Source organism: Aureitalea sp. L0-47, assembly GCF_026126405.1.
Taxonomy (GTDB): domain Bacteria; phylum Bacteroidota; class Bacteroidia; order Flavobacteriales; family Flavobacteriaceae; genus Pukyongia.
In genome coordinates, this window is the sequence record NZ_JAFMTQ010000002.1 from 173015 (window position 1) to 288357 (window position 115343).

The 115343-nt window shown below is 43.3% G+C and carries 120 protein-coding genes and 1 tRNA gene (1 of these 121 cut by a window edge); 91 read left to right on the forward strand and 30 right to left on the reverse strand.

Going from position 1 to position 115343, the window contains the following annotated elements; all coding sequences use genetic code 11:
- Positions 1–110 precede the first annotated feature (110 nt).
- The gene (locus J1N09_RS03940) at positions 111–680 is read right to left on the reverse strand and encodes a DUF3109 family protein (protein ID WP_265198461.1); all 570 of its coding nucleotides are present in this window, start codon (positions 678–680) and stop codon (positions 111–113) included.
- A 120-nt stretch (positions 681–800) separates the two neighbouring features.
- Between J1N09_RS03940 and J1N09_RS03945 the strand changes: the two genes are divergently transcribed.
- Together J1N09_RS03945 and J1N09_RS03950 are read left to right on the forward strand one after the other, a co-directional pair.
- Positions 801–1382 carry a MarC family protein gene (locus tag J1N09_RS03945; RefSeq protein ID WP_265198291.1) on the forward strand — a complete coding sequence of 194 codons (582 nt, stop codon included), beginning with the start codon at positions 801–803 and terminating at the stop codon, positions 1380–1382.
- A gap of 6 nt (positions 1383–1388) precedes the next feature.
- Positions 1389–1583: a hypothetical protein gene (locus tag J1N09_RS03950; protein WP_265198292.1), complete on the forward strand. Its 195-nt coding sequence runs from the start codon at positions 1389–1391 to the stop codon at positions 1581–1583.
- On the opposite strand, the gene J1N09_RS03955 is transcribed toward J1N09_RS03950, so the two are convergent.
- From J1N09_RS03955 to J1N09_RS03965, 3 genes are all read right to left on the reverse strand, one after another.
- Positions 1584–3185: a S41 family peptidase gene (locus tag J1N09_RS03955; protein ID WP_265198293.1), complete on the reverse strand. Its 1602-nt coding sequence runs from the start codon at positions 3183–3185 to the stop codon at positions 1584–1586.
- Positions 3186–3191: 6 nt separating this feature from the next.
- Entirely contained in the window at positions 3192–3617 is a 426-nt protein-coding gene (locus J1N09_RS03960; protein ID WP_265198294.1) for a deoxycytidylate deaminase, read from the reverse strand.
- Between the two features lie 77 nt (positions 3618–3694).
- The gene (locus J1N09_RS03965) at positions 3695–4273 is read right to left on the reverse strand and encodes a HupE/UreJ family protein (RefSeq protein ID WP_265198295.1); all 579 of its coding nucleotides are present in this window, start codon (positions 4271–4273) and stop codon (positions 3695–3697) included.
- A 104-nt stretch (positions 4274–4377) separates the two neighbouring features.
- Here J1N09_RS03965 and J1N09_RS03970 point away from each other — a divergent pair, with 104 nt between their 5' ends.
- Positions 4378–5073 (forward strand): T9SS type A sorting domain-containing protein, encoded by a 696-nt coding sequence (locus tag J1N09_RS03970; protein WP_265198296.1) that lies wholly within the window; start codon positions 4378–4380, stop codon positions 5071–5073.
- Entirely contained in the window at positions 5070–5759 is a 690-nt protein-coding gene (locus tag J1N09_RS03975) for a T9SS type A sorting domain-containing protein (protein WP_265198297.1), read from the forward strand. The genes J1N09_RS03970 and J1N09_RS03975 overlap by 4 nt, the downstream gene beginning before the upstream one ends.
- Here J1N09_RS03975 and J1N09_RS03980 read toward each other — a convergent pair whose 3' ends face one another.
- Positions 5760–7172: an MBL fold metallo-hydrolase gene (locus J1N09_RS03980; protein WP_265198298.1), complete on the reverse strand. Its 1413-nt coding sequence runs from the start codon at positions 7170–7172 to the stop codon at positions 5760–5762.
- A gap of 243 nt (positions 7173–7415) precedes the next feature.
- Here J1N09_RS03980 and J1N09_RS03985 point away from each other — a divergent pair, with 243 nt between their 5' ends.
- Entirely contained in the window at positions 7416–9737 is a 2322-nt protein-coding gene (locus J1N09_RS03985) for a TonB-dependent receptor (RefSeq protein ID WP_265198300.1), read from the forward strand.
- Positions 9738–10030: 293 nt separating this feature from the next.
- Here J1N09_RS03985 and J1N09_RS03990 read toward each other — a convergent pair.
- A tRNA-Leu gene (locus J1N09_RS03990) sits at positions 10031–10114 on the reverse strand.
- 116 nt (positions 10115–10230) lie between these two features.
- On the opposite strand from J1N09_RS03990, the gene J1N09_RS03995 reads away from it, so the two are divergent.
- From J1N09_RS03995 to J1N09_RS04155, 33 genes are all read left to right on the forward strand, one after another.
- Positions 10231–11172 (forward strand): ribose-phosphate pyrophosphokinase, encoded by a 942-nt coding sequence (locus tag J1N09_RS03995; protein WP_265198302.1) that lies wholly within the window; start codon positions 10231–10233, stop codon positions 11170–11172.
- 167 nt (positions 11173–11339) lie between these two features.
- A complete protein-coding gene (locus J1N09_RS04000) occupies positions 11340–11999 on the forward strand; it encodes a 50S ribosomal protein L25/general stress protein Ctc (RefSeq protein ID WP_265198303.1) in 660 nt (219 codons plus the stop codon).
- Between the two features lie 78 nt (positions 12000–12077).
- Positions 12078–12710, forward strand: a complete 633-nt coding sequence (gene pth / locus J1N09_RS04005; RefSeq protein WP_265198304.1) for an aminoacyl-tRNA hydrolase — start codon at positions 12078–12080, stop codon at positions 12708–12710.
- A 1-nt stretch (position 12711) separates the two neighbouring features.
- Positions 12712–13644 (forward strand): bifunctional riboflavin kinase/FAD synthetase, encoded by a 933-nt coding sequence (locus tag J1N09_RS04010; protein WP_265198306.1) that lies wholly within the window; start codon positions 12712–12714, stop codon positions 13642–13644.
- On the forward strand, positions 13637–14977 hold the full coding sequence (locus J1N09_RS04015) for an HTTM domain-containing protein (protein ID WP_321160793.1): 1341 nt from the start codon (positions 13637–13639) through the stop codon (positions 14975–14977). The genes J1N09_RS04010 and J1N09_RS04015 overlap by 8 nt, the downstream gene beginning before the upstream one ends.
- A gap of 107 nt (positions 14978–15084) precedes the next feature.
- On the forward strand, positions 15085–16356 hold the full coding sequence (serS, locus tag J1N09_RS04020) for a serine--tRNA ligase (protein ID WP_265198307.1): 1272 nt from the start codon (positions 15085–15087) through the stop codon (positions 16354–16356).
- Positions 16357–16412: 56 nt separating this feature from the next.
- Complete coding sequence (locus J1N09_RS04025) at positions 16413–18194, forward strand: tetratricopeptide repeat protein (RefSeq protein WP_265198309.1); 1782 nt, start codon at positions 16413–16415, stop codon at positions 18192–18194.
- Positions 18195–18199: 5 nt separating this feature from the next.
- Positions 18200–18508, forward strand: a complete 309-nt coding sequence (locus tag J1N09_RS04030) for a DUF4286 family protein (protein ID WP_265198311.1) — start codon at positions 18200–18202, stop codon at positions 18506–18508.
- Between the two features lie 34 nt (positions 18509–18542).
- Complete coding sequence (rsmA, locus tag J1N09_RS04035) at positions 18543–19343, forward strand: 16S rRNA (adenine(1518)-N(6)/adenine(1519)-N(6))-dimethyltransferase RsmA (protein WP_265198464.1); 801 nt, start codon at positions 18543–18545, stop codon at positions 19341–19343.
- Complete coding sequence (mgtE, locus tag J1N09_RS04040) at positions 19321–20670, forward strand: magnesium transporter (RefSeq protein ID WP_265198313.1); 1350 nt, start codon at positions 19321–19323, stop codon at positions 20668–20670. The genes rsmA and mgtE overlap by 23 nt, the downstream gene beginning before the upstream one ends.
- Positions 20667–21068, forward strand: a complete 402-nt coding sequence (locus J1N09_RS04045) for an acyl-CoA thioesterase (protein WP_265198314.1) — start codon at positions 20667–20669, stop codon at positions 21066–21068. Before mgtE ends, J1N09_RS04045 begins: the two co-directional genes overlap by 4 nt.
- A gap of 5 nt (positions 21069–21073) precedes the next feature.
- Positions 21074–21439: a cupin domain-containing protein gene (locus tag J1N09_RS04050; RefSeq protein WP_265198316.1), complete on the forward strand. Its 366-nt coding sequence runs from the start codon at positions 21074–21076 to the stop codon at positions 21437–21439.
- Between the two features lie 2 nt (positions 21440–21441).
- A complete protein-coding gene (locus J1N09_RS04055) occupies positions 21442–22386 on the forward strand; it encodes a 2-hydroxyacid dehydrogenase (RefSeq protein WP_265198318.1) in 945 nt (314 codons plus the stop codon).
- 98 nt (positions 22387–22484) lie between these two features.
- Positions 22485–23486, forward strand: coding sequence for a T9SS type A sorting domain-containing protein (locus J1N09_RS04060; RefSeq protein WP_265198320.1), 1002 nt, complete (start codon positions 22485–22487; stop codon positions 23484–23486).
- Positions 23487–23510: 24 nt separating this feature from the next.
- On the forward strand, positions 23511–23927 hold the full coding sequence (locus tag J1N09_RS15505) for a response regulator transcription factor (RefSeq protein ID WP_321160794.1): 417 nt from the start codon (positions 23511–23513) through the stop codon (positions 23925–23927).
- 99 nt (positions 23928–24026) lie between these two features.
- The gene (locus J1N09_RS04070) at positions 24027–24533 is read left to right on the forward strand and encodes a DUF4199 domain-containing protein (RefSeq protein ID WP_265198321.1); all 507 of its coding nucleotides are present in this window, start codon (positions 24027–24029) and stop codon (positions 24531–24533) included.
- A gap of 7 nt (positions 24534–24540) precedes the next feature.
- Positions 24541–24996: a DUF1801 domain-containing protein gene (locus J1N09_RS04075; protein WP_265198323.1), complete on the forward strand. Its 456-nt coding sequence runs from the start codon at positions 24541–24543 to the stop codon at positions 24994–24996.
- On the forward strand, positions 24993–25379 hold the full coding sequence (locus tag J1N09_RS04080; protein WP_265198325.1) for a VOC family protein: 387 nt from the start codon (positions 24993–24995) through the stop codon (positions 25377–25379). The genes J1N09_RS04075 and J1N09_RS04080 overlap by 4 nt, the downstream gene beginning before the upstream one ends.
- A gap of 76 nt (positions 25380–25455) precedes the next feature.
- Positions 25456–25818: a TM2 domain-containing protein gene (locus tag J1N09_RS04085; protein WP_265198327.1), complete on the forward strand. Its 363-nt coding sequence runs from the start codon at positions 25456–25458 to the stop codon at positions 25816–25818.
- Positions 25819–25857: 39 nt separating this feature from the next.
- Positions 25858–26280, forward strand: a complete 423-nt coding sequence (locus J1N09_RS04090; protein ID WP_265198329.1) for an NINE protein — start codon at positions 25858–25860, stop codon at positions 26278–26280.
- A gap of 84 nt (positions 26281–26364) precedes the next feature.
- Positions 26365–26688 carry an ArsR/SmtB family transcription factor gene (locus tag J1N09_RS04095; RefSeq protein ID WP_265198330.1) on the forward strand — a complete coding sequence of 108 codons (324 nt, stop codon included), beginning with the start codon at positions 26365–26367 and terminating at the stop codon, positions 26686–26688.
- Between the two features lie 18 nt (positions 26689–26706).
- Positions 26707–27201, forward strand: coding sequence for a DUF6428 family protein (locus J1N09_RS04100; RefSeq protein ID WP_265198331.1), 495 nt, complete (start codon positions 26707–26709; stop codon positions 27199–27201).
- A 20-nt stretch (positions 27202–27221) separates the two neighbouring features.
- A complete protein-coding gene (locus J1N09_RS04105; RefSeq protein WP_265198332.1) occupies positions 27222–27638 on the forward strand; it encodes an arsenate reductase ArsC in 417 nt (138 codons plus the stop codon).
- A gap of 5 nt (positions 27639–27643) precedes the next feature.
- Positions 27644–28006 carry a DUF1304 domain-containing protein gene (locus J1N09_RS04110; protein WP_265198333.1) on the forward strand — a complete coding sequence of 121 codons (363 nt, stop codon included), beginning with the start codon at positions 27644–27646 and terminating at the stop codon, positions 28004–28006.
- A 180-nt stretch (positions 28007–28186) separates the two neighbouring features.
- Positions 28187–29224, forward strand: a complete 1038-nt coding sequence (locus J1N09_RS04115; protein WP_265198334.1) for a hypothetical protein — start codon at positions 28187–28189, stop codon at positions 29222–29224.
- Positions 29225–29226: 2 nt separating this feature from the next.
- Positions 29227–30642, forward strand: a complete 1416-nt coding sequence (locus J1N09_RS04120; RefSeq protein ID WP_265198336.1) for an MBOAT family O-acyltransferase — start codon at positions 29227–29229, stop codon at positions 30640–30642.
- Positions 30643–30757: 115 nt separating this feature from the next.
- The gene (locus J1N09_RS04125; RefSeq protein WP_265198338.1) at positions 30758–31504 is read left to right on the forward strand and encodes a hypothetical protein; all 747 of its coding nucleotides are present in this window, start codon (positions 30758–30760) and stop codon (positions 31502–31504) included.
- A gap of 171 nt (positions 31505–31675) precedes the next feature.
- A complete protein-coding gene (locus J1N09_RS04130) occupies positions 31676–32131 on the forward strand; it encodes a Na(+)-translocating NADH-quinone reductase subunit F (RefSeq protein WP_265198340.1) in 456 nt (151 codons plus the stop codon).
- Positions 32128–32664 carry a DinB family protein gene (locus J1N09_RS04135; RefSeq protein ID WP_265198342.1) on the forward strand — a complete coding sequence of 179 codons (537 nt, stop codon included), beginning with the start codon at positions 32128–32130 and terminating at the stop codon, positions 32662–32664. The genes J1N09_RS04130 and J1N09_RS04135 overlap by 4 nt, the downstream gene beginning before the upstream one ends.
- Positions 32665–32675: 11 nt before the next feature.
- Entirely contained in the window at positions 32676–33626 is a 951-nt protein-coding gene (locus J1N09_RS04140; RefSeq protein WP_265198343.1) for an MBL fold metallo-hydrolase, read from the forward strand.
- On the forward strand, positions 33623–34567 hold the full coding sequence (locus tag J1N09_RS04145; RefSeq protein ID WP_265198344.1) for a YitT family protein: 945 nt from the start codon (positions 33623–33625) through the stop codon (positions 34565–34567). Before J1N09_RS04140 ends, J1N09_RS04145 begins: the two co-directional genes overlap by 4 nt.
- Positions 34568–34629: 62 nt before the next feature.
- Complete coding sequence (locus J1N09_RS04150) at positions 34630–34836, forward strand: DUF2892 domain-containing protein (protein WP_265198346.1); 207 nt, start codon at positions 34630–34632, stop codon at positions 34834–34836.
- Between the two features lie 447 nt (positions 34837–35283).
- Positions 35284–35739: a hypothetical protein gene (locus J1N09_RS04155; protein ID WP_265198347.1), complete on the forward strand. Its 456-nt coding sequence runs from the start codon at positions 35284–35286 to the stop codon at positions 35737–35739.
- Here J1N09_RS04155 and J1N09_RS04160 read toward each other — a convergent pair whose 3' ends face one another.
- From J1N09_RS04160 to J1N09_RS04170, 3 genes are all read right to left on the reverse strand, one after another.
- On the reverse strand, positions 35740–37551 hold the full coding sequence (locus J1N09_RS04160) for a lysophospholipid acyltransferase family protein (protein ID WP_265198348.1): 1812 nt from the start codon (positions 37549–37551) through the stop codon (positions 35740–35742).
- A 64-nt stretch (positions 37552–37615) separates the two neighbouring features.
- Entirely contained in the window at positions 37616–38872 is a 1257-nt protein-coding gene (locus J1N09_RS04165) for an aspartate kinase (protein ID WP_265198350.1), read from the reverse strand.
- Positions 38869–39348, reverse strand: coding sequence for a GNAT family N-acetyltransferase (locus J1N09_RS04170; protein ID WP_265198352.1), 480 nt, complete (start codon positions 39346–39348; stop codon positions 38869–38871). Before J1N09_RS04170 ends, J1N09_RS04165 begins: the two co-directional genes overlap by 4 nt.
- Positions 39349–39428: 80 nt before the next feature.
- Here J1N09_RS04170 and fbp point away from each other — a divergent pair, with 80 nt between their 5' ends.
- From fbp to J1N09_RS04200, 6 genes are all read left to right on the forward strand, one after another.
- Positions 39429–40433 carry a class 1 fructose-bisphosphatase gene (gene fbp, locus J1N09_RS04175; RefSeq protein WP_265198353.1) on the forward strand — a complete coding sequence of 335 codons (1005 nt, stop codon included), beginning with the start codon at positions 39429–39431 and terminating at the stop codon, positions 40431–40433.
- Positions 40434–40503: 70 nt separating this feature from the next.
- Positions 40504–40854 (forward strand): fructose 1,6-bisphosphatase, encoded by a 351-nt coding sequence (locus J1N09_RS04180; RefSeq protein ID WP_265198354.1) that lies wholly within the window; start codon positions 40504–40506, stop codon positions 40852–40854.
- A gap of 25 nt (positions 40855–40879) precedes the next feature.
- Positions 40880–41698 (forward strand): cell envelope biogenesis protein OmpA, encoded by an 819-nt coding sequence (locus tag J1N09_RS04185; RefSeq protein WP_265198466.1) that lies wholly within the window; start codon positions 40880–40882, stop codon positions 41696–41698.
- 63 nt (positions 41699–41761) lie between these two features.
- Entirely contained in the window at positions 41762–42112 is a 351-nt protein-coding gene (locus J1N09_RS04190) for a hypothetical protein (RefSeq protein WP_265198355.1), read from the forward strand.
- A gap of 67 nt (positions 42113–42179) precedes the next feature.
- Positions 42180–42665: a Rab family GTPase gene (locus J1N09_RS04195; RefSeq protein ID WP_265198357.1), complete on the forward strand. Its 486-nt coding sequence runs from the start codon at positions 42180–42182 to the stop codon at positions 42663–42665.
- A 1-nt stretch (position 42666) separates the two neighbouring features.
- Positions 42667–44175: a hybrid sensor histidine kinase/response regulator gene (locus tag J1N09_RS04200; RefSeq protein ID WP_265198359.1), complete on the forward strand. Its 1509-nt coding sequence runs from the start codon at positions 42667–42669 to the stop codon at positions 44173–44175.
- Positions 44176–44188: 13 nt separating this feature from the next.
- Here the strand turns inward: J1N09_RS04200 and J1N09_RS04205 are convergent, their stop codons facing one another.
- On the reverse strand, positions 44189–44614 hold the full coding sequence (locus tag J1N09_RS04205) for a TerB family tellurite resistance protein (RefSeq protein WP_265198360.1): 426 nt from the start codon (positions 44612–44614) through the stop codon (positions 44189–44191).
- Between the two features lie 135 nt (positions 44615–44749).
- Here J1N09_RS04205 and J1N09_RS04210 point away from each other — a divergent pair, with 135 nt between their 5' ends.
- The 7 genes from J1N09_RS04210 (at position 44750) to mfd (ending at position 55806) form a co-directional block, all read left to right on the forward strand.
- Positions 44750–45772 (forward strand): ligase-associated DNA damage response exonuclease, encoded by a 1023-nt coding sequence (locus J1N09_RS04210; RefSeq protein WP_265198362.1) that lies wholly within the window; start codon positions 44750–44752, stop codon positions 45770–45772.
- A 1-nt stretch (position 45773) separates the two neighbouring features.
- The gene (locus tag J1N09_RS04215) at positions 45774–47366 is read left to right on the forward strand and encodes an ATP-dependent DNA ligase (RefSeq protein WP_265198363.1); all 1593 of its coding nucleotides are present in this window, start codon (positions 45774–45776) and stop codon (positions 47364–47366) included.
- A 3-nt stretch (positions 47367–47369) separates the two neighbouring features.
- A complete protein-coding gene (locus J1N09_RS04220) occupies positions 47370–49829 on the forward strand; it encodes a ligase-associated DNA damage response DEXH box helicase (RefSeq protein WP_265198364.1) in 2460 nt (819 codons plus the stop codon).
- A gap of 20 nt (positions 49830–49849) precedes the next feature.
- The gene (gene pdeM, locus J1N09_RS04225; RefSeq protein ID WP_265198365.1) at positions 49850–50485 is read left to right on the forward strand and encodes a ligase-associated DNA damage response endonuclease PdeM; all 636 of its coding nucleotides are present in this window, start codon (positions 49850–49852) and stop codon (positions 50483–50485) included.
- Positions 50486–50494: 9 nt separating this feature from the next.
- On the forward strand, positions 50495–51295 hold the full coding sequence (locus tag J1N09_RS04230) for a tryptophan-rich sensory protein (protein ID WP_265198366.1): 801 nt from the start codon (positions 50495–50497) through the stop codon (positions 51293–51295).
- A 62-nt stretch (positions 51296–51357) separates the two neighbouring features.
- Entirely contained in the window at positions 51358–52437 is a 1080-nt protein-coding gene (locus J1N09_RS04235; protein WP_265198368.1) for an aminotransferase class V-fold PLP-dependent enzyme, read from the forward strand.
- Positions 52438–52464: 27 nt separating this feature from the next.
- Entirely contained in the window at positions 52465–55806 is a 3342-nt protein-coding gene (mfd, locus tag J1N09_RS04240) for a transcription-repair coupling factor (protein ID WP_265198370.1), read from the forward strand.
- A gap of 17 nt (positions 55807–55823) precedes the next feature.
- On the opposite strand, the gene J1N09_RS04245 is transcribed toward mfd, so the two are convergent.
- Positions 55824–56183, reverse strand: coding sequence for a YraN family protein (locus tag J1N09_RS04245; protein WP_265198372.1), 360 nt, complete (start codon positions 56181–56183; stop codon positions 55824–55826).
- Positions 56184–56227: 44 nt separating this feature from the next.
- Complete coding sequence (locus J1N09_RS04250) at positions 56228–57127, reverse strand: S66 peptidase family protein (RefSeq protein ID WP_265198373.1); 900 nt, start codon at positions 57125–57127, stop codon at positions 56228–56230.
- Positions 57128–57249: 122 nt separating this feature from the next.
- Between J1N09_RS04250 and J1N09_RS04255 the strand changes: the two genes are divergently transcribed.
- From J1N09_RS04255 to J1N09_RS04270, 4 genes are all read left to right on the forward strand, one after another.
- The gene (locus tag J1N09_RS04255; RefSeq protein WP_265198375.1) at positions 57250–58719 is read left to right on the forward strand and encodes a DUF1800 domain-containing protein; all 1470 of its coding nucleotides are present in this window, start codon (positions 57250–57252) and stop codon (positions 58717–58719) included.
- Between the two features lie 6 nt (positions 58720–58725).
- Complete coding sequence (locus J1N09_RS04260; RefSeq protein ID WP_265198376.1) at positions 58726–60345, forward strand: DUF1501 domain-containing protein; 1620 nt, start codon at positions 58726–58728, stop codon at positions 60343–60345.
- 126 nt (positions 60346–60471) lie between these two features.
- The gene (metG, locus tag J1N09_RS04265; protein WP_265198378.1) at positions 60472–62535 is read left to right on the forward strand and encodes a methionine--tRNA ligase; all 2064 of its coding nucleotides are present in this window, start codon (positions 60472–60474) and stop codon (positions 62533–62535) included.
- The gene (locus J1N09_RS04270) at positions 62536–63438 is read left to right on the forward strand and encodes a histone deacetylase (RefSeq protein ID WP_265198379.1); all 903 of its coding nucleotides are present in this window, start codon (positions 62536–62538) and stop codon (positions 63436–63438) included.
- Here J1N09_RS04270 and J1N09_RS04275 read toward each other — a convergent pair.
- Positions 63435–63578 (reverse strand): hypothetical protein, encoded by a 144-nt coding sequence (locus J1N09_RS04275; RefSeq protein WP_265198380.1) that lies wholly within the window; start codon positions 63576–63578, stop codon positions 63435–63437. The two genes, J1N09_RS04270 and J1N09_RS04275, sit on opposite strands and share 4 nt — an antisense overlap.
- Positions 63579–63695: 117 nt before the next feature.
- Here J1N09_RS04275 and J1N09_RS04280 point away from each other — a divergent pair, with 117 nt between their 5' ends.
- The 10 genes from J1N09_RS04280 to J1N09_RS04325 all read left to right on the forward strand — a co-directional run bounded on the left by J1N09_RS04280 (position 63696) and on the right by J1N09_RS04325 (position 73111).
- Positions 63696–64964, forward strand: a complete 1269-nt coding sequence (locus J1N09_RS04280; protein WP_265198382.1) for an acetyl-CoA hydrolase/transferase family protein — start codon at positions 63696–63698, stop codon at positions 64962–64964.
- Positions 64965–65143: 179 nt separating this feature from the next.
- Positions 65144–65719, forward strand: coding sequence for a DUF4255 domain-containing protein (locus J1N09_RS04285; RefSeq protein WP_265198384.1), 576 nt, complete (start codon positions 65144–65146; stop codon positions 65717–65719).
- A 3-nt stretch (positions 65720–65722) separates the two neighbouring features.
- Positions 65723–66532: a hypothetical protein gene (locus tag J1N09_RS04290; RefSeq protein ID WP_265198385.1), complete on the forward strand. Its 810-nt coding sequence runs from the start codon at positions 65723–65725 to the stop codon at positions 66530–66532.
- Positions 66525–68039 carry a phage tail sheath family protein gene (locus J1N09_RS04295; protein WP_265198386.1) on the forward strand — a complete coding sequence of 505 codons (1515 nt, stop codon included), beginning with the start codon at positions 66525–66527 and terminating at the stop codon, positions 68037–68039. Before J1N09_RS04290 ends, J1N09_RS04295 begins: the two co-directional genes overlap by 8 nt.
- A 12-nt stretch (positions 68040–68051) precedes the next feature.
- Positions 68052–68516 (forward strand): phage tail protein, encoded by a 465-nt coding sequence (locus J1N09_RS04300; protein ID WP_265198387.1) that lies wholly within the window; start codon positions 68052–68054, stop codon positions 68514–68516.
- A gap of 2 nt (positions 68517–68518) precedes the next feature.
- Positions 68519–69025, forward strand: coding sequence for a phage tail protein (locus tag J1N09_RS04305; RefSeq protein ID WP_265198388.1), 507 nt, complete (start codon positions 68519–68521; stop codon positions 69023–69025).
- A gap of 65 nt (positions 69026–69090) precedes the next feature.
- Positions 69091–70875: a type VI secretion system tip protein VgrG gene (gene vgrG / locus J1N09_RS04310; RefSeq protein WP_265198390.1), complete on the forward strand. Its 1785-nt coding sequence runs from the start codon at positions 69091–69093 to the stop codon at positions 70873–70875.
- A 12-nt stretch (positions 70876–70887) separates the two neighbouring features.
- Entirely contained in the window at positions 70888–71391 is a 504-nt protein-coding gene (locus J1N09_RS04315; protein WP_265198392.1) for a contractile injection system tape measure protein, read from the forward strand.
- The gene (locus J1N09_RS04320; RefSeq protein WP_265198393.1) at positions 71382–72719 is read left to right on the forward strand and encodes an ATP-binding protein; all 1338 of its coding nucleotides are present in this window, start codon (positions 71382–71384) and stop codon (positions 72717–72719) included. Before J1N09_RS04315 ends, J1N09_RS04320 begins: the two co-directional genes overlap by 10 nt.
- Positions 72720–72721: 2 nt before the next feature.
- Positions 72722–73111 carry a DUF4280 domain-containing protein gene (locus J1N09_RS04325; RefSeq protein ID WP_265198394.1) on the forward strand — a complete coding sequence of 130 codons (390 nt, stop codon included), beginning with the start codon at positions 72722–72724 and terminating at the stop codon, positions 73109–73111.
- A gap of 49 nt (positions 73112–73160) precedes the next feature.
- Here J1N09_RS04325 and J1N09_RS04330 read toward each other — a convergent pair whose 3' ends face one another.
- Positions 73161–73493: a single-stranded DNA-binding protein gene (locus J1N09_RS04330; RefSeq protein WP_265198395.1), complete on the reverse strand. Its 333-nt coding sequence runs from the start codon at positions 73491–73493 to the stop codon at positions 73161–73163.
- A gap of 276 nt (positions 73494–73769) precedes the next feature.
- Between J1N09_RS04330 and J1N09_RS04335 the strand changes: the two genes are divergently transcribed.
- Positions 73770–74537, forward strand: coding sequence for a DUF6090 family protein (locus J1N09_RS04335; protein ID WP_265198396.1), 768 nt, complete (start codon positions 73770–73772; stop codon positions 74535–74537).
- 90 nt (positions 74538–74627) lie between these two features.
- The gene (locus J1N09_RS04340) at positions 74628–75242 is read left to right on the forward strand and encodes a hypothetical protein (RefSeq protein WP_265198397.1); all 615 of its coding nucleotides are present in this window, start codon (positions 74628–74630) and stop codon (positions 75240–75242) included.
- Between the two features lie 18 nt (positions 75243–75260).
- On the opposite strand, the gene J1N09_RS04345 is transcribed toward J1N09_RS04340, so the two are convergent.
- Positions 75261–75395 (reverse strand): hypothetical protein, encoded by a 135-nt coding sequence (locus J1N09_RS04345; RefSeq protein ID WP_265198398.1) that lies wholly within the window; start codon positions 75393–75395, stop codon positions 75261–75263.
- A gap of 87 nt (positions 75396–75482) precedes the next feature.
- Here J1N09_RS04345 and J1N09_RS04350 point away from each other — a divergent pair, with 87 nt between their 5' ends.
- The 7 genes from J1N09_RS04350 to acs all read left to right on the forward strand — a co-directional run bounded on the left by J1N09_RS04350 (position 75483) and on the right by acs (position 82115).
- Complete coding sequence (locus tag J1N09_RS04350) at positions 75483–76682, forward strand: alpha/beta fold hydrolase (RefSeq protein ID WP_265198399.1); 1200 nt, start codon at positions 75483–75485, stop codon at positions 76680–76682.
- A gap of 106 nt (positions 76683–76788) precedes the next feature.
- Positions 76789–77271 carry a YybH family protein gene (locus J1N09_RS04355; RefSeq protein ID WP_265198400.1) on the forward strand — a complete coding sequence of 161 codons (483 nt, stop codon included), beginning with the start codon at positions 76789–76791 and terminating at the stop codon, positions 77269–77271.
- The gene (locus J1N09_RS04360; protein ID WP_265198401.1) at positions 77240–77596 is read left to right on the forward strand and encodes an antibiotic biosynthesis monooxygenase; all 357 of its coding nucleotides are present in this window, start codon (positions 77240–77242) and stop codon (positions 77594–77596) included. The genes J1N09_RS04355 and J1N09_RS04360 overlap by 32 nt, the downstream gene beginning before the upstream one ends.
- 66 nt (positions 77597–77662) lie before the next feature.
- A complete protein-coding gene (locus J1N09_RS04365) occupies positions 77663–78475 on the forward strand; it encodes a methyltransferase domain-containing protein (RefSeq protein WP_265198402.1) in 813 nt (270 codons plus the stop codon).
- 5 nt (positions 78476–78480) lie between these two features.
- Positions 78481–78864 carry a hypothetical protein gene (locus J1N09_RS04370; RefSeq protein ID WP_265198403.1) on the forward strand — a complete coding sequence of 128 codons (384 nt, stop codon included), beginning with the start codon at positions 78481–78483 and terminating at the stop codon, positions 78862–78864.
- Positions 78865–79091: 227 nt separating this feature from the next.
- On the forward strand, positions 79092–80195 hold the full coding sequence (locus J1N09_RS04375; protein ID WP_265198404.1) for a hypothetical protein: 1104 nt from the start codon (positions 79092–79094) through the stop codon (positions 80193–80195).
- A 12-nt stretch (positions 80196–80207) separates the two neighbouring features.
- Positions 80208–82115: an acetate--CoA ligase gene (gene acs, locus J1N09_RS04380; protein ID WP_265198405.1), complete on the forward strand. Its 1908-nt coding sequence runs from the start codon at positions 80208–80210 to the stop codon at positions 82113–82115.
- A 217-nt stretch (positions 82116–82332) separates the two neighbouring features.
- Here acs and J1N09_RS04385 read toward each other — a convergent pair whose 3' ends face one another.
- The 3 genes from J1N09_RS04385 to J1N09_RS04395 are packed head-to-tail and all read right to left on the reverse strand — an operon-like array spanning position 82333 to position 85819.
- Positions 82333–83874, reverse strand: a complete 1542-nt coding sequence (locus J1N09_RS04385; RefSeq protein ID WP_265198406.1) for an acyl-CoA carboxylase subunit beta — start codon at positions 83872–83874, stop codon at positions 82333–82335.
- Positions 83875–83877: 3 nt separating this feature from the next.
- The gene (gene accC / locus J1N09_RS04390) at positions 83878–85320 is read right to left on the reverse strand and encodes an acetyl-CoA carboxylase biotin carboxylase subunit (RefSeq protein WP_265198407.1); all 1443 of its coding nucleotides are present in this window, start codon (positions 85318–85320) and stop codon (positions 83878–83880) included.
- 10 nt (positions 85321–85330) lie between these two features.
- The gene (locus J1N09_RS04395; RefSeq protein WP_265198408.1) at positions 85331–85819 is read right to left on the reverse strand and encodes an acetyl-CoA carboxylase biotin carboxyl carrier protein subunit; all 489 of its coding nucleotides are present in this window, start codon (positions 85817–85819) and stop codon (positions 85331–85333) included.
- A gap of 147 nt (positions 85820–85966) precedes the next feature.
- Between J1N09_RS04395 and J1N09_RS04400 the strand changes: the two genes are divergently transcribed.
- Both J1N09_RS04400 and J1N09_RS04405 read left to right on the forward strand, forming a co-directional pair.
- Positions 85967–88531, forward strand: coding sequence for a phosphoenolpyruvate carboxylase (locus tag J1N09_RS04400; RefSeq protein WP_265198409.1), 2565 nt, complete (start codon positions 85967–85969; stop codon positions 88529–88531).
- 100 nt (positions 88532–88631) lie between these two features.
- The gene (locus J1N09_RS04405; protein ID WP_265198411.1) at positions 88632–89348 is read left to right on the forward strand and encodes a DUF4382 domain-containing protein; all 717 of its coding nucleotides are present in this window, start codon (positions 88632–88634) and stop codon (positions 89346–89348) included.
- A gap of 61 nt (positions 89349–89409) precedes the next feature.
- Here the strand turns inward: J1N09_RS04405 and J1N09_RS04410 are convergent, their stop codons facing one another.
- The 5 genes from J1N09_RS04410 to gdhA form a co-directional block, all read right to left on the reverse strand.
- Entirely contained in the window at positions 89410–89844 is a 435-nt protein-coding gene (locus tag J1N09_RS04410) for a hypothetical protein (protein WP_265198412.1), read from the reverse strand.
- Positions 89845–89944: 100 nt separating this feature from the next.
- Complete coding sequence (locus tag J1N09_RS04415) at positions 89945–92347, reverse strand: TonB-dependent receptor (RefSeq protein ID WP_265198467.1); 2403 nt, start codon at positions 92345–92347, stop codon at positions 89945–89947.
- Positions 92348–92349: 2 nt separating this feature from the next.
- A complete protein-coding gene (gene recO / locus J1N09_RS04420; RefSeq protein ID WP_265198414.1) occupies positions 92350–93069 on the reverse strand; it encodes a DNA repair protein RecO in 720 nt (239 codons plus the stop codon).
- Positions 93069–95351, reverse strand: coding sequence for a two-component regulator propeller domain-containing protein (locus tag J1N09_RS04425; RefSeq protein WP_265198416.1), 2283 nt, complete (start codon positions 95349–95351; stop codon positions 93069–93071). Before J1N09_RS04425 ends, recO begins: the two co-directional genes overlap by 1 nt.
- Before the next feature lie 112 nt (positions 95352–95463).
- The gene (gdhA, locus tag J1N09_RS04430) at positions 95464–96807 is read right to left on the reverse strand and encodes an NADP-specific glutamate dehydrogenase (RefSeq protein ID WP_265198417.1); all 1344 of its coding nucleotides are present in this window, start codon (positions 96805–96807) and stop codon (positions 95464–95466) included.
- A gap of 230 nt (positions 96808–97037) precedes the next feature.
- Here gdhA and J1N09_RS04435 point away from each other — a divergent pair, with 230 nt between their 5' ends.
- Positions 97038–97841 (forward strand): THC0290_0291 family protein, encoded by an 804-nt coding sequence (locus J1N09_RS04435; RefSeq protein ID WP_265198469.1) that lies wholly within the window; start codon positions 97038–97040, stop codon positions 97839–97841.
- A gap of 69 nt (positions 97842–97910) precedes the next feature.
- Here J1N09_RS04435 and J1N09_RS04440 read toward each other — a convergent pair whose 3' ends face one another.
- Positions 97911–99053 (reverse strand): cystathionine gamma-synthase, encoded by a 1143-nt coding sequence (locus J1N09_RS04440; RefSeq protein WP_265198418.1) that lies wholly within the window; start codon positions 99051–99053, stop codon positions 97911–97913.
- Positions 99054–99128: 75 nt separating this feature from the next.
- On the opposite strand from J1N09_RS04440, the gene J1N09_RS04445 reads away from it, so the two are divergent.
- From J1N09_RS04445 to J1N09_RS04455, 3 genes are read left to right on the forward strand one after another with little or no spacing between them, the layout of a single operon-like run.
- A complete protein-coding gene (locus tag J1N09_RS04445) occupies positions 99129–99893 on the forward strand; it encodes a DUF3298 and DUF4163 domain-containing protein (RefSeq protein ID WP_265198420.1) in 765 nt (254 codons plus the stop codon).
- Positions 99890–100249, forward strand: coding sequence for an arsenate reductase family protein (locus tag J1N09_RS04450; protein ID WP_265198421.1), 360 nt, complete (start codon positions 99890–99892; stop codon positions 100247–100249). The genes J1N09_RS04445 and J1N09_RS04450 overlap by 4 nt, the downstream gene beginning before the upstream one ends.
- Positions 100246–101148, forward strand: a complete 903-nt coding sequence (locus J1N09_RS04455) for a DMT family transporter (protein WP_265198422.1) — start codon at positions 100246–100248, stop codon at positions 101146–101148. Before J1N09_RS04450 ends, J1N09_RS04455 begins: the two co-directional genes overlap by 4 nt.
- Here the strand turns inward: J1N09_RS04455 and J1N09_RS04460 are convergent.
- The 3 genes from J1N09_RS04460 to J1N09_RS04470 are packed head-to-tail and all read right to left on the reverse strand — an operon-like array spanning position 101129 to position 103085.
- A complete protein-coding gene (locus J1N09_RS04460) occupies positions 101129–101605 on the reverse strand; it encodes an acyl-CoA thioesterase (RefSeq protein WP_265198423.1) in 477 nt (158 codons plus the stop codon). The two genes, J1N09_RS04455 and J1N09_RS04460, sit on opposite strands and share 20 nt — an antisense overlap.
- Positions 101586–102452, reverse strand: coding sequence for an alpha/beta fold hydrolase (locus tag J1N09_RS04465; protein ID WP_265198424.1), 867 nt, complete (start codon positions 102450–102452; stop codon positions 101586–101588). The genes J1N09_RS04460 and J1N09_RS04465 overlap by 20 nt, the downstream gene beginning before the upstream one ends.
- Before the next feature lie 42 nt (positions 102453–102494).
- The gene (locus J1N09_RS04470; protein ID WP_265198426.1) at positions 102495–103085 is read right to left on the reverse strand and encodes a TetR/AcrR family transcriptional regulator; all 591 of its coding nucleotides are present in this window, start codon (positions 103083–103085) and stop codon (positions 102495–102497) included.
- A 244-nt stretch (positions 103086–103329) separates the two neighbouring features.
- Between J1N09_RS04470 and J1N09_RS04475 the strand changes: the two genes are divergently transcribed.
- Positions 103330–104175 (forward strand): YheT family hydrolase, encoded by an 846-nt coding sequence (locus J1N09_RS04475; protein WP_321160795.1) that lies wholly within the window; start codon positions 103330–103332, stop codon positions 104173–104175.
- 10 nt (positions 104176–104185) lie between these two features.
- Positions 104186–104698 carry an azurin gene (gene azu, locus J1N09_RS04480; RefSeq protein ID WP_265198428.1) on the forward strand — a complete coding sequence of 171 codons (513 nt, stop codon included), beginning with the start codon at positions 104186–104188 and terminating at the stop codon, positions 104696–104698.
- Between the two features lie 4 nt (positions 104699–104702).
- Here azu and J1N09_RS04485 read toward each other — a convergent pair whose 3' ends face one another.
- Genes J1N09_RS04485 through J1N09_RS04495 form a run of 3 tightly spaced genes read right to left on the reverse strand, consistent with a single transcriptional unit; the run spans position 104703 to position 108010 of the window.
- Entirely contained in the window at positions 104703–105629 is a 927-nt protein-coding gene (locus J1N09_RS04485; RefSeq protein ID WP_265198430.1) for a hydroxypyruvate isomerase family protein, read from the reverse strand.
- A 9-nt stretch (positions 105630–105638) separates the two neighbouring features.
- Positions 105639–106313 carry a gluconate 2-dehydrogenase subunit 3 family protein gene (locus J1N09_RS04490; RefSeq protein WP_265198431.1) on the reverse strand — a complete coding sequence of 225 codons (675 nt, stop codon included), beginning with the start codon at positions 106311–106313 and terminating at the stop codon, positions 105639–105641.
- Entirely contained in the window at positions 106313–108010 is a 1698-nt protein-coding gene (locus tag J1N09_RS04495; protein ID WP_265198433.1) for a GMC oxidoreductase, read from the reverse strand. The genes J1N09_RS04490 and J1N09_RS04495 overlap by 1 nt, the downstream gene beginning before the upstream one ends.
- Positions 108011–108287: 277 nt before the next feature.
- Between J1N09_RS04495 and J1N09_RS04500 the strand changes: the two genes are divergently transcribed.
- The 9 genes in view from J1N09_RS04500 to nadD are tightly spaced (at most 54 nt apart) and all read left to right on the forward strand, a layout consistent with a single transcriptional unit that may run on beyond the window.
- Positions 108288–109256: a sugar phosphate isomerase/epimerase family protein gene (locus J1N09_RS04500; protein WP_265198435.1), complete on the forward strand. Its 969-nt coding sequence runs from the start codon at positions 108288–108290 to the stop codon at positions 109254–109256.
- A gap of 7 nt (positions 109257–109263) precedes the next feature.
- Entirely contained in the window at positions 109264–110472 is a 1209-nt protein-coding gene (locus J1N09_RS04505; RefSeq protein ID WP_265198437.1) for a nucleoside permease, read from the forward strand.
- Between the two features lie 3 nt (positions 110473–110475).
- Positions 110476–111609, forward strand: a complete 1134-nt coding sequence (locus J1N09_RS04510) for a Gfo/Idh/MocA family protein (RefSeq protein WP_265198439.1) — start codon at positions 110476–110478, stop codon at positions 111607–111609.
- 10 nt (positions 111610–111619) lie between these two features.
- Positions 111620–112672 carry a sugar phosphate isomerase/epimerase family protein gene (locus J1N09_RS04515; protein WP_265198441.1) on the forward strand — a complete coding sequence of 351 codons (1053 nt, stop codon included), beginning with the start codon at positions 111620–111622 and terminating at the stop codon, positions 112670–112672.
- A gap of 17 nt (positions 112673–112689) precedes the next feature.
- Positions 112690–113442, forward strand: coding sequence for a DUF1080 domain-containing protein (locus J1N09_RS04520; RefSeq protein WP_265198442.1), 753 nt, complete (start codon positions 112690–112692; stop codon positions 113440–113442).
- Positions 113443–113458: 16 nt separating this feature from the next.
- The gene (locus J1N09_RS04525) at positions 113459–113620 is read left to right on the forward strand and encodes a hypothetical protein (RefSeq protein ID WP_265198443.1); all 162 of its coding nucleotides are present in this window, start codon (positions 113459–113461) and stop codon (positions 113618–113620) included.
- A gap of 54 nt (positions 113621–113674) precedes the next feature.
- The gene (locus J1N09_RS04530; protein ID WP_265198444.1) at positions 113675–114532 is read left to right on the forward strand and encodes a YicC/YloC family endoribonuclease; all 858 of its coding nucleotides are present in this window, start codon (positions 113675–113677) and stop codon (positions 114530–114532) included.
- On the forward strand, positions 114532–115125 hold the full coding sequence (gmk, locus tag J1N09_RS04535) for a guanylate kinase (protein ID WP_265198446.1): 594 nt from the start codon (positions 114532–114534) through the stop codon (positions 115123–115125). Before J1N09_RS04530 ends, gmk begins: the two co-directional genes overlap by 1 nt.
- 1 nt (position 115126) lies before the next feature.
- On the forward strand, positions 115127–115343 hold the beginning of the coding sequence (gene nadD, locus J1N09_RS04540) for a nicotinate (nicotinamide) nucleotide adenylyltransferase (RefSeq protein ID WP_265198447.1). The gene runs 374 nt beyond the window's last position; 217 of the gene's 591 nt are visible here — the first part of the coding sequence; the start codon lies at positions 115127–115129; its stop codon lies beyond the right edge, outside the window.

Consider the following 115343-nt stretch of genomic DNA (forward strand, 5'->3'; position numbering starts at 1 on the left):
TAATGGTTATGTTTACGGACTACTAATATACTAAAAGTCAAACTTTTGCACATCACTCTTCTGGGGGATTTTTCCTGAAGTTTAAACGAGGAGTTAATAAACCCGGACCACTAGTTCTCCAGCCTGTCCGCGATCTTCTCTAATTCGGCGTACCAATGCTCACCGAACTTCCTGATAAGTGCGTCTTTTACAAATTTGTACACGGGCACTCCCAATTCTTTCCCCAGCACACAGGCATCGTTACAAATAGGCCATTTGTGATAATTTACGGCTGCAAATTCACTGTAGTCATTTACACGCACAGGATAAAGATGACAGGATATGGGTTTTCTGAAATCAACCGCCCCGGCATTGTAAGCGTCCTCAATACCACAGCTGGCTATGCCTTCGGGGGTGAAGGTAACATAGGCACATTCTTTCCCGTTTACCAGAGGCGTCTCCAACTCTCCCAATGGTGTGGTGATGTGGGTTCCCTGTGCTTCAATAGCTTCGATACCTTCTTTTCTCAAGAAGGGCTTCACTTTGGGGTATATGTCCTTGAGTATTTCTACTTCGGAAGGAGTAACGGGTGCTCCTGCTTCACCTTCAATACAACATGCTCCTTTGCAGGCAGTTAGATTGCAAACGAACTCCTTTTCGAGGATATCTTCCGAAACGATGGTCTTGCCCAATTGAAACATGGTGCCAAAGATACATTCTTTCAAAATTGACCGCTTGATTTTGCCCTAAAATATTATTTCACTTATCTGTGTAAATCGAAAGTCTTTATCTAATTTTGCAGCCTTAAACCAAGGAAGGACATGACCCTGAACGCTAAAGAAATATTCACAGCCAGCATGGTGCTTTTCGCGGTGATCGATATCATCGGGAACATTCCTATTATTATCTCTCTACGTGAAAAAGCTGGGCATATTCATAGTGAAAAAGCCTCTATTATAGCCGCTGTGGTTCTCACGGTTTTCCTTTTTGTGGGGGAAAGCATCCTTAAACTTATTGGTATCAACGTAAATGAGTTTGCGGTAGCAGGTGCTTTTGTACTGTTTTTTATAGCGATAGAGATGTTGCTAGGGATCACTTTATTCAAGGATGACGGAACCGGCCCCGAAGTCGCCACTATCTTCCCGCTTGCTTTTCCCATGCTCGCCGGACCGGGTAGTTTAACCACTATACTTTCGCTTAGGGCGGAATATGAAATTCAGAACGTGATCGTTGCCATCGTGCTTAATATCATTGTGATCTACATAGTTCTGAAAACATCTGCACGCCTTCAAAAGTTCCTGGGAAAGAATGGAATTGGTATTATACGAAAGATATTTGGCGTGATTCTGCTTGCGATCGCTGTGAAACTATTCACTTCCAATATTCAGGAACTATTTAATTAACCATTTATGAAAGTAGCTATCTACATCTTTATCGCCATCGCCATCTCGCTTATAATATTCAATGCAACTAAGCTTGATTTTGAGAACCTATTCGTGGGAGATAGCCTGGTAGCATCAATAAGCATCCTGGCTTCAGCTTGCGTGATCGTGCTGATGCTTATTCTAATGGCTTCTCATAAGATCAAAAGAAAGAAGAAGTAATTATTCTTCAATGGTATCGTCCCTGGATTCCAGTTCGAGGACTTTGTTGATCATGGCATCGCCGTCGTTCAGGAAGTATTCAAAGGCATTGGGGCCGTACAATTGTTGAGCGATGTTAGCCTTCAGCGCAGTGGCCAGATCAGCATCGTAACGTCTAAGGTCGATCTGGGCTTCTTCAAAACGGGAATACGCAATAAATTCTTCTTTTAGTGATTCCGGAACCTCGTACTCTTCGGTAAATTGATTGAAGTTCATGCCGTCGAAGAAAGTTCGGTTTTTTTCAAGGTATTCAAAGATAAAATAGCTGATAAATCCACTTCTCGAAATATATTCAAGGGTCTCATTCTCTACGCTGGTATCCTTCGGAACAAATACATCCGGAATAATACCTCCGCCACCATAGACTACTTTTCCTCCGGGCGTCACGAATCGTAGCGAATCTGCCACTTCTATATTTTCAGCATCTTCCAATTCCCCGTTCTTATATCGTTTCTCGTAATCCCGATAGTAATCTCCATTTCCGTTAGCATACGGCCTCTGAATGGATCTACCTGTAGGTGTGTAATATCGTGCAATGGTTAACCGCACGGCACTACCGTCTCCCAGTGCCATTTCTCTCTGCACAAGACCCTTTCCGAAGGATCTCCGCCCAATTATGGTTCCTTTATCGTTATCCTGTAGCGCTCCTGCAACGATCTCACTGGCCGACGCGGAATTCTCATTGATCAATACGTATACTTTACCTTTTTCAAAGTCCCCTTTTCGCGTGGCAAAACTCTTGTTTTCTTCGCCATTCTTATTTTTGGTGACGAGCATTAGTTTGTCGTTCTCCAGGAATTCGTCCACCACTTTTTCAGCTGCATAGATATATCCACCGGGGTTGTTTCGTAGATCGAGGATTAGTGTTTCTATACCATCATCGGTGAGTTCGTCAAGTGCTTCGTTGAATTCATCATAAGTGGATTCTGAAAAACGATTCACCTTGATGTACCCTATCTCGTCAGTGAGCGCGTAAGAAGCATCTACACTTATCAGGGGAACTCGTTTACGCTTCAATTTGAAATCGAGCATTTTATCTTCCGAAGGCCTGTAAACAGTAAGGTTTACTTTAGAATTGATCTCTCCTTTCAAGAAGGCGGAGATGCTATCCCTGAAGAGTTCCGGACCGAACAAGGCTCTTCCGTCCGCATATAAAATGCGATCCCCCCCTTTGATCCCTGCCCTGGCGGCGGGACCTCCTTCGATGGCGCGAATCACGGCAATAGAATCTTTGTAGGGGTAAAAGCTAATACCGATTCCTACGAAGTTTCCGCGCATATCATCTGCATTGTCTTCGTATTCATCCACAGGAATATACACCGAATGTGGGTCGAGGTTTTCGAGTATGCCGTTCACGGTAACATCCACAATGCTATCCGTATTCACCTTATCCACATATTCATAGTCGATGTAATCGATAAGTCGGTTGAGTTTGTCCTTCTTCGAATTGGTGGCGAAGATCTTTTCGTTGCTGTCGTTGAAATTCAGCTTGGAACCAATGAAGACCCCGGCGGCGATAGCCACTCCTAAAAGCAAGGGTATGTATTTTCTATTGATTCCCACTTTGAATTATAATGTATCTATGTGCGTTATTGAAACGCCCGCTCTTTCTAAAAATTTCACACCGGAATTATCTTTGTACTCCTCGTGATACACCAATCTCCGTATCCCGGCCTGGTGGATTAGTTTGCTGCACTGCTGACAAGGAGACATTGTTATATACAGCGTAGCGCCTCTGCAGGACTGGGTGGAGGAAGCTACTTTCGATATTGCATTCGCCTCCGCATGCAGTACGTACCATTTGGTATAGCCCTCATCATCCTCACAAATATTCTCAAACCCGGTAGGTGTGCCATTGTATCCGTCGCTAATGATCATTTTATCTTTCACAATAAGCGCGCCAACTTGTCTTCGCTCACAATACGACAAGGCACTCCACTCTTTCGCCATTCTTAAATAGGCGATATCGTATTTGCGTTGCTTTTCCTCCGTCATCAATTAGGTGATTAGTAGCGAAATTATAGCTAAGTTACAGCTTCACAAAGCCTAAAGACGTTAAATATTTGAAAAAGTTAGAACGGCCATGTATCCACCAGCATCGGGATGGTCATTCCTATCACTATGGAAGAAATAATAAGTAGCCAGTCCCTTGAGCTAAATCTCAACATTCTTTGAACTATAAAAGTGATAAGAAGTGTGATCATAACAATGATGATCTGGGCGATCTCAACTCCCAGCGCAAACTCCAAAAGTGGGGCTACGCTATCATCTGCCTTGATCATACCGTAGTACCTCGCAAAGCCGAATCCATGGATCAAACCGAAAAAAAGTGTTACGATGAATAACATCACGCTTAGATCCGACGGCCGGCTTCGTCTCGCGTTTATGATATTATAGACTGCTGTTACGAGTATGGTAATCGGAATAAGGAACTCCACATAGGCACCGCTTACCGAAACGATGTTGTAATGTGCAAGAAGCAGTGATAGAGTGTGACCCACGGTAAAAAGAGTTACCAGAATGAGCAGTTTACGCCAGGCGCTAAAATTATAGGCAGCACATAAGGCAACCAGGAAGAGGATGTGGTCATACCCTCCAAGGTCCAGGACGTGTTCCAGTCCGAGTTTTACATATAGCCAGAAGTCGCTCATTAGCATCGGGAACTTTCGCTAAAAATACGAAATGCCGTAAAATTTTATAACTTTAAACTAGTATTTCCCCGGATTCCGTACCTTCTGAACAAAGACCAAAGGTTTTGAAAAATCTGTACTCATTATTGATCGCCGGGGTTTGTGTATTTCAAGCGCTAGCTCAAAATCCCGATCCGATTCTGTTAGACACCAACTGGTATTTGCATGAAGTAACAGTTGATGGCACCACCTATCCCTCCACCGGCGATATATTCAATCCCGGTATATTGGGTTTCGACGAGGATGAAATGTCTACCTGGATCTCGGTAAATGCATTCTTCAGTGAAGTACTATACGATCCGGTTTTGGATGAATTTGAAACCAGTATGCCGGCCTTAACACTCTTCATTTGCGATATCTATTGTGATCTTGAAGAAGTCTACCTGGAGGATTTTTACTTTAAGAACGGAGATCCACAGACGTTTAGCTATGAAATTATCTCTAATGCGCCGGGCTATCGACTGATCGTTACCGATTCCGAAGGAAATTTTGCGGTATATGGTGATACTATACTGGGAATTCATGAAAACAGGCTTGAAAATATTGGCTTTTACCCTAATCCGGCAAAGGATATATTGTATCTTTATTCTGAAGGTCAATTAATTAGCTCAGCTACTGTGTATTCGCTTTCAGGGCAGCAACTGACGGTGAAAAGTGAAAATCCGGAAGCCATAGATGTCTCTTCCCTTTCCGAAGGAATCTACTTCCTGGAGATTGTTACTGAAAGTGGGAGGGTGGTGAAGAAATTTGTTAAGAAATGAAAAGGTTAGTAACTGTAATATACATACTGCTTGCTTGCTTCGGTTGTTTTGCCCAGGATCCTCAAATAGTCGATGACTGGTATTTGGTTTTTACACAAGGTGACCTAGGTGATCCTTATTATGTTAGTGAAGTCCAACCTCCTATTTCACCGTATATTATTATTAATCAGGATTTGACTTTTGAAGGATATGGTGCATGTAATTCGTTCGAAGGAAATTTTATACATGATACGGTGAATGACTATTTGATCCTTGAGACCTTCACTCGCACTAACAATCAATGCGACTTTCCGTCTCATTCAGATTTCGAAAACAACTACTTTGGATATTTCCTGCCTGGTGAACCCTATGTCTACTATATTACCATAAGCGGAGATCTTTATATGGCTCTCACATCTGTGGGAGGATTTGAAATATTATATGCCCCGGAGCCAATTCTTTCGCGTGCAGATTTCTCTAAACCTGAGATTTCCTTATACCCTAATCCGGCAAGTGAGGTATTGAATCTTTCCATTGAAAGTCATTCTATCGAATCGATTAACATCATTTCTCTTAGCGGACAAATCTTATTATCTGAAACTGGGCCTTTCACATCTATCAACGTCTCCACCTTTTCCGCAGGGATCTACTTCCTGGAAATTAGCACCCAAAATGGCAGGGTAGTGAAGAAATTCGTTAAAAACTAACTACTTTTTCGTACTCGGACAAACCTCAGCGGTTACTGGTATCCCGGCTTCTTTAATCGCCTTGAACCCACCGGCCACATCGATGAGGTTGTGGATGCCTCGGCTTTTCAAGATAGAGGCCGCGATCACCGAACGGTACCCTCCTGCGCAATGCACATAAAAGGTCTCTTCTGAAGGAAATTCAGCCAGGTGTTCATTGAGGAAATCCAAGGGTGTTAAATGTGCATTTTCAATATGACTGGAATTGTACTCCCCCGGTTTTCGGACATCGAAAACAGGAACTTCTCCTTTTTCCAATTCGTTTTTGAAGCTTTCAGCAGGAATTGAAGAGAGCGTATCATATTCTTTGCCCGATTTTTTCCAGGCTTCGAAACTACCCTTCAAATACCCAATTGTATTGTCGAATCCAACGCGTGAAAGTCGGATTATGGTTTCTTTTTCTCTCCCTTCCGGAGTAATTAATAGAATGGGTTGCTTCACATCTCCGATCAGCGCACCTACCCAGGGTGCAAATCCGCCGTCCAGCCCAATAAATACAGACCGGGGAACATGCCCTTTTACAAAATCTCGCTGGTGACGTACATCCAGCACCAAGGCACCAGCTTCGTTTGCCGCTACTTCAAACGCGTCCGGGGACATAGCGATCGACCCCCTCTGGATCACCTCATCAATATCATCATAGCCTTCTTTATTCATCTTAACGTTCAATGGAAAGTATTGAGGTGGAGGTAACAGGCCTTCGGTGACCTCCTGAATGAATTCCTCACGCGTCATATCGGCGCGTAGAGCGTAGTTGGTTTTTTTCTGGTCGCCAAGTGTGCCAACGGTTTCCTTACTTAAGTTCTTTCCGCAGGCAGAACCGGCACCGTGGGCCGGGTAGACGATAACCTCATCTCCTAAGGGCATAATCTTGCTTCGAAGACTATCGAAAAGTATTCCCGCCAGTTGTTCCTGTGTCATATCGGCTGCTTTTTGAGCCAGGTCCGGACGTCCCACATCTCCCAAAAACAAGGTGTCTCCGCTGAAGATGGCGTGATCCTTCCCTTCGGTATTTTTCAGCAGGTAAGTGGTGCTCTCCATAGTGTGCCCCGGTGTGTGAAGTGCCGTAATGGTAATATCACCCAGTTTGAATTCCTGTCCGTCCTCAGCAATGATGGCATCGAAGGATGGATTGGCATTCGGACCATAAATTATCGGTGCACCTGTCTCTTTTGAAAGCGTTACATGTCCGCTTACAAAATCGGCATGGAAATGTGTTTCGAAAATATACTTGATCGTTGCATTATCCTCCAGTGCTCGTTCTATATAGGGTGTTATCTCTCGAAGTGGATCGATGATCGCTACTTCCCCATCGCTTTCAATATAATATGCCCCTTGTGCCAGGCATCCGGTGTATATCTGTTCAATTTTCATGACTTACTTCTGAATAGGATTGCAAAAATAAGGATTTCAACAGGGATGTTAGTAACCTGGGTTACAAAGATTAGGAAAAGTGCCTACCGGCACCGGTGAGTTTCGGGCACTGAGGACAGAATTAGCTATTATTTAACACAACAATTCAAGGTTCATGCCTCATAATAACTCTATTTTTGTTTACTTATTTTGAATTTTCATTATACGTTTTAAACAGTGAGAATAAACTCATTCATTATCTTATTGTTCTGTATAAGTACGGCTTATACCCAAACTACGGGTGATATATACGGAACTGTTGTCGATGAAAAGAACATCCCGGTTTCGGGCGCTTCAGTGTTCCTGGAAAATACGGAAACAGGTGTGCAAACAGATTTTGATGGCAACTATAGGATCACCGAAATAGTTCCCGGATCCTATAACCTGGTGGTAAGTTATCTCGGTTTTGAAACACAAACCCGTTACAATATAATCGTTAAATCCAAGGGGAACCCCGCCTATAACTTCACGTTGAAAGAAGCAGCAGAGGCGTTGGAGGAAGTAGTGATTAGCAATAAGGACAAAATCAGCAGGCCGAGGGAAACTCCTTTGTCTACTCAGACCTTGTCGGCCGTCGAGATTGCCACCTATCCCGGAAGTAATAACGATGTAGTGCAGGTAGCGCAAACTCTTCCCGGAGTATCACCTTCTATTGGCGGGTTCAGGAACGATTTAATTATCAGAGGAGGAGCACCCAATGAAACAGTGTATTACCTGGACGGGATGGAAGTTCCTAACATAAACCATTTCAGCACACAGGGTAGTGCCGGGGGTCCGGTAGGGCTGGTAAATGTTTCCTTTATCAGTGAAGTGACTTTGTCAACTTCTGCGTTTGGTGCGGAATATGACAATCCGTTGTCCGGGGTTTTACAATTCAAACAAAGAAACGGTAATAATCGGGATTTTACGGGTAATTTCAGGGTAAGTGCCAGTGAAGCCGCTCTTACAGTAGAAGGTCCATTATTCAAGAAGGGAAATGAAACTTCTAACACTACATTTCTGGCATCGGTCAGGCGAAGTTACCTTCAATTCCTATTCGAGGCAATCGGTTTACCATTCAGACCTAATTACTGGGATTATCAGTATAAGTTCAACCATAAAATAGACAGTTACAATTCCATTAGTTTGATTGGTCTTGGGTCGATAGATGACTTTTCAGTGGAAGCGCCCGCAGACTTCGATTCGGAACAGCAGGCACAACTGGAGCAGGCTCCTTTTATAAATCAGCGTACCAACGCCATAGGAGTTACCTGGCAGAACCGCTTCAAAGATGGCTCGGGATTTATGAAAACTACATTGAGTAATAACACGCTAAACAACGAGTTCACACGCTTCACAGATCCGGAGAATGAAACAGGTGTGATCTTTAACAATGATGCCGTAGAAAGTGAGACCAAACTTCGGTATGAAATCACCAAGTTCTATGGTGATTGGAAGGTAAAAGGCGGGTTCAATTCTCAATATTCGGTCTACGAGAACAATACCTCCGACCTCTTGAACGATGCATTTTTTACTACTGAAATTGATTTCGTAAAATACGGACTGTTCGCAAATGCCACACGTTCTTTTCTAAACAATAAACTGGATGTCTCCTTCGGATTTCGAATGGATGACGATTCCTTTACTAGTAAGGATAATTTGTTGTCAACTTTTTCACCGCGAGCTTCCCTTTCTTATGAGTTCAGGGAAAATTGGAAGTTCAATGCTTCGGTTGGCCGATATTTTAAGCTTCCCCCTTACACCATTTTAGGCTTCAGAAATAACGAAGGCCAATTAGTAAACCAGGATATCAGCTACACTCGCAGTGACCATTATGTAGTTGGATTACAGCATTATTTCAGTCCGTCATCCAGCATTTCCCTGGAAGGATTCTACAAGCAATACGACAACTATCCTGTTTCCGTTCGCGATGGTGTTTCATTGGCCAATAAAGGTGGTGGTTTCGAGATTTTGGGGAGTGAACCCATTGAATCCGCCGGCCGAGGTCGGACCTATGGCGCCGAACTTCAATTTCAGCAGAAACTGACAAATAATTTTTACGGCATATTCGCCTACACTTGGTTTTACAGTGAGTTTACAGGTTTCGACAGGGACGTATATCTGCCTTCTGTTTGGGACAGTCGACATTTAGTATCATTTACGGGCGGGTACAAAATAAAAAGGAACTGGGAAGTAAGTGCCCGGTATCGATTTGCTGGTGAAACTCCTTTTGTGCCAACCGATCTGGAAGCCACTTTGGAAAACTATCCGGAGGTCATCCTGGATTATAGCAGACTAGGAGAAGAAAACCTGGCAATTTTTAGTCAGCTGGATATTCGCATAGATAAAAAATGGAATTTCAACAAGTTCTCTTTCAACCTGTTTATCGAAGCTCAAAACGTCTTGTCGCAGGATAATCCCCAGCCGCCGGAATTCGGTTTGGCAAGAAATGCCAGCGGCCAAATACTTCAACCCAGGAGCCTTGTTGAGATAGAGCAGGAAGGTGGCCAGATCATCCCCAGCCTCGGAATTGTAGTGGATTTTTAGTTGTCGATCTAAGGCTGCTGGACAGTTAGCGTGGCTTGAATTGGAATCTGAATCAAGCCCGCCATGACCTTCGGGCAGGTTCAGATTGACAAATCGTATAACTTTACGCACGCTTCAATAAACAATAACAATAAAAGAATAATCAATAATCGAAGCGGGATTCATCAGCAAAGCTGATGTTCCCTTCAAGCTACGTTTGAAAACCAAAAAACAAAGTCTTCACTTCACTCAAAAAAGAAAGCGAGCTTTCTTTTTTGAAGCTCGCTCAACTTTTCTCGTTTTTTGGTTTGTTGTACCTCGGGCGGGAATCGAACCCGCACGGCCGTGAAGCCATTGGATTTTGAATCCAACGTGTCTACCAATTCCACCACCGAGGCTTAAGGGGACGGCAAAAATAAACAATTAAATCAAAATTGTTAGTAATTCGCACTTTCATTTTTACGAATTCCATAACGATAATTTTACATTTGCAACAAACCAACAATTCGTCACAATGTCCATACCTATTCCTGAAGCTAAAATCTTCCCGTGCAAACAAAGCAAGGAATTAGCACAAAACATAGCCAACGCCTTTGGGTCACCTCTGGGAAATGTAATTACCTCCACTTACAGTGATGGTGAATTCCAGCCTTCGTTCGAGGAATCTGTGCGCGGTAGCCGGGTATTTATAATTGGTTCTACCTTCCCGAATAGCGACCACCTTATGGAGATGTTACTCATGTTGGACGCCGCCAAACGTGCTTCAGCAAGACACATTACTGCTGTACTTCCCTATTTCGGATGGGCACGCCAGGACAGGAAAGACAAACCGCGCGTGCCGATTGCCGCCAAATTGGTTGCCAAGATGCTGGAAACAGCCGGAGCTACCAGGATCATCACTATGGATCTGCACGCAGATCAGATCCAGGGGTTTTTCGAAAAACCTGTAGACCACCTTTTTGCATCTACTATTTTCCTGCCCTATTTAAAAGATCTAAACTTACCCAACTTAACAATTGCCTCCCCGGATATGGGTGGTTCCAAAAGAGCCTACGCGTACTCCAAGGCAATGGAAAGTGATGTGGTGATCTGTTACAAACAAAGGGCTAAGGCAAATGTTATCTCCCATATGGAACTTATTGGGGATGTAAGCGGAAAGAATGTCGTACTTGTGGACGATATGGTAGATACCGCAGGAACACTTACCAAAGCGGCCGATCTTATGATTGAAAGAGGTGCCGTGAGCGTGAGAGCGATTTGCACCCACCCAATACTTTCCGGTAACGCATACGAGCGACTCGAGAACTCCCAATTGGAAGAGCTTATCGTTACAGATTCCATTCCGTTAAGACAGGAAAGCAACAAGATCAGGGTACTAACTTGTGCCAACCTGTTTGCCGATGTAATGACAAGGGTGAACGAGAACAAATCCATCGCTTCTAAATTCCTGATGTAGGAAGCTTACAACTTTGGTGAAGAACGCAAAGGTATTGAGGTATTTCCTGGTATCATGATTCGTGGTTCCTGACTCTTGAATCTTTAAGCCATTTCTTTCAGTCTTTTACAAAAAAACGCTACATTTGCAGCCGCTTTATCACAAAGCGATTAATTAATATTTATATAATGAAATCAATTACAATCAACGGATCTAAAAGAGAAAGCGTGGGCAAGTCGGCAACGAAAGCCTTACGTAATGCTGGAGAGGTTCCTTGCGTAGTATACGGAGGGGATGAGCCAATTCACTTTTCAGCAGAAGAACTGGCATTTAAAAACCTTGTGTATACACCAGATGTACACATGGTTGTAATTGCCTTAGAAGATGGTACCAAAGTGAACGCTATTCTTCAAGACATTCAGTTTCACCCTGTAACAGACAGAATCCTGCACATGGACTTCTATCAGACTTTCGACGACAAAGAAGTGATGTTGGAAATTCCTGTTAGAGTTACCGGTAACTCCAAAGGTGTTCGAAATGGAGGTGTACTTCGTATCGTAACACGTAAATTGAGAATCAAAGCGATTCCTGCAAATTTACCAGACTTTATTGAGGTAGATATTACTGAAATGAAGATCGGGCACAAGATGTATGTGTCTGCTATTGAAACAGAAGACTTCAAGATACTTCACCCAGACAATACAGTAATATGTCAGGTGAGAACTTCTAGAACTGCTATCGTTGATGAGATCGACGATGAGGAAGAAGAAGGTGAAGAAGGAGCTGAAGGAGCTGAAGGTGAAGAAGGAGCAGAAGCTCCAGCTGCCGAAGCACCAGCTGAAGAATAGAACCTTCACGTTAATATATTCTGAAGCATCCGTATTTCACGGATGCTTTTTTTATTTTTACTTCAGAAATAAAACAGAATGCTCGCGTTCTTCAGAAAATTATTCGGATTAGAATCCAAACCACTTCTCACTGAAAGTGACCCTATGAAAAAGTTTCTCATCGCCGGCCTTGGAAATATCGGACCTAAATATCACAACACAAGGCACAATGTAGGCTTCCAGATTTTAGATGCCCTGGCTGAAGAGGAATCTCTAACCTGGGAAACCGCAAGATTGGGTTACGTTACCACCTACAAGAAAAAGGGTCGATCCTTCCTCCTACTCAAACCAAGTACCTTTATGAACCTCAGCGGAAAAGCAATAAAATACTGGCTGGAGAAAGAGAAAATTCCTTTGGAGAATTTACTTGTGGTTACAGACGACCTCAATTTACCCTTCGGAACACTTAGGATTAAGACCAAGGGTAGTGATGGCGGACACAACGGCCTTGCCGACATTCAGAATGTATTGCAAACCACTAAATACAATCGCTTCCGTTTTGGGATCAGTGATGATTTTTCGAAAGGAAGACAAGTAGATTATGTACTTGGTGAATGGACCCAAGAAGAAGCCGATAAATTACCTGAACGTTTCAAAAAAGGAAAAGAGATCATCGAAAGCTTCGGACTCGCCGGCGTGAATATAACCATGAACACCTTTAACGGTAAATAGGATGAAAGAGCACACCTCCATTACATCATACCCGGCAGATCAACCTTGCGTAGTTACCATAGGCACCTTTGATGGGGTTCACGTAGGACATAAAGCGATTCTTGAACGCCTGGTCAATTCTGCTAAGAAAGAAGGCATTCAATCCGTGCTCCTTACTTTCTTTCCGCATCCTAGGATGGTCCTTCAGAAAGAAAGCAACATCAAACTGCTCAATACTATTTCAGAAAAAAAAGAACTACTGGAACAAATTGGTTTGGACCACCTCATCGTTCATCCTTTCACCAAGGAATTTTCCAGGCTCTCAGCGGTTGAATTTGTTCGCGACATCCTTGTAGGAGCTGTTAACGCAAAAAAAGTAGTGATCGGTTACGATCACCGTTTCGGACGAAACCGAACAGCCAGTATTGGGGATCTAAGAGAGTTCGGACAAGTATATAATTTCGATGTGGTTGAGATCTCCGCTCAGGAGATCAGCGAAGTGACTGTTAGTTCAACAAAGATCCGAAAAGCCCTGGAGGAAGGCGACGTAGCAACGGCTAACAAATTCCTTGGATATCCGTATATGCTTTCGGGAGTTGTGGTGCCCGGCAAGCAGATAGGGCGAACCCTGGCCTATCCCACGGCCAACCTGAAAGTAAAAGAGAAATACAAACTTATACCGGCCAATGGAGTGTATATTGTTTTTTCTGAAATAAGCGGAAAAGTGGTTTACGGCATCACCAGTATAGGTACCAACCCAACAGTGGGCGGTGAAACTCGTACCATAGAAACCTATTTTCTGGATTTTGAAGGAGATCTCTACGACCACAACCTGCGCGTTGAATTTATCGCAAAAATCCGAGATGAGGCAACCTTCGAGAATGTAAACGAACTTCAGGCGGCAATTCAGAAAGATGAAGAATTCGCTCGCAAGTATTTGAAAGATCTTGGATAAACTTTTATTCAAACATATCGACAACACAGGCCTTGTACTTTGGCGAGTAGTATTCGGCTTTCTCATCGCTGTCGAAGGTTTTGGTGCAATCGCCACCGGTTGGGTAAAACGCACCCTTATCGATCCTGAATTCACATTTAATTTCATAGGCTTCGAATTTCTGCAACCGCTGCCCGGAAATGGGATGTACTTCTATTTTGCCCTGATGGGAATTTTTGGGGTTTGCGTGATGCTGGGCTATCGATATCGTTTCACTATGGCGGCCTATGCCATTATGTGGACAAGTGTCTATCTCATGCAGAAAACCTCCTACAATAATCATTACTATTTGATGATGCTTCTCTGTTGGGTTATGGTCTTCCTCCCCGCGAACAGATGGTTCTCCCTGGATGCCAAACGAAATCCATCTTTAAAATCACCCTCAATGCCTCAATGGGTGAAAGTCAAAGTCATTCTTCTAATTGGAATTGTGTACACCTACGCTTCCATTGCAAAAATCTACCCGGACTGGCTGAATACCACCGTTCCAGCATACTTCATGAGCGGCAAAAAACATTTTTGGCTTATCGGTGAGTTCCTGCAACAGGATTGGGTACACTGGTGTATCGCTTATTTTGGCATCTTTTTCGATCTGCTCATAGTACCACTACTGTTATGGAAACGCACGAGAGTGGTTGCCTTCTGGATATCTGTTTTCTTTCATTTGTTCAATTCTGCAGTATTCCACATCGGGATATTTCCTTATATGTCTATTGCCTTTTCCTTCTTCTTTTTCTCTTCGGAAACACTACAAAGATGGTTCCTTCGGAAACGCAATCTTATTTATAACAAAGGAGAAATAATCGTACCCGCATACAAACCAGTCTTAATTAGCCTGCTTTCAGCATTCTTTCTAGTTCAGATAGCATTACCGCTTCGGCACTGGTTCTTCAAGGACGATGTGCTTTGGACTGAAGAAGCCCACAGGCTTAGCTGGCGCATGATGTTGCGTTCTAAAAGAGGGATGCTCACCGTTTGGGTGGAAGATAAAGAGACAAAAAAGAGGGAGCGCTACGACTACGGCGAAATGCTTAGCCCAAAACAAAGCAGAAACGTAAGGGCGAAACCCGATTTACTCTGGCAATTGGCCCAACGAATTAAGGAAAGAGAAGCGAAGAAAGGAAGAGATGTAGGTGTATTTATGGATGTGAAAGTTTCCATCAATGGTGGGGAATTTCATCGATTGATCGACTTCAAAACAAATCTGGCTGAGGTGGAATGGAGTCACTTTTCGCATCACGATTGGATACTTCCGTCACCTGAGGATTATCACAAAAAAGAAGAGTTAAAATAGGCATTTTCCCTAACTTTGTCCCTACTCTTCGAAGCCCACCTCCCTCTCCATAGTTATTAAGCTACGGAGGCCTATTGGCAAAGGAGAGTTGTTAAATTTCAAAAAGCATGTTACAGGTAACCGAAATCCGAGAAAATAAAGACGCTTTTATCCAAGCACTCACAAAACGAGGAATTGACGCAGCTGAAGACCTTGAGGCCGTCATCAAAGCCGACGAGACAAGACGCAGCACCCAGGCAGAGTTGGATGAAACATTGTCACAGTCGAATAAATTCTCAAAGGAGATCGGGATGCTCTATAAAAATGGTGAGGTGGATAAGGCCAACGCCATGAAGGAGAAGACGGTGGAGTTAAAAGAAACCTCCAAAAAACTGCAGGAGCAACTGAACGCGGCAGTTGAGGAATTGGAACAACTACTCCACAACCTGCCAAATATCCCCCATGAGAGCGTACCTGCCGGAACGGATGAAAATGACAATGAGGTGGTCATGGAGGAAGGCGAAGTCCCCAAATTAGGAGATGAGGCGCTTCCCCACTGGGAACTTGCAAAGAAATACGACCTTATTGACTTTGAGTTGGGCGTTAAGATTACCGGAGCAGGATTCCCGGTTTTTAAAGGAAAAGGTGCAAAATTACAACGTGCACTTATCACCTATTTCCTAGACAAAAACACCGAAGCAGGTTACACTGAATACCAGGTTCCACATGTTGTAAACGAAGCCAGTGGTTTCGGAACAGGACAGTTACCAGATAAGGAAGGTCAGATGTATCACATAACGGGCGACAATTTGTACCTGATCCCTACAGCGGAAGTTCCGGTCACTAATTTGTTTCGTGGAGATTTATTAATGCATAATGAACTGCCCATCACATGTACAGGTTATACGCCTTGTTTCAGAAGAGAAGCTGGGAGTTATGGTGCGCATGTTCGCGGACTCAACCGTTTGCATCAGTTCGACAAGGTTGAGATCGTTCGGATTGAGCACCCGGATAATAGTTACGCGGCGCTGGATGGAATGGTAGAGCATGTTAAAAGCATACTGCGCGACTTGAAATTACCGTATCGAATTCTTCGGCTGTGCGGAGGCGACCTTGGATTCACCTCGGCACTTACGTACGATTTTGAAGTATTCTCAACGGCCCAGGATCGCTGGCTTGAGATCTCTTCAGTTTCAAATTTTGAGACCTTCCAGGCAAATCGATTGAAACTTAGGTTCAAGAATTCCGAAGGAAAGAATGAACTCGTTCACACACTCAACGGAAGTTCCCTGGCACTGCCAAGGGTGATAGCCGGTATTATGGAAAATTATCAAACCCCGGAAGGCATCAAAGTTCCCGAAGTTCTAGTTCCCTATTGCGGCTTCGATATGATCTCCTAAAAAACGGCTTCGTTTTTGATATACCTTTTCAGGTATCAAATCGTTATATTTACCCTATGCGACTACTCGTATTTGTATTACTATTATTGATGACTGCCCCAAGTTTCGGGCAGAATGAATTGCTGGCTAAGAATTACTTCGACCGCGGGGAGTACGAAAAGGCTCTCACTCTCTACGATAAATTATACCGAAAGAACCCCGGAAGGCTGGATTTCTTCCTCTATATCATCGAGTCGAACCAACAGCTGGAACAGTTTTCTGTCGCTGAAGAGTTAATTCGAAAAAAACTAAACTCCAGACGCATTATTCCGCAGCTCTACGTTGAATTGGGTTATAACTATTCCTTGCAAGACAAGGACTCGCTTTCAAACGTAAATTATCGGAAAGCCATAGAATACACCTTTGAAAACCCGGTATATTCATACACTATTGGGAAGAATTTTGAAGAATACAGTTTGCTGAAAGAGGCTGTAGAAGTCTATGAAACCGCCATGAAGAATGATCCGAATAAGGATTTCAACGTACAGCTGGCAAGAATTTACGGTGAATTGGGCGATCTGGAACGCATGTTTGGCACCTACCTCAACCTTATGCAGGAGAACCCTGCCTACCGTTCCATCGCGAAACGAAATTTCAGTCAGTATGTTACTGAGGATCCCACCAACGAGGCCAATGTGATACTTCGTAAGACTTTGCTAAAACGTTCACAGTCCAGCCCGGACCTGTTGTACAACGAATTGCTGAGTTGGTTATTCATTCAACAAAAACAATTTAAAAAAGCATTTGCGCAGGAAAAAGCCATCTTCAGAAGAGATCCAACAGATCTGACGGGAGTAGTGGACCTGGCAATTATCGCCATGGACGAGGGTGCTTATGAGGAAGCCGGCGATATCGTTGATTTTCTTATTGAAAACGCACCCACCGTTCAAGCCGAACTTATGGGACAACAATACCGGATGCAAATCCAATTGGAGACTACCCAGGTCGAGAATTATGCGAAGATCGAGCAGGAATTCGAATCGCTGTTAGACCGCTATGGCCGTGATGGAAATTCCTATGAACTGCAGCTTGATTACAACCACTTCCTGGCATTTAGCTATGGCAAGAAGGAAAAGGCCATCACCAATTTAAAAGAACTCACTAATCAAAACCTTTCGATTTACCAGCAGGCTCGTGTGAAAATGGAACTGGCGGACGTACTGGTATTTGATGAAAAGTTCAACCAGGCATTGATCTATTATTCTCAAATTCAGAAGAAAGTAAAGAACGATGTTCTTGCTCAGGAAGCCAGATTTAAAGTGGCAAAAACCAGCTATTACAAAGGCGATTTTGAGTGGGCACAGGTGCAACTTGACGTATTGAAAAAATCGGCCTCACAACTGATCTCCAATGACGCAATGGAACTGAGTTTGATGATACGCGACAATTCTTTGGAGGATTCCACCCAGACCGCGCTGAAGAAGTTCGCCCGGGCCGATCTACTCGCCCTTCAGAATAAGAACAAGGAAGCTATCTCCTTGTTAGAAGACATACTGAATAACCATAAAGGAGAGAAGATCGAGGATGAGGCCCTGTTAAGGCAGGGGCTACTTTTCGAAAAGACCAACGAATTTGAAAAAGCAGAGGCCTCCTACCAGAAGATCATAGAATTCTACAAGGAAGATATCCTCGCAGATGATGCTTTCTTTCTCCTGGCACAACTGTACGAGAACAAACTGGGTCAACCGGAAAAGGCCAAGGACCTCTACGAACAGATCATTTATGATTTCGCAGACAGCATCTATTTCGTGGTAGCCAGGAAACGTTTCAGGATGCTAAGAGGGGATGCCATCAACTAACAACCATGTACATCTACAACGTAACTATCAACATTGACGAATCTGTTCACGACCAATGGGTCGATTGGATGAAAAAAGACCATATCCCCGCCATGCTGGATACGGGTAAATTTACCAAAGCCCTAATGACGCGAGTTATGGTGGAAGAAGAAATGGGAGGGTTTACGTACTCTGTTCAATATACTACAGAAAGTAGAGAAACCCTGCAAAGGTATTATGACGAAGATGCGAGTTCCCTGCGGGCTCAAAGTCAGGCATTTGAAGGAAAGTTTGTCGCCTTCCGAACAGAATTGGAAATTGTTAGCGAACAATAATGATTCTTACGAACTCAATCCAGGAACCTATTCAATGAATAAGCCCGGTTACATTAAGGCTAAAAAACACTTAGGACAGCACTTTCTACGTGATGAAGGTATCGCTGAACGAATTGGCAATACCCTAACCCTTCAAAATTATAAAAATGTGCTCGAGATCGGGCCCGGGATGGGAGTACTTACCAAATACCTTATACAGAAACCCATTGAATTAGCTGCCATGGAACTCGATCACGATTCCGTGGAGTACCTGGAAGAACACTTTTCAGAAGAAAACCTAAGGGTAATTGAAGCCGATTTTTTAAAATTCGATCTAAACACCCTTTTCCCGGGTGAAGATTTCGTTATTACCGGTAATTTCCCGTATAACATTTCGTCCCAGATCGTTTTCAAGACCCTGGAGCACAGGGATCGCATCCCCGAATTCACCGGGATGTTTCAGAAAGAGGTAGCCCAGCGGATTTGCGAAAAAGAAGGAAGCAAGACCTATGGCATCCTCTCTGTGCTTACTCAGGCCTTTTATACTGCCGAATACCTTTTCACCGTTAAACCCGGGGCATTTAATCCACCACCAAAAGTTGATAGCGGGGTCCTCCGACTCACTCGCAAAACAGATTATTCTCTTCCATGCGACGAAAAACTGTTTTTCAGAACTGTAAAGACAGCCTTTCAGCAACGCCGTAAAACGCTCCGTAACTCCTTAAAAACATTCAATCTTTCTCAAAAACTAAAAGAAGATACTATCTTTGGCCTCAGACCGGAACAACTTTCGGTTCAGGAGTTTATAGAACTCACCCAAAAGATAGAGAAAGATGGCCTTTCAGCTAACATCTGATTACATAACACAGGTTGAGCAACTCATTGCCAATAAGGACGGTTCTGCCTTAAGGGAAATGATGGATGACCTCCACTTTGCAGATGTAGCTGAGATCCTGGAAGAGCTCAACAGCGACGAAGCCACGTATCTCATTAAACTACTGGAGAGTAAGATCACTTCGGAAGCCCTGATGGAGCTGGACGAAGATGATCGTGAGAAGATACTCGAACGCCTTTCACCTGAGGAGATCGCAGGGGAGCTGCAGGAAATGGACACGGATGATGCAGCCGACGTAGTAGCGGGTCTCGACGACGAGATCGTGAAAGAGGTGATCGACAAGATCGAGGACGACACCCACGCTGCCGACATCGTGGACCTTCTGAAATACGATAAAGATACAGCCGGCGCCCTTATGGCTAAGGAATTGGTGAAGGTGAAAGAAACCTGGACCGTTGCAGGCTGTGTGAGAGAAATGCGCCGACAGGCTAAAAATGTTACAAGAGTTCATTCGATCTACGTAACCGATAAAGAAGGTAAACTTAAAGGCCGACTTTCATTAAAAGACCTGCTAACTGCTCCTGAAAAAACACATATCAGCGAAGTTTATATCCCTAAAGTAGACTATGTAACCGTGAATACGGAAAACGAAGAAGTAGCAAGGATCATGCATAAATACGACCTCGAGGCAATCCCTGTTATCGACGAAGAAGGTACTTTAATGGGTAGGATTACAATTGATGATATTGTTGACTTCATTAAGGACGAAGCAGAAAAGGATTACCAACTTGCTGCCGGTATATCGAGTGTTGTGGAGGCAGACGACAGTATCTTCCAGCTTACCCGGGCCCGGTTACCCTGGCTTGTTCTGGGGCTTATCGGCGGGTTGGGTTCTGTTTACATCATGCAGGGATTTGATGAAGCGCTTAATAAATTCCCTATACTCTTCTTCTTCACACCACTAATTGCCGCGATGGCGGGTAACGTAGGTGTGCAATCCAGTGCGATCATCGTACAGGGTTTGGCAAACGACAATATAAAAGGGAGTTTGTTCAGCAGGTTGCTGAAAGAGGTTGGTCTCGCACTTATCAATGGTATTGCCTTAGGTTTACTCGTGATTCTCTTCGGAACCATTGTTGGGCAGAATCGCCTTGTAAGTATTACTATCGCGGTTTCTATGTTGTCTGTTATCATTGTAGCGGCCCTTGTAGGTACATTTGTTCCTCTTGTATTGGATAAGAGAGGTATCGATCCGGCTATAGCTACAGGTCCTTTCATTACTACCAGCAATGATATCTTCGGAATTTTTCTCTTCTTCTGGATCTCTAAACTTATCCTGGATTTTTGAAACCTCAACACTACAGTTTCGAACTCACGGTGCCGTCTTCAGCAATTGACGAAAGGGACCATGTGAACAACCTCTCCTATCTTCAATGGTGCCTCGACGCAGCCGAACAACACTGGAAGCGAAATGCCACTTCCGAAATGCTGGCAGAATACGTTTGGTATGTACTGCGGCATGAGATCGACTATAAGGCGTCTGCTTTTGAAGGGGATATTCTGAAAGTAGAAACATGGGTGGAACATTCCGAAGGCGTAAAAAGTAAACGTTGTTATCGAATCACAAGGCCCCATGACAGTAAATTAATCGTCGAGGCCAGTACAAATTGGTGTTTACTGAATGCATCCAGCTTACGTCCTATTAAAATTCCATCCGAATTGGTTAACTTGTTTCAGGAAAACTAATCGCTATGAAACCTATAAACGTTAAAGAAAAATTCGGAAAGTTCCACACTCAATGGCATCCGCACCAGATCGCTTTGGTAGATGATATGCAGGTTCTACTCGCCCGGATACAGGGTGACTTCATCTGGCACAAACACGAGGAGGAAGACGAATTGTTCTTTGTTCAGAAAGGAACACTGGAAATGCATTTCAGGGATAGCGTTGAGATCATTAAGGAAGGTGAATTGATCGTGGTTCCCAAAGGTGTGGAGCACTGTCCCAGAACTCACAAAGGCGAAGAAGTGCAGGTGCTGCTCTTCGAGAAGCTAAGTACGAAACACACCGGAGAGGTCGTTAATGAAAGAACAAAGCACGAATATCCAAAGATCTAGTGATGAAGATACTTCACCTCGATTCCAATCATCCACTTTTACTGGAACAGCTTAAAAACGCCGGTTTTACGAATACCGAGGATTATGTTTCTTCTAAGGAAGCCGTGGAAAAAGTGATACACAATTATCACGGTGTGGTTCTTCGAAGCAGGATCAGGATCGACAAACAATTTATCGATGCGGCTAAAAAACTGAAATTTATCGCCCGTGTAGGCGCCGGTTTGGATAGCATTGATACAAAATACGCGAAGAAAAAAGGGATCCGACTCATCTCTGCTCCTGAAGGAAACAGAAATGCAGTTGGCGAGCACGCACTTGGGATGTTGCTCTCCTTGTTCAACAATTTGAATCGTGCCGACCAGGAGGTTCGCGACGGACAGTGGAACCGTGAATCTAATCGCGGGACTGAGCTCGACGGCAAGATCGTAGGCTTGATCGGTTATGGTAACACGGGTAAGGCTTTTGCCAAGAAAATGAAAGGCTTCAATTGTACCGTTTTATGTCATGACATCAAGGAAGACGTTGGGAATAAAAACGCTACCCAGGTGTCTCTAAAGACCCTGAAAGAAATGGCAGATGTGGTTAGTCTGCACACACCCTGGACCCCACTTACCAATAAGATGGTGGATGCCCAATTCATTTCAGAATTCAGTAAACCGTTTTGGTTTCTGAACACTGCTCGCGGGAAGAGTGTGGTGACTACCGACCTGGTTGATGCGCTAAAATCAGGGAAGATTCTTGGTGCCGGACTGGACGTACTGGAATACGAGAAGAGTTCGTTCGAGTCTTTATTCTCTTCTCAAGAAATGCCGGAAGCCTTTGCCGAATTACTAAAAATGAACAATGTGATCCTGAGTCCGCACGTAGCCGGGTGGACCGTTGAAAGCAAACAGAAACTCGCCGAAACCATCTTCGAGAAGATCACCAAACATTTCAAAGCCAAGTAGACCACACTTCCCAGGAGAATACTTCAAGTTGTTAAAATTGAACAAACTACAGGGACTTTTTTCGGCTTAGTTGTTACATTCATAGAAATTCTATGAAATTGAAACAAAAACTACTCACTCTTTTTGTACTCTCGTTTTTCTACTCATTATCGGCCCAGGATATCTATGTGGTCAATAGCCTCAATGAATTGAAGATCGTTAATTCAGAGACATTTACCGTAACAGATCTATTTGCCGTGGATGCACAGCAAGCTGGCTTTATTACGGACCTGGCCTTTTCGCCCGATGGTCGGCTTTTTGCAGTGACCAACTCCTGGACCTTACTCGAGATCGACCTACAGAATGAAACCTTTATCCCTTTGGCCAACCTGCCTATTGCAGATCCGTACACGGCATTAGTCTGTAACAGCAGTAACGAATTATTCACAGCGCGGATTCTTTCTGAAGAATTGTACTCCTACAACATCGATACCGGTGATATTACCCTTGTAGAAACAGGGATCAGTACCCCTGGTGATTTCACTTACTTCAAAGGTAATCTTGTGTACCCGAACATTATGAACGATTTCATAAAGGCCTATGATGGCTCGACCATTTCAAATGTGGGTTGTTCCGTTCCGCTACTTTGGACCTTTGTGAATGTTTTTACGGACTGCGAAGACAACATCATCTATGGTTTTGATCAATTCGCCAAGATGTACCGTTACGATCTTGAAACCGAGGATTTTGAGGTGGTTGCCGATCTTGTTCAGGAAACGGGGCTACTCTATGGAGGTGCCACTATGACGGAATATATGGCATCAGATTGTCCCGTGGCATCTCTGGAAACAGTGACTTGTGAACCCCTGGGTACCGAAAATTTTAACGAGTATGGCATTGCTTTGAAATCCAATCCCGTGCAAACAACCATCGATTTGGTGGTGAACATCCCTTATAAACTTTCTTATAGCCTGTACAATACTCAAGGGCGGCTCGTATCGCAAGGAAAGGTCTATAATCAGGCAATACCGGTGGGCGACTTGTCGGCCGGACTTTACTTTCTACAGTTGAGCGAGGAGAACGGACTAAACGTGTTTAGTAAAAAGATCGCTATAAAGTAAAGCTGGAATTTTCTACTTTTAAGCGTGAAGAAGACCATTCTTGTATTTGCTTTGTTAATTGTTGCTTTGCTCACGCTCTTCCAGCTAAGCAAATATTCCCTCACAACAGGGAATATGAAGATCGAGTTCGTAATTGCAGGGATCGCCATTTTATTTCTAATACTCGGTTTTTTTCTGAATAGAAGAAATAGTAAAGAGGATCGTTCCCAAAATGAATTTGAAATAGATTCGGGGAAAATCGATGAACTTGGCATCAGCAAACGGGAATATGAGATCCTGGAGCAAATTGCTGCGGGTTTGTCGAACAAGGAGATCGCCGAGGCACTTTTTGTTACTGAAAGCACAATTAAAACCCATGTTTCCAACTTGTTTGCCAAACTGGATGTAAAACGAAGGACCCAGGCAATTCAGAAAGCCAAATCCCTGAAAATCATCCGCTAAATACAAATTTATACGAAAGTTCCACCCAATTTGGTACTTTAGTATGAGTGAATTACCCGCCCTGCCATCTACATTTGCTGAAACTATAAATCAACACAGATGAAAAAAACAGTCATCAAATACGGAGTGTACAGTCTGTTAGCTGCAACTGTATTATTCCTTTTAGCGCTGTTGCTTGCGAAAGGCGTGAGCTATTCCACCCAAGAGGTCATTGGATACACTACGATGGTGGTTTCCCTTGTTTTTGTTTACTTCGGAATAAAACACTACCGGGATAGTGAAAACGAAGGAAAGATATCGTTTGGGAAAGCCTTATTAATAGGGTTTCTTATCTCTCTGTTTGCAGGGGTAGGATTTGGAGTTGTAGACTATATCTATACGGCATGGATAAACCCCGACTTTGCCCAGGAATACCTCGCAGGTGTCACTGCTGAAATGAAAGCCAGCTTACCGGCAGACGAATACGAATCTGCCAAAGCAGCTCTCGAAGAACAAATGGAACAATATGGAGGATCGGGATTCTGGGCCTTCATTATGTTTGCAACCGTGGTGATGATAGGGTTGATACTATCCATTCTATCCGCTTTAATCTTACAACGTAAATAATATAACTGTGCAATACGAAGCTTCAACCGTCGATGAATATATCGACATGATACCGGAGGATCGGAAAGGACCGATCAGTAAATTAAGACAAATCATCCTGGACAACCTTCCGAAAGGATTTGAGGAAGGAATCAATTACAAAATGATCGGTTATTATGTGCCGCATAGCATATATCCCGCGGGGTATCACTGCGACACCAGCTTGCCGCTCCCCTTTATGAGTTTAGCCTCACAGAAAAACTTTATTGCTGTATATCATGCCGGTGTATATGCTAAACCGGAGCTTTACGACTGGTTTGTATCTGAATATCCCAAGCATTGCAAGTATAAACTGGATATGGGAAAGAGTTGTATTAGGTTCAAACGGATAGAAGATATCCCCTACGAACTGATTGGTGAATTAGCTTCAAAACTAACTGCTGAAGAGTGGGTAGCCCTTTACGAAAAGAATGTAAAAAGATGAAAAACAGAGTAACAGGAATTGGGGGGTTCTTCTTTAAAACAGAAGATCCGGGCGAAATAAAGAACTGGTACAGGGACCACTTAGGCTTGAATACCGATCAATGGGGTTGTACTTTTTGGTGGAGGGATGAGGATGGAAACAAATGCTCTACCCAGTGGAGTCCGTTTAAGAGTGACACCAAGTACTTTGCTCCAAGCGAAAAACAATTCATGATGAATTTCAGGGTGGAAAACCTCAAAGAACTGTTGGTAGAACTCAAAAAAGAAGGTGTGACGGTGGTAGGAGAGATCGAAGAATACGATTATGGGAAGTTTGGGTGGATACTCGATCCGGAAGGAAATAAGATCGAACTCTGGGAACCTGTGGATAAAGCGTTTGAGTAAGTTATTCTTCAGTAAAACATAGGGCTACTTGGTCATTTTTTTATACTTTTAATCTTCAATATTAAAACAACCAACTATGTCTGAAGAAAATAACAAGGATGGATTCGATGAGGCCAAAGAAAATGTAGAGAACGCAGCCGAAAAAATCGAAGAGGGTGCTAAACAAGCCGCCTCTGAGATAAAGGAAGAATGGAACCAGGTATCACAATCTGAGAATAAGAAAATGATCGCTGGTATACTTGCCATCGTTATCGGTTCCCTGGGTGTGCATAAGTTCATTCTGGGTTATACTCAGGAAGGAATCCTTCAAATCGTGATCACTTTTGTAACCTGTGGTATTGGTGGAATTATTCCCTTAATTGAAGGAATTATCTACCTCACTAAGAGCGATGAGGAATTCTATGAAACCTACCAGGCAAATAAGAAAGGCTGGTTCTAATTCACTAACTTAGAGACCTAACCAAAAACCATATCAATTATGTCTGAAGAAAACAACGACAATCTCGGCGATGAGCTGAAAGACCAGGCGGATGATCTTAAGAAAGACGCTAAGGAAGCAGCCGATACCGTAGCTGAAGAAGCGAAATCGGCAGCAAAGGATATCAAGGAAAGCTGGAACGAGACCACCAGTAGTAAAGAGAACAAAAAATTACTTGCGGGGCTTCTGGCCATACTAGTAGGTTACCTTGGAGTCCATAAATTCATCCTGGGATACAACAAGGAAGGATTTATCCTTTTAGGCGGATTCGTAGTAGGATTGCTCACCTATTGCTTTATCATTGGAATCTTCATCATTATGGCAGTCGCTATAGTTCCTTTCATTGAGGGAATTATCTATCTCACCAAAAGCGATGAAGACTTTTACGAAACCTACCAGGCAAATAAGAAACCCTGGTTCTAAAACACAGAAGCTTTCGGAAAAACAACCGAAAGCTTTTTTTATTCCATATTGTATCGTAATATTGCGATATACAAATAACAAGTTATGGGCGTTTCTAAAAGACATCTTCATTCCGTTCAGGTGAATCAATTGGCAGACCTGGCCAAAGTCCTTTCCCATCCTGCAAGGATATCCATCCTAAACTACATCGGCGACTGCGACGGTTGTCTTTGTAAGGACATTTCAGGAAAAATCCGACTCTCCCAGCCTACCACCTCTCAACATTTACAGGTGATCAAGAAATCAGGACTGTTGAAGAGCAAATTTGAAGGAAAGTCGCAATATTACACCATCAATAAAGATAAGCTGACCGCTTTGAAGAATCTCTTTGCCGACTTCTTCGAGGTAACCGAGCAAAAATGCTGTTAACCCATTAAAATCAAACCAATGAAAACTCAGGAACTGCTTACACTACTTAAGAATAATACAGACAAATCACTCTTATTCGAATATACCCCGGGACAACTGGTAGGGGCACATTATCATATCACGGAAGTAAAACACATGCAGATCGATTCTGTTGACTGCGGCGCGAATTCAGATAGCTGGAATGAAACCGTGATTCAGCTTTGGGAGAGTCCTTCGGAAATTGGCAAGACGGAATATATGAGCGTCTACAAAGCCTTGTCCATCCTCAATAAAGTAGGCAGGATGAAGGCCTACGATATGGATTCCGAAGTGAAATTCGAATATGGCAACTCATTATTTCACACTTCACAACTGTTTGTTGATGATTTCGAAATACACGGATCAAACCTCTTACTTAAATTGGCCGTGACAAAAACCGACTGCAAGGCAAAGGAAACCTGTGGTATTCCCGAAACTGCGGAGGCTGAAAGCCAATCGGGAGGATGTTGTACCCCGGAAAGCGGTTGCTGCTAAACAATTAACTATTAAGATCAATGAAAAATATACTTGTACTATGCACAGGCAATAGCTGTAGGAGTCAGATGGCCCACGGCTACCTCAAATCAATGGTGGGTGATACTGCCAATATCTACAGTGCGGGGATCGAAACCCACGGTCTCAACCCCGGGGCTGTCTCTATTATGGCCGAGGATGAGATCGATATTAGTAACCACACTTCTAACCATGTGGATGAATACAACGGGGTAAGTTGGGATTACATCATCACCGTCTGTGACCACGCAAACGAGAACTGTCCGTTCATACCTGCTCCTAATGCGGTTCGCTTGCATCATAATTTTAGTGACCCTTCCAAGGTTGAGGGATCGGAGGAAGAAATTCACGCCGCTTTTCTAAATACTCGAAACGAGATAAAGGAATATTGTCGTAAGTTTATAGAAACAAACCTATAAACACTATGTCATTTGCTACCAATCTGCTGGTGGGCTTTATTGCCTTGCTGCATATCTACATTTTATGGTTCGAAATGTTTGCCTGGACTACCCGCGGACGAAAGATCTTCAGAAGTTTCCCTAAAGAATTATTTGAACCCACTAAACCCATGGCCGCTAACCAGGGATTGTATAACGGTTTTCTGGCAGCCGGACTTATCTGGTCTTTTTTTATTGAGAACATGGAATGGCGCACAAACGTAGCGATCTTCTTTCTTATTTGTGTAGCCGTAGCCGGCATCTTCGGGGCGCTTACAGCGAGTAAAAAAATCTTCTTTGTTCAGGGTTTACCTGCATTGATTGCATTGTTTACAGTTTTTATTAGCTAACTATCTCGAATCGCGAAAGTTATTTTTTCTATCTTTAGAAAAGCTAACTAACTAATATATGCCAACCTCACCTGTTCGACGGCAACCTCCCGGTTGCACTTTGTCTATTCAATTCTATTCTGAAAAAGTCAATAACCTCCTATTGTGTAAGCGGTTGGTTTATTCTGAAATTTCAACTTCATGAACCTTACTCGCTCCTTTATTCTGGCCATTATCCTCGGACTACTTTCGATTATCGCCTGGGAGCTCTATTGGCGGTCTCAGGGCCGTGTACCGAATATTGATGATAACAACAACCTCTCATCCATACAGAGAGCAAAACTTGAAAAGCCATCTGAAGACCAGGTAGTTTTCATTGGCTCCTCAAGAATCTTATTCGACATACAACTAGACCTGTGGCGCGAAAAAACAGGTACAGAGCCCGTGATGCTGGCATTCCAGGGTGCCTCACCATTACCTACTCTTCGCGACATAGTGGAGAATACAGAATTCAATGGTATGATCATCGTGGGTGTTACCGAAGGGCTGTTCTTTTCAACGACCTTCGACAAGGCACCGCCCATAAGTCGGGCACAGGAACGATTAGATCACTATTACGATCGCACCTATGCCCAAAGGCTGAATCATTACCTGTCCATTCCACTTCAGAAGAACCTTGCATTTGTTACAGTGGCAGATGAATTCTGGGACTCAGATGTAGATCTGGGAACCTTACTTTGGACACAGGTGAACGATGAACGTGCTGGTCCTAAACCGGCTCCTTTTTACCAGTTCGAAGATGTTTCTCTGGACAGAAATGTTCAGATGAATGAGCGAACTACGAACGACACAGCTTATGCAAATACCGTAAAACTTGCCTGGCAGGATATGCTTTCCGGGGATATGCCGCCACCCGATAAAGAAAGTACGACAAACTATTTTCTGAAATATGCAAAGAAGTTTACAGACAGGGGAGGTAAGATCATACTGCTTCGTTGTCCGTCTGATGGCTGGTTCAAGGAAATCGAAACCGCAGGGTTGCCAAGGACCGAATACTGGGATTCACTGGTCTTCAAATCCAAACTACCCGCATATCATTACGATGATTATCCTCAATTGAGAAACCTCAATCTCCCTGAGTGGTCACATTTATCAAAAGAGGACGCAGATTTCTTCACCCTGGAAATCATTGAGATCCTGAAAAAGGACGGAATATTAACCAATGTAAAAACTGAATAACTATGCTGTTCAATTCTTTGAGTTTCGTGGTATTCCTCACGTTGGTGCTCGTCCTCTATTATATGAAATTGTTTAATTGGACCAACAAGAAGCGGATGCTGCTTCTTGCCAGTTATGTCTTTTACGGCCTATGGAATCCACCCCTGGTGGTCCTTTTATGGATCTCGACAGTAGTAGACTGGACCGCTGGAAAAAAACTGGCTATACTTGAAGATAAACGTAAAAGGAAATTCTGGTTGTTACTCAGCATGTTTGTGAACCTGGGGTTTCTGGCGTTTTTCAAATATGGCGATTTCCTGCTTGAAAACTTTACCAGCCTCATGAATGTGATAGGTTTCGATTATGAGGCCAGGCCTATGGATATTATTTTACCAATGGGGATATCCTTCTACACCTTTCAAACCATGTCTTATACTATCGACATGTATTACAAAAGGATCGAACCCGCAAGAACATTTTTAGATTTTGCCCTGTATGTTACCTTCTTCCCTCAATTAGTTGCAGGTCCAATTGTAAGGGCCAAGGAATTGATCACTCAATTCTACAACGAGAAAAGAGCGACTGCCAATGAATTCATCTGGGGATTGTTTCTCCTAACTATAGGGTTGTTTCAGAAAGTAGTTCTGGCCGATACCTTGTTGTCGGGAAGGGCAGATGATGTTTTTGGCTCTAAGGACATACTTAACAGCCTGGATGCATGGACAGGCACCCTTGCGTTTTCTGGTCAGATATTTTTCGATTTCGCAGGTTATTCTACTTGCGCCATTGGAATTGCCCTTACGCTGGGAATACGATTACCCGATAACTTTCACTATCCCTATGCGGCGATCGGTTTTTCCGATCTGTGGAGGCGATGGCACATCTCATTATCCAGCTGGCTGCGGGATTACCTCTACATTCCACTGGGAGGCAACAGGCACGGCATCACTCGAATGTATGTAGCACTAATGCTTACAATGTTACTGGGAGGACTATGGCACGGTGCAGCCTGGACCTTCGTAATTTGGGGAGCCCTTCACGGAATTTACCTGGTGATAGAACGAATGTTGCGCAGTAAGATCAAGATCCGGATCAATGCCTGGAACGGAATCATATTGGCTCTGCTTACCTATACCTGTGTAAATATTACCTGGGTATTCTTCCGTGCCAGGGAATTCAGTACGGCAAAAAATATGATCTGGTCCATGTTCTTCCTGAATGAAGAAGGAGAAAAAGTGCTGTATATGTTCGATATCGTTACAGTGCTAATCGTGATCACCGGATTGTTTATCTGTCACTGGTTGATGAGGAATACTTCTATGAAAGAGGTAGCCCAAAGAACCAATCAATGGGTGTTTGGCGTGTTTTGGGCAATTTTATTCTTTCTTATTGTAATTTCACAAGGCAGCGGAGAACAGTTTATTTATTTTCAGTTCTAAGCTGTAACGAACAGGGCCAAATCCGAACCTATCTGATAATCCAAGGTGAATTCCAATCTGTTCACACCGTACCTGAAAAATGATAAAACTCTTTCGAAACATACGCCGAAATCTTATGTCTGACCAGCCCGAAGGCACTCCTTCGGTACGGGCAGGAAACAAATTCAGTAAATACCTGTTTTATGCCATTGGTGAAATAGTACTTGTGGTAATTGGTATTCTCATCGCCTTGCAACTCAATACCTGGAATGCGGAAAGAATTCAGAAAAAAGAATTAGACGCTACACTTTCAGGGATCTTAAGTGAGATCGAGTCTTCTAAAAGAAAAGTTGATGGAGTAAGGAATAGTATCGCCAGGATCGCCCAGACCAAGAACAAACGAAATCTGGAACTGCTCGCGATGAGGAATAAAGATTCTATCGAGCTGATCTACGAATCTATTTCCGGAATTTCCGATGTGATAAGTGTCTCACTAGACCTTCCTGCAACTACTGAATTTTTAAACGATCCAAACATTTCAGAAATAAAAAATGAGCGACTTAAATTATTGTTCCTTCAGATAAAACAAAGTTTGAAATTCGGTGAGGTGGTAGATAACTATGGCACCACGCAACTCAATACGCTCATCGAGCCCTTTATATTAAAACATTTTAATTACGCCTTGTTAGCCGAGGGGAAAGATATGAAAGCGATCAACACCGAATTGGATCATTCCTCCATTCTGAATAACCTGGAACTGGAGAATCTGATCAATTTAAAGATCGAAACCGATAACACAAAAATCACCTACCTCACTTCCATGAGTAAATTACTCGAACAAACCATAGAGGAAATTGAGAACGAACTAAAGGATTCGGAATGAACACCCTGGACATTATCACCGTAATTGCCATAATTCTGTTCGCCAGGCTAGGGGTAAGATTGTTCATTCGCTATCGTAAATTAAAAAAGGAAAGTAAAGAAAATTCGTCCGAGGAATCGGATTGATACACCGATTTTCGTATCTTTTACTCGTTACTGAAAAAGAAAAGATATGATCACCACACAAAGATTTGAACACGCTATTCAGAAACTATACTCCGCATTCCACAACGACCATCTTCACCCGGAATGTGCCATGCAATGTGCCGTTGGAAACATCTGCGACAACAAGGACGCCTGGAAACATTTATCGGATCATCACGGCTCCCTTAAGCTTAATTACGTAGGTCGTGTTCACGAACGTATTGGTAGAAAATTCAGCGGTTATTCACCTTCGGAATTGCTTAAGATCGAGGCGGCCTTCCTTTCCGGTTGCGGCTATGAATTACCGTTACATCATTCCAAATTAAAACCCGAATCACCTACCAACAAAGACAGATTGTTCAACGGTTTATGCAGTGCCGTAGAAGTACTTTGCGAACTGGACCAGATGAAGAACGTGATGGATACTTCCGAACTATTCGATTACAACAAACGACCCATCTCCGCTCCTGAAACCGTATCATGAAATTCAACCTTCAACAATCCATAGAATTACTGGAACGCACACCCAAAGTACTAAATGCCATGCTCTCGGGATTATCGGAAGAGTGGATCAATAACAACGAAGGCAACAACACATGGAGTCCTTACGACGTGGTTGGACACTTGGTTCACGGAGAACGGACAGACTGGATCCCTCGCACTTTTATCATTATGAACGACAGTGACCAAAAGACCTTTACACCCTATGATCGTTTTGCCCAGTTCGAAGAAAGTAAAGGTAAATCCCTGGAGCAGTTGCTGGATGAATTTGAATCGCTTCGGAAGGCTAACCTGGAGCAATTGCGGGGTTTTGGGTTGATGGATTCCGACCTACGACGCCAGGGCATTCATCCCTCGCTAGGACCGGTAACCCTCCGAAACTTACTAAGTGCCTGGGTGGTTCATGACCAGGGGCATATAGCGCAGATTAGCCGCGTACTGGCCAAACAATACAAGGAGGATGTTGGGCCATGGAACGAATACATGACCATTCTCAAATATCTTCCAAAGGAATGAGGTTCGCAATAATGCTTTTAATTTTATGCACCGCTATTTCTTGTAAGGAGAAAAGTGTAGTAGAAGAAAGCACCGCCGAATTTATCCCCTACACACCTAAGATTGAAGGGCCGGCCCTGGTGGTTTTAGGAACGCTACAAGATGCCGGATCTCCCCATATCGCCTGCAAAAAAGAATGTTGTAAGAACCTGTTCGATACTCCCGATGCAACGCGCAAAGTGGTTTCACTTGGGCTGGTCTTCGATGGTAAGACCTATTTATTCGAGGCCACTCCGGATATCAGTACCCAAGTTAAATTGTTACAGCGAATGGCGAGTTCGGAAAAGGAGTTGCCAGATGGGATCTTCCTCACACATGCTCATATAGGGCATTACACAGGGCTCATGTACTTTGGGAGAGAAGCCACGAACGCCGATAAAATTCCAGTGTATACAATGCCCCGTATGAAGGAATACTTGGAGACCAATGGTCCATGGAGTCAATTGGTCGACTTACAAAATATAACATTAAGAGAACTTTCGCATAGGGAAAAAGTTGAGCTTTCTTCGCAAGTTGAGGTAGTTCCATTTTTAGTACCGCATCGAGATGAGTATTCGGAAACGGTAGGTTACATCATCGAGGCCTTCGGCAATAAAATAGTATTCATTCCGGATATTGATAAATGGGAGAAATGGGAAAGATCCATAGTGGAGATCATTGAGGAAGTGGATTATGCTTTTCTGGATGCCACCTTCTACAGCGGGGAAGAAATCAACACCCGGGATATTTCGGAGATTCCCCATCCATTTATCATTGAGAGTATAGCCTTGTTCGATTCACTGCCTGCCTCAGAAAAGAAAAAAATACATTTTATTCATTTCAATCACACTAACCCGGTCCTGGATACTAGCACTACGGCCAGCAAGAAAGTGATCGAGAAAGGCTACCGGCTTGCCCGATATGGTCAAATAATCAATTTATGACGAAAAGATCTATATTAAAGTTTGTTTCTGAATACGTTCAGATCTTTGTTGGGATAGTCCTTGCGAGTATTGGGCTTAAGGCTTTCCTACTTCCGAATGGGTTTCTTGACGGCGGAGTTACAGGCATTGCAATTTTACTTCAGAATCAATACGAAATTAATATTTCCATACTTCTCGTCGTTTGTAGTATTCCGTTCTTCGTGCTTGCTTATTTCACCGTGTCTAAACGAATTCTCATCAAATCGATTCTCAGTATCATCACGCTGGCTATTTTCATTCAGCTGGAAAATTTCAACAATGTTACAGACGACAAACTCCTTATCGCAATATTTGGCGGATTATGCCTGGGGCTCGGTATTGGCATTGCGATAAGAAACGGTTCTGTGCTGGACGGATCTGAGATTTTGGGTGTATTCATAAACGACCGCTTTGGCATCAGTATCGGGAAGGTCATATTGGTGTTCAATGTGATCCTCTTCGGAATTACTGCCGCTCTCATCTCCCTTGAAGTGGCGCTTTATTCAATCTTAACCTATATAGTCACGGCTAAGGTGACTGACCTGGTGATCGAAGGCTTCGAAGATTTTATCGGGATAATGATCGTTTCAAAAAAATATCCAGAAGTAAAAAAGGCCATCATGAGTGAGTTGGGCTCCGGGCTCACCGTCTACCAGGGAGAAAAAGGGTACGGAAGCAAAGGTGAGACATTCAATCTTCAGATCATCCACACAATTATCAACCGAATAGATATTAAGAAGCTCTACCGTATCACCGACAAGATAGACCCGGATGCATTTATAGTTGAATTTGACGTGAACAATATCAAAGGTGGCGTACTTAGGAGATATCTCACCCGAAAAAAAGACAAGCCACTAGCTCACAAACTATTTCAGAAAAACCTTCCAAAAGAATTGATGGAAGACGATGGCGGCAACAACTGAATTAATTCACTAGTTTAGATCATTAATGTTAGTTTCCTCAATTCTAATTTAACTCAAAGATTATGACTAGAAACATGGCCAACTCAGATCGTATTATTCGATTCATTATTGCGGCAGTTGCAGCCTACCTGTATTTCTCAGGAACGCTTACAGGCACTTTAGGAATTGCACTCCTTATAGTTGCAGCGATCTTCCTTTTAACTAGTTTTATCAGCTTCTGCCCATTGTACGCTATCTTCGGAATAAGCACCTGCAAGGTGAAACAATAAAAAAGCGGAGGCAAAACCTCCGCTTTCAGCATTCCTTGGGAAGATCCTGATCCTCCGAATGATCTTCCCAGGGTAGGTAAGTAGGCAATTTTTATTCTAAAAACTGCCCATTTCTGTCCAGGTAAAAAATTGTAGTCACGTGAAGTTATTTATCGGGACTATGGACCCAAGAGGGCCCAACTATCCCAATAACCAACACAATCAAAAATTAACCTTATAAAAAGAACTTAAGGTAGGAATTCACTTTAGGGAAGTGACTTCTAAAAGTCTGATGGACTAATTAGTATTACCCTCAATTCTTACACTTTATTCAGGTACTACCTTTATGACCCTGAAAATCCTCCAGGGTTTAATGAAGTACGTGAATTCATGGAATTTTTGTTCCTCCATCTATTCATAGATACAGATTCCTCTTCAAGGACTTACCTTTAACTAAACACCTTAATCATGAAGAAATTCACGCTACTGTTGTTAGTCTTAACTATACCACTCTTTGGCTGTCCGAAGAAACCTTTCGAAGGGGAAATGACCAAAAAAATCAATTCGCTCGAAATACCCGGAGCCAGCATTGACTTCAAAAACCTGATGATCGAGATTGCCATGGAAGTGGACGCATGCGACGCGGCTCGTGAGAATTGCTCGAACCTGCCCGATCCCTGGAAAGAGGGGAAAATGTTGACCCTTCAGAAACAAATAGAATACGTCAAAGACCATCCGGAAAGCAAAGAGATACAACTAAAGATGGCGATGTTCGAACGTGCTATGCTCGATGGGGAAGGTGGCAAAATACTAACTTCCGGTAATACCTTCACTGTGTTCGCCTACCATGCTGGTTATGGTTTCGAGAACATAAAGAAGCGAATGAATAAATATATCGGATTGTTGTCTGAAGAAAACGAGTGATCACTCTTCCTCACCCTTACCTAAGTACTTCTTTTCCAATTCCGCCTGGAACTCTTCCATTACCGGCTTTACAGTACTTTCAGGAAGATCGGCAATTCGAATGTACATAAGTCCGTCCACGGCATTGTTGAACAAAGGGTCTACGTTGAACGCCACAACTTTCGCGTTCTGTTTGATGTACTTTTTGATAAGTACCGGTAGTCGCAAACTTCCCGGTTCCACCTCATCGATCAGTTTGTCGAATTTGTTGAGGTCGGCCTCCGTCTCATCGAAAATGAAGTCCTTATCTGCATCTTTCAATTTTACTTTGAATTCTTTCTTCGGATTGATGTATTGTGCCACATATGGATCGTAGTAGTTCGATTTCATAAACTCGATCATAAGTGATTTAGAAAACTCAGAGAATTTGTTGCTAATACTTACACCGCCAATTAGGAATTTGTGCTCCGGGAAGCGAAGCGTGGTATGAACGATCCCCTTCCAAAGCAGGAACAACGGCATGGGTCTCTGCTGATATTCTTTTATGATAAATGCCCTTCCCATTTCAATGGATTGTTCCATCATTGGATACAATTCTGGTTCAAAACGAAACAGGTCCTGCAGATAAAACCCATTGATTCCGTATTGTGGGAAGATCTTCGATCCAAGCCCCATTCGATATGCCCCGGCTAGCTTTTTTGCCTCACCATCCCAGAGGAACATGTGATGGTAATAGCTGTCGAATTTATCCAAATCAGTTGCATTGTTGGTACCTTCCCCAACTTCACGAAAGGTGATTTCCCGTAGTCTCCCGATTTCCTGGAGAATATTTGGTATCGATGGTGCGGGCGCGAGGAAGACCTCATAATTCTTACTGATGAGTAGTCTCTTGTTGTCTTTGCGAAGCAGATCGATCTCGGACTCCATCATTTCTACTGAAACTGCACCGGCGATCTTCTTAGGTGCTTTCGGGATCTTGAGTGTTTTCGGTATGTTCTCCAGTAATTTTTTCCTCTGAAAAGGGTTGGCCAGCACATAGGTTTTCTTCCGAAGGAATTCGGTGAATTCCTGAAGGGTTTCATGCTCTGCCTGGTCTGCAGTTGAAATCGGATTACCTATACGCACCTTGATCATTCGCTCTTTTTGGGTGAGTAATTCTGAAGGTAATTTGGCCGTGCGAAGTGTATCGCTCAACTTTGCCATACGATAGAACAATTTACTGTTCTTCGCATGAAAATAAATTGGTACAACCGGCACCTCGGCTTTCTTAATCAGTTTCATAGCGGCGACCTCCCAGGGTTTGTCCACCAACAACTTACCATCCCTGTATGTAGATACTTCTCCGGCCGGGAAAATGCCGAGAGGATGCCCTTCTTTGAGATGGGCCAGGGCACTCTTGAAACCCATAATACTCGACTTCACGTCCTTTCGATCCTCAAAGGGATTTACAGGCATAACATAGGGTTTTAGCGGGACGATTCTATGCAACAGGAAATTGGCGATGATCTTAAAATCGGAACGCTTTTCGAGTAATAATTTCAGAAGTAAAATTCCATCGATACCGCCAAGAGGGTGATTGCTAATGGTTATAAAGGGGCCGTCTTTAGGAATACGTTTGAGGTCCTCTTCGGGTATCTCGAAATTTATTTCGAATTCATTCAGAAGCCCATTGATGAATTCCAGTTCGCTGAGATGCTTGTTCCGATCGTATATCGAGTTCATCGTATCGATCTTTAGCAGCTTCATCAGCGTCCAACCCATGAAAGTACCAACAAAGCCGAACTTCTGTACGTTTATGGCTTTCGCCACTTCTTTGGCGTTAACTAATCCCATGGATATTGGTTGTTTTACGTTACCTTTTAAATCGGTGAACACAAATATAGCGAAACGTTAGGAGTTAGTCTTTCACGATAACCTGCACCGTGTCGCCGCCCTCTTGTCTAAGTAAAACCTCTTTATTCTTAAGGAATGCATCGATTTCTTCTCGACTCGAATGACGAACAGTGTACAAAGTGACACCTTCATGCCATTCCACTCTGAATCGCTCTCTTAATTTTACCAGTAATTCTTCAAGCCGATCGAACTTATTATCTACACAAACAGAAAAACTAATCGCAGAATTTTGGATGAGTTCCACCTTCATTTTAAATTTGTGCAGCCATCGGAAAACGTCACTGATGTTATCCTCCATCATAAAACTGAAATCCAGGGATGAAAGAGAAATAAGGACCTGGTTTCGTTTCAATATGAAGCAGGATGTTTCAGGGTTCAGTGTGACACCCTTGCCTACACAGGTACCAGCCTGATCAGGATTCATAAACGATTTTACGAATAATGGAATCTCTTTTCGCTGCATGGGTTGCAGCGTTTTTGGGTGAATTACCGAGGCCCCATAGAATGCCAGTTCTATGGCTTCTTTATAGGAAATGTTGTGTAGTAATTTCGGATTATTGAAATACCTGGGATCTGCATTGAGTACTCCGGGAACATCTTTCCAGATAGTTAGGCTATCGGCATTCAGACAATATGTAAAAATCGCCCCCGTGTAGTCACTTCCTTCCCTTCCGAGTGTAGTTGTGAAATTATTCTCAGAATCTGAACCCAGGAATCCCTGTGTTACGGTGATTCCTTTTTTATTAACCGCTGAAGCGATTCTTTTCTGAGTTTCTTCCCAGTTCACACTTGCGTCCCTGAAACTGGCATCAGTAATTATACAGGTTCGAACATCCAACCAATTATTGGAAAAACCGTTGTCATTCAAGAATTGTGAGATTATGGTAGTGGAAACAAGTTCACCAAAACAAACCACCTGGTCGTAAACAAAGCTGTGTTTAGTTGACCTATTGGTCTCGAGGAAATTCTCAAGGGTATCGCAAAGGTTTTTCACCTTCGAAAAAACCGGATGGGAACTATTGGGAAACAGTCCCTCCATAATGGTTTGATGATAGTTTCTGAATTCCACCAGAAGAAGAGGGAGTTCTCCGGTTTTATTCAAATAGGCATTGACAACCAGCTCAAGGTGATTTGTCATTTTTCCCATAGCCGAAACAACAATCAGCAGGTCCTTTTCACCTGTCGTTTCAAGGACCCTCTTCAGGTTTCGCACGCCTTCGGCATCTTTTACGGATGCGCCTCCGAATTTGTATACTTTCATTGTTGTTTCAAATATTCCTTAAGTGATGGTTCTTCCATCTCTACCTGCCACCAACTGCTCAAGATAGTAGCACCCGTTTGTTTATAGAAATTAATAGCCGGTGTGTTCCAATCCAGGACTACCCAGTTTACTCGTTTAACACCTTCTTCATGAGCATACTCCATGACCTTTCGGTACAAAGCAGAACCCACTCCTTTACCACGCATTTTTTCTTTTACCACAAGGTCCTCAAGGTGAAGTGTACGTCCTTTCCAGGTTGAGAATCTGAAATAGACCAATGCCATTCCAACGATCTCATCTTCCACCTCAGCCACGAAACAGTTGAACTGCTTATTTTCACCAAATCCCGCCTCAACAAGTTCCTCTGTGGTGACTTCAACGGCATCCGGTTCTTTTTCAAAAACGGCAAGTTCGATGATAAGTTGTAACACCGATGGCATATCACGAGCTTCCGCGTCACGAATTATAAGTTCCATAGGCTTAGTTTAGCAACAAATATCGGTTCAATTTTCCAAAAAACACGATATTTGCATTAAATCTGCAACACCTTAACCTAATGGCTCAAAAAAACCAGACCCTCGGCGAATTTATTATCGAGAATCAAAGTGAATTCAAGTATTCTTCCGGGGAATTATCGAGACTCATTAACTCTATCAGGTTAGCGGCAAAAGTGGTAAACCACGAGGTGAACAAAGCCGGCTTAGTGGATATTTTAGGAGCTGCAGGCGAAACTAACGTTCAAGGTGAGAGCCAGCAAAAACTGGACGTATACGCCAATGAGGCTTTCATCAAAACTTTAACCAACCGTGAGATCGTATGTGGGATCGCCAGTGAAGAGGAAGACCACTTTATTACGATCAAGGGTCGAAATCAGAATCACGACAATAAATATGTAGTATTGATCGATCCCCTGGACGGCTCGTCCAATATCGATGTGAATGTTTCGGTAGGAACCATCTTTTCTGTATATCGGAGGATCACACCTTCAGGCACCCCAGTAACCCTGGAAGATTTTCTGCAACCAGGCAGGAATCAGGTAGCCGCGGGTTATATTATTTACGGAACTTCTACCATGATTGTTTACACCACCGGACACGGAGTAAACGGATTTACCTTAAACCCAGCCTTAGGGACCTACTATCACTCCCATCCGAACATGAAGTTTCCCCAAGACGGAACGATCTACTCCGTTAACGAGGGTAACTATGTACACTTTCCACAGGGCGTGAAAGATTATATCAAATTTTGCCAGGAGGAGGAAGGCGACAGGCCCTATACTTCACGATACATTGGATCGCTGGTTTCTGACTTCCACAGAAATATGATCAAAGGAGGAATATACATTTATCCAAATACGGCAAAGAATCCTGACGGTAAATTACGCTTGTTATACGAGTGTAATCCCATGGCTATGATCGCTGAACAAGCCGGTGGAATGGCAAGTGATGGCTTCCGAAGAATACTGGATATCGAACCTACCGAACTACACCAAAGGGTTCCATTTATCTGCGGAAGCAGCAACATGGTACGGAAGGCTGAAAAGTTCATGCAAAACGCATAAACACAAAAAAATCAATGCTTAATTGGTTTTTTTATACATTTATAAAAGATCATCAACACTTTATCCAATTATGGCTAAGAAAAACACAGAGACGGAGAACAAGGGAAGCATGGATTCATCTTCTAAGATTGAAGCGATAAAGAACCTGATCTTTGGGGAGAATATAGAACAGTACGACAGTGAGTTCGAGACACTTAAAAAAGATCTTGACAAAAAGAAGAAGGCATTGGAGTCCTACATCGATGAGGTGCGGGAAGAATTGATGCAATCTATCGATTCGCTCAGTACAGATGTAAACATCCGAATCACCGACCTCGAAGATTCTCTAAACGCAAAAGCCGAAGCCCTTTCCGAAGAAAAGGTAGACCGAAAACAGCTTGGAAAACTTCTCATTAGTCTTGGTGAGAAGATCAGTTCATAGGATTGCTACCAAATAAATCCCAGTGATGGTAAAGGAGGACGAGAACAAACTGAAGTTACTTCGGGAGATCCTGTTGATAGACGACAGGGAGGTTGCGCGTGCTGTTTCTCAACGACTGGATGCGATTTCAGAAACCCTGGAGAAGAGTGAGAAACTTACGCAAAAGGTAGATCCTATCATCGAAAAACGACTGGATACCTTTGTAGAAAATATTCCTACCACACTGGGGCCCACTATCACCAAAACATTGAAAGAAGAGATCGCAAATTCCAAAGACCAGGTGGTCGAGGCACTCTATCCCATCATGGGGAAGATGATCAAGCGATATATTCAGAATGAAATAAAACTGTTATCGGAGAATATTAACAATAAGGTGAATAAAACTCTTTCGCTGAAAATTTTTAAAAGAAAACTAAGGGCCATCTTCACCGGTGTTAAGGAGAGCGACATAATCCTTGCCGAATCAAACGCACCACAGGTAAACGAAATTTTCATCATTGAAAAAGGGTCCGGATTGTTGTTGGGAAATTACAGTAAGACTGAAACTATGGACAAGGACATGATCTCGGGGATGCTCACTGCAATTAAAAGTTTTGTTGAAGATGCATTTGCCGGAGGAGCCCAGAATCTCGAGGCAATAGAGTATGAACTTTACACCATTCATATTCAAAACTTTTTTTCTTACTATATTGCAGTGGTCGTTTCAGGGAATTACACCCGAACTTTCGAAAGTGAGTTGGAAAATGAGCTCCTGGAACTATCAAAAAAACTAACCTCCAAGATAACTTCTCTATCAAAAGAAGCCGTAGACGTGATCCTGGCTGAACACATGGGAGTTAATTGACAAACTTTTTACACCACTACATATTAAGATTCGCCCGTAATAGGTGGTTAAAACAGATATCCTATGATAGCAGGAAGCATGGTATATATCAATAGAATGCAGGAAATAATCTCCGATTTTGACGGGACAGTAATTTCTTCGAACGACGCTATTCATTCCATAGAACTAGGAACGAATATATTTATGATCCATCCTTTTTTTGAAAGTCTTAAAGGATCCTTGGATACCAGACCCGATATCTATTTTACTTTTCCATGTATCAATCTGAGCATGGGAGGAAAAGATTATTATTGTGATGTTATAATCAAGAAAGAAAAGAATTTCGTGGCAATCTTATTGTTTAATTATTCGGATCACTACAATGAGGTTCGGGAAAAGATTCAAAAAATAAACAGTGAAAAATTGAATTCGTGAATTCTTTTTATTCTCTTTGTATATCAATTCCGACTAACTGAATGAATAACTAACCAAGGATTGAAGTATGGCAGCAGTTAAGAAAATTGTATTAATAGGGCATTTTGGGGTAGGTAAGACCAGTTTGGTTCGGCGCTATGTAGACAGTGCCTTTAACGAAGATTACCTGGTTACGGTTGGTGTTCACGTGAAGAAGAAAGAAGTAACCATCGACGAAGAAATTGTTACCCTGATTATTTGGGACATAGAAGGAAATAACTCAATTGATAAAGCCCGAAGCTCTTATTTATTGGGAACACATGGTTTCATTTATGTCTTTGATGTGATGCGCCCAGAGACCTACGAGGATATCCAAAGTGAAATGGATTATCTGGAAGATAATTACAAAGACATTCCCGTATGTATGGTTGGAAACAAATCCGATCTGTTCACAGAAGAATTTAACCAGGACTTCTTCAACGATCAAGTATTTAAGAATTGTTATTTCACTAGTGCAAAAACGGGAGATAAGGTAGAAGATTTGTTCATAGAGCTGGCCAAACGAACCTTGTAGTATGAAAACTAGCTTAAAGACCGAAATTTGCAATTCCCGAATTCAGGAAGTTGAGATAGACCAAACAGGGACTGTTCTCGAAAGTGATGACGCGATTTTTGGTATGCCTAAGGGCTCTCTTATAAGTGATCTACATCCCTTTTTTGAAGGTGTGATCCCACTACTTCCCGCATTGAATGACACTCTCAATTTCCCCTGTGTCAACCTTGAAACTGAGTCCAATTCCCGAATTGTCGATATTGATTTCATCCCGAAGGACAACAGGATTTATTTGCTGTTATTTGACTTTTCAGAGCATTATGAAGCTTCTCATCCTTTGGTTCAGGAAAAGAACGTGGCCTCGATCGCCAAGCACAAGCTTGCTTTCGAAAAGCAATTGCTGGAAGCCAAGGAAGAGTTTAAAAACGGCTTCCTGGCAAATCTAAATCACGAGATCCGTAATCCATTGAATAATCTCTTAGGGTTCATGGAGCTGCTGAAAGAAACAAAGCTTGATTACGATCAGAACGAGACGCTAAAAGTGATGCAACGAACCGGGACTCACCTCAAGATACTTATGGATGATATGCTCGATATTTCCAAGATCGAAAGGGGTGTACTCGATATTAAAAACGTCAATTTTAACCTGGGACATATACTTAACAACCTTCATAACCATTTCCATCTGAAATACCACGATAAGCCCGTGGTTTTTAATGTTACCATAGACAATAACGTACCAAAGAAACTATTAGGTGACCCGGCCAGACTCAACCAGATCCTGTTCAACTTACTTGAGAATGCCTTCAGAAATACTGAAGACGGCCATATTTCAATGTTTGTGAAAGCAGTCGATCAAAACAAGAGCAGATGTAAGGTTCAAATTATCATCTCCGATAGTGGATCGGGTATTCCTGAAGATAAGATTAACGAAGTATTCGACACCTATTTCCAGCTGAAAGTAGACAAATTAAAGCCCCTGGGAGAAGGATTAGGTTTGAAGATCGTAAAGGACCTAACCGAATCTCTCAATGGAACAGTTCAGTTGAGCAGTGAAGAAGGAAAGGGAAGCGTATTTACATGTGTATTCCCTTTTGAAGTTCGAACCGGAGGCCGCGAAAAGAAAACTGTTCCCAAAGGGACCGGAATCCTAATGAGCAAAAGAATACTTATTGTTGAGGACGAAACAACGAACCAGATGTTGATGATGAAAATGTTTCTGAACAATGAAAAGGGATATGTGATCGAAATGGCCATCAATGCTGCTCATGCTCTTGAGCTACTTGAGAACAACAACTACAACCTAATTATGTTTAAGTCAGTCTTGACAGATATGAAGGCCGAAGAGTTTATCAATGCCCTTAGGTCGCATAAAAGCGAGCAGGTAAGCAAAATACCTATTCTGATCGCAAGTGGAAGCACCTTTAAAGAACAACAGGAATCGGTGCTGGAAGCCGGTGCTTCGGCATTTCTGGCCAAACCATACACAAAAAATGAGCTCTTCAAATGTATTGAAAAGCTCATTCGTTAATATACTCGTGTAGTTAATCTCTATTTAAAAGATATCTGTAGTCTTCCATATCCAAGCCTCCCTGGAAGATCTCAATGGATTTCTTGATGAGCTTTGCAGCTTGCTCCTCGGTGTATCCCAAACCTATGGCATAACGCTCCACAAGTCGTTTCTCATCATCATCAATTTCGTTATCGGCAAAGATCATCTTAAACAGATCTAATATTCGCTCCAGTCTCACATCGGCAGAATTGGAAGGCTCCATTGGATAGATGCTGGGTTTTTTGGCTATCTTCTTGTATTCATCATCCGTTATATCCAATTTTTCGGCAAATCGTCGCAAAAGCAATTGCTCCTGTTCTTTCAATATCCCATCAACCATCGCCATTCGCATGATGGATGCAAAGTGACTAAGCTTTCTTGATCTTTCTCCGTGTTCAAATAAATTGCTAAATGCCATTATCAAAATTTTGACGATAAAATTACGAAGATTCGTGATTTTTTCTGAACAATCCATCTAAAATATAAGCCATTATAAACTTTTCTTAATTGATCGAAAAAATAGGGTACATCACTTATCTTTAGTCGGTTTTTTATGAAGCACCCACTACTCGTATTCAATGAAAAAGGGATCTACTGTCAGCAGGCTGATGTTTATATCGATGCCTGGCGAGCGGTAGATAAATGTATTGTAACTCACGGACATTCAGATCACAGTCGCTGGGGTCATAAACGATACATAACCCACCGAAGAAATGTTCCGATAATCAAACATCGATTAGGAGATATTACCGTCACACCAAAAGAGTGGAACGAAACCTTCACGATCAATGGAGTTACTTTTTCACTACACCCCGCTGGTCACATAACAGGTTCCTCACAAGTGCGTGTGGAATACAAAGGAGAAGTTTGGGTATTTACCGGAGACTACAAGGTCGAGGATGATGGTCTTGCTGAAACCTTTGAACCCATCAAGTGCCAAACCTTTATCACCGAATGTACCTTCGGACTACCCGCTTTCAAATGGGAACCACAAGCCGATGTTTTTACAGATATCAATAACTGGTGGGCAACAAACAAAGCGGAAGCAAGAACCTCTGTTCTCTTCGGTTATAGCCTGGGTAAGGCACAGCGACTCATTAAACACCTGGATACCTCAATTGGAAAGATCTACACTCACGGTGCTGTAGAGAAAATGACACAGGTAATTCGCGCGGAATACGATCTCCCCCCAACTGAATTGATAACGAGAGACAGCAAAAAAGAAGACATTGCCGGGAATATAGTAATAGCACCTCCAAGTGCTCATGGAGGAATCTGGATACGAAAAATGCTGCCTTATGTAACCGCAACGGCCAGTGGATGGATGGCTTTCCGTGGCGCAAGGAGGCGCAGGGCTATGGACAAAGGATTTGTGCTTAGCGATCATGCCGATTGGGATGGATTACTAAGTGCCATAAAAGAAACCGGCTGCGAAAAGGTGATCACTACTCATGGATATACCGATATCTTTTCCCGCTACCTTCGGGAAGAACTGGGTTATGACGCTCGCACGGAGAAAACCCAATACGAAGGCGAATTAAACGAAATAGAGACGGAAAAGGAGGAGGAAGCTTAGTATGAAACATTTTGCCAAACTAATCCGAACCATAGACAGCACCAATAAAACCAATGAAAAGGTGAACGCCCTGGCTGAATATTTCAATATCGCCAACGATTCCGATAAATTGTGGGCGATCGCAATCCTTTCTCATCGGCGGCCCAAGCGACCCGTCAACACCACCCTGCTTCGTGAATGGGCAACTGAACAAAGCGGAATTCCACTTTGGTTGTTCGAAGAAAGCTACCATATTGTTGGCGACTTAGCGGAGACAATCGCACTCATCCTTCCAAAAACTACCAAAGAATCAGACAAGTCATTGTCGCAGGTCATTGCAGAGATCATATCGCTTCGAGAGATGGATGACGCTTCAAAGAAAGCCTATCTCCATGAGAATTGGATGAATATGTCCTATTACGAGCGCTTTATTTTCAATAAGATCATCACTGGTGGATTCAGAATAGGGGTTAGTCAGAAACTTATGACCCGTGCCCTTTCGAAATCTACAGGCATAGATGAGGATATCCTGGCCTATAAGCTTATGGGTGATTGGACTCCCGTCTCAACAACCTATACACAACTTATTGAAGAGGAGAACCCGAGTGATTATTTATCTAAACCCTATCCTTTCTACCTTGCCTATGCCGTAGAGGATGGGTTTCAGGAAAGCATGGGAGAAATTTCAAACTGGAGCTTCGAACACAAATGGGACGGAATAAGAGCTCAAGTCATATTGCGAAATAATGAAGTATTTGTTTGGTCAAGAGGCGAAGAACTGGTTACTGATAAATACCCCGAGTTTCAACGCTTTTTAGATCATATCCCTAACGGAACTGTACTCGATGGAGAGATCCTACCCTTCCCGGATGGACGCATTGGCGACTTCCGCGATTTACAAACTCGCATCGGACGTAAGAACATTTCTAAGAATTTGCTGGCTAAAACACCCGTTATCCTCGTTGCCTATGACCTCCTGGAATGGCAGGGCGAAGATATCAGGAACAAGCCTTTTTCTTTCAGAAGGAAGATTTTAGATGCAATGATCGCAAAGTTGAATTCTGAATCGATCGGACTCTTCCTAAGCAGTACCATGAGATTCGAAAAATGGGAGAGTGCTGCTGAGGAACGTAAACGATCCCGCGAGAAGCGAAGTGAAGGCCTGATGATAAAACGTATCGATTCCTCCTACCAGGTGGGCAGGAAAAAAGGCGATTGGTGGAAATGGAAAGTAGATCCTTTTACCATAGATGCCGTTCTTACCTACGCAATGAGAGGTCATGGCCGAAGAGCTAACCTGTACACCGATTATACCTTCGGACTATGGGACAACGGTGAGTTGGTAACTTTTGCCAAGGCCTATTCCGGACTTACCGATAAAGAGCTTCGGGAGATCGATGCCTGGATCAAGAAAAACACCCTGGAGCGGTTCGGTCCGGTGCGAAGTGTTACACCACATCACGTTTTTGAGATCGCTTTTGAAGGTATTGCCAAAAGCAGTCGGCACAAAAGCGGTGTTGCTACCCGGTTTCCGCGTATCCTGCGATGGCGAAGGGATAAGAAAATTGACGAAGCCAATACCCTAAGCGATCTGAAAGACTTAATTCCGAAGTAAAAATTGAAGCAAAGAGAACTCATATCACTTGCCGAAAATTGGTTTCAGAATAAAAACTGGAAGCCCTTCCCTTTTCAGAAAAGAACATGGAATGCATTCCTGCAAGGCAAACACGGCCTTCTGAATGCTCCAACTGGCAGTGGAAAGACTTATGCGCTATGGGCTCCTATCGTGCTTCAGTATTTAAAAGACAATCCCGATTATCGCAACAACCATCAGAAAGGTCTAAAAGCAATATGGATCACTCCCTTGCGAGCACTTTCAGTAGAGATTCAACAGGCAGCACAGCGTTTTGCTGATGAACTGGAAACCGGCTTGACCGTGGGAATTAGAACAGGAGATACGTCACAGGCAGAAAGAGCGAAGCAGAAGAGGAACATGCCGGATCTACTTATCACAACTCCGGAAAGCCTTATGTTACTGCTGGCTTCAAAAGGTTATGAGAAATTATTTAAATCACTCACTGCCGTGGTTGTGGATGAATGGCATGAGTTGCTTGGTAGTAAACGCGGAGTACAAACCGAGCTTGGATTGTCGCGCCTAAAAACAATTTCGCCTAAGTTAAGAATCTGGGGAGTTTCCGCTACTATTGGCAACCTGGAACAAGCTCAGGACGTGCTTCTTGGTATAGATGAAAATTTCAGAAAAAACTCAGTGCTAATACGCGCAAAAAAGAAGCGAAAAGTTAAGGTTTCGAGTATCATTCCAAAGGAAATGGAAACCTTTCCGTGGCGAGGGCACCTTGGTCTTCATTTACTGGAGCAGCTGGTCCCAATCATAAAACGAAGTAGGACCACACTGATATTTACGAATACCCGCGGGCAATGTGAGATCTGGTTTCAGAAACTGTTGGAAAAGCACCCAGAATTCGCGGGAGAGATTGCCATGCATCATGGAAGTATTGCCAAAGATACCAGACTCTGGGTGGAAGACGCAATCCGAAATGAATCATTGAAAGCCGTTGTAGCCACATCCAGCCTGGACCTGGGGGTGGATTTTGCTCCAGTTGAAACCATCGTGCAAATTGGAGGACCAAAGGGAATAGCAAAATTCCTGCAAAGGGCCGGACGCAGTAATCATCGTCCCGGAGAAGCGAGTGTGATCTATTTTCTACCCACCCATGCGCTCGAATTGGTAGAAGCTTCGGCATTAAAACGCGCGGTGAAAGGAGAGGTAATGGAAGACCGGGTTCCATATATACTAAGTTTCGACGTACTGATCCAATACCTGGTCACCCTGGCCGTTAGCGACGGTTTCAAACCTGAGGAGATTCTTCCAGAGATAAGAAGTACTTTCTGCTACCAGGACCTGAGCGATGAGGAATGGCAATGGTGTCTTAACAGCATTACCCGGGGAAGTCAGAGCTTGCAAAGCTACGACGAGTACAAACGTGTACAGATACTGGAGGGCGGCTTATTTAAAGTGGAAAGCAGACGCATAGCAATGATGCATCGGTTGTCGATTGGAACCATTGTTAGCGATGCGATGATGATGGTAAAGTATGTGAGCGGTGGTTTTATTGGGACTATTGAGGAATGGTTCATTGGACGAATGAAGCCTGGTGACCGATTTGTATTCGCGGGACGAACCCTGGAATTGGTACGCTTGCGAAATATGGTTGCCCAGGTCCGCAAAGCGAACAAACGTACAGCTAACGTTGTAAGCTTTATGGGAGGCCGTATGCCTTTGTCTTCTCAAATGAGTAAAATACTGAGAGAAGAGTTACAAAGTGAGGCCGAACACAAAAGAAATACGCCCGAACTCAGGGCTCTGACACATATTTTCAGCCGGCAGAATGAGGATTCGATAATTCCGAAGGAAAACGAATTCCTCATCGAAACCTTTAAAACCAGGGAAGGGTATCACGCGGTTTTCTATCCTTTTGAAGGACGCAAAGTACATGAAGCCATGAGCAATTTAGTGGCTTACCGACTAAGCCTCCTAAATCCAATTAGTTTTTCCCTGGCTTACAACGATTACGGATTTGAATTGTTGAGTGATAAGTATATCGATATACAGGCCTTACTAGACAATGATTTGCTTAGCCCCACAGATCTGTTCGAGGACCTTCAGAAAGGAATCAATGCCAGTGAACTGGCGCGAAGGAAATTCCGGGATGTAGCTGTAATAAGCGGGTTGGTATTCCAGGGCTATCCCAACAAAACCGTGAAAATGAAGCATCTTCAAAGTAATAGTCAGTTGCTTTTTGATGTCTTCAGAGATTACGAGCCCGATAATCTGTTGTATCTTCAAGCATACCGGGAAACCTACGAACATGAGCTTGAGGAGATCCGATTGCGGGATGTCCTGCAGCGAATCGAAACACAGGAAATTGTTTGGAAACAGTGCAATACCCCTACACCTTTCAGTTTTCCGATAATCACAGACAGGCTAAGGGAAAAACTTACTTCGGAACGATTGAGTGACAGGATCAAGCGAATGACATTGCAATATCAAAAGTAAGGGATGAGCCAAGAGAAATCATGAGTGTTACCATAGAAATACGTTCGAATAAATTCACCCTGCATCCCAGCGGGGCGATCTATTGGCATGAACAGCAGATGTTACTTATCGCCGATGTTCACTTCGGAAAAGTGGCGCATTTCAGAAAAAACGGAGCAGCTATTCCCACGGCGGCTTCCGAAGAGAATTTCAGAAAACTCAATGATCTTATCCAAACCTTCCATCCTCGAATCATTTGCTTCCTGGGAGATCTTTTCCACAGTTACCTCAACAGTGAATGGCTAACTTTTGAACTTTGGATCTCCACCCTTTCGGCGGAAGTAATTCTGATTTCCGGTAATCACGACATCATTTCTCCTCATAAATTCGAAGCCATCGAGATCAAAGTGTACGACACCCTCGAAATAGATGAATTCTTACTCACACATCACCCCACCGAGGTTGAAGAACTTTACAATTTTTCAGGTCACATCCATCCGGGGATACGATTGATAGGACAGGGCAGGCAGCGTATCCGATTGGCCTGCTTCTATAAAACAGCTAACCAACTTATTTTACCAGCTTTCGGTACTTTTACCGGGAAGCACGTGATCATGCCAAAACAAGAGGACGAAGTGTACGCTATTGTTTCCGGCGAAGTAGTTTGTGTCTCATAATCTATTACTATGAAAAAATTATTACAAGTACTCAATGCTATAACGTTCGTCTCGGTGGTGGTGGTAAACTACTTCTCGAATACGGGCGAAATGAATAATACTACCATAGGCGAAGTTTCCGGGGATCTCACCACCTTATTCACCCCTGCTGGCTATGCCTTTTCCATTTGGGGTGTAATCTACCTGTTCCTCCTGGGTTTTGTGATATACCAGGGAAGAAGTTTGTTCGTGTCTGTTAAAGACGATGACTTTATTCTGAAAACAGGAGGTTGGTTTATTCTTTCCAACCTGGCCAATGCCGCGTGGGTATTTTGCTGGTTGTACGGATACACAGCTTGGTCCGTAGTCTGTATTTTTCTGCTTCTTTTTTCTCTTCTGAAGATAGTAGTGAACAACAATATGGAGCGCTGGGACGCACCCCTGCCTGTGATCGCATTTTTGTGGTGGCCCTTTGTGATCTACAGTGGATGGGTAACGGTAGCCTGCATAGCAAACGTATCGGCCTGGTTACAAAAAATAGGGTGGGATGGATTTGGCATTTCTGAAACTATCTGGACCGTGATCATGATTGTTATCGCAGGGATCATCAACTTCTGGATAACCTGGTCGAGAAACATGCGTGAATTTGCCCTGGTAGGTGCCTGGGCACTGGTAGCGATCGCCATTGCCAACTGGGAATCAAATTCCACTGTGAAGATATCTGCCCTGGTGGTTGCGGCTTTTCTCTTTCTTAGCAGCAGCTATCACGGATTCATAAACAGGGCTACGAATCCTATTGAAAAATTAAAAGCACTTAGATCGGAGAAATGATTAGTTGCCAGAAACATTTATTCGGAATTACTGACGACGTTACTTATCTCAATTGTGCGACAATGTCACCTAACCTGATATCTGTGGAAAAGGTTGGAATCGAAAACCTTCTTCGGAAAACAAATCCGCAACACATTACCAGTGAAGACTTTTTTACCGATCGAAAAATTCTAAAGGAGCGGTTCTCCCAACTCATAGGAGCCCCGGATGAAGATTCGGTTGCCATAATTCCTTCGGTTTCCTATGGTATTGCAACAGTAGTTAAGAATATTGAATTTAGTAAAGGTGATGAGATCGTAGTACTGGAGGACCAATTCCCCAGTAACATATATGCCTGGATGCAGGCGGTACGAGATCAGGGTGCGAGTATAGTGACGGTTAAAGCGCCACCGCTGGAAGATGGGCGTGGTCTGCGATGGAATGAGCTTCTGTTAAATTCTATTACCAAAAAGACTAAAGTTGTAGCCATTCCCCAGGTACATTGGTCGGATGGTACGCTGTTCGACCTGAAATCGGCCCGGGAGCTAACATCCCAAGTAGATGCATACCTCGTAGTGGACGGTACGCAAAGCGTGGGAGCCTTGCCCTTTTCTATTTCCGAATACCAACCGGATGCATTGATCTGTGGAGGATATAAATGGATGATGGGAGCTTACGGCCTCGGTATGGCGTACTATGGAGATAAGTTCTATAATGGTTCACCGATAGAAGATAATTGGATCAACCACAAAGACAGTGAGGATTTCACTAATCTATCCAATTACAATCCCGAATTCAAAGACAAAGCCATACGATACGATATGGGTGAATCCAGTAATTTTATTTTAGTCCCAATGCTGGCCGAGGGCATTCGGCAGATTCTAGAGTGGACCCCCGAAGCCATCCAGGAATATTGCGGAGATATCTGTGCAGATACTCTTAAAATGCTGCAATCACATGGTTACTTTGTTGAAAACACAAATGCCAGAGCCAACCACCTTTTCGGAATCTATAGTACGGGAGGTAAATCGATGGATAGGGTAAAAGAGATTCTCGCTCAAGAGAATATTAAGGTATCTTACCGGGGTAGTGCTATTCGTGTTTCGCCTCACTTGTACAATACCAGAACGGACATAGAAAAGTTGGTGAACTGTTTTTTTTGATGAAAGCCTGCATTATCTTTGCGCCCAATGAGCAAAGCCCTTGTTTGGTCGTTGTTTGAACAGTCTTCGGAAACCCGAAAACTGAGGGAAGCTATTACCCGCACCGAAAAGAACATTCACGTTTCTGGCCTTGTTGGTTCTTCATATTCACTAGTACTAGCCGAACTTTTCCGAACTTCTGAAGAACCTTTTCTTTGCATACTGAACGACAAGGAAGAGGCTGCTTATCACCTGAACGATCTCGAAAACCTATTAGGTGACCAGGCCGTATTATTCTATCCAGGCAGCTACCGAAGACCTTACCAGATCGAAGAAACAGATAATGCAAACATCTTGCTCCGCAGTGAAGTACTGAACCGTATCAACTCCAGGCGAAAACCCGCACTTATTGTTACCTACCCGGAAGCACTCTTCGAAAAGGTGGTGACACGGCGCGAGCTTGAAAAGAACACCCTCAAACTTAAGGTAGGTGAGGAAGTATCAATCGATTTTGTGAACGAGGTACTCTTCGAATATCGTTTCAAGCGAACAGACTTTGTCACCGAACCCGGTGAGTTTTCGGTAAGAGGAGGAATTTTGGATGTCTTTTCCTTTAGTCATGACGAACCTTATCGGGTGGAGTTCTTTGGAGATGAGGTAGACAGCATAAGAACCTTCGATGTAGAAACTCAGCTATCCCTTGACCAGGTAAAGCGCATCTCTATCATCCCGAATGTGGAAAACAAGATGGTGCAAGAGAAACGGGAAAGCTTCCTGAAGTATATTTCGTCCAAAACCAGGATTTTTCTGAAAAACGAAGAACTGCTGTGCGGTGCGATGGACAAACTCTTTCAAAAGGCAAAAGAAGCCTTTGATGAAATGGAAGGAGAAGTGCAAATGAGTCCGCCGAAAGATCTATTCTGTACTTCAAAACTGATGCGAGCACAGTTGGCCACACTTTCCGTGATAAAACTCAATGGAAATATACTATCATCGTCTCAAAGCAATATTACGTTTAATGTAAAGCCACAGCCTTCGTTCAACAAGCAGTTTAATCTCCTGATCGACAACCTGAACGAGAATACCCAAAATGGTTACACTAACTATATTTTCTGTAGCAGTGAATCACAGGCACAGCGATTTCACGATATATTCGACGATGCCGAACAACATGTGGATCAGTATGACACCATTGTTTTCCCCCTCTACCAGGGATTTATAGATCACGATCAGAAACACGCCTGTTATACAGACCATCAGCTATTCGAACGGTATCACAAGTTTCAGCTGAAGAACGGCTATGCCAAAAAACAGGCGATCACCCTTAAAGAGCTTACCAACCTGGAAGTGGGTGATTATGTCACCCATATTGATCACGGGATAGGCAAGTTTGGTGGATTACAGAAGATCGACGTGGAAGGTAAAAAGCAGGAAGCCATAAAATTGATCTATGGAGAGCGCGATATTCTCTATCTGAGCATACATTCACTTCACAAGATATCCAAATACAATGGTAAGGATGGTGCTGTCCCCAAAATTTACAAATTAGGCAGCGCTGCCTGGAAAAAGTTAAAGCAAAAGACCAAAAAGAGGGTTAAGGAGATCGCTTTCAATCTAATTGAACTTTACGCCAAAAGACGGTTGCAGAAAGGCGTGGCCTACGACCCGGACTCCTATTTACAGCTTGAACTGGAATCGTCCTTCATGTATGAAGACACTCCGGACCAGATCACCGCAACTGCCGATGTGAAACGAGACATGGAAAGCCCGCGCCCCATGGATCGACTGATATGTGGAGATGTTGGATTCGGGAAGACGGAAGTTGCGATTCGTGCCGCGTTTAAAGCAGTGGACAACGGCAAACAAGTAGCGGTTTTGGTACCAACCACTATCCTGGCCTTTCAGCATTTTAAAACATTCAGTGACCGATTGGCGGATATGCCGGTAAATGTAGACTACCTCAACCGTTTCCGCTCTGCCAAGCAGCGTAGAACTATCCTGGAGAACCTTGAAAACGGTACACTGGACATAGTGATAGGGACCCATCAGCTTGTGAATCCCTCGGTAAAATTCAAAGACCTGGGACTACTTATCATTGATGAAGAACAAAAGTTCGGGGTTGCAGTGAAAGACAAGTTGAAAACTATCAAAGAAAATGTGGACACATTAACACTCACGGCTACTCCTATTCCGCGAACCCTTCAGTTTAGCCTTATGGCTGCCAGGGATCTTTCGGTGATCACCACTCCCCCACCAAACCGGTATCCCGTGGACACCCAGGTGATTCGTTTTTCAGAAGAAACCATTAGAGATGCCATTCGTTACGAGATCTCGAGAGGAGGTCAGGTATTCTTCGTGAATAATCGTATCGAAAATATCAAAGAAGTAGCGGGTATGATACAGCGACTGGTGCCTGATGCGAAAATCGGTATTGGTCACGGTCAGCTGGATGGTAAGAAACTGGAACAATTGATGCTCGCATTTATGAACAACGAGTTTGATGTGCTGGTTTCAACTACTATTATCGAAAGCGGACTGGACGTCCCAAACGCCAACACTATCTTTATTAACAACGCTAACAATTTCGGGCTTTCAGACCTGCATCAGATGCGTGGACGCGTGGGGCGTAGCAATAAAAAGGCATTCTGTTATTTCATTACACCACCGTTCTCCGCCATGACCGATGAAGCCAGGAAAAGGATCACGGCCCTGGAACAATTTAGCGAGATAGGCAGCGGGTTTAATATCGCGATGAAAGATCTAGAGATTAGGGGTGCCGGTGACTTGCTGGGTGGAGAACAGAGCGGATTTATTAACGAGATCGGCTTCGAGACCTACCAGAAGATACTTTCTGAGGCCATAGACGAACTTAAGGAAAAGGAATTCAAAGACCTATACGCCGGAACAGAACACGAGTTAAAAGACTTTGTAAAAGAAACGGTGATCGACACGGATTTCGAGTTGTTATTCCCGGATGATTATATAAATAACATAACCGAACGTCTCAATTTGTACCAAAAGCTGAATGCGCTGTCTACAGAAGAGGAACTTCAGAAATTTGAAAAGGAATTGATCGACCGTTTCGGCGAATTACCGGTTCAGGCCATTGATTTACTGAACAGCATTCGAATAAAATGGATCGCTATTTCTATGGGATTAGAGCGTGTGGTCATGAAAAAGAACCAACTCATCGGCTATTTCGTGGCCGATCAGCAGAGCGATTACTATCAGAGTCCGGCATTCACTAAAGTGCTTCAGTATGTTCAGAATAACCCTGGAGAAGTGACCATGAAAGAGAAGCAAACACGGAATGGGCTTAGACTTCTTCTAACAATCGCAAAAATCAACTCGGTTCAAAAAGCACTAGCTGTTCTTGCGCCATTTCGATAAATACATGAGTTGTAACTTCAGAAATGATAAAAAGCATTCTCAAGATGATCGAGATGCTGTTCCTTCTTGTTTTTTAATACGGCTATGATATCGAAGCGCACTTCCATGTCCAGGTTATTCTGAATGATGTATTCATTCGCTGCCTGTACGAGTAATCCAATCTTCTTTTTTGATACAAAACTCTGGGGATCTCCAAAAACGGCACTATTCCTTGTTTTTACTTCAACAACTATGATCTTGTTGTTTTTCAGAGCTATGATATCAATTTCAGCTTTGCCATAAGTGAAATTCCGCTCCAGGATCTCATAACCCTTGCGCATTAAAACTTCAACCGCCAGATCTTCCCCTAATTTTCCCAGTTCGTTGTGATAAGCCATAAGACCACCTTTGTGTAAACAAAAGTAAAATAGGCATCATCGGCTTATTTGAATGATAAAACTACCCCGGATTCATGTATGTCGAGAGAAACTTTCCTACCGAAGATCATCGCCCTGTTGTCCTGCACATGACCGGCAGGGAAACCGAAACAGACGGGGAAATTGTATTCGGAAACTGTATCCAGCACGATCTCTTCGGCTGTTTTTCCGAAGGGAATGGTATTGTCGTTCATATCAGTCATTCCGCCCACGATAAGGCCATTGATGTTCTCGAACAATCCGTTTCTCTTTAAATTCTGAAGCATGCGGTCCACATGATACAGGTATTCATCAAGGTCCTCAAGGAAAAGAATATTATTGTTTGTTTTTAGTCCAGAATCACTTCCGCAGATAGAATACAGCACAGACAGGTTTCCTCCTACTAATTCGCCGCTGGCAGATCCCAAACGATTCAAAGAGTAATTAGGTGTGCTAATACTTTTATTGCCGTTTCCGAAAAGTGCGTCTCTTATGGAACTTGCCGTTTCCGGACTCTTTTTCTCGATATCCAGAGGCATCTGGGCATGCAGGGTTTCTATTCCCCTTAGGTTCAGATGTGAGTGTAATACTGTGATGTCGCTATAACCGATGATCCATTTCGGATTAACACTGAACTTTTTGAAATCCAAAGCATCGATGATCCTAACTGTTCCATATCCGCCCCTCGCGCACCAGATGGCCTTGATATCGGGGTCATCCATCATAGCCTGGAAATCGGCTGCGCGCAGCTCGTCATCTCCGGCAAATTGATCCTTTTCTGCGCCAATTGTATTTCCAAATTTATATCTCAGACCCCAATGAGTGAGCAGATCCAGGCCAGGAAATAATTCTTCCTTTTTTAATTTTCGTGCAGTTGAGACAATGCCAACTGTATCCCCGGGTGATAAATATGAGGGCGTTACCATAATTCGTAAGGGTTCTTCTAAGAATTATTAAAGGTAGGATATTGCGTTAAAATAGGCCTTCCCACATAATAAATAGCTAGAATTCAATATATTTAGACGTCTCGAACCTTAAATCTATAGCTATGGAATCAATAGCAGCCCCATCTTGCAATACTTCAACGCTTGCGCCTTATGTACCCTCCGGATCCAATCCCTGGAATGTTAGTAAGATAAAACACGTGTATCGTAGGCTCGGCTTTAGTGCTTCCCAGGACACAGTAGATCTGGCTCTTGCTCAAACGCCGGATCAATTTATAGATACCCTCGTAGATACAGCCTTTGCTACTCCTCCAACAACAGCTCCGCCATGGGGTTACTGGGCAGTGAGTGATTTCACTGACTACGAGACTGAAAACAACCAGTATGTGTTCGATTGGAGAATTCAAACCGGAAACGACTTTATGGCGGAAGACCTCAGAGGCCGACTCTCGGGTTTCTGGATGAATCATTTCGTCACTGAACTCGAGGTCTATTTCTACTCGCCTTATCTTTTTCAGTATTATAACACCATACAAACCCACGCCCTGGGTAATTTTAAAACTTTCGTACACGATATCGGTATTACGGGAGCCATGCTTTTTTACTTGAATGGTTACGAAAACACCAACGTGAATCCGAATGAGAATTATGCCCGGGAATTGTTCGAGCTATTCACCCTGGGAGAAGGGAATGGGTATACCGAAACCGATATCACTGAGACGGCAAGAGCATTAACCGGCTACAACCATTGGTTGGAACCGGGCGCACAGATCTATTTTGATGTTAGCACCCACGACACAGGCGTGAAATCAATTTTTGGTCAGGACGGGAACTGGGGATATTCGGATGTGATCGATATACTGTTCCAGGAAAGAGGCATCGAAGTGTGTCGATTCATTTGTGAAAAACTCTACAAATTCTTCGTGAGTCCTTCAGTGGATGCACTTATCACTATGGACATCATAGATCCGTTGGCTCAAACCATGTTTAGCAATAATTATGAACTCGTTCCCGTGTTGAAGCAATTATTCAAAAGTGAACATTTTTTCGATGACAGAGCAATAGGAGTGGTGATCAAGAGTCCGTTCGATACCATCTTTGGTTTTGTAAAAGAGACTAATTTCTTTTACGACAACAGCATAATGGAGGCCTTCCTGTATTATTCCGGCCTGATGGGGCAGGAAATATACGACCCGCCTGATGTTTCAGGTTGGCAGCGGGACGAGGAATGGATCAATACTTCAACTCTTACCGGACGCTGGGAACTCATGGAAGTGTATGTAGGTTATCTATTCAATAATGGTTACGAGCTTACGCTTACAGATCTCGCAAAGGATCTAACGAACAACAGCAACGACCCGGAATACATTACCCGGGTGGTAATAGATCATTTCGTTCCCAAGGAATTGCACACCCCTTCCGATTACGTGATCGCTACCGATATCTTTAAATGGGATGTCCCCCAGAATTATTACGACACAGGCCAGTGGAATCTTGACTGGTCCACAGCTCCCTACCAAATGTTGTTGTTACTGAATCATATCGCCCGAATGCCCGAATTCCAATTAAAATAACCTGCTATGTGTGATCATAAGAACATTCCGAAGAAAAAAGCGTCCAAAGACGAAAAACACGTCCACGACCAGGAACATGTTGAATGGAGCCGAAGATCCTTTATCCAGGCCCTGGGACTGGCAGGTGGTGGAAGTATCATGCTTGGAAATGCCGCGGTAACAGCCTCTAAACCCTCTCCTCTCTCCGTTGCACTGGCAGCGAGTGAGACAGATCGTATCATGGTGATCATTAGACTCAAGGGAGGAAATGACGGGCTAAATACCATTGTGCCTGTATACGATTACAGCAGCTATGCCAACCTCCGACCAACGATCCGACATCAGCAAAACGAACTCATCAACCTGGACGCCGATTTTGCCATTCCAAATTACATGCAAAACATGGAAGTTTTGTGGGGTGAAGGACAAATGAAAGTGGTTCACGGGGTAGGCTACCCACAACAGAACTTATCACATTTCCGTTCCTCCGATATCTGGGCATCGGCCGCGGATACAGTGTTCGAACCAACGGGCTGGTGGGGCAGATACTATGAATATCTCTATCCGGATTACCTGATCAACCCTCCGGATGTTCCGCCCGCCATTCAAATTGGCAGTATTGGCAACCTGATCTTCGAAGGTCAGGATACGAACTATGCATTCTCTGTTGCAAATCCGCAGCAGTTAGAAAGCGTTGCACAAAACGGGCAATTACACGATCTAATGAACCTCCCGGACTGTGTCTATGGAGACAAGCTTTTCTTTATGAGGTCTACTACCAACACGACCTTCACTTATGCGGGAGTGATCAACGATGCTTATATGAACTCCACCAACCAGGCGCCATACAGCGAAGAAGACCTTGCTACTCAAATGGCGATTGTGGCCCGGATGATAAAAGGTGACCTGGGAACCAAGGTATATATGGTGACCCTGGATGGTTTTGATACTCACGCCAACCAACCGGATGAACATCGTGCACTGCTGGAAGATCTTTCGGATACACTCCAGAATTTCTATACAGACCTGGAAGCAGCCGGAATGGAAAACAATGTGCTGTGTATGACGATCTCAGAATTTGGAAGAAGACCGTACGAAAATGGTTCAACAGGTACGGATCACGGAGCGGCTTCACCGGTAATGCTCTTTGGCCCTGGATTGAATGGCAGCGGATTTGTTGGAGAACACCCGGACCTGCTTACCTGGGATAACAATGACAATTTGATCCCAACAACGGATTTCAGACAAGTATATTCCAGCGTCCTGACCAATTGGTTCTGCCTGGATCCCTCAGTGATCGATCTCATATTACTGAATGAGCCCTACGATAACCTCGATCTGGGAATCGATTGTTCTCCTCTTTCTACCACCGATTTCCGGGACGTGACAGCCTTTGTGCATGCACCGGTCTATAAAAACGACTCTGTCTATATTGAAATGAAGATGACAAATACAGGTCATGTAGACCTGAAGTTATACGATATTATGGGGAAAGAACTAGGCACACTGAAAAACGAAGTGCTCTTTCCCGGTGTACACTCCGTGGATGTGAAGAAAGCGATAGGAACACGATTGAGTTTCGGACAGTATATCTACAGAATTTCAATGGGCGGTCAGTTTTATAGTAAGTCGCTCATGATCAAGTAGCAGATCAAATTTCTTTTTTCTGAAGAGTCTTCTTCTGTAGGAAGACTTTTCCGTTTAGCGGTACATCGTTCCGAAGATAAAATCCCTATTTTTGTGCTTGTTCAAGTATAACAGTTCGAAATCCCGATGAGTAGCACCAACCCGAAACGAATAACCATTACTGCGGCACTTCCTTACACCAATGGCCCGGTACATATTGGTCACCTGGCAGGAGTGTACGTTCCCGCCGATATCTATGCCCGCTATCAACGCATGGTAGGCAAAGATGTTCTCTTCGTTTGCGGAAGTGACGAGCACGGTGTCCCGATCACCCTAAAAGCTAAAAAAGAAGGAATTACCCCTCAGCAAGTAGTGGATAAGTACCATGAGATCATTAAAAAGTCATTTTCCGAATTCGGAATTTCCTTCGACAATTACTCCAGGACCTCCGCAAAGATCCATCATGAAACAGCTTCGGAGTTTTTCAAAAAACTACATGAAGATGGGAAATTTACAGAGCAGATCACCGAACAACTATACGATGAGGAAGCAGGACAGTTTTTGGCAGATCGCTTCGTTGTTGGAACTTGCCCGAAATGCGGCTACGACGAAAGTTACGGGGATCAGTGCGAGAACTGTGGGACTTCACACAATGCCACCGACCTAATCAATCCAAAGAGCGCTATTAGCGGTAGTAAGCCGGTAACTAAGAAAACCAAACACTGGTTTCTGCCACTGGATCAATACGAGAGCTGGCTTAAAGAATGGATCGTTAAAGGGCATAAAAAAGACTGGAAAACCAACGTATACGGACAGTGTAAATCCTGGATCGACGATGGACTAAGGCCCAGAGCGGTAACCCGCGACCTTGACTGGGGAATTCCCGTACCGGCTGAAGGTGGCGAAGGCAAAGTCCTCTACGTCTGGTTCGATGCACCTATCGGTTATATTTCTTCTACCAGGGAATGGGCCGAAAGAGAAGGCAAGGACTGGGAACCTTACTGGAAAGATAAGGATACCAAGCTCTTACATTTCATTGGAAAAGACAATATCGTTTTTCACTGTATCATCTTCCCTTCCATGCTGAAAGCCGAAGGTAGTTATATCCTGCCGGATAACGTACCCGCTAACGAATTCCTTAACCTGGAAGGCAACAAAATTTCTACCAGTAAGAACTGGGCTGTGTGGCTACATGAATATTTGCAAGAGTTCCCGGGTCAGCAAGACGTACTTCGCTATGTATTAACTGCAAATGCTCCGGAGAGCAAGGACAACGACTTTACCTGGGCTGATTTCCAGGCGAGGAATAACAACGAACTGGTAGCGATCTTCGGGAACTTTGTGAATCGCGTAGTAGTGCTCACCAACAAATATTATGACGGTCATGTCCCAAAACGGGGTGAATTCACACAAGTAGACATTGACACCTTGAAAGAACTAAAAGCTGCTCCGGATGTGATCGCGAGTTCGATTGAGCGTTACCGTTTCCGCGAGGCACAAGGGAAACTTATTGATGTCGCCCGCCTTGGGAATAAATACCTGGCCGATGAAGAGCCCTGGAAGACCATTAAAACCGACGAGGAGCGAACTCAAACGATCATGTATGTAGCGCTTCAGATCGCATCAGCGCTTTCGGTATTGTGTGAACCCTTCTTACCGCATACAGCGGATAGGCTGAAAGGGATCCTTCGCTTTGCTCTGAATGACACAAGCTGGAAGGACATTTCAGAAAAAGAAGAACTTCTGCCGGGAGGTCATCAAATAGGCCCCTCCGAATTACTCTTCAGCAAAATAGAAGACGAGCAGATCCAGGAGCAACTAGACAAGCTGGAGGCAAGCAAAAAAGCAAATGAAATTATGAACGCATCCGCAGAACCACAAAAAGAGACCATCACTTTTGAAGATTTTACCAAACTCGATATGCGGGTAGGTACCATTATTTCTGCTGAAAAGATGCCAAAGACCAAAAAGCTGCTGGTTCTAAAAGTAGATACCGGTATTGACACCCGAACCATCGTTTCCGGTATTGCCGAAAGTTTCTCTGCTGAAGAAGTAGTAGGTAAACGTGTGACAGTATTGGTGAACCTGGCGCCTCGCCCGCTTCGAGGTGTGGACAGTGAGGGTATGATCCTCATGACAGAAACACCGGATGGGAAATTGGTCTTCGTTAATCCCGATGATGACGTTCCTAACGGGGCAAGTATTAGCTAAATGCTTAAGATTGCCTGGCTCCCCATTTACAAGCATCCACTGCCCGAAGGGCATCGTTTTCCCATGGAAAAATACGACCTGTTGCCACGGCAATTGCTCCATGAAGGTACCTGTACTCCCGATAATTTCTTTGAGCCTGAAATAGCTTCGAAGGAGATTATTTCGCTGGTACACGACCCACAGTATATATCAGATCTGAATAATCTTGCCCTGGACCGTGCTGCTATTCGAAAACTTGGTTTCCCTTTATCGGCTGAGCTCGTAGAACGAGAATACCGCATCACCCGAGGTACTATGGATGGTTGTGAATTCGCCTTGAAAAACGGCATCGCGATGAATATTGCGGGTGGCACTCATCACGCTTACACCGATCACGGTGAGGCTTTCTGCCTGTTCAACGACCAGGCGGTGGCCGCTAGATACCTTCAACAGAAACAATTGGCAGATAAAATACTCATTGTAGACCTTGATGTACACCAGGGAAACGGTACGGCGGAGATCTTTGAAGGAGATGATTCGGTGTTTACTTTTTCCATGCATGGTGCCAAGAACTATCCCTTCAGAAAAGAAAAAAGTGATTTAGATATAGCATTACCCGACGGGACCGATGATCCAACGTACCTACGTATGTTAAAAGATACCCTGCCCGTATTGATAGAAGATGTATCCCCGGATTTTATCTTCTACCTCAGTGGGGTTGACATAGTTAGTACCGACAAACTAGGTCGCCTTGGTTGTACCGTTGAAGGCTGCAAAGAGCGTGATCGATTTGTACTTCAGACATGTAAAGATGTACAGATCCCCGTTCAGGTAAGTATGGGTGGAGGGTATTCGAAGGATATTAAGATCATAGTAGATGCACATGCCAATACCTATCGCATCGCACAGGAAATTTTCTTCTAATCGGATTCCTTATCCGAATCCTCTTCCTGTTCATCTCCCTTCCTCGGTTGCATTTTCCTGATCAGGTAAATAAACCCAACTACGAAATGAAGCAATACTATACCTCCAACAATATAAATCCAGGTATTTGAATCTCTCATAGGAGTTCGTTTTCAGGCTAACAAAAATATAACCTGGAATTAATGATAAAATTGACAATGGTCATTCCTCCTATTAAAGAATAAGCGGTAATTTGCAATCTCTTAAAACAATACCCCATGAGAATAGTAACTGCCGAGCAAGCCGTATCCATCGTGAAGAGCAATGACAATGTATTCTTCCAGGGCGCGGCCATGACCCCCAACCTGCTAATAGACAAGCTATGTGAACGATACGAAGAACTGGAAAACGTTCAGTTATTCCATGTTCACACTGAAGGTGAAGCTCGTTATATGCATGAACCTTATGATAAATCCTTTAACGTTTTTAGCTTCTTTGTAGGAGCCAATGTACGTAAGGGAGTTAATACCAATAAAGGGGACTACATCCCTATTTTCCTATCTGAGATCCATCTCTTGTTCAAAAGGAATATCATTCCTTTAGACGTGGCCTTTATACAGGTTTCCCCACCGGATGTTCACGGATTCTGTTCATTAGGAGTTTCCGTAGATATTGCCCTACCGGCACTCGACCGTGCGAAGAAAGTAGTGGCCCTGGTGAACCCACAGGTGCCTCGTACTCACGGGGATGGGATCATTCACATCAATAGAATAGATTACGGAGTTCATATCGACAAACCCATTCATTACGCACCTTATGGAGAGCCGTCGGAAATTGAAATGCAAATCGGGCGCCATGTTGCCGAATTGGTTGAAGACGGTGCTACACTGCAAATGGGGATAGGAAACATCCCGAATGCCGTGTTGAGCAATCTTACCAATCACAAACGCCTGGGTATCGATACGGAGATGTTCAGTGATGGTATTCTTCCTCTTTTAGAAAAAGGTGTAATCACCGGTGAAGATAAGTACATCAAGAAAGATAAGATCGTGACCTGCTTCGCCATGGGATCCCAACGATTGTATGATTTTGTGCACAACAACCCATCTGTCCACTTCAAAGCCGCTTCCTATACCAATGATACACATAGAATACGGTTACAATCAAAGATGACGGCCATTAACTCCGCTGTTGAGATCGACTTTACGGGTCAGATCTGTGCCGATACCATTGGGCCGTATCAGTATTCAGGAGTAGGAGGACAAATGGACTTTATCCGCGGCGCATCACTTTCAGAAGGAGGTAAACCTATCATAGCGATGCCTTCATCAACAAAAAGAGGTGAATCTAAAATTGTTCCTTTCTTAAAGGAAGGTGCTGGAGTAACTACCACTCGTGCACACGTCCATTACGTGGCCACAGAGTATGGAGTAGTAAATCTATTTGGAAAGAGCCTTAAGCAACGGGCCAAATCATTAATCTCCATTGCCCACCCGGATCACCAGGATCACCTGACCAGGGAAATGGTGGAACGATTCAAACTATAAAAAAAGCGCCGGGAAATTCCCGGCGCCTTCCTTTTCTCAGCTTATTTATTTCCAGCGAAGATGTCCTTCAGCTGTACTTTCTTATTTTGCTTATTAAAAAATTAAGATCCGTAAAAACACTTACTGCTGATCCACTATATTATTGCTACCTTTAAGTAAACTAACTGATCCTTCCAAATATGATTTCAAAAGCAATAGGCTTCCTGACGGAGTTTCTTAATAGGCATCTTAAACTTACCTGCGGATTAGATCACGATATCGTCGTTGCCAGTAACCTTGTGAATCCGGACGGGAGCATCACAGAAAACATTCAGGATAAGATCGTGGTATCGGTGATAAATATGGAACAAGAAACTTACATGAAATCTCACAATCATTATATGACCGATGGTGGGGACTCCTTCCGAAAGGCAGCGCCGCCCGTACATTTAAATATTCACCTTCTTATTTCAGCCAATTACAATTCAAAAAAGTACCTTGAAGCACTTAAAATGCTCTCATCAGTAATCACCACTTTGCAGTCGTATCCATTTTTCATAAAACAGGAGCATCCCGATATGCAGGATCCTCTCTCAAAATTGACTCTCGAGTTCATGAATTTACCAGTGAATGAACTCAGCAATATTTGGAATGGAATCGGCACCAAATATGTTCCCTCGATTCTTTACAAAATGAGAATAATAACGCTCGAAGATACTAAGATGAGAAAAGAAATCCCCGGAATAACAGGCCTTGAAGGCGAAACTGAATCATAAGATATGAATGCATACTATCATAGATTTCTAACTGTTGAAATTACCCATTCATATTTCGAGAGCGGAATATCTCAAAGCTTCGAACTACAGCCTTTTCAGGACACAATTACAGTCCTTAAAAATCACAGGATATTACTTCGGAAGGAACGTAACCGTTTTGCCTTTTATGCTGGATCAAATGACCAGGATAATTTTGATATAGCCACGGAACTATCTGGTCTGGGGTTACTTCAGTTTCAACTGCTGAACAATGATCCGTTGTTTACAACCTATACTTCAAATGTTCCGATGAACATGCAGGGTACCCTCTATATCAAGAATGTAGCAGATAAAAATGAACTTCAAATGGACTTTGGCCCTGCAAATGAACAAACCGATATCAATGCCATTGGTGTCGTGCTACTGGACACTCAACCTCTGGTAGCGCAAAACAACCCGGAGCTAACTCTTTCGCTTTCCTTTACCACTCGTGAATTACTGTGGGAATATCAATTTGTAATTCCTGAATCGAGAAATATGGAGGTAAGCAATCTTCAAATAGAAGGAATTGGGAATGAAAACTATGTGGGGCCAGTGGATGGGACTCTCATGGAAACTCAGAAAACCAAGGTAATGACAAGTGATAGGCCGGTAGCTCTTACGCAGAAACTGAGTAAATACCCAACCTTGAAATTGAATTACCTCGATACCATTACAAATTCGGCCAAGGAGCTGGAAATGAAACTTCCCAATCCTAGTCCGGAATCAATACGAACTGAATTAAGGGATGGAGCATTGATTCCATACCTGGTAACAACCATAGTATATGTCTGAAACTTATAAAACCCCCGGAGTTTATATTCGGGAACTGGATGCATTTGGGAATTCAGTGGTTCCGGTGCCCACTGCCGTTCCCGTTTTTATAGGGCATACAGAGAAGGCCGAATTTGAAGGAAAGGATTTATCCAACCAACCTGTAAAGATCCTGTCTTTGAAGGAATATGAGAATTATTTCGGAGCTCATTTTCCGGATACAGTTTTCAATATCCAACTAGATACTACAGCAGCAGAATTTACCACGTCCAATGGCAATATGTATACCATTAGTGCAGAATCGGCTCGATACAGGATGCCGGAAGCCATGCGGTTCTTTTATATGAATGGAGGTGGGGATTGCTATGTTATGAGCATAGGAGATTTCAATACATCGTTCGACAAAAACAAGTTTACTAATGCCGTCGATGCCCTGGAAAAAGAACATGAGATCACGCTTTTGTTGGTTCCAGAAGCGGTTGAGCTCCCCGGACAGGATTCCTATGACGTACTCAACTTCATGATACAGCATTGCGGTGAGACCATGGATAAATTTACTATTCTCGATATTCCCAGAGGTTACGAGGAACTTGAGCCTGTACCCAATTGTATTGATGATTTTAGGGATAAGGTAGGAGCCATAATTCAAAATCACAATAGTTATGCAGCCGCCTATTACCCCTGGTTGCATACTTCGATCTATCAAACCAAGGATGTTTCGTATAAAAATATTTCGGAAGATTTCTACGATGAGCTTGCAGATATTATTGAAGAGGAAATAACTGCCGGAGGTGCTTCATTAAATGATTCACAGTTACAATTTCTGTCCTGCTTCAGAAATAAAGGCTTAAGTCACAACGGACAATTCACCCTGGAACAAGCAGATGCGGCCTTGAGAAATTCGAGTCAGGATTATAAGAAGATTCTTGAAAGCATTCAGAAAAAATTAAACCTTATACCGCCGTCCTCCGCCATGGCCGGGATTTACACTATAGTAGATAATAGCGATGGTGTTTGGAAAGCACCTGCGAACGTCGCTGTACAGAGCGTTATTTCACCAGCAGTTAAGATAGGCCATGACATGCAAGAAGACCTTAACGTTCCCCTGGACGGAAAAGCTGTTTGTGCCATCCGTGCCTTCTCGGGAAGGGGGAATATGGTATGGGGTGCCAGAACACTCGATGGTAATTCCAACGACTGGAGATACGTAAACGTAAGACGTACCCTGATCTTCCTGGAACAATCCATTAAAGAAGCAGCCAAAGCATATGTGTTCGCTCCTAATGATGCATCCACCTGGGTCAATGTAAAAAGCATGATCTCTAACTTCCTTACAGGTATATGGAGACAAGGAGGATTAGTGGGTCCGAAGCCGGAAGACGCGTACTTTGTTCACCTTGGTCTGGGAACTACAATGACCGCGGAAGATATACTCAACGGCATTCTGAATGTAACGGTTGGAGTGGCGCTTTCCCACCCTGCCGAATTTATCATCATAACATTTCAGCAACAAATGCAAACATCATAAAATAAAATCATTATGGCAGACGACGGATCAGCACAAGGAAGTACATGGCCCTTACCCAAGTTCTACTTTACAGTAAACCTTGGATCCCAAGATAAAACGGTGTTCTTCCAGGAAGTATCAGGATTGGATACGGAAACTCAGCCCATTGAATATCGGCACGGAGACAATAAAGTGTTCTCCACCATTAAAATGCCCGGTATCGTAAAGACAGGGAACGTTACCCTGAAAAAGGGCATTTTCGTGAACGACAACAATTTCTGGAAGTGGTACGACGCCATTAAGATGAATACGATAAAAAGAGAAACTGTGGTCATTCAACTTCTGGACGAATCGGCCAAACCAACAATGACCTGGACGTTGACCAATGCCTGGCCCACAAAGATCACAGGCACCGATATGAAATCGGACGCCAATGAGGTGGCCGTGGAAACACTGGAACTGGCACATGAAGGACTAACAATAGCAAATGGCGGATAATTATGGCAAATGAAAATCCCCCTGTAGCGTTTTATTTTCGATTGAGCTTTAACGGCCTCTCCGGTTCTGTGGATACCTCTTTTAAAGAAGTGTCCGGGATCTCGATGGAAATGGATACCGAGGAAATCGCGGAGGGAGGGAACAACAGTTTCAAACACAAAGTTCCCACCTCTGTGAAATTCTCAAATCTCGTTGTGAAGCGTGGATTGGTCCCTAAGAATTCTCCGTTGATCGAATGGTGTAATAAAACGCTGGGGAGTAGCCTTTCAGAATTCATAGATGCCAAGAACATCGTAGTAAGTTTGCTTGACGAAAATGGCAACCCTCTTAAATCGTGGAGTTTTGCCAATGCCTGGCCGGTAAAATGGTCGGCGGCAGATCTTAACTCCATGAACAACGAGGTATTGATCGAAACCATTGAATTTGCCTACAGTTATTTCGAAGAAGTTACTATTTCAGGCGGGTCACAAAGTGAAGACGCTTCATTGTTTGGGGATTTGTTTGATTGAATCCTTGCCTATGAGACTGAAACTACTAAGTTAAAAAGCATTAGAATCATAACTAAAAACTAATCATGCCGATATCACCTATCACAGATAAAACAGATCTGACAACCTTTACAATCCTCGCTAATGGAACCCAAATTCCAGACACCTATCAGGTAGTTAGCATTAGAACAGAACAGCATCTCAACAGAATTTCCGAGGCAGAGATAATTCTACTTGACGGGAGTGCTTCGAAAGAAACATTTGAAATTTCCAATTCGAGTACGTTTATACCCGGCTCTATTATAGAGATCAAGCTCGGTTACCATAGCAAGGAAGAGGCCGTATTCAAGGGGATTGTTGTCAAGCAAAACATAAAAGTTAATGAAAATAATGCCCCCACACTTCATGTTCTGTGCTGGGATGAAACACTTTCTCTCACAATAGAAAGAAAAAATGCGGTCTTCAGAAATAAAACCGACAGCGATGTTATAAATCAGATCCTAAATAACCATAGGCTGACCGCTGAAATAGCAAAAACAGTTAACATACAGGAGCATTTGGTTCAGCACAATACATCTGATTGGGATTTTATCCTAAACCGAGCAAAAATTAACGGGATGGTGGTTTCTACCGAATCAGGAACGGTTAAAGTAGCACCTCCTCAAGTATCGACCAAACCGCAACTAGAGGTAACTTACGGGCATGACATATTTGCTCTGGACTGTGAGATGGATGCCGAATATCAATTCGATTCGGTAGAGAGTAGTGCCTGGAGCCCGGCTAAACAATCTGATATAGTTGCTGCATCCACCGAACCTACGCAGAATAAACAAGGGAATATTAGTGGTAAGCAACTTTCTGAAGTTTTAGGGGGTGATACTCATAAATTAATGACTTCCGCAAATATCCCTGAAGAAAATCTCAAGACATGGGCAAATGCGACTCTTTTAAACTCACGTTTATCCCGGTTCAGGGGAACTGTTACCTTCCAGGGTTCATCACTGGCAAAAATGAACACTACCATTAAACTTAACGGAATTAGTAGCAGGTTTAATGGCGATGCCTTTGTTTCAGGAGTGTCGCATTTGGTTGAGGCGGGAGACTGGAAAACACGAGTATCAATTGGACTTTCACATGAGAAGACTATTGAAAATGAAATTGAAGCTCCTCTGTTGGCCTCCGGCTTGATCCCCGGGATCCAGGGATTACATTCAGCAGTGGTAAAGCAAATTGATGACGATCCAAAAAGTGAATTCCGTGTGTTGGTAGAAATCCCGATTATAGATGAGAATAATGAACGCATTTGGGCAAGACTCGCTTCCCCCTATGCCGGAAATGGTATGGCTGCTTTCTTTCTTCCTGAAATAGGTGATGAAGTCATCGTTGGTTTTACGAACAATGACCCACGTAGCCCAATTATTCTAGGAAGTATGCACAGTAGTGCTAAACCCGCTCCTGAAACTCCCGACAGAGACAATTCTGTAAAGACAATTGTTACTCGAAACAAACTTCAGCTAAAATTTGACGATGAACAAAAGTTGATCAGTTTAAATACTCCAGGCGGTAATTCGATGGTGATATCAGATACCGATGGAGGTCTGACCTTGAGCGACACACACGGCAATAAAATTGAAATGAACTCGAGTGGTATTACCATCGACAGCAAGTCAGATCTGAACCTCAAGGCAGCCAATTCGGTGAGTATAAATGGAGCCTCAATTTCTGTTAATGGAACAGAATCCATTAGTAATACTGCTGGGACTGTTACCATTACAGGAAACCTGACTACAAGTATTTCAGGAAACGCCGAATGTAGGGTTTCCAGTAGCGGACAAATGAGTATTACAGGAGCTATGACAATGATTAATTGATAAGTAAATAGCATGAACCCACTCTTTATCAACAACGCCGGATTGATCATTCTTGCACCTTACCTCGGCGTACTTTTCGATCGTTGCGGATTAACCAACAATGGGGTATTCAAAGACAGCGAAGCGGAATTCACGGCAATCCAACTACTGGATTATGCCGGGACCGGTGAAACAAATGCAGCGGAGCACGACTTGGTTCTTCCAAAAATTCTTTGTGGAATTCCCGTTCAGAATCCAATTGATATTTCAGCAGCAATTAGCGAAGAGCAAAAAGCAACTGTGGATAGTTTACTGGAAGCTGTTACACAGCAATGGTCTGCGCTGAATAATACCACAATTGATGCGCTGCGCGGTTCATTCCTGATGCGAAGCGGGAAATTAGAAGAGATGGAAGAAAGTATTCATCTTAAGTTGGAACAAAAGGCATTCGATATGTTATTGGATTCTATTCCATGGAATATCAGTTCGATCAAATTGAGTTGGATGCCAAAAATATTGAAAGTAGTATGGAGATAATAAAGAAATTAGCCGACTCTATCGGCCAGGAGATTGTGTGGTTCGAAGCAGTTGCTAATACTGCTTTAACCCTATATTTTCAGAACAACGACGGCGATACATCGATCTACGATCACAAACCACCGGCTATTGATAATGATTCGGCCTATGCCGAACTCATAAGGGAATTGGATCTCGGATTTGAAGACCGACTTCTGCTCATACTTGCTCTTATACCAGTAGTAAAACCACAGGCGCTGGATGTGTTTTTAATACGGAACCAGAACCTCAATAGTGAATTTTCAGAATTCGGAGGTATTAAGAATTCCACTGCTTCGGGCTTCGTGCCGAGTTTGGAAACGGCTTGTTTTTTACTTTCAGGGAACTCCCTGGAGGAAAGACTCCGAGTTATGAATTTATTTCAGAAGGATCATGTTTTATACCGAATTGGTGCTTTGGACTACGATGCCAAACAGGAATTCGGACTAAGGCAACCTCTAAGAGTTTCTTATGAATATCTCGGGTTACTCACCGAAGGTAAAAAGAGACAGGCTGAGATCAGCGCGAAATTTCCTGCCCGACAGATCAGCACAGAACTAGAGTGGGAAGATCTGGTAGTAGATAAATCCGTCCTATCCAAGCTCGACGAGATCAGGGACTACCTGGTTCACGGTGAACAGATCATGGATGAATGGCAACTTAACCGATATCTCAAAAAAGGGCTGCGAGCTTTGTTCTACGGGCCTTCGGGAACAGGTAAGACATTAGCCGCCTCACTAATTGGAAAGGCGACCAACCGACCGGTTTTCCGCGTAGATCTCAGTTTATTGGTCTCGAAATATATCGGCGAGACAGAGAAGAATCTCGGCCTTCTGTTCAATGAGGCTGAAAACAAAGATTGGATATTGTTTTTTGACGAAGCCGATGCGCTTTTCGGGAGGCGGACCCAGACAAAATCGTCCAACGATCGATATGCTAACCAGGAGATCGCCTATCTGTTGCAACGAATTGAAGATTTTTCCGGACTGGTGATACTGGCTACCAATATCCAAACAAACATTGACGAAGCTTTTACTCGTCGCTTCCAGGCCATGGTTCATTTTCCAACACCGGGTAAAAGGGAACGCCTGCAGCTTTGGGAGAAGTATTTTAAGAATTCATTCGAACTTGGAGCGGATGTCGATCTCAATCGGATTTCGGAGGACTTTGAATTGAGCGGTGGAGAAATACTCAACGTCCTACGCCACTGTGCTCTTGTTGCTGCCAGAAGTAATACGAAAAAAATAAACCAGAAAGATATCCTAACAGGGATCCGAAAGGAGTATAAAAAATCTAATAAAACCTTATAACCATGCCACAACAAGTATGTATGGGAGCCATGATGATCTGTTCCTTCGGGGTAGCACCGTCTTCATTGATAGTCCTTCCACAGAACAGAGTAATGACCAATAATATGCCTGCGGCGAATATTATGGATAACGTACCCATGGTAAACATTCTACCCTTCGGAATGTGCAGTTCTCTGGCAAATCCACAGGTGGCAGCTGCAACAACTGCGGCGCTTGGGGTACTTACTCCCATGCCATGCATCCCGGTGACCGTAGCACCATGGGCACCGGGCAGCCCTACTGTGATGCTGGCCAATATGCCTACCCTCAACAACGCCTGTACACTCAATTGTACCTGGGGGGGAGTAATCACTATTAATGATCCCGGACAGAATCAAGTTCAGGTTGGATAATTAAAAAAGCCCCCCAACCGGGAGGCTTGAATTGAGAAATAAGCGAATGCTATTTCCCGAGCAACAATAGTTCGTTACAGAAAACTTCTGTGGTATATCGCTTATTTCCGTCCTTGTCTTCGTAGGAGCGGTTGGTGAGCTTGCCTTCGATTGCGATCTCTTTTCCTTTGACTACGTAGTTCTCTACCACATTTACGAGTCCACCACGTACGATCACGTTGTGCCAGTAGGTGCGTTCCACTTTTTCACCATTCTTGTCTTTGTAGCTGTCGTCTGTGGCAATAGAGAATTTTGCCATTTTGTTACCGTCATCGAAGGTCATGATCTCAGGGTCTTGTCCTAGTCTTCCAATCAACTGTACTTTGTTTCTAAGTGCGTTCATAATAATTTAAATTTTAAGGTTTAACAATTGATACTATCGAACGTCTTTCATTCGACAGGGCAAACATAGAACCACTCGGAAAACTTATTCGGTTGTGAAGTATTTACTTTCGTTTATAGTCGTTTGTAAACGTTTGTATGAGGTTTTGACAATATAAGGAACCCCCTTCAGAAGGGTTTTATAGGCAATGAGTCTTGGTCGAAACTGGAAATTTAATTATCGGTTTAATTACTACCTTTATACAAGAGTTGCTTCATTATAACCAACCATTAACCAATGATAAAATTCTTTCGAAAAATAAGGCAAAACCTGCTTTCCGAAGGGAAGACAGGAAAGTATTTTAAATATGCAATAGGTGAAATTGTCCTTGTCGTTATTGGAATATTAATTGCGCTTTCAATCAATAATTGGAATGAACAAAGAAAAACTAATAAAAGAGAGCAAAACTTACTAAGTGCATTAAAACAAGAATTTATTCATAATCAAAGAGAACTGCAAACAGTAATAGAAATTAATCGCAACAATATTGAAGGTGCTGGGGAATTCGCGTCCATTCTTTCACCCAAAGAAACAACGCTTTCAGACCTTGAAATTGCCAAGTATTGGGACAAGGCATTCAGACAAGAAGCAATTTTCAGACCCAGTTTGGGCGTACTTAATGAGGCTATTAGTTCTGGAAATCTGAGCATTATTAAAAATACTGAACTAAGAAATATGCTCTCTTCTTTTGATGCAGAATTGCAGCAACTAAGAAAGCAAGAAGAAACCGTTTTTAATTTTAGATTGGAGTGCTATCAAAGTTTAAGAAATTCCGGGAATTTCAGAAAAATATTAGACAATGTAATGGAAACTGAAACCTGGTATACACTTTCCTCAAGTCCGTTTGAAAACTCTAACAAGGCATTACTTCAATCAGAGAGATTTGAAAATGATATTGTTCTCTTTATAGGAACGTCTGTTTATCTGGAAAAAAAATTTCTAATTCCTTTAGAGAATAGAATGGGTGAAACTATTCAGGTTTTGAATTCTGAAATCAATGATTAAAAAAATGAAAGCACAACAATGTATATACTTTATGTCGGCCATACGAAGTCTATACTAGACCGTAGTAAGCATTTGTGATAATCACGGAGTTTGACCATCAGAAAGGACATATTAACTCTCTTACCTTCTTTCGGGATTTTGATTTTTGCCGGACTTTATGTCTATTCAGCTAGTTTATATCCCGGCGGTTCACAAGCCGACTTAAATTCGGTAGGATTCGATTGGCTCAACAATTATTGGTGCAACTTGATGAGTGAAAAAGCTATGAATGGACAAGAAAATCCAGCAAGACCAGTTGCACTTGTTGCAATGGTTATTCTTTGCTCGAGCATGACACTATTCTTTTTTCAATTTGCAAATTACTTTGTAAAAAACAGAAATTGGAAAATCACAATTAAGATTGCAGGAACTTTAGCAATGCTATCGGCGGTCTTTATTTTCACTATGTTTCATGATGTAATGACAACAATATTGAGTATTTGTGGTGTTATAGGTATAATCGGAATAATTAGAGCACTACATAAAAACAAAATGACTTTTTTCAAAGTAAGTGGAATTATCTGCATGATGCTTATAGGCATTATCAACTTGTTCTACTACAATGAAAACTTAATAAAGCTCTTGCCATTTGTACAGATGGCAGCCTTCATCCTGATACTTGCCTGGACCGTCGGACTTAATTTAAAAATGAAAAATAAGTCCTGAAGATGACTCTTTCATTCTTTATTCTTCCCACTTCCCATCCCTGGCTGCCTTATAATTCTTTGCCAGGACATAGATGATGCCCAGCACCACGGGCACAACAACGGCAATGATACCAATCCCTGTACCGGATTCGAGAAATTCTGTAAAGCTCATACGTCTAAGATAAACACTTGAACATAATTCGTACATTTAGAGTAATTTGAATTGAACGCAGGTTCATCATCAACTCCGCTAATTTCTTTGAAACCTAAAACAAATTATACCAAAAGTGGTGATTTCAATATTGCTTATCAGGTGATAGGTGATGGTCCTGTTGACATCATTTATATTCCAGGTTGGGTTTCAAATATCGATATGATGTGGGCCGAACCAAGACTTGCTTCATTCCTTACCAGACTCACACTTTTTTCCAGGCTAATATTATTCGACAAGAGAGGCACGGGGCTTTCAGACAGAACCGATGAATATTCAACTATGGAAGAACGCATGGACGATATCAACGCGGTCATGGAAGCAACAAATTCCGACAAAGCATTCCTGTTTAGTCATTCGGAAGGAGGCTCCGTTAGTTTGTTGTTTTCTCTTCACCACCCTGAAAAAACCTTAGGTGTTATAGGTTTCGGGATTTTCGCCAAGCGAAGGTATTCTGAAGACTATCCCTGGGCTCCAACCGATGAAGAACGCGAGGTTTCCAATACTTTGATAGAAGAAAACTGGGCCCATGGTAGCCTGGACGAACTTCGGGATCTAGTTCCCTCACTGGCTCATGATAATGGATTTATGGACTGGCTCGCGAGTTATTTGCGCTCCGGCGCGAGTCCGAAAGCTGCATTAATATTACATAAGCAGTGTACCCTAATAGATGTTACTGATATCCTTAGCTCAATACGCGTACCAACACTACTGCTTTTCAGGAAAGGAGATATAGAAATACTCGTTGAAGAAGGAAGATATATTTCGGAACGTATTCCTAACTCTAAACTTGTTGAATTTGAAGGCAAAGATCACCTGTTCTGGACGGGCGACACCTTTCCGATTTTAGCAGAAATTGAGGAATTTGTTACCGGTATTCGCCCCGTAAGAGACGAGTTCCAAAATATTTCTCGGCAAGGTCGAAAATCTCAAATAGACATTGAGTCTGTCATGTCTGAAAATTTCCTCTTCAACCTGAAAGTTGAAGAATTTGCCAAGCTCTGTGGCAGAAGCCTGTCCTCATTCAAAAGAGATTTCAAAGATAAATTCAACACAACGCCCTCCAGGTGGATAAAATCGAAGCGTCTTGAACACGCTAAGAAATTGCTGGTTGAAAGTGATCTGAACATCAACCAGGTCTGCTACGACAGTGGATTTATAAATTCCTCACACTTCATTAAATCGTTTAAGGAAAGATATAAACTTCCTCCTCATCAATACAGATCAAATACTCTGCAACGTCCTTAATCGAATTATTTTTTGGACGTTTCAGAACATTTTTTGAGCTATTCTGAAAGTCTTGTACACTTGCTTATCCTGAATTTTACATAATTCAACCAAACAAATAACAATTATGAAAACTAGATTTATCATTACGATCATTATGGCTATGGGCTTATTTATAGGCCATAGTAATGCTCAAGTTGACTTAATAAATGATGAGTTTCCTGAAGCTAAACAAGAGGTCATGGAAACTTTTGGTGCGATTGCTCAAAGTATTAAAGAAGGGGACATGGATGGGTTAATAGCCTTTCACGCCTATGGTCCGAAATTCACGGAATTCAAAAACGGAGAACCCAGGAACGGAGGAGTAGACAATGAGGCCTTCGAAAGAAACACTTTTGGAGCTGTCACAGAGGTTGTGAAGTTAGATGCTAACGATCTTCAAATCGCGGTCTATGGTGATGTTGCGAATATGACCTTCCATTCCGATTTTCACTTGAAGTTCGGAGAAGATCTAGTAGTAGTGAACAATCAAATATCACTGTTATTCGTAAAGACGAATGATGGCTGGAAAATCGTTCATGAGCATCATTCTCCTCTCAGCAGTGAATAGTTCCGCTAAAATTCTCAGAACCTGGAAAGGATGGACAACTAAGGAAAATGCACCAATCTATGAAGAAATGCTCATCAACGAGGTCTTCCCTACTGTAAAAAAGAATGGGGTAGATGGGTTGGAAAAAGTGAGTGTATCCACGATGGAAAGGGACAATGAGATTGAGTTTTTTCTTGTGCTTCAGTTCGATTCTCTTGAATCCGTTAGAAAATTTGCTGGTGAAAACTATGAAATGGCATACATCCCCGAAAATGCAAAGCGTGTTTTGTCACGCTACGATCTAACTGCCCAGCACTTTGATCTGAAGAAGGAACTAATATTGTGAGTTCAAGGTATGAGAATGGAACACTCGAACTTAATTCGTAAATTTATTAGGTAATTCTACGAATACATGGCAAAAGAAGCTTCCGCCTACATTTTAGGTACCGATAAACAGGAATTATTCCGACTAGGAATCCAGCACCAGATCTGGGCTACTGAAGCACAAAACGGATGGAATACTGCGGAGTTTCGCGCGGGGCAAACAATCCTCGACCTGGGCTCGGGACCGGGTTTCTGTACCCAGGAACTGGCCTTTATCGTAGGCGAGACCGGTAAAGTGATCGGAGTGGATAAGTCGGAAGGATTTATCAACCACCTCCGCCAGGTTTCAGAGATGCACTACCTGAACATCGAGAGTATTTGTGCGGATTTTGACGAGATGGAACTCGAACCAAATTCACTGGACGGCATGTACTGCCGATGGGCACTCGCGTGGCTTCCCAATCCGAAAGAGATCCTTCAGAAAGTATACAAGGCACTCAAACCGGGCGGTAGAATGGTGATCCATGAATACTACGATTGGGGCACGCTGCAAACCCAGCCTCGCAAACCCAATCTTGCTAAGGGAATCGCGGCTGCACTAAATAGTTTTAAGGATTCGGAAGGAGAGATCGACATCGGACGAGAACTTCCGGAAGTGCTACTAGGCATGGATATGAAAATCCACGAAGTGCGCCTCATGCCAAAACTGGCCCTGCCCGGCACCTTTATCTGGCAATGGCCTAAAACCTTTTTTTATAGCTATTTCCCAAGGTTGACCGAAGCAGGATTACTGGATAAGGCAACCGAACAGGCCGCACTGGCGGAAATGGAAGAACTTGAGAAAACTCCGGGAGCCACACTTTGCACTCCGCTAATGGTGGAAGTGGTCGCGGAAAAATAAACGTCATGGAACAGTCACAACAAATACGTAAAGTTCGCATCGTTCAGAAAACAGCACTGATCGTTCTATTCGTTTTTAGCTTACTGATCTTTGTTTTTGCATTGTTATCGGGATCTGAATCCTTTGGCGGAGGTGTTTCGGGCATCATCAAGAACAGTCCGAACAGTCTGCCATGGCTGGTCCTTGTGGCCCTTGTGATCATCGCCTGGCGGAATCCGTTTTTTGGTGGAATCCTTATTACGATCGCCGGAGCAATACTCACCTATTACTTTAATTTTTCGGGAGAGAATTTCTTCCTGCTCACGTTCATCATCTGTCTGTTTATTGTCTTCCTCGGGTTGGTAATCTGGATGTCGGAGAGTTATTTGCGGGCGACCAGGAAATCCTAGCTACAACAACCAGGTATGACCTATATCATTTGTGCGCTCTAGAGCATTAGATAGTTTTGTGTGTATTCAATACTCACTGAAACTCCTTTTCAAGTATGTATTTCAGATCCTTTTTTAGCATTCGAATTTTATCTCTTCTTTTCGCAATCTCTCTTTACTATTCAAGCTTCTCCCAGGGCTCACCGGATTATAACGGCGGCTTGAAGGTAAATTTTGATGAAGATGGGATGAAATACCTAAGAATTATTTCCTGGGTACAGGCACAAGCGATTTACAACGAAAACGTGCCGGAGGAATCTAATCATCTAAACTTCAATTTGCGTAGGGCAAGAATTCTTGCTTTTGCGCAGATCAATGAAAAGTTCCTGATACTAACCCATATCGGATTAAACAATCTGAACGCGGATAACTTAAGTCCCTTTGGAAAGGGTGAAGATTCCCAGGTATTTTTCCACGGAATTTGGGGTCAGTACCATATAGGCAACCATGCAATAGGTGGTGGGCTACACTATTGGAACGGTATATCAAGACTGAACAATCAGAGTACATTGAATTTCCTGCCGTTAGATAATAATAGACAATCCTGGGCGACTTTTGGCCTCACCGATCAGTTCGGAAGGCATATAGGTGTATTTGGGAAAGGAAAGTTTGGGAAATTACAATACAGGGTTGCTATAAATGATGTCCTTAAAAACGGCCTGGATGACCGAGACCCCCTTGATGCAACTGGTGCAATCTATGCAGGCAGGAGACTGCTCGGGTCTGGAGATGCCGGATTTGCCTACGCAGGGTATTTCGACTACAATATATTCGACCAGGAAGCTAATTTGCTTCCTTTCAAGGTAGGAACCTATCTTGGCACCAAAAAGGTATTCAATGTAGGGGCGGGATTCTTCTATCACCCCAGTGGATCTGTTGTCGCTGAGTCCAACGGCGAGCTTAAAGGTGAAGACGTAGCAATATTTGCTATTGATGCATTTTACGACGCTCCCATTGGCGAGAATGGAGCTGCAATTACCGCCTACGCCACCTATCAATCCAATGACTACGGAGAGGACTACCTCTTCAATGTCTACGGTAGTGGAGGGATGTTTTATTCGCACGCAGGATATTTAATCTCCGGGGATTCCAAAAAGGCCAGGTTCCAACCCTTCTTGTCATTCGCTTCCAATAGTTATGATGCCGTTTCAGATAATAGGAATATATTTGGAATAGGAGCCAATGCTTTTTTCAGCGGTCACAATTCCAAACTAACCCTTGAATACAAGAATCAGAAATTTGGTGATACAGAAAACTCAAGCGTGACGCTCCAGGCAATGATCTATCTGTAATAATTTACCTGTATGAGTTACTATCATATAAAACACCTGGAAGAATATTTTCAAGTTTACCGTAAATCAGTGCGTGATCCCGAAATTTTTTGGGAAGAGATCGCCGAAGAACACTTTCTGTGGCGAAAACGCTGGGATAAAGTCCTGGAGTGGGACTTCAGCAAGCCAGAGATAAAATGGTTTCAGGGTGCCAAGCTGAATATCACCGAAAACTGCATCGACAGGCACCTGGCTGCCAAAGGTGATAAGACTGCGATTCTATTCGAACCGAATGATCCCAGTGAAGAGGCACAACATATTACCTATAATGAATTACACGAACGGGTAAACCGCTTCGCTAATGTGTTGAAAGAAAAGGGAATTGCTAAGGGAGACCGTGTTTGTATCTACCTTCCAATGATTCCTGAGCTGGCAATTTCAGTACTGGCATGTGCCCGGATAGGAGCGATACATTCGGTGGTTTTTGCAGGGTTCTCATCGACCGCCTTGGCCACAAGAATTAATGACGCCGAATGCAAGATGGTCATCACCAGTGATGGTTCTTTCCGTGGTGCCAAAACGATTGATCTGAAAGGAATAGTGGATGACGCCCTGGAATCCTGCCCTTCCATTGAATCTGTTTTGGTAGCAAAGCGAATCGATTCGGATATCAATATGAAGGAAGGTCGCGATCACTGGCTTCAGCCACTACTCGACGATGCCTCTGGACAATGCGAAGCTGAGATCATGAATGCGGAAGACCCCTTATTCATATTATATACTTCAGGATCTACCGGAAAGCCCAAAGGTATGGTTCATACCACGGGTGGTTATATGGTGTACACCGCTTATACCTTTAAAAATGTCTTTCAATACAATGAAGGAGATGTGTATTGGTGTACTGCCGACATAGGCTGGATCACCGGTCACAGCTATATAGTCTACGGCCCCCTGGCAAATGGTGCAACCACCGTCATGTTCGAAGGTGTTCCCACCTATCCGGATTGGGGAAGATTTTGGCAAATCGTGGAAAAACACAAGGTGAATCAATTCTACACCGCACCTACTGCCATCAGAGCCCTTGCAAAAGAACCACTGTCGTTCGTGGAGGGTTATGACCTTTCTTCTTTAAAGGTTCTGGGAACCGTTGGTGAACCAATAAATGAAGAGGCCTGGCACTGGTACAACGAAAATATTGGGAAAACAAAAAGTCCGATCGTAGACACCTGGTGGCAAACCGAAACAGGTGGTATCATGATCTCTCCTATCCCGTTTGCAACACCAACAATACCTACCTATGCGACACTCCCAATGCCGGGGATCCAACCCTGTTTAATGGATGATAATTCGGAAGAGATAAAGGGCAACTCGACCGAGGGACGTCTCTGTATCAAATTCCCATGGCCTTCCATGGCCCGAACGATCTGGGGTAACCACCAGCGCTATAAGGAAACCTATTTCTCAGCTTACGAGAATAAATACTTCACGGGAGACGGCGCGCTGAGGGACCAGACGGGTTATTACCGCATCACAGGTCGTGTGGATGATGTGATCATTGTTTCAGGACATAACCTGGGAACCGCACCCATTGAAGATGCTGTTAACGAGCACCAGGCGGTGGCCGAAAGTGCTATCGTTGGCTTCCCACATGAGGTGAAAGGAAATGCATTGTACGGTTATGTTATTCTAAAGGAAACAGGCGAAGACCGGAACCAGGACAATCTTCGAAAGGAGATCAACCAACTCATAACCGAAAGAATCGGGCCGATAGCAAAACTGGACAAAATTCAATTTACCAGTGGATTACCGAAAACTCGAAGTGGTAAGATCATGAGGAGGATACTGCGGAAGATCGCATCCAATGACACATCCAACCTTGGGGATACCAGCACCTTGCTCAACCCTGAAGTGGTTCAGGAGATCATGGACAACGTGCTTTAAAACAAAAACCGCCGGGCAATCACCCGGCGGCTTCTAGTTTTTGGCTTATTTCGCCGTTTGGGGAATTATCTTCTTATTCCCGGAGCAAAGACTACGACTATGCATCGACATTAAGAAATACGATGGTAAAGATACTCTGGTAAAAATCGCCAACAATTACGTATTATCACTTAATTTTCAGTACATTATGTAGATGTAAGCATGCACTTCCCTACCACTACAACGGGATATTTCCGTGTTTTTTCTTCGGAATTTTTGTCTTTTTACCTTCCAGCATTGCGTAAGCTTTTATGAGCTTTCGTCTTGTATTCTTTGGAAGGATTACCTCATCGATAAAGCCACGTCTGGCTGCCCTCCAAGGATTGGCAAACTTCTCTGCATATTCCTGCTCTTTTTCTTTGAGCTTTTCCTCAGGATCGTCTGCCGACATAATCTCTTTTCTGAAGATGATCTCACTCGCGCCCTTAGCACCCATAACCGCAATTTCCGCTGTAGGCCAGGCAAAGTTAAGATCGGCTCCAATGTGTTTAGAGTTCATCACGTCATACGCACCGCCATAGGCTTTCCTGGTAATGACTGTCACTCGAGGCACAGTTGCTTCGCTAAGCGCGTACAGTAATTTTGCCCCGTGAATGATAATCCCGTTCCACTCCTGGTCGGTTCCCGGAAGGAAGCCCGGAACATCCACCAATACCAGCAACGGAATATTGAAACAATCACAGAAACGTGTGAATCGAGCCGCTTTCTTCGAACTATCCACACCTAGTACACCAGCCAGGAACATCGGGTTGTTCGCCACAATTCCTATACTTCTGCCGCCTATCCTGGCAAAGCCAACTACGATGTTTTCAGCATAGTCCTTATGAATTTCGAAGAATGAATCCTCATCGATGATACCCTTGATCACATCACGCATATCGTAAGGTGTTGTAGGACTCTGGGGAACGATCTTTGACAGTTGCGGCCGTATCTCATCCCCCAATTCGTATTCGAGGGCTTTGGGAGTTTCCCGGTTACTCTGCGGTAAATAGCTTAGTAATTTCTTAATGTCGGCAAGGCATTGAACGTCGTTCGCTGCGGTGAGATGCGCCACCCCTGATTTCATGGAATGGGTGCTCGCGCCTCCTAACTCTTCAGAAGTTACTTCTTCATTTGTAACGGTTTTCACAACGTTTGGCCCGGTTACAAACATATAACTAGTCCCTTCCACCATCATGGTGAAATCTGTCATTGCCGGAGAATACACGGCTCCACCGGCACATGGCCCCATAATGGCAGATATTTGCGGAATTACCCCGGAGGCCATCACATTCCGGTAAAAAATATCTGCATAGCCACCTAGCGATCTCACACCTTCCTGTATCCTGGCTCCTCCTGAATCGTTTAACCCGATGATAGGTGCCCCAACTTTCATGGCGAGGTCCATGACCTTACAGATCTTTTCTGCGTGAGTTTCTGATAAAGAACCTCCGAATACGGTAAAATCCTGGGCAAAGACATAGACTAGCCTGCCGTCTATGGTACCGTATCCAGTAATCACACCGTCTCCGTAGTACTGTTCTTTCTCCATACCGAAATCGGTGGTGCGATGGGTTACCATGATCCCTGTTTCTTCGAACGAATTATCATCCAGCAAATAGTGAATGCGTTCACGAGCCGTAAGTTTATTCTTCTGATGTTGCTTTTCGATCCTCGCCTGGCCACCTCCTAAATAGGCCTGTTCGATCCGCTCATTAAGTGCTTTGATTTTTGAACTCATAATTTAAGAATTAGGGATTCTAAGGTTTTTTCGGTCTTTCAGATATTGGGTCAACGCGATCAACGCAGCTAACCTGGCTTCATCTTCCGAAGCAAACCCAAGAACGTCTCCCGTAAAGTAATTTTTCACGAAATGGGTGTCAAAATTCCCCGATCGAAAGGCCGGATGTTCACATACGAACTTTCCAAAGGACAGGGTGGTTTTAACTCCGCTTATTTTGTAGTGATTGATTGCATAGATCATCTTGTTCATGGCTTCCTCCCGATTCCTGCCATAAGTCACCAACTTAGACAACATTGGATCGTAGTAAATTGGAACTTCCATTCCTTCTTCAAACCCATTGTCCACCCTTATACCATCTCCTCGGGGTAGTTGATAGGTGCTAAGTGTTCCAACACTAGGTAAAAAGTCGTTCATTGGGTCTTCTGCGTACACTCTAAGTTCGAGGGCGTGACCGGTCATCGTAATGTCCTCTTGCTTCATAGTCAATTCTTCTCCTCGGGCGACCTCTATTTGAAGCTGAACCAAATCTACTCCTGTGATCATTTCGGTAACAGGGTGTTCTACCTGGAGTCGGGTGTTCATTTCGAGGAAATAGAAATTGAGCTCTTCATCGAGCAAGAATTCCACGGTCCCTGCTCCCACATAATCACAGGAGCGGGCAACATCTACAGCTGCCTCACCCATTGCTTTGCGTAATTCGGGGGTGAGCACGGAGGAAGGAGCTTCTTCAACTACTTTCTGATGGCGTCTCTGAACGCTACACTCCCTTTCAAAGAAATGTAGCACATTACCGTGTTTGTCGGCCATCACCTGGATCTCAATATGTCGAGGGGAAGTGACGTATTTCTCAATAAATACAGAGCCGTCCCCAAAAGCGGCCGTCGCCTCGCTAATGGCCAGTTTCATCTGCGACTCAAGATCCTTTTCTTTTTCAACGATCCTCATTCCTTTTCCTCCTCCACCAGCAGAGGCCTTGATAAGTATTGGGAATCCGATCTCCTTCGCTATTCTTTTCGCCTGGGCTACATCTGAAATAGCTTCATCGATCCCAGGAACCATTGGTATGTCATACGCTTTTACGGCTTCCTTGGCCGCAAGCTTGCTTCCCATGATCCTTATGGCCTTCGATCCCGGACCTATAAACGTAATATTATTCTTCTCTACTTCTTCCGCGAATTCGGCGTTTTCACTCAAAAATCCGTACCCGGGATGTATTCCGTCTACACCTAATCTCTTTGCCACCTTGATGATCTTCGATCCCATCAAATACGACTCTGCCGATGGTGGTGGGCCGATACAGACTGCCTGATCGGCAAAACGCACATGTGGTGAGTTTCTGTCTGCTTCCGAATAGATCGCTACTGTTTTAATCCCCATATTCTTGGCGGTTTTCATCACCCGAATCGCGATCTCACCTCTATTAGCTACAAGTATCTTATTCATAATATTAAAATTAGGCTTCATATTCAATTAACACTTGCCCTTTATCAATAGCATCCCCTCTGGCCACCAGCACCTTGCGAATCACTCCAGCTCTCGGTGAGAGAATATTGTTCTCCATTTTCATCGCGCTAAGGATGAGTAAAGCGTCTCCTTCTTTCACTTCATCCCCGGCCGCCACTTGAATATCAAGGATCAGTCCAGGCATAGGGGCCTCCAGTTCGTTGATCTGTAGTCCCTGACCCACGCTTAGGCCCATTTTCTCTATTAGCTCGTCCACTTTATCCAGCAGAACAACTTCGTAGGTGTTCGGCCCAATCCTGATGACATAGGTCTTATTCTCCCGATTGCCGGATTTAACCCTGGCAATTATGGATTCATTGTTCTGAATTACATGGTACGATTTATCTTTGGTGTCGATAATATCTAACTTGGATAGCTCTTCAATATTGATTTCTATTTGAGCCGATCCATTTACCGAAGCCTTATATGATGCACTCATAATTTGTTCGAATTTTAGAAGGCATAAAGATACGTATTGCTATGCTGCTATCAATGACGATAATCATAATAACCAATTCCTAATATTAAAGATCGTATTACCTAAACTTCAGCATAAAATAGTACATTTAGATTCGCTTTAATCGCTATGAAATACACAAAAGAAGAACGTTTTAATACCCAGGTTTTATCACGCTACCAAATCTACAATAGCGTTTTTATGACGCTACCGTTCGATGCTATAACCCGAACAGGTGTTTTATTACCACTATTCCAGGATGTTTGTGAGGCAGGTTTTCGGGAGAATAAGAACCCTACCGAGATCGTTACCGCCTTCTTTCAGCAGTTTACAGATCAACATTCAGAAAAGGAACAGATCAATTTGTTGTTTCGTTTCATTCAGTATATCGAGAGGCAGGTAGTATTATTTGATGCAGTAGAAGATGCGGCTTTTACCACTATCAATAACATGGACGGGATAGGTACTCTCCGAAATATCAAGGAAGAGGCTAACGACAAGAACAAAAAGGAGGAATTAAAAGACTATCTGAAGCATTTTAAGATTCGGCCGGTACTAACGGCACATCCTACACAATTCTACCCGGGCAATGTGCTGGGTATAATTACGGATCTCGCGAAAGCCATTGATCAGACCGATCTCGAATTTATTAAAAAACTACTGGCACAGCTTGGAAAGACGCCCTTCTTTAAAAAGCAAAAACCTACACCATACGACGAAGCGGTCCGACTCATCTGGTACCTGGAAAACGTTTTTTATCATTCTGCCAGTGAGATCTTTAATTACATCCGAAATCATATCTACGATGGAGAGGAGCCGGGAAATCAAATCATTCAACTTGGCTTCTGGCCCGGAGGGGACAGGGATGGAAATCCATTTGTCACTACCGAAACTACGCTACAAGTGGCGTTTAGATTGCGATCTACATTGCTGAAGAACTATTATCGCGACCTTAGAGCCCTGAGGCGGAGAGTCACCTTTGAAGGGGTTGATATTTTAGTCCAAAAATTGGAGGCCGAGGTATATGCAAACATCGCCCTTCAGCATGGAAAGATCACCTTGACGGCAAGTGATATTAAGGAGCAACTAAAGGAAATCAGAGCTATCCTAATTGCAGATCACCAGTCGCTTTTTGTTGAAATGGTAGATGATCTCATCAATAAAATAACGCTCTTCGGAATGCACTTCGCTTCCCTTGATATACGACAGGATTCCCGAATACATTCGGCAGTGATGGAGAAGGTTGTCGAGGCACACCCGGAACTTTTTCCGAAGGAATACGATTCCTCTTCAGAAGAAGAAAAGATCGATATACTTACTTCTGTCTCCGGCTCAATTTCAGAAGAAAACATTACAGAGGAGCTAGCGTCAAGAACACTGGGCTCGATACGAGCCATGAAAGTGATACAGGAAAACAACGGAGAAGAGGGCTGTAACCGGTATATCATAAGTAACAACCAGACTGCAGTAAACGTAATGGAGGTTTTTACTATGATTCGCCTTTGCGACTGGAACGAGCCTACAGTTGATATTGTACCTCTCTTCGAAACCGTAGACGACCTGCAGGCTGCTGCAGACGTCATGGAGTGCCTTTACACCAATCCACTGTACGCCAATCATCTTAAAAAACGCCAGAAGAAACAGTCCATCATGTTAGGTTTCAGTGATGGTACCAAAGACGGAGGCTACCTAATGGCCAACTGGAGTATTTTTACTGCCAAGGAACGGCTTACGGAAATATCCAGGAAGCACGGCATAAAGGTCGTGTTCTTCGATGGACGTGGCGGTCCGCCGGCCCGTGGTGGAGGGAAGACACATCAGTTTTATGCTTCTCTTGGACCAACTGTTGAACGGGAGGAAGTTCAACTCACCATACAGGGGCAAACCATCAGTTCGAATTTCGGAACTCGAGAATCCTGCCAGTACAACATGGAGCAGTTGCTGAGCTCCGGGATCACCAATGCGGTTTTCACCGATGAAAGTGAAATGACCAGAGAGGAAAGGGAAACCATGACTCAACTGGCTGAAGTTAGCTACGGTGCTTATTCTGATTTTAAGGCACATCCGATGTTCCTGCCTTACCTCGAGAGAATGAGTACGCTCAAATATTACGCAAAGACCAATATTGGCAGCAGGCCGTCCAAACGAGGCAAAGGAAGTGAATTAGTTTTTAGCGATCTCAGGGCTATCCCCTTCGTTGGCAGCTGGAGCCAGTTGAAACAAAATGTGCCAGGTTTTTACGGCGTTGGCCATGCCCTTGAAGAATTCAAAAAAGCGGGAGCCTTCGATAAGGTTAAGGCGCTTTACAACAATTCGTTGTTTTTCAGAACCTTACTCGAAAATAGTATGATGAGCTTATCCAAGTCGTTTTTCCCTTTGACAGCCTATATGAAGGACGATCCCGAATTTGGTGAATTCTGGACAATAATTTACAACGAGTACAGGAGAACGCGAGAGCTGCTACTTGAGCTTTCGGGATATGAGGAACTGATGGAAGACAGCAAAGCCATGAAAGCTTCCATAGCGGTTCGAGAACAGATCGTATTACCTCTGCTTACCATTCAGCAATACGCTTTGAGAGAAATTCAGAAATTAAGGAAGGAAGGTGCTTCAGAAAAGGACCTGGAAGTGTGGGAAAAAATGGTTACTCGAAGTTTGTTCGGTAACATTAACGCAAGCAGGAATAGTGCGTAGTAAAAGGAAAAGCTATAAGCCTAAAATTTAACGAACCGTTAACTAGGGTAAATTTCATTTGAACTGTTTAGAATACATATAATCCTAAACTTAGTTTACAATGAATACATTAAAAAAAATTGCCCTGCTTTTCATGACCATCTTTATTTCGGTAGTCGCTAGTTGTAGTAAAGATGATACCCAAGCGCCATTAGAAAATGGAATGGCAAATACAACGGTTTCGGCCTCAGCTAATTTATTCGCAGGAAGATCTTCGTTTTTGGAAATAGAATCATTTCTAATAAATATAAAAGAGATCGAACTTGAATTTGACGATGATAATTCCGGGAGCAATTCTAATGGAAACAACTTTAGTGACTTGGAATTGGAAGGCCCATTCGAGCTTTTCTTTACACCACAAGGTACCACAGTGCCCGTGGCAAATTTGCAAATACCACTTGGAGATTATGAAGAACTGGAGTTTGTAATCTCCAGGGGTAAGGATAGTTCAAGTGCACTATATGATAAATCAGTCTTACTTAGCGGAAACATAGACGGAGTCCCATTCCTGTTCTGGTATACATTCTGGGAAAAACTCGAAATTGATTTTGAAAATTCCCAAACCGATATTACTATTCAAAACAACGGTGAAGAAATTGTGTTTAATTTTGATCTAAGTGTACTTTTCAACAACGCTTTCGTTGACCTTACTTCAGCTCAAGATGGAAATGGAGATGGCATAATTGAAATAAGCAAGAACGATCCCGACGGAAACAACGACTTGGCCGACCGAATCAAAGACCTGATCAAAGAAAATATTGATCTGCTTGATGATTAGAGACATAAAAACCGGGCACTTTTGGTGCCCGGTTCAACATTATATCTTTGGAAAATTCTCCTTAGAAATCTACCGTAACGGGCTTCTCGCCGTCATCTCCTTCAATAGTTATGGTAACCTTTCCACTAGGTCTGGCTGTTGAGGTTACTTTCCTCCTGGCTCTGGCTTTTCCTTCCTCGTCTGTTTCAATCTTTACGGCACGCTCAATCCATCCCCATTTCACTTTTAATTCGGCTTCATTTACAGGCTCTCCCATACATGTGATGTTAACATTAACTTCTACTGTCCATCTGCCTGCCCCTCCAAGTACTTTTACTTCAGGTACTATTCCAATATTCTCAACCGAGCAATTGGTAACTTTTAAAGTAAGTTCAGGTATTTCATCTTCGGTAATTACTCCGTCGTCGTCTCCAAAACATGATGTAGCTGTAATTGCAAAAGCTATCAACATCATCAGTTTCCATACATCTTTAATTCTAATTCGTGTTTTCATCATTATTCATTTTTAATTACAGTCCAAATATGAAAAATTGTAATTCGAAAAATGATGCTATTATGTATTCCTTAGGAATGAACGAGTAAGTAGTGCTTTTGAATTAGAATTTGAAAGAAGCCGCTACAATGAGGTTGGTTCCTGCAGCTGCGATCCCGGAAGAATAAGGCCTGTAGCGCTGGTTTGTAATGTTTTCCAGCACAGCATTAAGCGTGAGAGCATTATTAACCTTATACTGTCCGGCAAGATTTAAGGTATACCATTTAGGCGAAAATGGATTGCCGTTCTCATCCTTAGCATAGAGGAAGTCGTTGTTTTGCTGGGACGGGGCGAGGTCCTCAAAATCGAATTGCCCGTTGTACTCGGCGAAGGCGTCCAGCTTTAGTTTCCCCTGTTTCCAGACTAGGTGTGAATTACCAAATTGCGGTGCGGCGTGGCGTATTGGATTTGTATTTCCCGCGTCATCTTCTTCAAAACCATCCGTGATACTATATTGAGAAGTGAGTTGGAGCTCTTCTGAAAAATTCACTTCCAGTCCCGCTTCAAAACCATATACTTCGGCTTTCGCAGCATTCTGTATGGCCTGAACATTACTCAATTCACCCTGGTAAATGATCTCGGTCCGTCCATCCAATTCGAAATCCCTGCGCACAAGCGCATCTTTCAATTGTGTTATATACCCTGCCAGTTCTATCTTCAGGATTTCACTGAAGTTCAGATTGGCTCCCAACTCGTAATTGTAAGCATATTCAGCTTCCAGTTCGGGATTAGGAACAACCACGCTGCCAGGTTCGCTGTCGAATATTTTCCCGACATCGTCTACATTCGGGGCCCGAAACGCTGTTCCAAAATTTAGTTTCCACCCAAGAATTTCGCTTGCTTGCCACGCAAATCCTGCACTTCCTGTTAATGCACCGGTGTCGATATTCGCTTCAGAAAAAGGGAAGTCATAAAAAGGCCCCTCAAATAGAGCATCCACAAGTATATGATTGTAACGCAATCCACCCTGGAACGAAAGGTCGTCACTCAGTTTGTACTGTAAACTGCTGTATGCCGCCATACTTTTCCAGGTAGCCCCATCAGGATAGCGGGAAACATCGGGCACAGAATTTCCCGTATTGATATTTGTTTGTTTTCCTTTGGAATTAACTTTGTTGAAAACATATTCAAGTCCGTAGAAAACCGTCGCCTTATTAAGTTTTTTGGTAAAATCGAGTCCGCCGGAAAACGCATCCACCATCTCGTCGTTTTCGAATAGAATAATTTCCCCGAAATCCCGATCGTTCCTGCTCTCCTCAAATTGCTGGTAGCTCAAGGTTAAGCGTCCTTCATCATAGAATTTACTCTTTGATTTGTGGGTAATCTGCAGATTTCCACTTAGCCATTTCTGTGGGCCGTAATACCATTCGGCAGAGCGCAACTCACCATCTCTACGCCTGTACAGCCTGTCATACCTCGGATAATCACTAGTTGTGGTATAGAACAAGCCCAATTCGAAATCCCAGTTAGAATCCGGCATGAACCGGATTTTCTGCATAGCGTTTATCTGGTTATAGCCCGTGGGAACCTCCACTCTAGGATCCGGATTAGTTACCACCACATCTTCACCATTTATTCGCTCCACATATTCAAGTCGCAGGTAATCATCCGGTCCGTATTTTCCCATTTTAAGATCGTCGAAGTCACTGAAAGAAACGGAGGTAAGAAAAGCCCATTCTTTCATTCCAATATTCAGTTCTACATGTCCTGTTTTTTCGGAACTTGCTGTGGCATATCGCCCGGTAACTTCTCCTGAGATATCCATCCCCTCTTTAAATGAGAATTTCGGGTCTTTGGTGTAGAAATTCATCACACCTCCCACGGCGTCACTACCATAAACTACAGAACCCGGGCCAAGAATTACTTCCGTTCTGGAAATGGAGAAAGGATCTATAGAAATTACATTTTGTACATTTCCACCTCTGAAGATCGCCGTGTTAAAGCGAACACCATCCACCGTGATAAGCAACCTATTGGTACTGAAACCCCGTATTAGCGGACTTCCACCCCCTAACTGACTCTTTTGTACGTAGACCTGGCCACTGGCTTCCAGAAGATCGGCTGCAGTAGGCGGATTGGTGAATGCGATATCTTCCGAGGTTAAGCTGGCAATTTGCTGAGGAACATCCCTTCTTTGTTGGCCAAATTTGGAAACCGAAACGACAACCTCATCCAATTGGCTGGGATCCTGCACAAGGTAAACCATTCCTCCGGAGGCAATAATTTCAAGTTTAATTTCTGAATAAGTTACATGGGATAGAAGCTGGAAAGTAATTCGTTCTTCATCTTCAAAATTCGAAATATCAATCCTTCCTTCGAAGTCCGTAATCCCGGTTTTAGAAGCATCTTCGTTGTATACCGCTACACCGTTAAGGGGCTGCCGACTATCTAAATCAAGCACCTGAATTTCCTGGGCTGAAAGAGTGAAGGTTAGTAAAAGTAAGAGGATCAGTATGCGATTTCGCACTATCAATTAAACAGCTGATTTAATACCAAAAGTGACTTCGGATTTTTATAGGCTTGCAAATGTAATTTATAATACAACAATATCAAATTTAATACTTCCGATCGCGTTGTTTTGGTTAGTTTGACTCGGTCTAGATCATCAAAATCTATGCCGAAGAAGCCTTTTAACGCCTCTACTTTCAAGCCTTCTTCGGAAGCGATTGCTCCCGGGCTGTCTTCAAAATACCCTTCCTGTAAGTTGAAGTATTTGCCGGCTACGGTGGTTACATCGGGATAAAACCCAAGGTAGGCAGTTAAATTCAGAAGAAATAAAATATGGAAATTGGCGATAGAGCTATTGCTGTCCAGCCAATTAAGCGATTTTTGTAAATATCCGAATAGTTGCGGGTTAGCTTCTTCTTCCTGAATAGACATTTTAAGCATTTCAGAGAGGAACATCACAATCGCAGATTTTACAACATCGGTGTGAAGTGACTGATATGGACGCAGCAACTTCACTTCTTTAATTCGTTCCAGAGTGCCTTTGTCTTTGTGAATTGCAGTAAGTTCGAGTTGTGTTAAGAGCTGAAAGTGGGAAGTCCTTACTTTGCCTCTCCGAGATTTCAGAACATTCCTGAGGAGATAACTCTTTAAACCTGAAGATTCTGTATAACAACTTACAATGAGGTCAGCTTCGGCGTATTTTACAGTAGAGAAGACAATGGCATTGGTAGTAACAATCATTAGCGAATGATCATGATCTTATGTACTTTGGTTTCAAGGGCATCTTCAGTAGTAATCAACACTAGGTAAACACCCGAAGCCACCTTATACCTTCCGAAGGCCATGGTGTCCCACAGTACGCTTCCTCCCTGGCTGGTCTCTTCGAAAACCAGGTTACCTTCGATATCCGTGATCTTCACATTGGCCTTTGCCGTAAGACCATCGATAGTGACATTTCCTGTGAAACCGGGTCGCACGGGGTTAGGATAAGAGTATACATCTTCCAGATTTTCACGGGGAGCTGTAGACGAGCCATTATAAGCTACCAATCCATTTATAGTAGCAAAATAGACAACCCCGGTGAAGGGATCAATTGCAATATCCTGAACATTGTTGGAAGGTAATGGGGAATTATCCTTAGTAAACCTCAGTAAGGTTTCTTGCCCATTGGAAGACAGATAGAAGACTCCTGAAGTTGCTGTGGAGATCCATTTGTTATTGGAACCATCCACCTCTATATCTGTCACAGAAAGCTGGAATAGCAATTCCTGCGGAACCCCGTCTTCAAGAATAATGATTGGTTGGGAGTCGACATCTGCTCCATCTTCGAAAAATCCTCCAACATTGAATAACACACGCAGCCCTTTAATACTACCAATCCATAACCGGTTTTGGCTATCAAATTCCAGCGCCCGAATGTTATTATCTGCCAGGTTCCCTGTGCCTACACCTTCGGTAATTACGTTCAATTGACCGCTGGACGGATCGAAGCCAACAACTCCTCCCTGGTTATAACCGAAAAACACATAACCTTCCCTGCTTATTCGTAGTTCACCCAATGCCCCTGAGTTAGCCGCATTTGGAATGATGTCTGTAATGTCATTTTTCTGAAAAGCCAGGCTAGGTGTCACCTGTATGAGTCCTTCAGCTTCACGACTTTGGGTAATCCAAAGGTTTCCATTACGGTCATAGTCTGCCCCGTATAATCTCACGTCCGTCCCATTCGGATCAATAGAATTAAGGTTACTGTTTGTATTGTCATAACGCCGTATTGGCTGTTCGTCTACGATTTGCAATAGACCCTTATTGTGGGAAGTCATAAAAACCCTTGAAGCGTCATTTGGATCGATAGCAACATTTACAATGTCATTGGTTTCGAAGATCTCCTCGAACTCAAAATTCGTCCAACTACCTTCTTTAAAATGACTAATTCCCTTATTGGTTGGTGGAAAGGGATTGAAATCTACATCTACTTCTCCAAATGCTACCCAGATTTGGCCAGGGGAAACATCAATGGAAAAAGGTCGATTGTCGATAGGGCCGTCGGGTAGTATTTGTTGTGCCTGGTTAGTTCCGAAGGGAATCGCAAGTAATCCATTCTCCTCGGTCCCGTAGTAAAAGGTGTTGTTATGCGTATATCCCGCCTGGCCCACCACATCAAAACCGGGAATATTCTGCACTGTGGCTTCCAGAACAAATCCTTCGGAAAAGGCCTCGATCGACCCTACCGTTGTAACCGTTAAGAGGTCTCCCTGAACTCCAAAATCCACCACCTGTTCATTGAAATCAGTTAGAGGAACAAAGCCCGCGTTCCCAATAAACTCCGAGACACGCCCATCGACCCTCATTGCATATACTCCATCACCAAGCGCTTGAACACCCAGCCAATTTGCGCCGTCATTTGTGAGAGTCCATTCCTCATAATCGATAAGGTTGGTATTGTTAACTAATGCCCTTCTTATTCCACCTTCAGCGGAGGAGGCGAAGATAAGATCACCACTAACGGTAGTTTGGGAGATATTGATCTGCGTTCCGAGGTTGCCTATGAAATAGGTGTCACCGAATTCAAGACGTTCAAGATCGTACACCGAAATACCAAAATCGGTAGCGATGTAAAGGCTTCCGTTATACTCATTAAAGTGATTAATTCGTTTTTTATTAGGTGGGATCGTTGGCTTGTCGAGGATATCTACCACTTTCAGTATATCCTCATCGCCATCGAGCACGATATCGATTAAGCCGTTCTCGTAACCGATCACTAACAGGTTAAAATTATCACTGTAATAAATGGCTGAAATAGACTCTCCGGACAATCCATTTACCGATGATAATGTTTCTATCTCCTGGGTGCTCAGGTCATAAGAAAAAATTGCGTTTTCAGCACCAACGTAGACTTTGTCGTTTCCCTGAGAGATGTCCTTCACAGACACATACGAAAAATAGCCCGTCCATTCATTCTCGAAATTTTGAGCAAAGCCCGAGACGGATAGGATAAGGGAAAGAATAACGACAAGTCGTTTCATGCAAATTTTGTTTGTCTATATTAACACGCTAAAATAGCATTTATTGCTGGATAGGAACTAAAAAAGGCTGCCATTACAGGCAACCTTTTTTAAATATATTCAGAATTGCAGTTTACACAACTCCCTGGGCCAACATGGCATCGGCGATCTTAACAAAACCGGCGATATTGGCTCCTTTTACGTAATCCACATGACCATCTCCATCCTTTCCGTATTTCACACAGGCAGCATGGATGTCGTTCATAATTCCGTGAAGCTTTTGATCCACTTCTTCACGAGACCAGCTCAAACGGAGTGAATTCTGAGACATTTCTAGTCCGGATGTAGCAACACCACCGGCATTAGAAGCTTTACCAGGAGCATAAAGTATACTCGCGTTTTGGAACACTTCAATTGCTTTAGGAGTTGATGGCATGTTTGCTCCTTCGGCAACACATGTACAACCGTTACTTACTAATGCTTCAGCTTCTTCTTTGTTCAGCTCGTTTTGAGTAGCACATGGTAGTGCGATATCGCAAGCTACACCCCATGGTCGTGCACCTTCAGTATAAACAGCAGAAGGATATTTATCGGCGTATTCCTTAATTCTTCCGCGTTTAACGTTCTTCAACTCCATTACATAGGCTAGTTTTTCTTTATCAAGGCCGTCTTTATCGTAGATAAATCCGCCTGAATCAGAAAGTGTTACCACTTTTCCTCCAAACTCCATTGCCTTTTCCGCTGCATATTGCGCCACATTTCCGGATCCAGAGATAAGAACCGTCTTTCCTTTGAAGCTTTGACCTTTAGTTTCCAGCATACTCTGGGCAAAGTATACCGTACCATATCCGGTAGCTTCCGGACGTATAAGCGAACCTCCAAACTCTAGTCCTTTACCAGTTAATACTCCGGTAAATTCATTTCTTAGTCGCTTGTACTGTCCGAATAAATATCCAACTTCTCGACCACCCACGCCAATATCACCTGCTGGTACGTCTGTATCGGGACCAATATGGCGTTGTAACTCCGACATAAAACTCTGACAGAAGCGCATTACTTCGGAATCGCTTTTCCCTTTGGGGTTGAAATTACTGCCTCCTTTTCCGCCGCCCATCGGCAAGGTGGTAAGACTGTTTTTAAATACCTGCTCGAAGCCTAAAAACTTCAAAATGCTCAAATTCACACTTGGGTGAAAACGAAGACCTCCTTTATAGGGGCCAATCGCCGAGTTGAACTCAACCCTATATCCTTTATTAATACGGGTATTGCCATTGTCGTCCTGCCATGGAACACGGAACATGATTACCCTTTCCGGTTCTGCCATGCGCTCCAAAAGCATTTTGTTCTGATATTTTTCATTCTCCTCTATAAAGGGAATAACTGCTTCAGCAACCTCTGTTACTGCCTGTATAAACTCAGGTTCATTGGGGTTACTACTTTCAACGGAATCGATGAAATCTTTTATACTTTGTTTCACTGGTATAAAAATTTAAGTTTATAATATGGTTGTCAAATTACTAGCTGCGAAGCGATGTTTCAAAGGCTTTGTTTACGGTCTCTGAAAACGTTTTCGTAACGCGGAGCAAATATAAGTTATCTGCAATTAAGGGAAATGATTTTTGTCAAATAACCTAAAAATAACCTTTAAATTTCCATGTTACGTATGTTTTTATATATTTGTTACGTCTCAATCTAAACCAGAATATGATGAATGCCAGATCATTGCTATTGGTGTTTCTCCTCCTAGCTACTGCTAATCAGGAGCTTCACAGCCAGTTTGGTTTCTCACACGAAATAGGTGTGATTACAGGGCCTGTAGCGTTCTATTCCGATTTCGGACAACGTAACGATTTCGAAACCAACAAAGGGAATGTAGGCATTGGTGTGGGCCTTATTCATTACATTAATTTCTCATATCGCGCTGATTGTAATTGCTACACTCGCGACGTCTATTTCAACGACCATTTCAAAATCAGGAATGAGATCGATTACCACGTGACCAATTTTGAACACTTTGGGCAATGGGTAGACCCTGATCGCACCAGTGAAACAGCGGATCAGCTGCGAGCTATGAAAGGAAAAAGCCGGGTATTCGATATAGGAACCCAATTGGAATATTTTCCACTCAGTATTAGAGATTTTGCCGCTGGAGGTTATAAAATTGCCCCATTTGGCTCTTTCGGAGTCCACTGGGTAAGTTTCGATCCTGAGGTTTATTCTGAATTAGGACCACTTAATTCACCTTTCACTACTCCGTTACCGAAGTATCGTGATGCCTTTCAACAGGAAGGAGACAGTACCTGGTCCATAGTAATGAGTGTGGGGATTCGTTACAAACTCTCCCCTCTTAGTGACCTTATGCTGGACAGTCGCTGGCAGTATTATTTCAGCAACTGGGTAGACGGTCTAAATCCTTCCGAAGAATTCAACGGAGGTTTTCCTGTGCCCGAAAATAAAGCAAACGACTGGATCTACTGGTTGAATATCGGGTACATTTATTACCTGGAATAGAAATAAAAAATATAAATAAAAAACCCCTTGAATCTTACTTCAAGGGGTTTTTTATTGGGGCTTATTCTATTATCCTATGGCTTGTTCCAGATCGGCGGTTAAGTCGGCCGCATCTTCTATCCCTACGCTCAAACGTATTAAAGCATCTACCACACCTGTTTTCTCTCTTTCTTCCTTCGGAATACTAGCATGCGTCATACTTGCCGGGTGTCCGGCCAGGCTTTCCACACCTCCCAGGCTTTCCGCCAGGGTAAAGATCTTTAGTCGTTCAACAATCCGAATAGCCTCGTCATAGTCGTTTCCTTTAGTCACAAAGGATATCATACCACCAAAATCATCCATTTGGGCCTTCGCAACCTCATGATTAGGATGCTCTTCGAAGCCGGGCCAATATACTTTTTCAATTTTTGGGTGATCCCGGAGGTATTCGGCCACTTTTTTTCCATTCTCACAATGGCGCTGTACCCTTACATGCAGTGTTTTTAATCCGCGTAACACAAGGAAACTATCCATAGGGCCGCAAACCGCACCGCTTGCGTTTTGTATAAAGAACAGTCTTTCGGCCAACTCGTCGTCATTTAACATCAAAGCACCCATTACAACATCGCTATGCCCACCCAGATACTTAGTGGCACTGTGCATCACTATGTCAGCCCCAAGGTCCATTGGGCGCTGCAGGTATGGAGTGGCGAAGGTATTGTCCACGGCCAATAAAATATTATGCTTCTTGGCGATACCAGCGCATTTCTTAATATCGATTATATTCATCATGGGGTTGGTAGGAGTCTCCACCCAGATCAATTTTGTGTTATCGTTGATGTAAGCTTCGATATTTTCCGCGTTCTCCATCCCGATAAAGTGAAATTTCACTCCGAAATCTTCGAAAATCTTAGTAAACAATCGATAGGTACCACCATATAGGTCGTTTGTAGAGATCACCTCATCTCCCGGTTTCAGCAACTTGATCACCGCATCAATCGCGGCGAGCCCGCTCGCAAACGCAAGTCCGTGTTTTGCATTCTCTATGCTGGCAAAAGCCCTTTCCAGTGCGGCACGTGTGGGATTCCCGCTCCTGGAATACTCAAATCCTTTGTGTCCCCCGGGGGTGGTTTGAGAATATGTGCTGGTTTGATATATAGGCGGCATTACCGATCCGTAAGCCGGATCAATATCGTGCTGTCCTCCGTGAATTGCTTTTGTATTAAATTTCATGGAATTGTTTAAAATTTCTGTTAACAAAAATACTACTTTAGATCGTGAATGTGAATTCTGTTGTATTTTTAACCGATGGTAAAACGACTTTTATTATTTGCGATTATCATATCGTTTTTTACGGCTTGTAAGAAAGAGCAGGCGCTTCTCATCAAACCGATGAATTTCAGTGAAAAAGTTCTCACTGGTTGCGACACAGGCTGTCCGGAAATAACAGTCAATTACGTATCGATAGAGGACCATAGTGAACGTTCAGAAAAGATCAATGCCAAAATAAATGAATTCATCATTGACGCCCTGTACCTCGGGGAAGAAGCAACTACATCATCGGCCAAGAACATAGAAGAGGCCGCAGAGGGTTTTGTTTCAATGTACAGAACCCACAGCGCCGAGTTTCCGGATATGCAATTAGAGTATTTTGCGGAAATTAGCGTATCTGAAACGTATCATTCGGAAGAATTACTTAGCCTGGAAATGAGACATTACTTATTCACCGGTGGTGCACACGGTTATGGTGCTACTTTTTTCGCTAATTTCGACGCCCAAACAGGTGAAGAGCTTGAATTTGAAGATCTGTTTACGGATATGGATCAGATCACCAAAATCGTCGAGAAAGCCTTCAGAATAGAACATGAAATTCCCGAAAATGAATCGATCAACTATACCGGTTTCTGGTTTGAAAACGACCAATTTTATCTCCCGGAGACTATCGGTTTCGAAGGTAAACATCTTGTTATGATCTACAATCAATACGATATTGCCAGTTATGCCGCCGGACCGATCGAATTGCAACTGCCCATTTCAGAAATAAAAAACTATTTAGCCATTACACTTCCATGAACTTGTTCTACTATTTAGCCACTTGTGATACCTGCCAACGTATCATGAACGACCTTAATCTCCCGGAATCTATTCAGAAAAGAGAAATAAAAAGTGAACCATTAACCGGGGAAGAGCTGGAGTCTCTTTACGCTTTATCCGGCTCTTATGAAGCTTTGTTTAGCAAACGCGCCCGTTTGTACAAGGAACGAAATCTAAAAGAGGCCAATTTACAGGAAGAAGATTTCAAAAGAATGTTGCTGGAGCATTATACCTTTTTGAAGCGTCCTGTGTTGGTATACAATGGCACTATTTTCATAGGGAATAGTAAAAAAAATGTCGAAGCTGCTTATAATGCCCTTCATCACAGCAAATGAATCCTCGCGCTCTTGCTCTTTTAGCAGCAACTGCTGCCAGTGCCATCTATGGAATTAACCACACCATTGCCAAAGGGCTTATGCCCGATATTATCGGCTCGTATGGGTTTATTCTTCTTAGAGTAAGTGGGGCAGCCTGTTTATTCTGGATCATTGGTTTATTCTATAAAAGCGAGAAGATCGAGCGGAAGGATTGGTTCAGAATCATTGCCTGCGCCTTCTTCGGAATGGTGTTGAACATGAATATGTTCTTTAAAGGCCTGGAGCTATCCACTCCCATTAATAGTTCGGTGGTAATCACATTGAGCCCTGTCCTGCTCCTTGCACTTTCAGCCATCTTTTTAAAAGAGAAGATCACATGGATGAAAGCAGTTGGTATAGGTCTTGGGTTAGCGGGAGCTTTGGTCCTTATTCTCTTCGGAATAAAAACGCAACCCAATGCCCCTAATATCCCATTGGGTAATGTGCTTTTCATTATAAACGCCGCTTCATACTCCTTCTACCTCATCTTTGTAAAAGCGCTGGTTGCTAAATACAGTTCCATCACACTAATGAAGATGTTCTTCCTATTTGCATTTCTTATAAACCTTCCAATAGGATTCAATCAATTTATGGAAGTTGACTGGATAGGGCTGGATTTTCAGGCTATATGGCAAATGGCCTTTGTTGTGATAGGAACTACCGTGCTCACTTATTTGTTCAACATCTATGCCCTCAAGCAATTAAGTCCGTCAACTATCGGTGCTTTTATCTATTTACAACCAGTGCTTGCCGCCACATTCGCTATCCTCGCAGGAGCCGATAAGCTTACACCACTTCGAATTATAGCAGCCGTTTTGATTTTCACCGGTGTTTTCCTTTCAACAAGAAAGGCAAAACCTAAGACTTCAAAGGTTTAGGGCTAACCGTTTCGGAACGCATATCCTTTTTTTCCAGCGTCCTGAAATCTGTTGTCTTTGGCATGCTGTGCATTTTGGATAGTAATTCTTCTGGTAAGGATATGAGCTTCCTGGTTTTTAGGTCTATCCATCCTCCCTTCATATCGCATGCCGCAATATTATCACCTTTATCATTGTAAAAGTTGTGAAGAAACTGGAAGAACATACCGTCTTCGCTTGCGCCGGCCAATTCAAAACTCACTTTGACTTTCCCATGTAGAGCTTCTTTAAAATAGTAGATATGCTCATAGAAAACCACAGGGCCGATATCGCAATTAACTAATGTATTATGATCTATACCATGATGCATCAGGGCGCTCATTCGGGTATGACTCATGTAGTTAACATAGGAAGAATTTGCCAGGTGCCTGTTGGCATCCAGGTCGTTCCATCGTATCTCAAATTCTTTCAAGTACATGGGTATTCTTTTTTGTTTTTTCTGAAATGAAATTAGTAACCGCCTCCAGGACGATTGGCCCTTTTAAAGTGTGGTCATGCTTAGTAGTGAACAAGGTTTGTATGTAGTCCCTTCCTGAAACTGCCTCTTTGATGGGTTCCAGGGGCGTGACTTCATCCGATTCTTCGTGTATCACCAGCACCGGTTTGTTTAGTTGTTTGAAGAAATTGGACATATTAATCTCCTGGTTAGGAATTTTCAATACCTCATCCGTTTTTATCTTGAGATTCCGAATCATCTTTTCTGAAAGACCCAGGATGTCTTTCGCATACTCGTATACTATCTCAATCCCTGAAGGAGAGCCCAAAACTACATAGCTACCCACACCTGCCGAAGACTTGTACAGGTATTGATAGGCCGCTGTGAGATTGCCCATGGAGTGACTCACCAGTACGTCGATGTTGCCTGTTACTTCGAGGGTGGCTTCGTAAGCTTCCCTGTATATCTCCAGGTTAAAATAATTCCCCTCGGAAACACCATGAGCAGGTGCATCCAGTGCGAAGCAAGTATATTCAGATGCGTCCAAAGCGTTGATATAATCCATCCATCGCTGTGAATTACTCATCCAACCATGCATAAAAAGTATCTTTTTCGGGCCACTTCCCCAGCGATGAAGAGCCGTTTTGTTACCAGCTACTCGCAACCAATGCGTTTCACCCGCACTAAAGAACAACAGTCCTTCCTCACTAACAGCTACCCTTTTTATCCTGCTGAGAAGATTAAAAGCGGTATTTCGAGTCAATCCTGGGAATAAAGGGGTAAGTAGGTTCAAAGAACCTCCGATCAATTTGGGTATTAATTTCTTCATAGACTTAAGATACCTATCGGTATCAATAACTTTAAATTTTTTTTAAACAGACAATTCTTCCACCAGTTTTCTAAGGTGATCGTTGGTATGCCTGATCGCATTTTTATTTCGTTCCAATTTACTCATCATGATCCCTCCTTCGAGGGTAGCAATAAATATCGTGCAGTAATAAGGGATGTCCACATCGGGGTGAACCTGGTGGTTCTTGATCCCATTTTCTATAAGCTTGGCAACTGCCGACCTCAACTGAGCCAGCATATTGTATGCTTGTTGACGGAGCACCGGGTTAGAATCGTCAGACTCCACCGCGGCATTCATTAAAGGGCAACCCCCTTTATACTGCGGTTCGTCCATGTAATTCTCAAAGAAAGAAAAAATTGCTTCGAACTTAGTTTTGAAAGTCTTAGCCTCCTTTATAGATACGCTTATCTCTTCAAACATTAACTTGGACAAACGCCTTAAGGCGTGTTGTTCCAGATCCTGTTTATTCTCAAAATGACGATAGATAGCTCCTTTTGTGTAGCCGGTTGCCCTGGTAATATCGCTTATGGATGTAGCTTTATATCCTTGTGTATTGAAGAGATCCGCGCTTTCGCGTATGATGGTGTTTCTTGTTGCTTCTGCATCTCGCATGGCACAAAGATACCGTTTGGTATCTAAATAACCAAACTGATTGGTAATTTCAATCTACCCAGATAATTATTATATATTTATCTCGAAAATATCCTGCTAACTCAGGTCAACAAAAGACTTAGTATCAATGCCAATAGTTTCCTCAACTTATCAACCTCCTGGAGCCTTCCGAAACGGGCATTTTTCTACCATTTATTCAGCTAAACTCAGGGTTTCGCCAAAATTAGCGCAAACTAGAGAACGGTTGGAACTTTCTGACGGGGACTTTATCGATCTGGACCTGTCTTTTTCAGAAAAAGAAACTAATAAGATCGCTGTATTACTTCACGGGCTAGAGGGAAATGCACAACGCACCTATATTAAAGGACAGGGCAAGGTGCTGGTTGAAGATGGCTGGGATATTTGCGCGGTGAATTATCGCGGCTGCAGTGGCGAACCCAACAGGAAATACCTTTCCTATAATTCAGGAAAAACAGACGATCTGGAAATTGTGATCGACCACCTGCTCGAAAAAGACAGCTACCAGAAAATTGTTTTGATCGGATTCAGCCTGGGGGGCAACTTATTACTGAAATACCTGGGAGAGCGTACCCACCTGCCTGCTCAAATTAAATGTGGAATTGCGGTTTCTGCACCTCTGAGCTTAAAAGGTTCCCTGGATTCCCTCAATAAACCACTTAATTGGCCCTACAGAACTCATTTTTTAATCGATCTTCGGAAGAAATACAGGCAAAAAACGCTGCTCTTCCCTGAAAAAGCAACTCGGTCCGAGCTGAAGGAAATAAAATCTCTCTTTGCCTTTGATAATATTTACACTGCACCGGCACATGGATTTAAAGATGCATTGGACTATTACGAGAAGAACAGCAGCTTGCAATTCCTGGACAAGATATCGACCCCGGTATTTATTTTAAACGCAGAAAACGACAGCTTTCTGAGTGCGCATTGCATTCCCAAAGAACTTGCATCCAATTCAAAAAACATCTATCTTGAAGCTTCGAAATACGGCGGACATGTAGGCTTCTACCAACCAGGAAATGTCTACTACAACGAAACCCGTTGCTGGAAATTTCTGAAAGAAAACATTTAAATCTTAAAACATGAAAATATTGCGTTATAGCCTCTTTGCAATCATGATCGCCCTTGTTTATAATTGCGGAGGAGAAAAAGAAAAGAAAGAAGAAAAAGAACAGATCAAAATCGGCACTAAGAAAGAAAAGGCAGAAAAGGACAATAAGGTAGCAACTATTGGTCTTACCGGTGACGACATGATGCAATACAACATCAAGGAGATGAAAGTAAAAGCTGGTCAGGAAATCACCATAAACCTAAGACACATTGGCAAAATGGACATCAAAGTGATGGGGCATAATTTTGTGCTGCTGAAGCAAGGTGTTTCCATTCCGGAGTTCTCCATAAAAGCGGCAGAAGCCGGAGAAGCCTCAGACTGGATTCCCGACAATGGCGAAGATGTGATCGTTCATACAAAAATGATAGGGGGAGGACAGTCTACTTCCATAACTTTTACCGCTCCTGAAGCCGGCACCTACGACTACATTTGTAGCTTCCCGGGTCACTCCGCTTTAATGAAAGGCAAGCTTATTGTTGAATAGGCCTTTAGACAAAATTGTCAACTTCTTTATAAGCATCAATCACCCGCTGTTCGCCGGGCTTACCATCCTGTGAATTTCCGTGTTCCATGCCAAGTATTCCTTTGAATCCCCGGCTATGGATATACTGGAAGATATTTTTGTAATTGATCTCACCCGTGGTGGGTTCGTTGCGTCCGGGATTATCCCCGATCTGGAAATACCCTATTTCGTCCCAGCAGGCCTCAATATTGGGTATTAAATTTCCCTCCTGGATTTGCTGGTGGTAGATATCGAACAGTATTTTACAGGACGGGCTATTCACAGCCTTGCAGATCTCATACGCCTGTGGTGATTCTGTTAGAAATAAGCCCGGATGATCCCTGAAATTCAGTGGCTCCAATACCATTACAATTCCGTGCGGCTCAAGAATTGCACTGGCTTGTTTCAGCGTTTCGATTACATTTGCCATCTGGTAGTTCATATTCATACGCAGATCCACATGCCCGGGGACCACCGTCATCCACTTTGCATTTACCCGTTTTGCTACTTCAACCGAATTTTTTATTTCTGAAAGGAATTCGTCACGCCATTCCTTTTTTCCACTGGCCAGGTTGGGTTCTTTCCAGTAGATATTGTGAGCCACAAATACTCCCATTTCGATCCCGAGTCGTTCCATGGCCGAGGCCATACGCTTTTGCTCGATCAGGGGTCGGTTTTTCATTTCATTATCCTCAAAAGCCGTGAACCCCTGCTCGGCCATAAACTCCAGCTGACTAACAACATCACTGTCCGCATGGGACTCGAACATCCCTATATGAGGAGCATATTTAAGATTGAAGCTATGCTTACTCTTAAAAAAGTCCATTGACATTTCCGATGCCAGCACAGTGCCACCAAATGAAAAAAGGGAACCCGCCAGGGCTCCCTTCTTTATAAATGATCTTCTTTTCATACCAATTGATTATAAGGCCATGGCATTTCCATTTCCCGCTTCGCTGAGTGGAATACACCCCTTTTGTTGACCGGGTACCGGATCGTACCATAATACGTTCTTACCTATCTGCTCACTGGATTTCCAGGCCCAGATAGTCATGCCGCGAATACCTGAAAGTAAGCCAAAAATAGCCACTTCCTTTGCCGGAGTTGCGGTTTTGTCCGACTCATATACTTCAAAAAATTCGTTTAAGGCCAAATAGTGCTGCGTCTGTGTTTCCTTATCGATTGTAAGGTGTTTAGATAGCATTTGGTCGAACTCTTCGGAAGTACCATCTGCAAGTTCTTTGCTGAATGTGGCCGTGTATTCTTCACCGAACATTTTAAAGAACATTTTGATATGGTCCTGTAAGGGTTCATATCGTTCTTCCCAAATCTCTCCCTGAACCGTCGGGGTGATCTCTTTCCAGTAAGCGTCTATGAACTTATGGGCGCCAACGGCTACTGCTCCGGGAACAGTTTCATCAGCAGGAATAATAAGGTCTACCATTTGTTTAAGCGCGTGTCCTTCAGCGGGTGAAACAAAGACAGGCACGAATGAAGGTTCACTCTCGCAACTTTGTAACAAACTAATCACTGTAGGAGTAGCTACTACCGCACCGGCTCCCAATCCAATATTTCGTAAGGCTTGTCTTCTATCCATTATGCTTCTTTTTTAAGTTGTTGAGCGGCATGATTCGCAGCCCTGGCGCTGAATGCCATATAAGATAATGATGGGTTTACACAACTGGCGGAGGTCATAAAGGCCCCATCGGTGACATACACATTAGGTACGGCATGCAGTTGGTTGTGTTTATTACACACTGATGTCTTCGGGTCACGACCCATTCTGGCTGTTCCCATTTCGTGGATTCCCAGTCCGGGCGCTCCGGGATCGTCCCATGCCTCAACATCATCATACCCGGCTTTTGTAAGCATGTCTACTGCTTGTGCAACCATGTCCTTCCTCATTTCATACTCGTTTTCCTTCCACTCAACGTCGAAGGTCACTGTGGGTAAGCCCCATTGATCGAGGTTGTCATAATCCAATTCCATTTTATTTTCGTGATAAGGAAGGCACTCGCCAAATCCCGTCAATATGAAACGCCATTCGCCCGGTTTGGTAACTGCATCCTTCAGGTCCTTCCCATAGGCAAGTTCGGCTACAACCTCTTCATAGTTGCTTCGGCTTGCGCCACCCTGGTATCCATATCCTCGGGTGAAGTTGGGTTGGTCCGTTTTGCCTCCAATATTTCTGAAACGAGGAATATATATTCCATTCGGTCTTCTTCCTTTATAATATTTGTCTTCGAAACCAGGTACTTTTGCCCGGGCACCCGCTTTGAAGTGATGGTCCATGATATTATGTCCTAATTCACCGCTGTCGTTACCCATTCCGTTTGGAAATCGCTCACTCTTGGATTGCATCAGTATTGATGCTGTTGCTATGGCTGAAGCACACAAGAAAATCACTTTTGCTTCGAACACCATCTCTTCTTTGGACTCCGCATCGATCACTCGGACCCCACTGGCTTTCCCACTAGTCTGGTCGTAGAGCACTTCAGCAACAATGGAGTGAGGACGAATAGTAAGATTTCCTGTGCGTTCAGCCGCAGGCAATGTAGATGAATTACTACTGAAATATCCTCCGAACGGACACCCTCGCATACAGCGGTTTCGGAACTGGCAATTGGCACGTCCCTCGAAAGTCTGTGTTCCTGTAATATGGGCCGCACGACCAATGGTCATAACTCTACCATCGTCATAATTCTCAGCTATCTTCGCTTTAAGGTCTTCTTCCGCACAATTAAGTTCCATAGGAGGGCAGAACTTTCCGTCTGGCAGTTGCTCCAACCCAAGGTTTTCGCCACTTACGCCAATAAACTCTTCAACCTTGTCGTACCACGGTTCGATATCTTTATAACGAACCGGCCAATCCACGGCGACTCCTTCTTTTTTATTCGCTTCGAAATCGAAATCACACAATCTGTAGCTCTGTCTTCCCCAAACCAGGGATCGGCCTCCCACGTGATACCCCCGCAGCCAGTCGAAACGTTTCTTCTCGTTATAAGGGTGTTCGAGGTCATTCACAAAGAAATGCCTTCGGGCTTCTTGAGTGGTATATCCCGATCGTGCTTGTTTTAATTGTTTATCCCTTTCTGATTTGGGTAGTTGCCCTTTGTATTCAAATTCCCAGGGATCCATATTCATCGTATGGTAATCCTTGATGTGCTCGACCATTCTACCCCGTTCAAGAACCAGAGTTTTCAAACCGTTTTCACACAATTCTTTGGCGGCCCACCCGCCGCTGATACCAGAGCCTACAACTATGGCATCGTACATTTCGTTAGGGTTAATCATTTCGAAGTGTTTGGTTTATGCTATTAAATCCGATTCCTAAAGTTAGCACTCAAGAACCAGATAACTTTCGTTAGTTAAAAGAGCTACTCAAGGTCCTGTTTTTTTGTTGATTTTACAAAATTCTTGAAGTTAAAAAAGATTATGATTAGCCGAAAACGTTTTCGATTGTAAAATATGTAACACATCAGACATTATTATTCGATTCTTTCAAAAAAAAACTAACTTGGAACTTCTTAGAAAAACCAACATAAAACCTGCATTTTAAAATTTACTTTCGATGAATAAATCAATCTTCTTTGTTCTCCTGTTTTCTATTGTAGCATCCTGTAAGGAAAAGGAACCAAAAGATGAAGTGTCGGAACCCATAGCCGAGACGACTTCAGAAAAAGAAACTGCTTACGAACCAAAATTGTCACTAGCCCAGTGGTCACTACATCACAGGTACGAGGCAGAAGACGCCAACCCATTTAATTTCTCAAAAGATGCAAAGGAACTAGGATTTGACGCCGTAGAGTACGTGAGTCAATTGTACGATAAGCAGGTTGAATCTCTTGGTTTTGAGACGGTTATTGATTCCTTAAAAGCTGAAAACCAAAGACATGGTGTTGCCTGTGTCCTTATTATGGTGGATGGAGAAGGGGATCTTGCAGATCCTGATGAAGAGGCCAGGAATCTGGCCGTGGAAAATCATAAGAAGTGGATTGATGCCGCTTCTAAACTTGGTGGACACTCGATTCGCGTGAATACCTTCGGAACCAACGACCCCGAAGTATGGAGTGAGACAGTAGTGGATGGATTGAAAAAACTCTCTGAATATGCAGCAACAAAAAAGATAAATGTGCTTTGTGAGAATCATGGTTGGCTGTCCTCGGATGCCGACAAATTGATGGCAGCCATCGCTGAGGTCAATATGCCGAACTGCGGCACCTTGCCAGATTTTGGGAACTGGTGTATCAAACGTAAGGACGGCGAACGATGGGGGGAATGCGAAGAAGAGTACCCGGATTACTACAAAGGCATCGAACTGATGATGCCCACTGCCAAAGCAGTTAGTGCTAAATCTTACAACTTCGATGCAGAAGGCAACGAAACGAAATTAGATTATTACAGAATGATCCAGATCGTCAAAAACGCTGGTTATTCCGGTCATATTGGAGTGGAATTCGAAGGAAATGAAATGAATGAACCCGAAGGGATCACCGCCACCAAGAAATTAATCGAAAAGGCGGCGGCGGCAACCAAATAAACAACCCATGAAAGCAATAACGAGAATACAATTATCCTTTATGATGTTCCTTGAATTCTTTATCTGGGGAGGATGGTTTGTCACCATGGGAACTTTTTTAGCCAAGGCATTCAATGCGGAGGGTAGCCAGCTTGCCATGGCCTATGAAACTCAATCAATTGGAGCCATTATTGCTCCATTTATTATCGGTCTCATCGCAGATAGATATTTCGCCGCTCAAAAGATCTTAGGGATTCTCCATATTGCTGGAGCCGTTTTACTATACCTGGCTGGAACCTCATCGGATTTTGCTTCTTTCTACCCATACATATTAGTTTATATGATACTCTATATGCCAACATTGGCTTTGGTAAACTCGGTAGCTTTCAGGCAGATGAAAGACCCCGCTAAAGATTTTGCTCTAATCCGCGTGCTTGGGACGGTTGGATGGATAGTTGCAGGCCTGGTGATTGGATTCCTATCCTGGGAATCGGAGAATGTGCTTCAAAACACCTTTGTCATGGCAGCAGGTGCGTCCGCCCTGCTCGGCTTGTTTAGCTTCACTTTACCAAATACCCCTCCAACAGCTGCCAAAGGTGAAAAGGTGAGTCTCCGGGATATTCTTGGCCTGGACGCACTAGGTATGTTAAAGGACAAACGCTACCTGGTTTTCTTTATCGCTTCTATTCTCATATGTATCCCTCTGGCATTTTATTATCAACACGCAAATCAGTTTTTAAACGAAATAGGGATGGAAAAAGCTGCGGGAAAAATGACCTTTGGACAGATGTCTGAGATCTTTTTTATGCTACTATTGCCTATTTTCCTGAAACGCTATGGAATCAAACTAACACTCCTTGTTGGAATGATCGCCTGGGTGGTTCGTTACATTCTCTTTGCCTATGGCGATGCCGGAGAAGGTGCCTGGATGTTGATCTTCGGAATTATTCTACATGGTATTTGCTATGATTTCTTCTTTGTCTCAGGACAGATCTACACTGATTTTAAGGCGGGCGAAAAATTTAAAAGTTCCGCTCAGGGACTCATAACCCTGGCTACTTATGGATTGGGTATGTTAATAGGATTCAGGCTTGCCGGATATTATACGGATGCCAATGCAATTGCAGACGGTCATAATTGGGCAGATATTTGGTTACTCCCAGCCGGAATAGCCGGAGCCGTATTACTGTTTTTCCTGATTGCCTTTAAAAATGAAAAGATTGAAGTAAAAGAATAATCTATGAGTAACAAAATCAGATGGGGCGTTCTTGGTGGAGGCGGTGACTCGTTAATCGGGGTCCTGCACAGGGTGGCAGCAAGTATGTTCGACAAATATCAGCTTACCGGGGCAGTATTCAATCCGGTATACGAGAAAAGCATTGAATTTGCTCGAGAGATCGGGATCCCTACCAACCGAATTTATGAGGATTTCGACAGCATGGTAGCCAGGGAGCTAGAGTTGCCGGAAAATGAACGAATCCAGGTCTTCTCGGTACTTACACCAAATTTTCTTCATTTCCCAATGGCTAAAAAGCTACTGGAATCCGGATTTCACGTGATCTGCGAAAAACCGATGACCATGAATCTTGAAGAAGCACTGGAGCTAGAAGCCATTCAGCAAAAAAACAATAATATTTTCGCACTTACCCACACCTATACGGGCTACCCAATGATCCGCCAAATGAAAAAGATGATTGCCGAAGGCGCTATCGGGGAGGTTCAAAAAGTAGATGGACAATATTACCAGGGTTGGATCAATCCAATAATTCACGATCCGGAATCGAGATCAACGACGTGGCGACTGGATCCCGAGAAATCTGGCATTAGTTGTTGTATGGGAGATATTGGTGTTCATGCATACCAAATGCTGGAGTTCGTTACCGGGATGGATATACAATCAGTTTTAGCAGATCTAAACTATTTGTACGAAGACAATAAAATGGACATAGATGGTACCGTATTGCTCCGGCTGGGTGGGAATGCAAAAGGAGTGCTACGTGCTAGTCAGATAGCAACCGCCGAGGAGAATAACTTCACCATCGCGGTTTATGGTAGAGAAGGGACATTGAAATGGGAGCAGGAGAATCCTAACTATCTCTATTTGCTGAAAGAAGGGAAGCCAGCCCAAACACTCAAACCGGGCCACGAATACAACAGCGCTGTTTCACTTGATGGAACAAAACTACCTCCCGGCCATCCGGAAGGAATTTTCGATGCCATGGGGAATATATATAAAGGTGTTGCAAAGGCCATTCGTGGTCAGGAACACGACCCAATGGAATTTCCGGGGATGAGAGACGGTGTGCGCGGTATGAGATTTATTGAAACGGTGGTTGCCTCTCACCTGGAAGGTAATATTTGGAAATCTTTATAAGATAATCAGTATGAAAACAATTAAAGGACCCGCCGTTTTCCTTGCCCAGTTCATGGACGATAAAGAACCCTTTAACTCGCTTGAAGGACTCTGCCAATGGGCTTCGGACCTTGGTTACAAAGGAATACAGATCCCAACCTGGGAAAGCAGATTGATCGATCTTTCCCTTGCTGGAGAAAGCAAAACGTATTGCGACGAGCTCAAAGGCAAAATAGGAGAATACGGCCTTGAGATAACGGAACTATCTACTCACTTGCAAGGGCAACTGGTAGCAGTACATCCGGCCTACGATGTGATGTTCGACAACTTTGCGCCTGAGGACTGCAAGAACAACCCGGCAAAACGCACCGAATGGGCCAGACAACAATTAATCAGTGCAGCGAAAGCGAGTAACCATCTGGGGTTAAAAGCACACGCAACCTTTAGTGGGGCACTTTTATGGCATGCCTGGCACCCCTGGCCGCAATTACCTGCCGGACTGGTGGAAATGGGCTTTGAAGAATTGGCGAAACGATGGTTGCCGCTTCTTGACGAATTCAAGGATCAGGGTGTAGCTGTTTGCTACGAAATTCATCCGGGAGAAGATCTCCATGATGGAGTTACCTTTGAACGTTTTCTTGAAGCAACCGGCAATCACGAAGCAGTGAATATTCTGTACGACCCCAGCCATTTTGTTCTTCAACAACTGGACTATATCAAGTACATCGACCATTACCACGAGTTCATTAAGGCCTTCCATGTGAAGGATTCAGAATTCAACCCCACGGGTAAGAAAGGTGCTTACGGCGGTTACGGCGACTGGAAGGACCGTGCCGGAAGATACCGCTCACTGGGTGATGGACAAATAGACTATAAGACCGTATTCAGTAAATTAACCGAATACGGCTGCGATGTTTGGGCGGTGATGGAATGGGAATGTGTGATCAAGAGCCCCGAGCAAGGCGCCAGGGAAGGAGCTAAATTCATTGCCGATCACATCATTGAAGCCACCACAAAACGTTTCGACGACTTTGCCGGTGCTGAAGTAGATAAAGAAAAACTCAGAAAAATTTTAGGACTATAACGATGAGAAAAATAAATATGAAAAAATGTATTCTTTTAGCACTGGTCGCATTGATCGGTGTTAGTTGTAATGAAAAAGTGAAAGAAGAATCTGCAGAACCTGAAGCTAATACCACCGCTATGGAAAAGGAAGTGAATATGGAAGAATCGGGATGGATCACATTATTCGATGGCACAAATTTCGATAGCTGGAGGGGTTACCTGGCCGAAGGTATGTATGACAACTGGACTGTTGAAGATGGGGCTATGGCCTTCACGCCGGACGAAGATGGCGGGAAGAATATCATCACAAAAGAAAAATTTACAAACTTTGTTTTATCCCTTGAGTGGAAGATCTCCGAAGGAGGAAATAGCGGCATATTTTGGAGTGTTTACGAAGATGAAAAATATCCGGAAGCCTATGAAACCGGCCCGGAGATACAGGTTCTCGATAATATGAAACACCCGGATGCCAAAGTAGGTGACGGGCTTCACACTGCCGGAGCACTTTACGATATGATTAAACCTTCAGAAGATGTTACCAAACCTGCAGGCGAATGGAATCTTTGTGTGATCGAGATCAATCACAAGACCAATATGGGTAAAGTAACTTTGAACGGCACTGAAATCGTTTCCTTCCCTGTGCATGGTGAAGAATGGGATAACATGGTTGCCAATTCCAAATTTGCGGATTGGGAAGGTTTTGGTAAATATCAGACGGGTCATATCGGACTTCAGGATCACGACGACAAAGTTTGGTACAGGAATATTAAGATCAAGAAGCTGGATTAGATCACCATTCTAATGTATGGATTTCTCCAGCGACAGTAATCAACTGTGGTGTGCACTGGGCTATTGTACTTTTATGTTGACGGTTATCGGTAATTCTGCATTGATCGTTCTCATTTATTTTTATACTGAAAAGCACCTGAAGGAACACTATGACGAAGAGGGGAATCAATTGCGGTAGTTTCCTGCTTCAAACTGTTAATTTATGTACCTTTGCTGCCATAAACAGCAGTGTATGATCCAGTCCATGACAGGCTATGGCAAAAGCATTATCGAGTTGCCAAACAAAAAGATCACCGTAGAGATCAAATCCCTCAACAGCAAGAATATGGACCTCAATGCGAGGGTACCTTCAGCTTACAGGGAAAAAGAATTATTACTTCGGAACAAGATATCCAAAACCCTTTCTCGCGGTAAGGTTGATTTTAATTTGTTCGTTGAACTCACAGGTGAGAGCACCAGTACCATAATTAACGAAGCCGTTGTAAAACAATACATGGGGCAACTTTCGGAAATTGCCGACACCAGTGCCGCGGAATTGCTGCAAATGGCGGTACGCCTGCCTGATGCCCTCAAGACAGAGCGCGAGGAGATAGACGAAGAGGAATTCAATAAGATCACCCAGGCTGTAGATGAAGCGCTGAAAGCTATCAATGGCTATCGCACTTCCGAAGGAGCCGTCCTGGAAAAGGATTTTCAAAAACGAATCGAGAATATCGGCGCCTTGCTGGAAGAAGTGATCGAAATGGATCCGCAACGCATCGAGAATGTGAAGGAGCGTCTGCATAAGGCTGTTTCAGAATTAAAGGAAACGGTAGACGAAAACCGATTTGAGCAGGAACTCACCTACTACCTGGAAAAATACGATATCACCGAAGAAAAGGTGCGACTAAAAAACCACCTGGACTACTTTAAAGAAACCATGGAAAGCAATACTTCCAATGGTAAAAAACTGGGGTTCATTAGCCAGGAGATAGGCAGGGAGATCAATACCATTGGGAGCAAGGCTAATTTCGCTCCTATGCAGCAGCTGGTGGTGCAAATGAAAGACGAACTGGAAAAGATCAAAGAACAAGCATTAAACGTTTTGTAATGAAAGGCGGAAAACTCATCGTTTTTTCCGCACCTTCCGGCAGTGGAAAAACTACTATCGTTCGGCATTTACTCGCCCAGGAACCCTTAAACCTGGCTTTTTCTGTATCCGTGACTTCACGGGCACCCAGGGGAGATGAAAAGGACGGTGAGGATTACTACTTTATAAGCACCGAAGAATTCAAAAAACACATCAGGAACAACGACTTCCTGGAATGGGAAGAGGTCTATCGCGACAATTTCTACGGAACATTGCATTCCGAAGTAAACCGACTTTGGGATGAAGGAAAAAACGTGATCTTCGATATTGATGTTGTTGGTGGATTGCGCATTAAGAAGAAGTATCCCGAAAAGACCTTATCGGTATTCGTAGAACCACCCAGTGTGGATGAACTGAAGATCCGACTCAAAAACCGAAAGACGGAGAGCGATGAGAAAATAGATATGCGTATCGCCAAAGCATCCATCGAAATGGCTACAGCTCCTCAATTCGATCATATAATTGTAAACGACAACCTGGAGAAGGCATTGGAGGAAGCTGAAGATCTGGTAGCGGGATTTATTTCAGAAGAAACCCATTCCGAAGAAGAATAAAATGGCCGAAAGAAAAAAAATAGGACTTTATTTCGGAACGTTTAACCCCATACATTCGGGACACCTTACCATTGCAAATCACCTGGTTGAATTCAGCGACCTGGATGAGGTCTGGCTGGTAGTCACCCCTCATAATCCACACAAAAAGAAGAAATCGTTACTGGACGATATCCATCGTCTTACCATGGTTCGCATCGCACTGGAAGACTATCCGAAAC

What these genes read in the sequence shown, in the direction of transcription:
- J1N09_RS04330 (WP_265198395.1), bottom strand. Translation starts at nt 73,493, where the DNA reads ATGAACGCACTTAGAAACAAAGTACAGTTGATTGGAAGACTAGGACAA.
- J1N09_RS04285 (WP_265198384.1), top strand. Translation starts at nt 65,144, where the DNA reads ATGATTTCAAAAGCAATAGGCTTCCTGACGGAGTTTCTTAATAGGCAT.
- J1N09_RS04120 (WP_265198336.1), top strand. Translation starts at nt 29,227, where the DNA reads ATGCTGTTCAATTCTTTGAGTTTCGTGGTATTCCTCACGTTGGTGCTC.
- J1N09_RS04425 (WP_265198416.1), bottom strand. Translation starts at nt 95,351, where the DNA reads ATGAAACGACTTGTCGTTATTCTTTCCCTTATCCTATCCGTCTCGGGC.
- J1N09_RS04125 (WP_265198338.1), top strand. Translation starts at nt 30,758, where the DNA reads ATGTCTGACCAGCCCGAAGGCACTCCTTCGGTACGGGCAGGAAACAAA.
- J1N09_RS04140 (WP_265198343.1), top strand. Translation starts at nt 32,676, where the DNA reads ATGCTTTTAATTTTATGCACCGCTATTTCTTGTAAGGAGAAAAGTGTA.
- J1N09_RS04405 (WP_265198411.1), top strand. Translation starts at nt 88,632, where the DNA reads ATGAATACATTAAAAAAAATTGCCCTGCTTTTCATGACCATCTTTATT.
- J1N09_RS04115 (WP_265198334.1), top strand. Translation starts at nt 28,187, where the DNA reads ATGAACCTTACTCGCTCCTTTATTCTGGCCATTATCCTCGGACTACTT.
- J1N09_RS04470 (WP_265198426.1), bottom strand. Translation starts at nt 103,085, where the DNA reads ATGCGAGATGCAGAAGCAACAAGAAACACCATCATACGCGAAAGCGCG.
- J1N09_RS04030 (WP_265198311.1), top strand. Translation starts at nt 18,200, where the DNA reads ATGTACATCTACAACGTAACTATCAACATTGACGAATCTGTTCACGAC.
- J1N09_RS04000 (WP_265198303.1), top strand. Translation starts at nt 11,340, where the DNA reads ATGAAATCAATTACAATCAACGGATCTAAAAGAGAAAGCGTGGGCAAG.
- J1N09_RS04135 (WP_265198342.1), top strand. Translation starts at nt 32,128, where the DNA reads ATGAAATTCAACCTTCAACAATCCATAGAATTACTGGAACGCACACCC.
- J1N09_RS04320 (WP_265198393.1), top strand. Translation starts at nt 71,382, where the DNA reads ATGGAGATAATAAAGAAATTAGCCGACTCTATCGGCCAGGAGATTGTG.
- J1N09_RS04460 (WP_265198423.1), bottom strand. Translation starts at nt 101,605, where the DNA reads ATGTACTTGAAAGAATTTGAGATACGATGGAACGACCTGGATGCCAAC.
- J1N09_RS03940 (WP_265198461.1), bottom strand. Translation starts at nt 680, where the DNA reads ATGTTTCAATTGGGCAAGACCATCGTTTCGGAAGATATCCTCGAAAAG.
- J1N09_RS04155 (WP_265198347.1), top strand. Translation starts at nt 35,284, where the DNA reads ATGAAGAAATTCACGCTACTGTTGTTAGTCTTAACTATACCACTCTTT.
- J1N09_RS04295 (WP_265198386.1), top strand. Translation starts at nt 66,525, where the DNA reads ATGTCTGAAACTTATAAAACCCCCGGAGTTTATATTCGGGAACTGGAT.
- J1N09_RS04465 (WP_265198424.1), bottom strand. Translation starts at nt 102,452, where the DNA reads ATGAAGAAATTAATACCCAAATTGATCGGAGGTTCTTTGAACCTACTT.
- J1N09_RS04360 (WP_265198401.1), top strand. Translation starts at nt 77,240, where the DNA reads ATGAGCATCATTCTCCTCTCAGCAGTGAATAGTTCCGCTAAAATTCTC.
- J1N09_RS04315 (WP_265198392.1), top strand. Translation starts at nt 70,888, where the DNA reads ATGAACCCACTCTTTATCAACAACGCCGGATTGATCATTCTTGCACCT.
- J1N09_RS04210 (WP_265198362.1), top strand. Translation starts at nt 44,750, where the DNA reads ATGAAGCACCCACTACTCGTATTCAATGAAAAAGGGATCTACTGTCAG.
- J1N09_RS04435 (WP_265198469.1), top strand. Translation starts at nt 97,038, where the DNA reads ATGAATGCCAGATCATTGCTATTGGTGTTTCTCCTCCTAGCTACTGCT.
- J1N09_RS04395 (WP_265198408.1), bottom strand. Translation starts at nt 85,819, where the DNA reads ATGAGTGCATCATATAAGGCTTCGGTAAATGGATCGGCTCAAATAGAA.
- J1N09_RS04080 (WP_265198325.1), top strand. Translation starts at nt 24,993, where the DNA reads ATGAAAAACAGAGTAACAGGAATTGGGGGGTTCTTCTTTAAAACAGAA.
- J1N09_RS04450 (WP_265198421.1), top strand. Translation starts at nt 99,890, where the DNA reads ATGAACTTGTTCTACTATTTAGCCACTTGTGATACCTGCCAACGTATC.
- mfd (WP_265198370.1), top strand. Translation starts at nt 52,465, where the DNA reads ATGAGCAAAGCCCTTGTTTGGTCGTTGTTTGAACAGTCTTCGGAAACC.
- J1N09_RS04200 (WP_265198359.1), top strand. Translation starts at nt 42,667, where the DNA reads ATGAAAACTAGCTTAAAGACCGAAATTTGCAATTCCCGAATTCAGGAA.
- J1N09_RS04110 (WP_265198333.1), top strand. Translation starts at nt 27,644, where the DNA reads ATGTCATTTGCTACCAATCTGCTGGTGGGCTTTATTGCCTTGCTGCAT.
- mgtE (WP_265198313.1), top strand. Translation starts at nt 19,321, where the DNA reads ATGGCCTTTCAGCTAACATCTGATTACATAACACAGGTTGAGCAACTC.
- J1N09_RS04385 (WP_265198406.1), bottom strand. Translation starts at nt 83,874, where the DNA reads ATGAGTTCAAAAATCAAAGCACTTAATGAGCGGATCGAACAGGCCTAT.
- J1N09_RS04490 (WP_265198431.1), bottom strand. Translation starts at nt 106,313, where the DNA reads ATGGATAGAAGACAAGCCTTACGAAATATTGGATTGGGAGCCGGTGCG.
- J1N09_RS04010 (WP_265198306.1), top strand. Translation starts at nt 12,712, where the DNA reads ATGAAAGAGCACACCTCCATTACATCATACCCGGCAGATCAACCTTGC.
- J1N09_RS04180 (WP_265198354.1), top strand. Translation starts at nt 40,504, where the DNA reads ATGGCTAAGAAAAACACAGAGACGGAGAACAAGGGAAGCATGGATTCA.
- J1N09_RS04105 (WP_265198332.1), top strand. Translation starts at nt 27,222, where the DNA reads ATGAAAAATATACTTGTACTATGCACAGGCAATAGCTGTAGGAGTCAG.
- J1N09_RS04515 (WP_265198441.1), top strand. Translation starts at nt 111,620, where the DNA reads ATGAAAACAATTAAAGGACCCGCCGTTTTCCTTGCCCAGTTCATGGAC.
- J1N09_RS04160 (WP_265198348.1), bottom strand. Translation starts at nt 37,551, where the DNA reads ATGGGATTAGTTAACGCCAAAGAAGTGGCGAAAGCCATAAACGTACAG.
- J1N09_RS04245 (WP_265198372.1), bottom strand. Translation starts at nt 56,183, where the DNA reads ATGGCTTATCACAACGAACTGGGAAAATTAGGGGAAGATCTGGCGGTT.
- accC (WP_265198407.1), bottom strand. Translation starts at nt 85,320, where the DNA reads ATGAATAAGATACTTGTAGCTAATAGAGGTGAGATCGCGATTCGGGTG.
- J1N09_RS04365 (WP_265198402.1), top strand. Translation starts at nt 77,663, where the DNA reads ATGGCAAAAGAAGCTTCCGCCTACATTTTAGGTACCGATAAACAGGAA.
- J1N09_RS04255 (WP_265198375.1), top strand. Translation starts at nt 57,250, where the DNA reads ATGGAATCAATAGCAGCCCCATCTTGCAATACTTCAACGCTTGCGCCT.
- pdeM (WP_265198365.1), top strand. Translation starts at nt 49,850, where the DNA reads ATGAGTGTTACCATAGAAATACGTTCGAATAAATTCACCCTGCATCCC.
- J1N09_RS04185 (WP_265198466.1), top strand. Translation starts at nt 40,880, where the DNA reads ATGGTAAAGGAGGACGAGAACAAACTGAAGTTACTTCGGGAGATCCTG.
- recO (WP_265198414.1), bottom strand. Translation starts at nt 93,069, where the DNA reads ATGATTGTTACTACCAATGCCATTGTCTTCTCTACTGTAAAATACGCC.
- serS (WP_265198307.1), top strand. Translation starts at nt 15,085, where the DNA reads ATGTTACAGGTAACCGAAATCCGAGAAAATAAAGACGCTTTTATCCAA.
- J1N09_RS04050 (WP_265198316.1), top strand. Translation starts at nt 21,074, where the DNA reads ATGAAACCTATAAACGTTAAAGAAAAATTCGGAAAGTTCCACACTCAA.
- J1N09_RS04280 (WP_265198382.1), top strand. Translation starts at nt 63,696, where the DNA reads ATGAGAATAGTAACTGCCGAGCAAGCCGTATCCATCGTGAAGAGCAAT.
- J1N09_RS04230 (WP_265198366.1), top strand. Translation starts at nt 50,495, where the DNA reads ATGAAAAAATTATTACAAGTACTCAATGCTATAACGTTCGTCTCGGTG.
- J1N09_RS04525 (WP_265198443.1), top strand. Translation starts at nt 113,459, where the DNA reads ATGGATTTCTCCAGCGACAGTAATCAACTGTGGTGTGCACTGGGCTAT.
- J1N09_RS04270 (WP_265198379.1), top strand. Translation starts at nt 62,536, where the DNA reads ATGCTTAAGATTGCCTGGCTCCCCATTTACAAGCATCCACTGCCCGAA.
- J1N09_RS04090 (WP_265198329.1), top strand. Translation starts at nt 25,858, where the DNA reads ATGTCTGAAGAAAACAACGACAATCTCGGCGATGAGCTGAAAGACCAG.
- azu (WP_265198428.1), top strand. Translation starts at nt 104,186, where the DNA reads ATGAAAATATTGCGTTATAGCCTCTTTGCAATCATGATCGCCCTTGTT.
- J1N09_RS04325 (WP_265198394.1), top strand. Translation starts at nt 72,722, where the DNA reads ATGCCACAACAAGTATGTATGGGAGCCATGATGATCTGTTCCTTCGGG.
- J1N09_RS04025 (WP_265198309.1), top strand. Translation starts at nt 16,413, where the DNA reads ATGCGACTACTCGTATTTGTATTACTATTATTGATGACTGCCCCAAGT.
- J1N09_RS03975 (WP_265198297.1), top strand. Translation starts at nt 5,070, where the DNA reads ATGAAAAGGTTAGTAACTGTAATATACATACTGCTTGCTTGCTTCGGT.
- J1N09_RS03960 (WP_265198294.1), bottom strand. Translation starts at nt 3,617, where the DNA reads ATGACGGAGGAAAAGCAACGCAAATACGATATCGCCTATTTAAGAATG.
- J1N09_RS04335 (WP_265198396.1), top strand. Translation starts at nt 73,770, where the DNA reads ATGATAAAATTCTTTCGAAAAATAAGGCAAAACCTGCTTTCCGAAGGG.
- J1N09_RS04215 (WP_265198363.1), top strand. Translation starts at nt 45,774, where the DNA reads ATGAAACATTTTGCCAAACTAATCCGAACCATAGACAGCACCAATAAA.
- J1N09_RS04530 (WP_265198444.1), top strand. Translation starts at nt 113,675, where the DNA reads ATGATCCAGTCCATGACAGGCTATGGCAAAAGCATTATCGAGTTGCCA.
- J1N09_RS04100 (WP_265198331.1), top strand. Translation starts at nt 26,707, where the DNA reads ATGAAAACTCAGGAACTGCTTACACTACTTAAGAATAATACAGACAAA.
- J1N09_RS04205 (WP_265198360.1), bottom strand. Translation starts at nt 44,614, where the DNA reads ATGGCATTTAGCAATTTATTTGAACACGGAGAAAGATCAAGAAAGCTT.
- J1N09_RS03950 (WP_265198292.1), top strand. Translation starts at nt 1,389, where the DNA reads ATGAAAGTAGCTATCTACATCTTTATCGCCATCGCCATCTCGCTTATA.
- J1N09_RS04070 (WP_265198321.1), top strand. Translation starts at nt 24,027, where the DNA reads ATGAAAAAAACAGTCATCAAATACGGAGTGTACAGTCTGTTAGCTGCA.
- J1N09_RS04520 (WP_265198442.1), top strand. Translation starts at nt 112,690, where the DNA reads ATGAAAAAATGTATTCTTTTAGCACTGGTCGCATTGATCGGTGTTAGT.
- J1N09_RS03945 (WP_265198291.1), top strand. Translation starts at nt 801, where the DNA reads ATGACCCTGAACGCTAAAGAAATATTCACAGCCAGCATGGTGCTTTTC.
- J1N09_RS04145 (WP_265198344.1), top strand. Translation starts at nt 33,623, where the DNA reads ATGACGAAAAGATCTATATTAAAGTTTGTTTCTGAATACGTTCAGATC.
- J1N09_RS04345 (WP_265198398.1), bottom strand. Translation starts at nt 75,395, where the DNA reads ATGAGCTTTACAGAATTTCTCGAATCCGGTACAGGGATTGGTATCATT.
- J1N09_RS04410 (WP_265198412.1), bottom strand. Translation starts at nt 89,844, where the DNA reads ATGATGAAAACACGAATTAGAATTAAAGATGTATGGAAACTGATGATG.
- J1N09_RS04510 (WP_265198439.1), top strand. Translation starts at nt 110,476, where the DNA reads ATGAGTAACAAAATCAGATGGGGCGTTCTTGGTGGAGGCGGTGACTCG.
- J1N09_RS04455 (WP_265198422.1), top strand. Translation starts at nt 100,246, where the DNA reads ATGAATCCTCGCGCTCTTGCTCTTTTAGCAGCAACTGCTGCCAGTGCC.
- J1N09_RS04445 (WP_265198420.1), top strand. Translation starts at nt 99,129, where the DNA reads ATGGTAAAACGACTTTTATTATTTGCGATTATCATATCGTTTTTTACG.
- J1N09_RS04485 (WP_265198430.1), bottom strand. Translation starts at nt 105,629, where the DNA reads ATGAAAAGAAGATCATTTATAAAGAAGGGAGCCCTGGCGGGTTCCCTT.
- rsmA (WP_265198464.1), top strand. Translation starts at nt 18,543, where the DNA reads ATGAATAAGCCCGGTTACATTAAGGCTAAAAAACACTTAGGACAGCAC.
- J1N09_RS04130 (WP_265198340.1), top strand. Translation starts at nt 31,676, where the DNA reads ATGATCACCACACAAAGATTTGAACACGCTATTCAGAAACTATACTCC.
- J1N09_RS03965 (WP_265198295.1), bottom strand. Translation starts at nt 4,273, where the DNA reads ATGAGCGACTTCTGGCTATATGTAAAACTCGGACTGGAACACGTCCTG.
- J1N09_RS04400 (WP_265198409.1), top strand. Translation starts at nt 85,967, where the DNA reads ATGAAATACACAAAAGAAGAACGTTTTAATACCCAGGTTTTATCACGC.
- J1N09_RS04500 (WP_265198435.1), top strand. Translation starts at nt 108,288, where the DNA reads ATGAATAAATCAATCTTCTTTGTTCTCCTGTTTTCTATTGTAGCATCC.
- gmk (WP_265198446.1), top strand. Translation starts at nt 114,532, where the DNA reads ATGAAAGGCGGAAAACTCATCGTTTTTTCCGCACCTTCCGGCAGTGGA.
- J1N09_RS04275 (WP_265198380.1), bottom strand. Translation starts at nt 63,578, where the DNA reads ATGAGAGATTCAAATACCTGGATTTATATTGTTGGAGGTATAGTATTG.
- J1N09_RS04505 (WP_265198437.1), top strand. Translation starts at nt 109,264, where the DNA reads ATGAAAGCAATAACGAGAATACAATTATCCTTTATGATGTTCCTTGAA.
- J1N09_RS04305 (WP_265198388.1), top strand. Translation starts at nt 68,519, where the DNA reads ATGGCAAATGAAAATCCCCCTGTAGCGTTTTATTTTCGATTGAGCTTT.
- J1N09_RS03980 (WP_265198298.1), bottom strand. Translation starts at nt 7,172, where the DNA reads ATGAAAATTGAACAGATATACACCGGATGCCTGGCACAAGGGGCATAT.
- J1N09_RS03995 (WP_265198302.1), top strand. Translation starts at nt 10,231, where the DNA reads ATGTCCATACCTATTCCTGAAGCTAAAATCTTCCCGTGCAAACAAAGC.
- fbp (WP_265198353.1), top strand. Translation starts at nt 39,429, where the DNA reads ATGGCTCAAAAAAACCAGACCCTCGGCGAATTTATTATCGAGAATCAA.
- vgrG (WP_265198390.1), top strand. Translation starts at nt 69,091, where the DNA reads ATGCCGATATCACCTATCACAGATAAAACAGATCTGACAACCTTTACA.
- J1N09_RS04250 (WP_265198373.1), bottom strand. Translation starts at nt 57,127, where the DNA reads ATGGTAACGCCCTCATATTTATCACCCGGGGATACAGTTGGCATTGTC.
- J1N09_RS04290 (WP_265198385.1), top strand. Translation starts at nt 65,723, where the DNA reads ATGAATGCATACTATCATAGATTTCTAACTGTTGAAATTACCCATTCA.
- acs (WP_265198405.1), top strand. Translation starts at nt 80,208, where the DNA reads ATGAGTTACTATCATATAAAACACCTGGAAGAATATTTTCAAGTTTAC.
- J1N09_RS04440 (WP_265198418.1), bottom strand. Translation starts at nt 99,053, where the DNA reads ATGAAATTTAATACAAAAGCAATTCACGGAGGACAGCACGATATTGAT.
- J1N09_RS04165 (WP_265198350.1), bottom strand. Translation starts at nt 38,872, where the DNA reads ATGAAAGTATACAAATTCGGAGGCGCATCCGTAAAAGATGCCGAAGGC.
- J1N09_RS04095 (WP_265198330.1), top strand. Translation starts at nt 26,365, where the DNA reads ATGGGCGTTTCTAAAAGACATCTTCATTCCGTTCAGGTGAATCAATTG.
- metG (WP_265198378.1), top strand. Translation starts at nt 60,472, where the DNA reads ATGAGTAGCACCAACCCGAAACGAATAACCATTACTGCGGCACTTCCT.
- J1N09_RS04370 (WP_265198403.1), top strand. Translation starts at nt 78,481, where the DNA reads ATGGAACAGTCACAACAAATACGTAAAGTTCGCATCGTTCAGAAAACA.
- J1N09_RS04300 (WP_265198387.1), top strand. Translation starts at nt 68,052, where the DNA reads ATGGCAGACGACGGATCAGCACAAGGAAGTACATGGCCCTTACCCAAG.
- J1N09_RS04085 (WP_265198327.1), top strand. Translation starts at nt 25,456, where the DNA reads ATGTCTGAAGAAAATAACAAGGATGGATTCGATGAGGCCAAAGAAAAT.
- J1N09_RS04355 (WP_265198400.1), top strand. Translation starts at nt 76,789, where the DNA reads ATGAAAACTAGATTTATCATTACGATCATTATGGCTATGGGCTTATTT.
- J1N09_RS04195 (WP_265198357.1), top strand. Translation starts at nt 42,180, where the DNA reads ATGGCAGCAGTTAAGAAAATTGTATTAATAGGGCATTTTGGGGTAGGT.
- J1N09_RS04170 (WP_265198352.1), bottom strand. Translation starts at nt 39,348, where the DNA reads ATGGAACTTATAATTCGTGACGCGGAAGCTCGTGATATGCCATCGGTG.
- J1N09_RS04260 (WP_265198376.1), top strand. Translation starts at nt 58,726, where the DNA reads ATGTGTGATCATAAGAACATTCCGAAGAAAAAAGCGTCCAAAGACGAA.
- J1N09_RS04190 (WP_265198355.1), top strand. Translation starts at nt 41,762, where the DNA reads ATGATAGCAGGAAGCATGGTATATATCAATAGAATGCAGGAAATAATC.
- J1N09_RS04495 (WP_265198433.1), bottom strand. Translation starts at nt 108,010, where the DNA reads ATGATTAACCCTAACGAAATGTACGATGCCATAGTTGTAGGCTCTGGT.
- pth (WP_265198304.1), top strand. Translation starts at nt 12,078, where the DNA reads ATGCTCGCGTTCTTCAGAAAATTATTCGGATTAGAATCCAAACCACTT.
- J1N09_RS04375 (WP_265198404.1), top strand. Translation starts at nt 79,092, where the DNA reads ATGAAATACCTAAGAATTATTTCCTGGGTACAGGCACAAGCGATTTAC.
- J1N09_RS04150 (WP_265198346.1), top strand. Translation starts at nt 34,630, where the DNA reads ATGACTAGAAACATGGCCAACTCAGATCGTATTATTCGATTCATTATT.
- J1N09_RS04055 (WP_265198318.1), top strand. Translation starts at nt 21,442, where the DNA reads ATGAAGATACTTCACCTCGATTCCAATCATCCACTTTTACTGGAACAG.
- J1N09_RS04235 (WP_265198368.1), top strand. Translation starts at nt 51,358, where the DNA reads ATGTCACCTAACCTGATATCTGTGGAAAAGGTTGGAATCGAAAACCTT.